This is a genomic window from Terrabacter sp. Soil810 (assembly GCF_001429645.1).
Taxonomy (GTDB): domain Bacteria; phylum Actinomycetota; class Actinomycetes; order Actinomycetales; family Dermatophilaceae; genus Terrabacter.
This window is the reverse complement of record NZ_LMSW01000011.1, coordinates 912795-1026956: the sequence shown is the minus strand read 5'-3', so window position 1 is coordinate 1026956 and position 114162 is coordinate 912795. Positions and strand designations below refer to the sequence as shown.

Below are 114162 nucleotides of genomic sequence, written 5' to 3'. Positions count from 1 at the left end.
ACATCTGGGTGCCGCAGTAGGGGCACGGGATCTCCAGGGCCATACCCCTCATCCTCCCCGAGACCCCGGTCGTCCCGGAGCCCGACATGCCGAAGGGCCCCCTCGGTGGGGGCCCTTCGGCATGTCGGCTCAGCTGGCGACGACGGCGTATGCGGCGAGGTCGGGCTCCATGCTCGGCGTGACCTTCGCGCGCAGCCGGGTCCCTTCGGCCACGTGCTCGCTCTCGAGGATCTCGCCCTCCTCGTGCAGCCGCGAGATGAGGTCGCCACGGTCGTAGGGCACGAGCACGTCGACCTCGATGTCGGGCTTGGGCAGCTCGTGGTCGATGAGTGCACGCAGCTCGTCGAGCCCTGCGCCGGTGCGCGCCGAGACGGTGATGCAGTGCTTCTCGTGGCGTCGGAGCCGGTCGAGCACCTCGGGGTCGGCGATGTCGGCCTTGTTGACGACGATGATCTCCTTGATCTGGTCGCCGCCGACCTCGGCCAGCACCTCGCGCACCGCGGAGATCTGGCCCTCGGGGTCGGGGTGTGAACCGTCGACGACGTGCAGGAGCAGGTCGGAGTCGCCGACCTCCTCGAGCGTCGACCGGAACGCCTCGACGAGCTGGTGCGGCAGGCTGCGCACGAAGCCGACCGTGTCGGCGAGCGTGTAGACGCGCCCGTCCTCGGTCTCGGTGCGACGCACGGTCGGGTCGAGGGTCGCGAAGAGCTGGTTCTCGACGAGGACGCCGGCGCCGGTCAGGCGGTTGAGCAGCGAGCTCTTGCCGGCGTTGGTGTAGCCGGCGATGGCGACGGACGGGACCCCGCCTGCGCGTCGCGAGTGCCGGCGCGTGTCGCGGCTCGTCTTCATGCCCTTGATGTCGCGGCGCAGCTTGGCGATCTTCGTGTTGATGCGGCGACGGTCGAGCTCGATCTTCGTCTCGCCGGGTCCACGGGATCCGATGCCCTCACCGCCGGCGACACGGCCACCGGCCTGACGGGACATCGACTCACCCCAGCCACGCAGGCGCGGCAGGAGGTACTGGAGCTGGGCCAGCTCGACCTGGGCGCGACCCTCGCGGCTCTTGGCGTGCTGGGCGAAGATGTCGAGGATCAGGGCGGTGCGGTCGATGACCTTGACCTTGACGACGTCCTCGAGGGCGCGGCGCTGGCTCGGGGCGAGCTCGCCGTCGCAGATGACGGTGTCGGCGCCCTCCTCGACGACGATGTCGCGCAGCTCGAGGGCCTTGCCCTTGCCGAGCCACGTCGCGGGGTCGGGCTTCTGGCGGCGCTGCACGACGCCCTCGAGCACGGTCGAACCGGCGGTCTCGGCGAGGGCCGCGAGCTCCCGGATGGAGTTCTCGGCGTCGTCGGCGGTGCCGTCGGTCCAGACACCGGCCAGCACGACGCGCTCGAGGCGCAGCTGGCGGTACTCGACCTCGGTGATGTCCTCGAGCTCGGTCGAGAGGCCCTGGACGCGGCGGAGCGCGGCGCGCTCCTCACGGTCGAGCTGGTCGCCGTCGTAGAGCGGGTATGCCGTCTCGTCGGGCTCGTGGAGCTCCTCGGCCAGCGCATCGGCGCGGGTGGCGAAGAGGGCGCGCTCGCGCTGCGTGGCGCGGTCGGTGTCGCTGGGGTGGTTCGTGTGGTTGCTCGTCATGTTCTCCCTATGGTCCCATCCGTCCAACGCCACGAGCCACTCGTTTGTGCCCGATCCGACGTCGTGGGGGCGGCGCGCACGTGCCGCGGGCGACGCGCCCGGGCCGATACGGTGACCGTGATGAGCGAGCCGACCGACCACTACTTCACCGCCGAACCGGCCACTCCGGAGGAGCGACGGACGATCGAGGTCACCCTCGACGGGCGCCGGTTCGCCGTGACGACGGCCCGGGGTGTCTACTCCCCCGACCGCCTCGACCCGGGCACGGCGGTGCTGCTCTCCGGGGCTCCCGACCCGAGCCCTACCGGTGACCTCCTCGACATCGGCTGCGGCTGGGGACCGATCTCGCTCACGCTCGCCCTGCGGTCCCCCGGCGCCCGGGTCTGGGGCGTCGACGTCAACCGCCGCTCCCTCGACCTGTCACGGCGCAACGCCGAGTCGGCCGGTCTCGACAACACCACCTTCTGCGAGCCCGACGACGTGCCGGACGACGTGCGGTTCGCCACGATCTGGTCCAACCCGCCGATCCACGTCGGCAAGCCCGCCCTGCACGCCCTCCTGGAGCGCTGGCTCCCCCGGCTGGCCGACGACGGCGTCGCTCACCTCGTCGTCCAGAAGCACCTGGGGTCGGACTCGCTGCAGCGGTGGATCAACGAGCAGGGCTGGGGTCTGAGGTGCACGCGTCTGTCGTCGGCGAAGGCCTTCCGCATCCTCGAGGTGCGCCGTGCCTGACGTGCGGGGAGCCGTGGCCGACGCCCGGGCGCTCGTCGCGCAGTGGTTCCCCGAGGCCCGGGCCGCCTGGCTGGGTGGCAGCGTCGTCCTCGGTTCGGCGACGCCGGGTTCCGACCTCGACGTCACCGTGCTGCTCCAGGGGCCGCCGGCGCCGTTCCGGGACTCGCGCCGCTACCGCGGCTGGCCGGTCGAGCTGTTCGTGCACACCGAGACGTCCCTCGGCCACCACGTGCGGCGCGACGCCGAGGGAGGGCGTCCCACCATGGCGCGCCTCGTCGGGCGGTCGGTCGTGCTCACCGATACCGACGGCTCGGGCGGGCAGTGGCAGCAGACGGCGCGGATGCTGCTGGCTGCGGGACCTCCCGCGCTCACCGGCGACGACCTCGCGTCGATGCGGTATGCCGTCACCGACCTCCTCGACGACGTGACGCACGCGCACGACGCCCATGAGCGTCTCGTCAGCTCGGCCCTGCTGGCCGAGGAGTCCGCGCACCTGCTGCTGCACGGGGCCGGTCACTGGTGGGGTCGGGGCAAGTGGGTGGCGCGCGAGCTGGCCGACCTGGACGAGCGCGACGGCACCGACTGGCGCGCGCGGCACGAGCGGGCCCTCGTCACCGCGGCGGCGGGCGACGTGTCGCTATTGCTCGGCTTCGCCGACGACGTGCTGGCCCGCAACGGCGGTCCGCTCTTCGAGGGTCACCGGCTTGCGGGCACCGACCCCGGAGCTCCTGCCGACCGGTCGACGTGATCGTGAGAGCCGGCCGGCAGACCCCTCACCTCGAACGGGCGCCGGTGCGGTCCTGCCGCAGCCGGTCCCAGATCTGCGCGGGACGGGGGAGCTGCGGCGGGGAGGCCCCCGGCGGGACGGCGAGCACGTTGGGCGCCATGGCGTCGTCGCGCTGCGCTGCCGTGGAGGCCCGGTCGACGTAGCCGTCCTGGGTGATCCGGTACAGCCGGTAGCCGTGCGCGTCGGCCAGATGGGCACCGCACGCGGCGTCGTTCTCCTCGAAGACGACGTACGGCTGGTCGCGCGCGATGAGGTCGGCTGCGCCGCGCACGACCGCGACCTCGGCGCCCTCGACGTCGATCTTCATGACCGACACGGGCGGGGTCTCGTCGCCGTCCAGCACGTCGTCCAGTCGTCGCACCCCCATCGAGAAGTCCGGCGTCTCCCCCGGCAGGGCGAGGCGCGTCATGCCGGAGTTCGAGGCGACAGGTCGCACCATCGCGACCTCCGACTCGGTGTCCGACAGCCCGTGGTCGTGGACGACCACGTTGGACAGGTCGTTGAGCCGGACGTGACCTTCGAGTCGTGCGCGGTTGGCCGCATCGGGCTCGAAGGCGAGCACACGACCCTCGCTGCCGACGGTGACCGCGGCCAGGACGGCGTACGAGCCGACGTGGGCTCCGACGTCGACGCACGTCGTCCCCGTTCGGGCGAGGGTGGCGAGGGTCAGGGCGGTGGGCCACTCGTAGACGTCATAGAGATACAGGGCGCGACCGATGGTGTCGTCGAGGGGCATCCGAGCGGTGAGGGCCCCACCGGCGAACGGGAACGTGCGCTCCCTCGACAGCCGCGCCGGGTTGAGGCGCCGAGCGACCTCGAGACCCAGCCGCCGCCCGATGAGCCGCGCCGGCGCGGCACGGATGTCGTGCCGCGTGAGGTAGGAGGCGAGCGCCACTGCAGCTCCAGAGGTCGGTTTCCCGGACATCCGCACCCTGGTCGCGACGGGCGCCATTCGGGGTGAAACGGTCAGAGCGGGAAGTCGCCGTCGGCGACCAGGACCGCGGGACCCGCGAGCTCGACCCGCTGACCGGGCAGCGGCGTGACCGTCAGGCGCCCGCCGGGCACGTCGACGGTCCAGGGGCTGAGGTCCTCGACGCCGGACCAGAAGCGCGTGGCGAGGGCCGCGGCGGCCGCACCCGTGCCACACGAGCGCGTCTCGCCGACACCGCGCTCGTGGACCCGCATGGCGATGTGCCCGGGCCCGACGGCCCGGACGAACTCGACGTTGGAGCCGTCGGCCGGCTCGGGGTGCAGCTCGGGCGCCTCGGCGAGGTCGAGGTTCTCCAGGGAGATGCCCTCGGGGAGCATGACGACCGCGTGCGGGTTGCCGAGGTCGAGGGTCAGCGCCGGCACCGGCTTGCCGTGGTGCGGTCGCACCATGACGTCGAAACCGTCGCGGCGCGCGGCCTCCTCGTCGCCGAGGCGCCACGGACCGAGGTCGACGGCGTACCCCTCGTCGACGACGCGCACCGTCTTGACGCCGGCGCGGGTCGCGATGGTGAAGGTCGAGCCGAAGGCGAGTCCCTCACGGCGGAGGTAGTCGGCGAAGACGCGCGTGCCGTTGCCGCACATCTCGGCGAGCGAGCCGTCGGCGTTGCGGTAGTCCATGAACCACTCGGCCTCACGCGACTGGGCCCGGACCGCCTCGTCGGTCGAGAGCGCCGTGCGCACGACCCGGATGACGCCGTCGGCGCCGAGACCCGCGTGGCGGTCGGCGATGCGTTGCACCTGGGCGGGCGTGAGCTCCAGCGAGCCCTCGAGGTCGGGGACGAGGACGAAGTCGTTCTCGGTGCCGTGGCCCTTGGTGAAACGCGTCATGTCAGTCATTCTCCGGTATGCCGCCGGCCCGGGCTCGCCGGGTCCGTCGGATCGCCGTGGGGCTGGCTGTCGCCCGGGTCGTGCGCGACCCGGGCGGCGTGGGCGCGGGCGTGCTCGATCGCGGCCGGGGTCGTCCCGAAGAGGTGCTTCTCGTGGGCCAGCCCCTCGTAGACCCCGAGCTCGCGCAGGATCCGCTCGTGCTGGGGACGCACGCCGGACAGCAGCACCGAGATGCCGCGTCCCTCGAGCCGCGAGATCGTGTCGGCCAGCACCGTGGCGCCCGTGGCGTCGATGACGGTGACGCGCGACATCCGGAGCACCACCACGCGCACGTCGCTCACCTCGGTGAGCTCGAGGAGGAAGTCGTGGGCGGCGCCGAAGAAGATCGGCCCGTCGATGCGGTAGGCGACGATGTGCTCGTCGAGCAACGCGAGCTCCTCGTCGGCGTGGTCACTTGCGTCGAGGGGGACCTCCTCGAGCCGGGCCGAGCCGGCCGCCTGTCGCAGCACGAAGAAGCCGGCCATGACGAGTCCGAGGAGCACGGCCATGACGAGATCGAGCAGCACCGTGGCGGCGGCCGTGCCGATCAGCACGACGGCATCGCCGCGGGAGGAGCGCAGGAGCGCGCCCAGGCTCGAGACCCGGACCATCTGCACGGCCGTCGCGATGAGGACCCCGGCGAGGGCCGCCGTGGGAATCTCCGCCACCCACCGGGAGGCGACGAGGACGATGACGAGGAGCACGGCGGCATGCGTGACACCGGAGAGTCGTGACACCGCGCCCGAACGCACGTTGACCGCAGTGCGGGCGATGGCTGCGGTGGCGGGGATACCGCCGAAGAGCGGCGCGGCGAGGTTGGCGAGGCCCTGGCCGACGAGCTCACGGTCGGAGTCGTGTCGCTGGCCCACACTCATCGCGTCGGACACCGTGGCGGACAGCAGGCTCTCGAGAGCGGCGAGGGCGGCCACCGCGACAGCGGGCAGCAGCATCGAGCTGAGGTCGGAGAAGACGATCGACGGCAGGGAGGGAGCCGGCAGGCCTGCCGGGATCGTGCCGATGGTCGCGATCCCGAGGCCGAGCAGCGAGTTGGCGACGATCGCCAGCACGACGACGACGAGTGCCCACGGCAGGCCCGGGCGCAGACGTGCGAGCCCGAGCACGCTGACCACCACGGCCACCGCCACGACGACCGAGGGCCAGTGCGGGTGCGACGCCCACTCGCCAACCGCTCCCAGCGCCTGGCCCAGCACCTTCTCCCCTGTGGCGCGCACGCCCAGGGCTGCGGGAACCTGCTGGAGCAGGATGATGGCCGCGATCCCCACGGTGAAGCCCTCGACGACCGGCACCGGCACGTAGCGGATGAACCGGCCGACACCGGCGTAGCCGAGCCCGATGAGGATGACGCCGGCCATGAGCCCCACGACGAGGACACCGTTCGTGCCGTGGGCGGCGATGATCGGGACGAGGACGACGGTCATGGCGCCGGTCGGCCCGCTGACCTGGACCCTGCTGCCTCCGAAGATCGCTGCGACCGCTCCGGCGACCACGGCCGTCACGAGTCCTGCCGTGGCGCCCATCCCGGAGCTCACCCCGAAGCCGAGCGCGAGGGGCAGCGCGACGAGGCCGACCATGAGACCGGCGGGCAGGTCCCTGCCGAGCCGGACCGAGGTCCAGTCGGACCGGCGCGGAGCCAGACCCCGCACGCGCCGCCACTGCTGGACGGTCCACGCCCGCGCGCCCGCCGCGTTGAGCTCGACCGTCATGAGGTGGCCGTCGGGCTCAGCTCGGACTCGAGCTCTCCCTGCACGGCGATGATGCCGGAGAGGATGCGCCGGGCCGCGAGGAGCAGGTCGCGGACCTCCGGCACGCTCACCGAGTAGACGACCTCACCCCCGACCCGTGCCGACGTGACGAGGGACGTGCGCCGCAGGACGGCGAGCTGCTGCGACAGGCTGCTCGGCTCGATGTCGATGCGGTCGAGGAGCTCATGCACGGCGTGGTCGCGCTCCGAGAGCAGCTCGAGGATGCGGATGCGCGCCGGGTGGCCGAGGGTTTTGAAGAACTCTGCTTTTGCCTGGTAAAGCGGCACGCTCACGGGACGACCCTTCGATGCGAACTTTGTCAGTTGCACACTTTATCAAGTCTTGAGATCACGCGCGAACGCCGGCCAGCCGGACCCTCGCTGATTCGTGGGGTCCGCCCCCGGTCACGTAGTCCGGATGACGCGCAGCGCCTCGTCGAGAACGCGTGCGCGGTCACCGTCGGTCGCATCGATCCAGGCGATGCGCGGGTCGGGGCGGAACCACGACTCCTGTCGCCTGGCGTAGCGGCGCGTGGCCTGCGCGGTGTCGCTGCGTGCCGCGGCCTCGTCGATCGCGCCGTCGAGGACGGCGATGGCCTGGCTGTAGCCGATCGCCCGGCTCGCTGTGACCCCGTCACGGAGGCCGTGCGTGAGCAGGGTCTCGGTCTCGTGGCGCAGCCCCTCCTCCCACATGCGTTCGACCCGCCGGTCGATGCGCTCGACGAGAAGGTCGCGGTCGACTCGAAGGCCGAGAACCACTGCGGGAGAGACGAACTCACGAGTCGGCATCGATGCGCTGAAGGGGCGGCCCGTGAGCTCGATGACCTCGAGGGCACGGATGACGCGGCGCCGGTTGCCGGGCAGGATGACGGCGGCCGCCCGCGGGTCGAGGGTGAGCAGCCGCGCGTGCATCGCGTCGGCACCGACCACCTCGGCCTCTGCCTCGAGGCGTGCCCGCACGCCGGTGTCGGTCGGCGGGATCTCGAGCCGGTCGAGGGCGGCGCGGACGTAGAGCCCCGAACCGCCGACGAGAAGCGGTCGGTGGCCCCGACCACGGATGGCGGCGATGTCCGCGCGCGCCGCAGCCTGGTAGCCGGCGACGCTCGCCTCCTCGGTCACGTCGAGCACGTCGAGCTGGTGGTGCGTGATGCCGCGGCGCTCGGCCACGGGCAGTTTGGCCGTGCCGATGTCCATGCCGCGGTAGAACTGCATGGCGTCGGCGTTGACCACCTCGCCTCCGAGCCGCTCGGCGAGGTCGAGGGCCAGGTCGGACTTGCCCGTGGCGGTCGGCCCGACGACCGCCACGACGGGCACGTCGCCCCGGAGAGCCCTCTCAGGCACCAGGGTCACCGGGCCGGTGCGGGACGTGGCCGTCACGATCTCTGGCTGCTCAGCCGATGAGCTCGTCGGCGTGCTCGTCGTTGTCGTCCTCGTCGTGCCCGAACGGGTCACGGTCGACACCCGGGTGCCACGAGTTGCCGGGCTTGCCCCACCCGTTGCGCTTGACGGCCTTGCGGGCCTTCTTCGACTGGCGGTCGTCGAGGCGGTCGACGTAGAGCGTGCCGTTGAGGTGGTCGTACTCGTGCTGCATGCAGCGCGCGAACCAGCCGGTCGCATCGAACTCGATGCGGTTGCCGTCGACGTCGAAGGCGATGACGTGGGCGCGGTCGGCGCGCTTGAGGGGGAAGGCCTCACCGGGCACCGAGAGGCAGCCCTCGGTCTCCTCGTCGGGGTTGGGCCGCTCCTGCGGGATCTTCGAGGTGGTGACGGTGGGGTTGATGACGTGCCCCTGCTCGGGCACGCCGTCCTCGTTGCCCATCTTCCAGATGAAGACCCGCAGAGCGACCCCGACCTGGGGGGCCGCGAGGCCGACGCCGTTGGCGGCGACGTTCGTCTCGTACATGTCCTCGACGAGGGTGCGCAGGTCGTCGTCGAAGTCGGTGACGAGGGCCGCGGCCCGGTGCAGGACCGGCTCACCGGTGATGACGATGGGTCGCACGCTCATGCGCCAAGTCAAGCACGAGGGAAGGTGCTGGCCCGAATCGGCTCAGACGACAGAGCAGCCCGGCGCCACTGCCGGGGTGGCCGGCCGTCCGATGGACGGCATGCCGAGGCTGACGGCCGGCTTTCCGGTGCCCTGCGGCGCGTCCTGGAGCGCGGCCCAGGCGTCGCCACCGGGAGTGCGGCGGACGGCATACGTCCTGCCCTCGAGGCCCGAGTCGGCGACGAGGTGGTGCGGCGCGCCGTAGGTGACTTGCACGGTGACCATGTCACCGGGCCGGGGCACCTCGGCACCCTCGGGGACGGCGAAGTGGACGAGCCGGTTGTCGCGGGCCCGACCCGACAGGCGCTTGGTCTCGAGGTCCTTGCGGCCCTCGGACGGAGCGACGAGCACCTCGACCTCCCGGCCCTCGACGGCACGGTTGCCGGCCCAGCTGACCTCCTCCTGCACGGCGATGAGTCGCTCGAAGCGCTCCTGCACGACGACCTTGGGGACCTGGTCGTCCATCGTCGCCGCCGGCGTGCCGGGGCGGATGGAGTACTGGAAGGTGAAGGCGCTGGAGAAGCGGGACTCGCGCACGACGTCGAGCGTGCCCTGGAAGTCCTCCTCGGTCTCGCCTGGGAAGCCGACGATGATGTCGGTCGTGATCGCCGCATCGGGGATGTGCCGGCGGACGTTCTCGATGATCCCGAGGAACTTCGCGCTGCGGTAGGAGCGGCGCATGTCCTTGAGCACCTTGTCCGAGCCGGACTGGAGCGGCATGTGCAGGCTCGGCATGACGTTGGGCGTCTCGGCCATCGCGAGGATGACGTCCTCGGTGAAGGCGGCCGGGTGCGGGCTGGTGAAGCGCACGCGCTCGAGTCCCTCGATCTCGCCGCAGGCGCGGAGCAGCTTGCCGAACGCGAGCCGGTCGCCGAACTCGACGCCGTAGGTGTTGACGTTCTGGCCGAGCAGGGTCACCTCGACGACGCCCTGGGCCACGAGCGCCTCGATCTCGGCGAGGATCTCACCGGGGCGACGGTCCTGCTCCTTGCCCCGCAGGCTCGGCACGATGCAGAAGGTGCACGTGTTGTTGCAGCCGACGGAGATGGAGACCCAGGCGCTGTACGCCGAGTCACGGCGGGTGGGCAGGGTCGAGGGGAAGACCTCGAGGCTCTCGAGGATCTCGACCTCGGCCCGCTTGTTGTGGGCCGCCCGGTCGAGCAGGGCCGGCAGGGAGCCGATGTTGTGGGTGCCGAAGACGACATCGACCCACGGGGCGCGCTGGACGATGGTGCCACGGTCCTTCTGGGCCATGCAGCCGCCGACGGCGATCTGCATGCCCGGGTTCTTCTGCTTCGCGGGGCGCAGCTGGCCGAGGTTGCCGTAGAGCTTGTTGTCGGCGTTCTCGCGCACCGCGCACGTGTTGAACACGACGACGTCGGCCACGTCGGGCCGCTCCCCCGCCGGCAGGCTGGCGAGGTCGACGTAGCCGGCCGTCTCGAGCAGGCCGGCGAGACGCTCGCTGTCGTGGACGTTCATCTGGCACCCGTGGGTGCGGACGTCGTAGGTCCGGGCCGTGCCGGAGGCCCCGAGCGGCTCGGCATGGGCAGCGGGCTCGGTGGCGGGCGTGGGCGCGAAGTTCTGCGTTGTCATGGCACCGACAAGGGTACGTCGTGCAGCGGGCTCCCGCGGCCGGGTGCGGAGCGTGGCCGGATCCGTCGTCGATCCCAGCGCGCGAGACGGGGGAATAGGCGGCAGGGTGGTCCTGTTGACGACATTGCTTGACAGTTCAACAACTTGGGTGCATCATAGTTGTTGAAGATTCAATAACCTACTCCGAAGGACACACATCATGGGCCTGTTCAACCGCACCAAGGACGAGACCGTCTCCGAGACCCCCTCGGTCGCCGTCGAGAACATCTCCGGCGACTACACGATCGACCCGAGCCACACCCGCATCGGCTTCTCGGCCCGCCACGCTATGGTCACCAAGGTCCGCGGCCAGTTCGACGAGTTCGAGGGCTCCGCCCACGTCGACACCGTGACGCCGGCCAACTCCTCGGTCACCGTCACGATCCAGGCAGCGAGCGTCACCACCGGCAACGAGCAGCGCGACGGTCACCTCAAGACCCCCGACTTCTTCGACATCGCCTCCTACCCGCAGATCACCTTCGTCTCGACGAACGTCGAGCGCGACGGCGCTGAGTGGGACATCACCGGCGACCTGACCATCAACGGCGTCACCAAGTCCGTCACGATCCCCTTCGAGGAGACCGGTTCGGCCAAGGACCCGTTCGGCAACACGCGCGTCGGCTTCGAGGGTGACGTCACCATCGACCGCACCGAGTGGAACCTCTCGTTCAACGCGGCCCTCGAGACCGGTGGCGTGCTCGTCAGCGAGAAGGTCAAGCTCGAGTTCGACGTCTCCGCGATCGCCAACGTGCCCGCCGAGGTCTGAGCAGCACCGCACCACAGCACACCCCAGGGGGTGAGGACCGCACGGTCCTCACCCCCTCGTGGCGTCCCCCGGGGTCTCGAGCCCGACGGCCCTGCCCGTCAGTCCCGTCGGTGCTCCGGCAGCCCGTCGACGGCGTCGCGGATGATGGGCCACGCGACCTCACCCGAGTAGCCCTTGCGGGCGAGGAGCCCGGCGAGACGTCGGGTCTGGACGTCGGGCGCCAGACCGCGCATCGACCGCAGCTTCTTGGCGACGAGCTGCTCGGCCCGCAGCCGTTCGTCACCGGCACCCACCTGACCGAGCGCCTCGTCGGCGATCTCCTGGTCGATGCCCTGCTTGCGCAGCTCGTGGGCGAGAGCGCGCCGCGCCAGGCCCTTGTCCGCCTGCTTGGCGCGGACGAGCATCTGGGCATACGACTCGTCGTCGATGAGGCCGACCTCGGTCAGGCGGTCGAGCACCGTCGCCGCCACGTCGTCGTCGCAGCCGCGCTGACGCAGCTTCTTCTCGAGCTGGGCGCGGCTGCGCGGCGCCATGCTCAGCTGTCGCAGCACGATCGCACGGGCCACCGACTCGGCGTCGGCCTCGGAGACCGCCACCTCGGGGTCCTCCGGAGGCGGCGCCCAGTCGGGCCGCTCCCCCGTGTCGTCCGACCCCCAGCCCGAGCGCGGCTTCGCGCGCCCGCGACCACGCCGGCCGGAGCCGACGGATCGCATCGGTGAGCTGCCGCCCGAGCCGCCGGCAGGGCTGCCGCCCGAGCCGCCGCCCGAGCCGCCACCCGAGCCCGCCGTGCCGGCGTCCGGGCGGACGGCAGCCCACGTCGGCGGTTCCGACCGCGTCGAGTCGGCCGCGCGGCTCATGGGCTCCTGCCGCTCCGCGCCCGACGCACCGCCGGCCCGCACCCCGGCGACGCCCTCGGCCTCAGCCAGGGCGGCCGCGGCGCGAGCCAGGCGGTCCCGTACGGTCTCCTGTTCGGAGAGACCCATGATCAGAAGTCGACGGGCACGTCCGAGACCTCGGCGGGCTGGTCGACGCGCGGCCCGACACCGAGCTTCTCCTTGACCTTCTTCTCGATCTCGTCGGCGAGGTCGGGGTTGTCCTTGAGGAAGTTGCGGGCGTTCTCCTTGCCCTGACCGAGCTGGTCGCCCTCGTAGGTGTACCAGGCACCGGCCTTGCGAACGAAGCCGTGCTCGACACCCATGTCGATGATGCCGCCCTCACGAGAGATGCCGTGGCCGTAGAGGATGTCGAACTCGGCCTGCTTGAACGGCGGGGAGACCTTGTTCTTGACGACCTTGACGCGGGTGCGGTTGCCGACGGGCTCGGTGCCGTCCTTGAGGGTCTCGATGCGACGCACGTCGAGGCGGACCGAGGCGTAGAACTTCAGCGCCTTGCCACCGGTCGTCGTCTCCGGGGAGCCGAACATGACGCCGATCTTCTCGCGGAGCTGGTTGATGAAGATCGCGGTCGTGCCGGTGTTGTTGAGGGCACCGGTCAGCTTGCGCAGCGCCTGGCTCATGAGTCGCGCCTGCAGGCCGACGTGGCTGTCGCCCATCTCGCCCTCGATCTCGGCACGGGGCACGAGCGCCGCCACGGAGTCGATGACGATGATGTCGATGGCTCCCGAACGGATCAGCATGTCGGCGATCTCGAGCGCCTGCTCACCGGTGTCGGGCTGCGACACCAGCAGGGCGTCGGTGTCGACGCCGAGCTTCTTCGCGTAGTCCGGGTCGAGCGCGTGCTCCGCGTCGATGAACGCCGCGATGCCGCCGGCCTTCTGCGCGTTGGCGACCGCGTGGAGGGCGACGGTCGTCTTGCCCGAGGACTCCGGGCCGTAGATCTCGACGACACGCCCGCGGGGCAGTCCGCCGATGCCGAGCGCGACGTCGAGGGCGATCGACCCGGTGGGGATGACCTCGATGGGCGGGCGGATGTCGTCGCCGAGGCGCATCACCGCGCCCTTGCCGTAGCTCTTCTCGATCTGGCCCATCACCGAGGAGAGGGCCTTGTCCTTGTCCTTTTCCTGCACCGAAGCCATGTCGGTCACCTATCTGCCGTCTGCGTTGCGGTCGTCTACCTTCGACCCGGGCCACGGCCTCGTGCTGCGAGATCCGTTGTCGGGTCAGACGCTAGGTGCCGGCGCCGACATCGGGTGGGACCACGAGACGGCCTGTGGACGATGCGGGTGGTGGCGCAGCACCTGTGGAGAACACTACCGAACAGGTGTTCGAAGTCGGCACGACACGCCGGTCATGGCGTCAGCGTGTCGCTCCGAGCTGCGCGAGCACCCGGTCGAAGGCGGCGTACGCCTCCTCCGAGAAGAGCCAGAACCGCGCCTCGCGCACGTCCGCGTGCTGCGTCAAGGCGGTGGCCAGCGCCTCGACCGAGACCTGCGCGGCCGCGTCGAGCGGGTAGCCGTAGACCCCGCACGAGATGGCCGGGAAGGCGAGCACCGCGCAGCCCGCGGCCGCGCCGACCTCGACCGACCGGACGTAGCAGCTCGCCAGCAGACCCGGCTCACCGTGCGCTCCCCCGCGCCAGACCGGACCGACCGTGTGGATGACGTGCCGCACCGGAAGCAGCCCGGCGCCGGTGATCTTCGCGTCACCGGTGTCGCACCCGCCGAGGAGACGGCACTCGGCGAGCAGGGCGGGTCCGGCCGCCCGGTGGATCGCGCCGTCGACACCACCCCCGCCCAGCAGGGACCGGTTCGCGGCGTTGACGATGGCGTCGGCCGAGGCGTCGGCGGTGATGTCACCACGCCGCAGGACGATCCGCGACAGCCCGGGCTCGAGCCGCGACGGCATCAGCGACCGGCCTGACCGCCCTGGGCACCCCGGGCGACGCGGGTGTCACGGCCCAGCCGTCGCTCCGGTGGCACGTCCATGTCGGTGCAGAGCGCCTCCCACACGGAGCGCGGCGGCTCGCCGTCGGCGAGCGCCTGCACGACGGTGCGGTTGCCGAGCGCGCCCAGCACGTGGTCGCGGGCGAGCGACCCGGCATACGCCGGGCCGAACTCGTCGTCCATCAAGGTCCAGAAGTGGCTGATCCGCACCACAGCAGTGTGCCACCCGTGACCCCGGAACCGTTCCGCGCGAAACCGTCGTCGGAGCATTGCCGCAACCGGCCGCGCACGTCCGGCGCTGCCGGTATCGTCCTCTCGTCCCGCGCGCAGCCGCGGGCCACACCGACTCTTCAGGGGAAGACACCATGACCGAGCCCACCGGGTCCACCGGGTCCACCGGACCCACATCCGGGGCGAGCCAGCCCTACACCTACCCGACGCCCGCAGGGGCACCCGAGACCCTACCCGGCGAGGTCGGCCTCTCCGACGACCCGCAGCCGCCGGCCTCCGGTGGCCGCAAGCGGACGGGCCTGCTCGTCGGTGGCGTCGTCACCGCCCTCGTCCTCGGTGGCGCCGGTGCGTTCGCCTTCCAGACGCTGAGCGGCGGTGGCTCCCAGCCGGCCGACGTGCTCCCGGGCGACGCGTACGCCTACCTCCGTCTCGACATCGACCCCTCGGCCGGCCAGAAGATCGCGGCCGTGCGCTTCCTGGGAAAGCTGCCCCAGGTCAAGGACACGCTCGGCAGCGACGACCCGCGCAAGAGGCTGTGGGAGCTCGCCTCGAAGGACGCGAGCAGCGACTGCGTCGCGAAGTTCAGCTACGACAACGACATCGCGCCGTGGCTCGGCGACCGCGTCGGTGCCGCGATCCGGCCCGGTGGCACGGCGGACGCCCCCAACGTCGCCATCGCGATCCAGGTCAAGGAGGAGTCCGCGGCCAAGGACACCCTGACCAAGCTCTTCGCGTGCGACAAGGGCGGCTCCGACACCGAGCTGCGGATGACGGACGGCTACGCCATCATCACGCCGACGGGCGTCGGTGACGCCACACTCGCGGCGGCGCAGAAGGGCACACTGGCGCAGAACGCCGCCTTCACCGGCGACATGGGTGCGCTCGGCGAGCAGGGAGTCATGTCGGCGTGGTTCGACATGGGCACGGGCCTCAAGGAGATCCAGAAGCTCAGCGGCGGCACCACGGGCGTGGACACCAGCGCCCTGGCCTCGGCCAAGGGTCGTTTCGCGACCGCCCTGCGGTTCGACGCCGACTACGTCGAGATGGCCGGGGTCGTGCGCGGCGCCGACGCGACGACGTCGGCCAAGGGCGACGGCAGCGAGGTGGCCTCGCTGCCGGCCAACACGATGGCCGCCCTCAGCATCTCCGGTGCCGACCGGATGCTCGACTCGGCCTGGCCCCAGCTGAAGAAGCAGGTCGAGAGCCTGGCCGCCTCCGGCGGTGGGTCCGACCCGATCGGCGAGGTCGAGCAGCAGCTCGGTCTCAAGCTGCCCGACGACCTCAAGGTGCTCCTCGGCCGGTCCTTCACCCTGGCGATGCCAGAGCAGGACCTGAAGTCCGACGTGCCCGTCCTCGGGGCCAAGGTCGTCTCGAGCGACGCCAAGCGCGCCGACGAGCTCGTCGGTCGTCTCATGGAGTCGGCCGGCGTGGGCAGCGACGTGCTGACCCACAAGGTCGAGGGCGACAAGGTCTTCGTGGCCACGACGCCCGACTACGCCGACGACCTCAAGTCGGGCGGCAGGCTCGGCGACGGCGACACGTTCAAGCTCGCCGTCGGTGACGTCAGCAACGCCACCGCGACGCTCTTCGTCGACCTCGACAAGGTCGACGCCATCGTCAAGGGCGACGTGCACGGCGAGGCCAAGTCGTTCCTCGAGTCGCTGCGTGCCGTCGGCTTCACCGCCACCAACACCGGCAACGGTGAGGGCTCGTTCACGCTGCGCGTGCTGGGCGACTGACACCGTCTGAAACGCACGAAGGGCCCCGCTCCGGCGGGGCCCTTCGTCGGCGGATGGGACGTGGTCGGCTGCGGTCAGCCGTGGTCGACGAACCCGCTGATCCCGAGACCACCAGTCAACGGAACCCGGATCTCGTTGCCGGAGTAGGCGATTCCACCGATGACGGGTGATCTGACCGACCACCAGGCTGCGTCGAGGTCGCTCACCTCCGTGGTCGGCTCGGCGGCCACGAGTGCCGCCGCGGCGCCGACCCCGACGTGGCTCTCCATCATCGAGCCGACGATGGTGCGCAGGCCGACCTCGTGGGCACGGCGCAGCATGTCGCGGCCCACGGCGAGCGAGCCGCACTTGGCGAGCTTGACGTTGACGAGGTCCGCCGCTCCGAGGCGGATGATCCGCTCGAGGTCGAACGGGCCGTAGCACGACTCGTCGGCCATGACCGGGAGCCCGACGCGCTCGCGCACCCATGCGAGGCCCTCGACGTCGTCGGCCACGACGGGCTGCTCGACGAACTCCACCCCGAGGTCGGCGACCTCGAGCGCACGGATGACCTGGACGGCCTCCTCGCGCGTCCAGCCCTGGTTGGCGTCGAGCCGGATGGCGACGTCGGGTCCGACGGCATCGCGGACGGAGGCGACGCGCTGCACGTCGGTGCTCGCGTCGGTGCCGACCTTCATCTTCAGGGTGCGGAAGCCGTCGGCCACCCGCGCGCGGGCCGTGTCGGCGAGGGCGTCGGCGGCACCTGCCGAGAGGGTGACATCGGTCGTCAGCACCTCGCGTATGCCGTCCGGCCGTGCGGAGAGCAGCGCAGCGACCGAGGTGCCCTCCGCCTGGGCGACGAGGTCGTGCAGAGCCGCGTCGACCGCCGCCTTGGCGCCGAAGTTGCGGGCCACGCTCCGCTGGACGAGGGCAGCTGCAGCGGCGAGGTCGTCACGGTCGTCGAGCCGGTGGCCCGCGACGGCCGGGGCGAGCATCGTCTCGATGCAGGCGGTCGCGCTCGCCAGCGACTCCCCCGTCACCTGCCACACCTGCGGCGCCTCGCCCCAGCCCGTGCGACCGTCGCTGTCGGTGATGGTGACGACGACGGTGTCGGTGGTCTCGGTGCGGCGCAGGGCCGTGACGAACGGCGTGTGGAGCGGCACGGACGAGGTCGTCGTGGTGACCTGCTCGACCACGGTCATGCTCGTTCCTCCTCGGTCGGGTGCTCGGCCCGCCAGACCTCTCGGGCGATGCCGGCGACGTAGACGGCGGCCTCGGTCTCGTCGAGGTCGATCGTCGTGCAGACGGCGAGGACGAAGGCCTCCTCCCCCTCGGGCCGCACGAGGGCGACGTCGTGCGAGACGCCCGGGATCCAGCCCGACTTGCTCGCCGTCGGGGTGCCCGGCGGCAGGCCTGCGGGCACCTGGTCGACGTGCGTCTGACGGGCCAGCAGCTCCTCGACGGGGGCGAGCACCGCTTCACCGCCGAGAGCCGGATCGCGGCGGCCGACGGCGGCCATGACGAGCCCGAGGTCGGTCGCGGTCACGGTGTTGGTGATGCCCGCCGCCCGGGCCGCGGCGTCCTCGATGCCGCGTCCGACGACGGTGGCCGGTGAGCAGCCGACGATGCGCAGCACCTCGGCGACCTCGGCCAGGCCGACGACGTCGACGAGCAGGTTGGTGGCGATGTTGCTCGAATGGGTGATGGCCTGCTCGGCGAGCTCGCGCAGCGTGCGGGTGCCGCCCACCGCGGACCACGTGGACGGGTCCTGGTCATCCGACTCGTCGAGGTCGAACGGGGAGCCGTCGAGCACGGAGGCGAACCTGCCGGTGACCGTGACGGGCGCGTCGAGGTCGAGCTCGCCGCGCACCACGCGTCGGAAGGCCGCGATGACGAGCGGGAGCTTCATGGTGGATGCCGCGTAGTGGGCAGCGAGCGCGTCGTGCTCGTAGCGGGGCCGGCCGTCGAGGTCGCCCAGCCACACCGACACCGCGGTAGGCGGGGTCGAGGAGCCGGAGTCCTCAGGGGCGGCGACGGCCCGGTCGAGACGCGAGTCGAGGTCCGAGAAGGGGCTGGCCACCCCAGCACGGTAGACGATCAGGCGGCGGAGGCCGACACCACGTCGCTCGTCGGGACGGGCAGCGAGACGGTCGGGGCGAGGCCCTCGCTCTCGGCCATCCGACTGGACACGTCGATGAGCACCTGCGACAGCGGGAGCGAGAGCGCCCCACAGATCGAGGCGAGCAGCTCGGACGAGGCCTCCTTCTCGCCGCGCTCGACCTCGCTGAGGTAGCCGAGGGAGACCGACGCCGTCGCCGAGACCTCGCGGAGGGTGCGGCCCTGGGCGCGCCGGCGCTCACGGAGGACGTCACCGAGCTCGCGTCGCAACAGTGTCGTCATGCCGTCCTCCTTCAGGTCGCTGGTGTCGTGCGTTCGGGGGCGGACCCACCGTCGGGGTGACCCGACAGCCCTACCGTACCCCGAGGGTCCCACGGCGGCGCAGGTGTTTGGCGCGTGGCGCCGGTCTCCTCCACCGCGAGCCGGAGCACCGCGTCGACGGTCGCCGACCGGATCTCGGCCCTGGTCCCGTTCAACTCCAGGGCACGCGTCACTGTTCCCGACGGCCCCGCCACGGCCACGTGGACCGTGCCCGCGGGCTTGCCCTCGGACGGCCCCGGCCCGGCCACACCGGTCGTCGCGAGGGCCCACGTGGATCCGAGCCGACGGCGTACGCCCTCGGCCATCGAGGCGGCCACGGCGGGGTCGACCGTGCCCACGCGGGCCACGAGGTCGGCGGGGACGTCGAGCAGCGCCGTCTTGACCTCGGCGGCATACGCCACGACCCCACCGAGGAGCACCGCGGAGGCTCCGGGGGTGTCGGCCACCGTGGCGGCGACGAGGCCGGCCGTCAGCGACTCCGCGCAGGCGAGGGTCTCGTGGGCCTCGGTCAGGATGGCCACGAGCCGCGCCCCGGGCGCCGCGGTGACGTCGTCCACGTCAGTCCCGCTTCGCCGTCCGCTCGGGGGGTGCGGCGTCGCCGGACGAGCTGCCCGGCGTCGTTGACCTCGCGTCACGGGCGGCGGCACGCGCTGCCCGCCGCGTGAGCGTGCGTTCGCTCGTCTCGCGCAGTCGCGCGGCCTTGAAGACGTAGTCGATGCCGCTGAGGACCGTCATGACGAGGGCCGCCCCGAGCACGACGTAGGCCGCCAGCAGCCAGGCGTCGCCGAACGGGAGCACCCAGAGCGGGAAGGTCAGGGCGCCGAGCGACAACGTCTGGAGCATCGTCTTGAGCTTGCCGCCCCGGCCTGCCGGCATGACCCCGTGCCGGATCACGACGAAACGCAGGACGGTGATGCCGATCTCGCGGACGAGGATGACGACGGTCACCCACCACCAGACGACGCCGAGGAGCGACAGCCCGATGAAGGCCGTGCCCGTCAGCGCCTTGTCGGCGATGGGGTCGGCGACCTTGCCGAAGTTCGTGATCTCACCGCGCCGGCGCGCGATCTTGCCGTCGACGCCATCGGTGACGGCCGCGAGCGCGAAGACCACCCAGGCCCAGAAGCGCCACCAGGGCTCGTTGCCGCCGTCCTGGAAGAGCAGCACGGCATAGACGGGCACGAGCAGGAAGCGCAGGACCGTCAGGGCGTTGGGCAGGTTCCAGTCGGTCGGTCGGGGCGCCGGCCCCTCCCCCCGGTGGAACGTCTGTGGCGTCATCGCGGCTCCGCGACGAGGTCGATCCCCTCGGTGCCGACGACGACGGCCGGCACGAGGTCGCCGACCTGAGGGGCCGGAGCGCCCTCGGGGACGTGCACGATGGTGACTCCGTCGACGTCGGGGCCCTGGAAGTCGGCCCGCCCGATGACGGTGCCCTCCTCATCGTCGATCTCCTCGACGAGGACGAGGACCCGCTCGCCCACGCGCTCCTCGGCGCGCTGGGCGTTGAGCTCCTCGACGAGACGGGTGAAGCGGTCGAGGCGCTCGGCGACGACCTCGGGAGCCAGCTTTCCGGCATACCCCTCGGCCTCGGTGCCGTCCTCGTCGGAGTAGCCGAAGACGCCGACGACGTCGAGCCGCGCCTCGGTGAGGAACGCCTCGAGCTCGTCGAGGTCGGCAACGGTCTCGCCGGGGAAGCCGACGATGACGTTGCAGCGGATGCCGGCCTCTGGTGCGTCGGCGCGCACCCGCGCCAGCAGGTCGAGGAAGGCCTCGCGCGAGCCGAAGCGGCGCATCGAGCGCAGCAGCGGCTCGGACGCGTGCTGGAAGGAGATGTCGTAGTAGGGCACGACACCGGGGGTGTCGGCCATGGCACGCAGCAGACCCGGGCGGATCTCGGCCGGCTGGAGGTAGGAGACGCGCACGCGTTCGATGCCCTCGATCGCGGTCAGCTCCGGGAGCAGCTTCTCGAGCAGCGCGAGGTCGCCGAGGTCCTTGCCGTAGCTCGTGGAGTTCTCGGAGACGAGGAAGAGCTCCTTGACGCCCTGCTCGGCGAGCCAGCGGCCCTCGGCGACGACGTCGGCGGGGCGCCGGGAGAGGAAGGCCCCCCGGAACATCGGGATGGCGCAGAACGAGCAGCGCCGGTCACAGCCAGAGGCGATCTTGAGCGGAGCCCACGGACGCCCGTCCAGACGGGCCCGGATAACCCGCGGGCCGGACGCGGGGGTCGGCACGTCGACGTCGGTCGCGTCGCCGTGGCCCGGCAGCGCGACGGACAGGGAGCCCTGCTGGCGCTCGACCGGGGTCAGTGGGAGCAGCGTGCGGCGGTCGCCGGGCGTGTGGCTCTCGACGTGGCCGCCCGCGAGGATCGTCTGCAGGTGCGCGCTCATGTCGCGGTAGGAGTCGAAGCCGAGCACGGCGTCGGCCTCGGGCAGCTGGTCGGCGAGCTCCTTGCCGTAGCGCTCGGCCAGGCAGCCGACGGCGACGACCTTCTGCGTGCGACCGCCGTCGCCCTTGAGGTCGGAGGCCTCGAGCAGGGCGTCGATGGAGTCCTTCTTGGCCTGCTCGACGAAGCCGCACGTGTTGACGACGGCGACGTCGGCCTCGGCCGCGTCGTCGACGAGACGCCAGCCCTCCGCGAGCAGCCGACCGGCCAGCTCCTCGGAGTCGACCTCGTTGCGCGTGCACCCGAGGGTGACGAGTGCGACGCTCTTGTCGGCGCTCGGGTGGGGAGGGGTCATGCGTCCACTCTAGATGCCGGGGTGTTCAATGGCCGACATGCTCGGAACCGCCCCCCACGGCCACGACGACCTCCTCACGCGGGCGCGCGAGCTGCTCCGCGAGCACCCGCTCGTCGACGGGCACAACGACCTCCCGTGGGAGGCCCGGGAGCAGACCGGCTACGACTTCGATGCCCTCGACATCGCCCAGCGCCTCACGACGACCCAGACCGACCTGCCGCGCCTGGCCGAGGGCGGGGTCGGCGCGCAGTTCTGGTCGGTCTTCGTGCCGAGCACCCTCCAGGGCGACTCCGCCGTCACCGCGACGCTGGAGCAGGTCGACGGCGTCCACCGGATGATCGGGACGTATGCCGACCGGCTGGCACTCGCCCGCACCGCCGACGAGGTCGAGGCCGCCCGCGCGTCGGGCCGTGTGGCCTCGCTCCTCGGCGCCGAGGGCGGCCACTCGATCGGCTGCTCGCTCGGCACCCTCCGGCTCCTGCACGTGCTCGGGGTGCGCTACCTGACCCTGACGCACAACGACAACACGCCGTGGGCCGACTCGGCGACCGACGTGCCCGTCGTCGGTGGGCTCAGCGAGTTCGGCCGCGAGGTCGTCCGCGAGATGAACCGACTCGGGATGATGGTCGACCTCAGCCACGTCGCCGCCACGACGATGCGCGCCGCCCTCGAGACGGCCGACGCACCGGTCATCTTCAGCCACTCCTCGGCCCTGGCCCTGTGCGACACCCCCCGCAACGTGCCCGACGACGTGCTCGCCGAGCTGCCCGCCAACGGCGGCGTGTGCATGGTGACCTTCGTGCCCGAGTTCGTCTCGCCCGCGACCGCGGCCTGGCGCGTCGAGGCGGCCGAGGCAGCCGCCGAGGTCGGGGTGGAGGCCCGCGACTGGGAGGCGTTCGGCCGGTTCGCCGCCACCTGGCAGCGCGAGCACCCGAAGCCCGACGCGACGATCGAGCAGGTCGTCGCCCACCTCGAGCACGTGCGCGAGGTCGCCGGCATCGACCACATCGGCATCGGCGGCGACTACGACGGCACCGACACCTTCCCCGTCGGGCTCGAGGACGTCAGCGGCTACCCGCGGCTCGTCGCCGCGCTGCTCGACCGGTCGTGGTCCGAGGCCGACGTCGCGCGGCTCGTCCGCGGCAACCCCCTCCGCGTCATGCGCGACGTCGAGGCCGTGGCCCGCGACCTGCAGGCCACCCGGGCCCCGAGCCTGAGGACGTTCGCCGAGCTCGACGGCCACGCCTGAGCGTCACCCGGCCACACGGCATACGCCCTCGGTGGGCGAGCCGGCCTACTGGCGGAAGCGGGCGATGGTGAGGCCGACGAGGCGGGCGACGACGAGCGCGACGTAGAGCATGCCCGCAATCTGCTGGAGCAGCACGAACGACCGCGCGTGCGGGGTCACCGCGTAGATGTCGGACAGACCCGTCGAGGTCATCGTCGTGATCGACAGGTAGAGCAGCTCGTACCAGGTGCGCACGCCAGGGAGCGTCTCGCCGTAGATGGTGAACGAGTTCGGCCAGAGGAACTGCACGGCGACGTAGAGGTAGGCGAAACCCCAGGCCACCACGGTGAACGTGGCCCCGGTGGCATAGAGCTCGTCGCGGGTCACCCAGTTGTCGGCGAACATGTACCGCAGCAGCCCGTAGCCCGTGTAGAAGTAGAAGAGCGCGTGCAGCAGGGCGCTCCAGAAGGCGATCGGGTCGTTGTCGGGCCAGACCGCCTCGGCCACGGTGAGCATCACCACCGGGCCGCCCAGCACGACGGCCACCCACGTCAGGGCGGGGGTCGCCCGCACCGCACGCACGGCGAGGAAGAGCACGAGCAGGCCGATGAGGCCGAAGATCGCGCGCCCCGCCTCGCGGTAGTCCCCGATCGTGGCCGTCTCGACGAAGGGGTAGGCCAGCAGCGCACCCAGCTGGGCGAAGAGGAGCAGGGCGCACGGCAGCTCGTTGACCTTGCGCCGCAGCTGGTCGATCCGCGACGGGGGGCCCGCACGGCGGGGCGATGACGGCCAGAGCTCCAGCGACGCACTCACGACTCGGACTCTAGTGGCGGGCCCGTCAAGAACGCGTCAAGAGCCGTCAGCGCGCGGTCAACGGCGCCGGCGTGCCCGGCGGGCGACCTTAGGAAGGAGTCATGTTCACCTCCATCCTCCTGCTCGTGGTCGGCGTCGCCGTGCTGGTCTACCTCGTCCACGTCCTGCTCCACGCGGACCGCTTCTGATGAGCGACACCGCCAGCGGGCTGCTCACCATCGCCGTCCTCGTCGCCGCGCTCGCCGCCGTCCACGTGCCGCTCGGGACCTGGATGGCACGCGTCTTCACCGACACCCGGGACTGGCGCGTCGAGCGCCTCGTCTACCGCCTCTGCCGCGTCGACCCAGCATCCGAGCAACGGTGGACGACGTATGCCGTCGCCGTCCTCGGGTTCTCCGTCGTCGGCGTCGTCCTGCTCTTCGCGCTCATCGCCCTGCAGGGCGTCCTGCCGTTCGCCCGGGGCGCCTCGATGAACCTCGACACCGCGCTCAACACGGCCGTCTCGTTCGTGACCAACACGAACTGGCAGTCGTACGCCGGGGAGTCGGGTACGTCGCCGCTCGTCCAGACGCTCGGGCTGACCGTCCAGAACTTCGTCTCGCCGGCCGTGGGGCTGGCGGTGGCCGTGGCGCTCGTGCGCGGCCTCGCCCGCTCGAGCGGCGCCGAGATCGGCAACTTCTGGGTCGACCTCGTGCGTGGCACCGTGCGCGTCCTGCTGCCGCTCGCGCTGGTCGGGGCGGTCGTGCTGCTCCTCGGCGGCGTCATCCAGAACCTCACGTCGCCGACGGAGGTCACGACGCTCTCGGGCGGCTCACAGGTCGTCCAGGGCGGGCTCGTCGCCTCGCAGGAGGCGATCAAGGAGCTCGGCACCAACGGCGGCGGCTACTTCAACGCCAACTCCGCCCACCCCTTCGAGAACCCGAACGCCTTCACCAACCTGCTCGAGATCTTCCTCCTGCTCGTCATCCCGTTCTCGCTGCCGCGGACCTACGGCATCCTCGTCGGCGACCGGCGCCAGGGTTGGGCGGTGCTCGGCTTCATGGCGACGCTGTGGGGACTCATGGTCGCGGTGGTGACGTGGGCCGAGGTGAGCGCCGGGAGCGGCCCACTCGGTGGACTCGAGGGCAAGGAGGTGCGCTTCGGCATCTGGCCGTCGGCCCTCTTCGCCGCGAGCACGACCGGCACGTCGACCGGGGCGGTCAACTCGATGCACGAGAGCTTCAGCCCGCTCGGGGGCGGTGGGGTGCTCTTCTCGATGCTCCTCGGAGAGGTCTCCCCCGGCGGCGTCGGGACGGGGCTCTACGGCGCCCTCCTCCTCGCGGTCCTCACCGTCTTCATCTCGGGACTCATGGTCGGGCGCACCCCCGAGCTGCTCGGCAAGCAGGTCGGTCGCCGCGAGATCACGCTGACCGCCCTGGCCCTGCTCGTCATGCCGGCCCTCGTGCTCGTCTTCACCGGTATCGGGATGGTCGCGCCGCTCGTGTCGTCGCAGATGCTCGCGAACGGCCCGCACGGGCTCACCGAGGTGATGTACGCGTACGCCTCCGCCGCCAACAACAACGGGAGCGCGTTCGCGGGCTTCTCGGCGGACACGCCGTACACGAACCTCACCCTTGCCCTCTGCATGTTCCTCGGCCGCTTCGTGCCGATCGTCCTCGTGCTGGCCCTCGCCGGTTCCCTGGTGGCGCAACGACGTCGCCCGGTCAACGCCGGCACCCTACCCACCCACACACCCACGTTCACGGGCCTCTTCGTCGGGGTGGCGGTCGTCGTCACCGGACTCACCTTCTTCCCGGCCCTGGCCCTCGGTCCCCTCGCGGAGGCACTGTCATGACCCCGTCCCAGACGACGACCCCGTCGTCCCCCGACGCCACCGACCCGCGTGGCGCCGGCGCCCACGTCCACCGGACCCACCAGCCAGGTGGCTCCGGAGCCGGCACGGCCCTCATCAGGCCCGGTAAGGCGTCCCTGTCCCTCGGCACGCTGGCGCGCCAACTGGTCGCCACCTTCCCGGAGGCCGTGCGCAAGCTCGACCCCCGCCACGTGTGGCGCAGCCCTGTCGTCTTCGTCGTGTGGATCGGCTCGCTCTTGACGACCGTCGTCGCCGTCGTCGACCCCTCGTGGTTCGCCTGGAGCATCACCCTGTGGCTGTGGGCAACCGTCCTGTTCGCCAACATGGCCGAGGCCGTCGCCGAGGGCCGTGGCAAGGCGCAGGCAGCCACGCTGCGTGCCACCCGGACCACGACGACGGCCCAGCGCCGGCGCGCCGACGGCTCCCTCGAGACGGTCGCCGCCTCCGACCTGACGATCGGCGACGTCGTCGTCGTGCGTCCCGGCGAGGTCATCCCCGGTGACGGGGACGTCGTCGAGGGCATGGCCACCGTGGACGAGTCGGCGATCACGGGCGAGTCCGCTCCCGTCATCCGGGAGTCGGGTGGGGACCGGTCGGCCGTCACGGGCGGCACGACCGTGCTCTCCGACGGGATCGCCGTCAGGATCACGACCCGGCCGGGCGAGACGTTCATCGACCGCATGATCGCGCTCGTCGAGGGCGCGGCCCGCCAGAAGACGCCGAACGAGATCGCGCTGACCATCCTGCTCACGACGCTGACCATCATCTTCGTCCTCGCCGTCTTGGGCATCCAGCCGCTCGCGATCTACTCGGGCCAGGAGCAGTCGGTCGTCGTGCTCGTCGCGCTGCTCGTCTGCCTCATCCCCACGACGATCGGCGCACTGCTCTCGGCCATCGGCATCGCCGGCATGGACCGCCTCGTGCAGCACAACGTCCTCGCGATGTCGGGCCGTGCCGTCGAGGCAGCCGGCGACGTGTCGACACTGCTGCTCGACAAGACCGGGACGATCACGTTCGGCAACCGTCGCGCGACCGACCTGCTCGCAGCCCCCGGGCTCGCCGACACCGAGGTCACCGAGGCGGCCTACCTCTCCTCGCTGGCCGACGAGACACCCGAAGGCCGGTCGATCGTCGAGCTTGCGGCGGCCTCCATGTCCGAGCAGGTGCGCCGGCGCCTGGACGGGGCTCGCACGCAGGGCGCCACCTTCGTGGAGTTCACGGCACACACCCGGATGTCGGGGATCGACCTGCCCGACGGTCGCGTCGTGCGCAAGGGTGCATCCGACGCGGTGTGCCGCTGGGCGGCCGACCTCGGGGGCGACGTCCCGTCAGGGGTCCTCACCGAGGTCGCCGGCATCGCGAGCTCTGGCGGCACCCCTCTGGTCGTCGCGTCGATGCTGCCGGGTGAGACACCTCGGGTGCTCGGCGTCATCCACCTCAAGGACGTCGTCAAGCCCGGCATGAAGGAGCGGTTCGCCCAGCTGCGTGCGATGGGCATCCGCACCGTCATGATCACGGGCGACAACCCGCTGACGGCGAAGTCCATCGCTGAGGAGGCCGGGGTCGACGACTTCCTCGCCGAGGCCACGCCCGAGGACAAGATGGCCCTCATCAGGAAGGAGCAGGAGGGCGGTCGGCTCGTCGCCATGACCGGCGACGGCACGAACGACGCTCCTGCCCTCGCCCAGTCGGACGTCGGCGTGGCCATGAACACCGGCACGTCGGCGGCCAAGGAGGCGGCCAACATGGTCGACCTCGACTCCGACCCGACGAAGCTCATCGACATCGTCTCGATCGGCAAGCAGCTGCTCATCACGAGAGGCGCGTTGACGACCTTCTCGATCGCCAACGACATCGCGAAGTACTTCGCGATCATCCCGGCGATGTTCGTCGTGCTCTTCCCCGGTCTCGAGACCCTCAACGTCATGGGCCTCTCGACCCCGAAGTCGGCGATGCTGTCGGCCGTCATCTTCAACGCCCTCATCATCGTGGCGCTGATCCCGTTGTCGCTGAAGGGTGTTCGCTACCGGCCCGCTGGCAGCACCGCCCTGCTGCGACGCAACATCTTGATCTACGGCGTCGGCGGCATCGTCGCCCCGTTCATCGGCATCAAGCTGATCGACCTCGTCGTGAGCCACCTCCCCGGAATGATGTGAGCACCGTGACCAACGTCATCAAGCAGTCCCTGGCCGGCCTGCGCGCCATGCTCGTCCTCACCGTGCTGGTCGGGGTGCTCTACCCCGCCGTCGTCTGGGGAGTCGGCCAGGTCGCCGCCCGAGGGCAGTCCGCCGGCTCGCTCGTCTCGTCCGGCGGCCGTGTCGTGGGCTCGAGCCTCATCGGCCAGCAGTGGCAGGGCGACGAGTGGTTCCACGGTCGTCCCTCGGCCAGCGACTATGCCGGCGACACGAGTGGTGGCACCAACCTCGGGCCCGGGGCGGACCTCGACGCCGAGGTGGCCAAGCGCGCGGAGGCAGCGGGTCTCGACCCTTCGACCGCTCCGGCCGACGCGCTCACCGCATCGGGCAGCGGGCTGGACCCCCACATCACGCCGGCGTACGCCGTCGCCCAGGTCGAGCGCGTCGCCGCAGCCCGCGGTCTCGACGTCGCCCGGGTCGAGGCCCTCGTCGAGGCGCACACGCAGGACCGCATCGCCGGCTTCCTGGGCCAGCCGCGGGTCAACGTCCTCGAGCTCAACCTCGCCCTCGCGCGTCTCTCGGCGCCGGGCGCCGGGTGACCTGAGAGGATCAGCGCATGGGTCGAGGGTCGCTTCGGATCTACCTCGGGGCCGCGCCCGGGGTCGGCAAGACGGTCGCGATGCTCGACGAGGCGCACCGGCGCCTCTCGCGTGGCACCGACGTCGTCGTCGGCTACGTCGAGACCCACGGACGTGCCCACACGGCGGTCATGCTCGAGGGCCTCGAGATCCTCCCTCGTCGTGCGGTCGAGTACCGCGGCAGCCGGCTCACCGAGCTCGACGTCGCCGCGGTCCTCGAGCGCCACCCCCAGGTGGTCCTCGTCGACGAGCTCGCCCACACCAACGTCCCCGGCTCGGTCGCCCCGTCGGGCGACGGGGCCGGGGACGCCTCGCGTGACGAGCACGAGAAGCGTTGGCAGGACGTCGAGGAGATCCTCGAGGCCGGCATCGACGTCGTCTCGACCGTCAACATCCAGCACCTCGAGTCGCTCAACGACGTCGTCGAGTCGATCACCGGCATCCGCCAGCAGGAGACGGTGCCCGACGAGGTCGTGCGCCGGGCCGACCAGGTGGAGCTCGTCGACATGTCGCCCGAGGCGCTGCGCCGCCGCATGGCCCACGGGAACATCTACGGACCCGACAAGGTCGACGCGGCGCTCGCCAACTACTTCCGGACCGGGAACCTCTCCGCGCTGCGCGAGATCGCGCTGCTCTGGCTCGCGGACCGGGTCGACGAGGCGCTCGAGCGCTACCGGGCCGACCAGGGCATCCGCGACCATTGGCCCACCAGGGAACGCGTCGTCGTGGCCCTGACCGGCGGCGCCGGCAGCGAGACGCTGCTCCGACGGGGGGCCCGGATCGCCACCCGAGCGGCCGGCGGCGACCTCATCGCCTGTCACGTCCGGTCGTCCGAGGGACTCACCTCGACCGACCCTGCCGTCCTGGCTCGACTGCACCGACTGGCGCGCGACCTCGGAGCGGAGTTCCAGGACGTCTCCGGCCAGGACGTGGCGGAGGCGATCCTCGACCACGCCCGCGGGGTCAACGCGACGCAGATCGTGGTCGGGGTCAGCCGGCGGAGCCGGTGGCAGCAGATCCTGCGTCCGAGCATCGCGTCGGAGGTCGCAGACGGCTCGGGCGACATCGACGTCCACCTCGTCCCGCACGAGGGGTCGAAGATCGGCAGCCGTCGCCCGAGCGCGACGGGCCTGCCTCCCCGCCGGGTCGTGGCCGGGATGCTCTTTGCCGTCGTCGCCCTGATCGGACTGACCGCAGTGCTCGTGGCCACCCAGGAGGGGCACACCCTCTCCCTCGACCTGCTGCTCTACCTCGCGCTGACCGTCGCCTGTGCCCTGGTGGGAGGCATCTGGCCGGCGCTCTTCTGCGCCGTCGTCGGCTCGCTCGTCGTCAACTGGTTCTTCACCGAGCCCCGCGGCACGCTGACCATCAGCGACCCACCGAACGCACTGGCCCTCGCCGTCTTCGTGCTCGTCGCCATGGCGGTCTCGTCGGTCGTCAACGTCGCGGCCCGGCGCACCGAGCAGGCCGTCTCCGCCGAGCGGGAGTCGTCGGCGCTCGCCGCGATGAGCCGTGACCTGCTCGCCGAGCCGCGCCCGCTGCCGGCCCTGCTCGACCGGGCACGCGACGACCTCGGCATGCGCGCGGCGGTGCTGACCGAGGCGCACCAGGACCGTCCGGCGACCGTCGTGGCGTCGACCGACCCGCACCTGCCGCCCGGCAGCGTGCTCCCGGCCACCGCCGTCTGGGCGCTCGACGTCACCGTCGACGACGGCGTCCACCTACTGCTCGACGGACCGCCCGTGGCGGCCGAGGACCAGCGCGTCGTCAACGCGTACGCCACCCACGCCGCGATCCTGCACGGACGCGAGCAGCTCGTCCGGGCCGCGCGCGAGGCCGCCGGGCTCGCGCGGGACAACGCCGCACGGACGACGCTCCTGGCCGCGGTCTCGCACGACCTGCGTACACCTCTCTCGAGCATCAAGGCCGGCGTCTCGACGCTGCGCCAGTCCGGGCTCGACCTGTCACCCGAGGACGAGGCCGAGCTGCTGGAGTCCGTCGAGGAGAGCGCCGACCGCCTCGATGCCCTCATCGGCAACCTCCTCGACCTGTCCCGTCTCGAGACCGGCGCCGTGCGGGCGCACCACCACTCGATCGACCTGCTCGACGCCGTCGTGTCGACGGTGCGCACGACGTCCGCCCCACAGCGCATCGAGGTCGACCTCGAGCCGGACCTCCCCTTGGTACGCACGGACCTCGGCCTGCTCGACCGGGTGCTCGCCAACGTCGTCGAGAACGCGCTCAGTCACAGCGGCGACGCCGAGGTCCGCATCACGGCCGGCCGCATCGGCGAGGCCGTGCAGCTGCGGGTCATCGACCGCGGCCCGGGTGTCCCCGACGCCGACAAGGACCGGATCTTCGCCGCGTTCCAACGCGTCGGCGACGCGCCGCAGGGCGACGGCCTCGGGCTCGGGCTCGCNNNNGGGCTCACCATGGTCGTCGAGCTGCCACTCACGTCCGCCCCGCCGGCTCCCCCCGTTCGAGGTGGTGCCGACCCCGATGTGGGTGGCGAGATCACCTCGAACGACCGGACGGCCCACGAGGAGGACCCGTGACCCGAGTGCTCGTCGTCGACGACGACCCGCGGCTGCAACGCACCCTGACGATCGCGCTCCGGGCCCACGGCAACGAGGTCGTGACGGCGGCCGACGGCCGCACCGCGGTGCAGTCGGTCACCGAGGACGCGCCCGACGTCGTCATCCTCGACCTCGGCCTCCCCGACCTCGACGGCACCGAGGTGCTGCGCCGCATCCGGGCAGCGTCCGTCGTCCCCGTCATCGTCCTGTCGGCCCGGCACGAGTCCGACGACAAGATCGAGGCGCTCGACCTCGGTGCGGACGACTACGTCACCAAGCCCTTCGGCGTCGAGGAGCTCCTCGCCCGGGTGCGGGCGGCCGTGCGTCGCGGCGGGGACCTGGGCCGACACCTCGGGCCCGTGGTGACCGACCACTTCGTCCTCGACTTCGCCGAGCGGCGGGCGACGGTCGAGGGCGAGGACGTCCGTCTCACGCCGACCGAGTGGCGCGTGCTCGAGGCGTTGTGCCGCGAGCCCGGTCATCTCGTCCAGCAGCAGGACCTGCTGCGCGCGGTCTGGGGGCCGTCGTACGGCCGCGAGTCGAACTACCTGCGCGTCTACGCCAACCAGCTGCGCCGCAAGCTCGAGCCCGACCCGGCCAACCCGCGCCACCTCCTCACCGAGCCCGGCCTCGGCTACCGCTTCGTCCCCTGAACCGTCGAAAGGCCACAAACCGGTGTGCCGCGCGACCCGTCCGGTTTGTGGCCTTTCGACGTTGGGGTCAGTAGCGCTCTCGGCCGCCGCGGTCGGTGAGGTTCCAGGCGTCCTCGGACTCCTCGTCGTCCTCGTCGACCGTGCGCGTCAGGTCGCCGGGCGTCCACCGCGCCGTCGGGACCGCGGTGGTCTCGTCCTCGTGCGCACGCCGCTCACCGCGCTCGGCGACGAGCGAGGCCGTGCGCTGCGGCGCGACCTCCTCGGCCGGCTCCTCGGCGTAGCCGGCCGACACGGCGGCGGGCTCCACGTCGACCGGCGGGGCGGCGTACGGCTCAGCGGGCTCGACGAGCTCGACGAGCTCGGCGAGCTCGGCGAGCTCGGCGAGTTCGGCGAGTTCGTCGGCGTCGACGGGCTCGTTGGGGTGCGGCACGTCCTCACCGCGCAACAGCGCGAGCGTCTGCTCGAGGTCGTCGGGGCGCACGAGCACGTCGCGGGCCTTGGACCCCTCGCTCGGTCCCACGACGCCTCGTGACTCGAGCAGGTCCATGAGGCGGCCGGCCTTGGCGAAGCCGACCCGGAGCTTGCGCTGGAGCATCGAGGTCGAGCCGAACTGGGTCGTGACGACGAGCTCAGTGGCCTGGAGCAGCACGTCGAGGTCGTCGCCGATGTCGTCGTCGATCTGCTTCTTGGGCGCCGCGACCGTGACGTTCTCGACGTAGTTGGGCTTGAGCTGGGTCGTGACGAACTTGACGACCTCGTGGATCTCGGACTCGTTGACCCACGCGCCCTGCACACGCATCGGCTTGCTCGCGCCCATCGGCAGGAAGAGCGCGTCACCCTGGCCGATGAGCTTCTCGGCGCCGGGCTGGTCGAGGACGACGCGGCTGTCGGCGAGGCTCGAGGTGGCGAACGCCATGCGCGAGGGCACGTTGGCCTTGATGAGGCCCGTGACGACGTCGACCGACGGGCGCTGCGTCGCGAGGACGAGGTGGATGCCGGCGGCGCGCGCCAGCTGGGTGATGCGCACGACCGACTCCTCGACGTCGCGCGGCGCGACCATCATGAGGTCGGCGAGCTCGTCGACGACGACGAGGAGGTACGGGTAGGTCGTGATCTGGCGCTCGGAGCCCGGCAGTGGCTTGACCTTGCCGGCGCGGACCGCCTTGTTGAAGTCGTCGACGTGCTTGAAGCCGAACGCCGCGAGGTCGTCGTAGCGCTGGTCCATCTCCTTGACGACCCACGCGAGGGCCTCGGCGGCCTTCTTCGGGTTGGTGATGATGGGCGTGATGAGGTGCGGGATGCCTTCGTATGCCGTGAGCTCGACGCGCTTGGGGTCCACGAGGATCATCCGGACCTCCTCGGGCGTCGAGCGCATGAGGATCGAGGTGATCATCGAGTTGACGAAGCTCGACTTGCCGGAACCGGTGGCGCCGGCGACGAGCAGGTGCGGCATCTTCGCGAGGTTGGCGATGACGTAGGCGCCCTCGACGTCCTTGCCGACGCCCATGACCATCGGGTGCTCGTTGCCGCGGGCCGTGTGGCTGCGCAGGACGTCGCCGAGGGAGACGTTCTCACGGTCGAGGTTCGGGATCTCGATGCCGATGGCCGACTTGCCCGGGATGGGGCTGAGGATGCGCACGTCGGCCGACGCGACGGCATACGCGATGTTCTTGGAGAGTGCGGTGACCCGCTCGACCTTGGTGCCCGAGCCGAGCTCGACCTCGTAGCGCGTGACCGTCGGTCCGCGCGTGAAGCCGGTGACGGCGGCGTCGATGTCGAACTGGTCGAAGACGTTGGTCAGCGACTCGACGACGCGGTCGTTGGTCTCGCTGCGGGTCTTGTGCGGCGGGCCCGGCGTCAGCATCGAGTGGTCGGGCAGCTGGTAGGTGATGTCGCCACCGAGGCTGAGCTGCTCGACACGGGCCGGCAGGTCGGACATGGGCGGCGGGATGAGCTCGGCCCTGGGGCCGATCTTGCTCGTGTCGGGCGCCCCGAGGGTCTTGGGGTCGGTGGCGTCGATGACCTTCTCGCCGCCCTTCTCGCCGCCGGGACGGGGAGCCAGCAGCCCGGGAGGCGTCGGGCGCTTCTCCCCGGGACGCAGGCGGGTGGTCGCCTCGTCCTCGAGGGCCTTCTGGGCCGCCTGGCGGAAGGCCTCGTCGCCATCGCGGTCGGAGAGGTCGACAGGCTTGCGGCGCGCGCGCTTGACCGCGGCCGCGGGTGCGTCGTCGCCCTCGTCGGGCTGGTCGTCGACGTGACCGCGGTCGATGACGAGCGCGCGGAGCTGGCGCATGCGGGTCGGGATCATGTTGACCGGCGTCGCCGTGATGACGAGCAGACCGAAGAGCCCGAGCAGGATGAGCAGGACGAGGGCGCCGTAGGTGGAGACGGCGGCCGCGAGCGGGCTCGAGGCGAGGAAGCCGAGGATGCCGCCGGCGGCGCGCATGCCGTCGGCGCCGTCGGGTGGGTTGGGGATGTCGTCGGCGAGGTGCGACAGTCCGCATGCGGCGAACGTCAGCGCGATGGTGCCCACGACGATGCGGTTGGTGGCAGCGTCGTCCTGGGGAGCGCGCAGCATGCGCAGGCCGAGGGCGAGCAGGACGAGCGGGACGGCGTACGCGACGCGGCCGAAGGTGCCGGCGAAGACGGCGTGCACGACCTGGCCGAAGGTCCCGGAGACGCCCCACCACTCGCGGGCGGCGACGACGACGGCGAGCGCGATGAGGGCGAAGCCGATGCCGTCGCGTCGGTGCTCGGGCTCGAGGTCGGCGGCGCTGTGGCCGACGCGGCGCACCGCTCCCCCGGCCATGTGCGAGACCCCCATCCACGTGTTGCGCATGGCGCCGAGCGGGAACGGCAGGCCCCCGCCGCGGGTCTTGGACGCCGTCTTGGCGGCCGGCTTGCGAGCCGCGGGCTTACGCTGCGCGGGCCGCGTCGACCGGGCTGCGGGAGGGCGTGACGAGGCGCTGCCCGTTGACCCCTTGGCGCGTGTGGCCGCGGCGGTGCTCGAGCGCTGGCTGGTGGACGGACGAGACGCCATGTTGGCACCGTACGTCAACGCACCGGTGAACTCACGCGTCACACGCGCAACACCGCCGATCTCTGTGACCGGGCCGACGGGTGCCGTGCGCGCACCCTGGAGCAGTCGCCGTCTCAGATCGCGACACCCACGGACCGACCGGTGGACATCCGGCGACCGGCCCCCCTATCGTCGTGCGCAGGTCATGAGTGCCAGTGACAAGCCCCGGCTCGCTGGCCAGCAACCCTCCTCCGCGGTGGGGTGCTCCGGGTGACGACCAGGCCGCCCTCGGTCCGAACGCGTGATCGAGGTCGGCAAGCGCGGACCTGCACCGGGTGGGTCCCACGACCCAGGAGCACTCTCATGTCGGTCCTTCCCTCGACGCACCCCGGCACCTCCCTGTGCGGCGCCTCACCCGCCCCCCTCGTCCGCGCGAGGGCCCTGCACGTCGTGCCCGAGGCGCGCACGCTGCCCACCGTCGTCGGCTCGGGACTGCGCGTGCCCACGCTCCACGGCGACACGGCATATGCCAACCTCGACCACGCGGCCTCGACGCCGGCCCTCGAGACGGTCAAGGCGGCCGTCGACCGCGCGCTCGAGACCTACTCGTCGGTGCACCGCGGTGCCGGCTTCGCCTCGCGGCTGACGAGCGCGTGGTACGAGCAGGCCCGCGCCGAGGTCGCCGCCTTCGTCGGCGCGCGCGAGGGCGACAGCGTGATCTTCACCCGCACGACGACCGACTCCTGGGCGCTGCTGAGCAAGGCGCTGCCGAGCCGCACGACGGTCTTCGTCTTCGGCACCGAGCACCACTCGACCCTGCTGCCGTGGGGCCGCTTCCGCACGGTGCGCCTCCCCGTCCCGCAGACGGTCGAGGACGCCCACGCGCTGCTCGAGGAGGCGCTGACCGACCACCCGTCGCGCCACCGCCTCGTCGTCGTCACCGCCGCCTCGAACGTCACGGGCGAGGTCTGGCCGGTCGAGCACTTCGCGGCCCTCGCCCACGAGCACGGCGCCCGGATCGCCGTCGACGCCGCCCAGCTGTCGGCGCACCGCACCATCGACCTCGCCGCGTGGGACGCCGACTACGTCGCGTTCTCGGGGCACAAGACGTACGCCCCCTACGGCGCGGGCGTCCTCGCCGGGCGCTCCGACTGGCTCGACGCCGGCGACCCCTACCTGCTCGGCGGCGGCGCCACGCGGTCGGTGACCGAGGACGGCACGACGTGGGCCACGGGCCCGGCGCGTCACGAGGGCGGCAGCCCCAACGTCATCGGCGCCATCGCGCTCGCCGCGGCCTGCTCGACGATCAGCCGCCACCGCGAGGCCATCGAGGAGCACGAGGCCCGCCTGCTCGGGCGGCTCCGCGGCGGACTCGACGAGGTCGCGGGTGTCGAGGTCCTCTCGATCTTCGACGACGACAGCGACCGGGTCGGCGTCGTCGCGTTCACCATCGACGGCTGGGACTCCTCGCTCGTCTCGCAGGTCCTCTCCGTCGAGCACGGCATCGGCGTCCGCGACGGCAAGTTCTGCGCCCACCTGCTCGTCGACGAGCTGCTCGAGGACCCGTGGGGCGAGCGCTCGGCCACGGCCGTGCGCGCCAGCATCGGACTCGGCAGCACCCTCGAGGGCGTCGAGCGCCTCGTCGCCGCCGTCGCGCGGCTCGTCGAGCACGGCACGGACGCCCAGTGGACGATCACCGAGACCGGGTGGGCGCTCGAGGGCGCCGACCCGCGCGACGTCGAGGTCGAGCGTCCCTGGTGACCGAGGGCGGATGCCGTTGAGCGGGTCCGTCTGCCACCGCGGGCCCGCGCGGTCGCACGGTGACGGCGGTCGACACGGTCACGGCGGTCAGCGCGCGGGCAGCCCGTAGCTCGCCCAGACGGCCGCGTGGTCGGCCCGGTTGTACGCCACCTGACCGGCCGCGACGACCGTGAGGCCACGGCTCAGCAGGTGGTCGAGCTGCACGAACGGCGGCAGGCGGTTGCCCGCGAACGGCCACGTGCGCACCCAGCCCTGTCCGTCCGTGAGCTGCGCGTCGGCAAGGCCCGCGGCGAGGTCGCGGAACCCGGGGTGGCCGACGTCCGCGTTGAAGTCGCCGGCCATGACGACGAGCTCGTCGCCGTCGAGTCGCTGCTTCCATGACTGGAGCGCGCGCAGACCGGCGCGCCACTCGACGGTGTCACCGCGGAGCGGCGCCGCCGGATGCGCGACCTTGAGGCGCACCGTGCCGTTGGGCACCGTGACGTCGAGCTCGGGCTGGACGCTCCGGGTGCCCTCGACGTCGGGGTCGGTGCCGAGGCTGCGCACCGAGAGCGGGTAGCGCGACAGGACCATCGTCCCGTTCGAGGTGTTGGCCCGCGCGACCCCTTCGCGTTGGGAGAAGTAGTCGCCGGCACCTTCGGTGTCCATGCGGCGCAGGAACGCGGGCGTCGCCTCGGTCAGCACGAGGACGTCGACGGCGTGGTAGCGCACGGCGTCCATGAGCTGCCCGGCGTTGGCCGAGCCGACCCACACGTTCGCCGACATGACGGTGAGGTCGCGGTCGGTCTTCGGTGACGACGTCGCCCGGAAGGCCGGCGCCGCGACCGTGGCCGCGACCACGAGCGCGGCGACGACGGGCAGCAGCATCCACCATCGGCGCAGCACGAGCGTGGCGACCGCGAGCAGCCCGAGGCCGATGACGACGAAGGGGCCCGCCGTCTGGAGCACCACGACGACGTATGCCGTCGAGTCGTACCAGCGCAACGCCCCGACGGCGACCAGGACGAGGAGGGCGACGCCGATGGCGACGTCGACCCAGCGGCGACGGAGCCATCCGCGGCGACGGCTCGCCGCCGCGCCCGGGTCGCCCGAGGCGCCTGAAGCGCCCGGCGTGACGCCCGGTGGGACGTGCCCGGGGTCGGCCTCCGCGGCGTCGTGCGCGGTCCCCCCGTCGACCTGCTGCACCGTCACGTCAGGCCTGCAGCACGACCGGGATGATCATCGGCCGACGGCGGATCTTGCCGCCGACCCACGAGCCGACCGTGCGGCGGATGACCTGCTGGAGCTGCTGGTCGTCGCGGACGCCGTTGGCAACGGCTTCCTCGATGGCCCGCTCGACCTTCGGGATGACCTGCTGGAAGATCTCCTCGTCCTCGACGAAGCCGCGCGCCGTGATCTCGGGCCCGCTCGCGATCTTGCCGGTGGCCGCGTCGAGCACGACGATGCAGGTGATGAAGCCCTCGTCACGCAGGATCCGGCGGTCCTTGAGCAGGGCGTCGTCTGCCCCGCCCACGCTGCTGCCGTCGACGTAGACGTAGCCGCACTCGACGACGCCGGTCACCTCGGCCACCCCGTCGACGAGGTCGACGACGACGCCGTCCTCGGCCAGGACGACGTTGTCCTCGCGGACGCCCGACTGGATCGCGAGCTGGGCGTTGGCGTACATGTGGCGCCACTCGCCGTGCACGGGAAGGACGTTGCGCGGCTTGACGATGTTGTAGCAGTAGAGCAGCTCGCCGGCACTGGCGTGGCCCGAGACGTGCACCTTGGCGTTGCCCTTGTGCACGACGTTGGCGCCGAGGCGCATCAGGCCGTTGATGATGCGGTAGACGGCGTTCTCGTTGCCGGGGATGAGGCTGCTCGCGAGCAGGACGGTGTCACCGGGACCGACGTCGATGCGGTGCTCGCGGTTGGCCATGCGTGACAGGGCCGCCATCGGCTCGCCCTGGGACCCCGTGCAGATGAGGACGAGCTCGTCGTCACGCAGGCTGTCGATCTTCTTGATGTCGATGAGGATGCCGTCAGGCACCTTGAGGTAGCCCAGCTCGGCGGCGATGCCCATGTTGCGCACCATCGAGCGGCCGACCATGGCGACCTTGCGGCCGGCCTTCTCGGCCGCGTCGAGCACCTGCTGGACGCGGTGCACGTGGCTGCTGAAGCAGGCGACGATGATGCGTCGCTCGGCATGACGGAAGACCTTGTCGATGGCCGGGGCGATCTCGAGCTCGGGCGTCGTGAACCCGGGGACGTCGGCGTTCGTCGAGTCGGTGAGGAAGAGGTCGACGCCCTCCTCGCCCAGGCGGGCGAAGGCGCGCAGGTCGGTCAGGCGGCCGTCGAGCGGCAGCTGGTCCATCTTGAAGTCGCCGGTGTGCAGCAGCGTGCCGGCCTCGGTGCGCACGAAGACCGCGAGCGCGTCCGGGATCGAGTGGTTGACCGCGACGAACTCGAGGTCGAAGACACCGAGCTTCTCGCGCTGGCCCTCCTTGACCGCCATGGAGTACGGCCGGATGCGGTGCTCCTTGAGCTTCGCCTCGACGAGCGCGAGGGTCAGCGTGGAGCCGATGATGGGGATGTCGCCCTTGAGCTTGAGCAGGTAGGGCACCGCGCCGATGTGGTCCTCGTGGCCGTGGGTCAGGACGATGGCCTCGATGTCGTCGAGCCGGTCGGCGATGTAGGTGAAGTCCGGGAGGATGAGGTCGACACCGGGGTGGTGGTCCTCGGGGAAGAGCACGCCGCAGTCGATGACGAGGAGCTTGCCCTTCGTCTCCAGCACGGCCATGTTGCGTCCGACCTCGCCGAGCCCGCCGAGCGCGACGACCCGCAGGCCGTTGTCGGGGAGGGCGGGGGGCGTGGTCAGCTCGGGGTGGGGGTGGCTCACAGGTGTCCTGTCATTCGGTGGTGCTGCCGGGCCGTCGGGGGCTCCGGTCGGAGGTCGTGGGGCGGGTCATCCGGCCGCCGTGAGTGCCGAGATCGCCGCGCGGACGAGGGTGGTCTGCTCCTCGTCCGCCGGCACGAGGGGAAGGCGCACGGCCGGCGACTCGATGAGTCCCTGCACGGCCAGTCCGGCCTTGGCCATGATGGCGCCCTGGGTGACGTTCATGACGGCGTCGACGATCGGGGTGAGGCGTCGGTGCACGGCGCGGGCGTCGTCCCAGCGTCCGTCGACGACGGCGTCGGCCATCTCGCGGTAGGCCGCGGGGGCCACCTGGGACGTGACGCCGACGAAGCCGACGGCGCCGTTGACGAAGTGCGCGAGGTTCATGGCGTCGTCGCCGGAGTACCAGTCGAGGCCGGTCTCCTGCATCATCTCGCTCGCGAACCAGAGGTCGCCTCGAGCGTCCTTCACGGCTGTGATGCGGTCGTGCTCGGCGATGCGCAGGTAGGTCTCGCGGGCGATCGCGATGCCGGACCGGCCCGGGATGTCGTAGACCATGACGGGCAGGTCGCTCGCGTCGGCCAGGGCGGTGAAGTGGGCGACGAGGCCGGCCTGCGGGGGCTTGTTGTAGTAGGGCGTGACGGCGAGGACGGCGTCGGCACCGGCCTTCTGGGCGTGGCGCACCGACTCGACGCTCTTGGCGGTGTCGTTGCTGCCGGCTCCGGCGATGACGACGCAGCGGTCGCCGACGGCCTCGATGACGGCGCGGAGCAGCTCGTCCTTCTCCTCGGCTGAGGTGGTGGGCGACTCTCCGGTCGTGCCCGAGACGACGAGGCCGTCGTGACCGGCGTCGACGAGGTGGGCGGCGACCCGCTGGGCGGCGTCGAGGTCGATCGAGCCGTCTGGCCGCATGGGCGTGACCATCGCCGAGAGAACACGTCCGAGGGCGGGTGCGTCAGCCATGCGCCCAAGGTTAGCGCCAGTGCCCGTGCGCACGGCGCCGCGCCCACCTCGGACGCGCGCGCCGCTCACGCCGGGCACGCGAACGGCGAGGCACTACTCGCTCGGGGGTCCGAGTAGTGCCTCGCCACTGACTACATCGCTGGTCGCCGACGTGCGTTACAGCCCGTTCGGACCTTTTCCCGGCCGATGCCGTATGCCGTGTCAGCCGCGCCGCTCGTAGGTGACCCAGGCGAAGCCGGGCTGCTCGTCGCGGCTGGTCGGGGCCCAGACCGACGGGTCGATGGCGGGGAAGGTGACGGAGCCCTCCGGCGACTGGTCGACCTCGGTGACGAGGAGGCGGACGGCATACGGCATGGCCTGGCGGTAGACCTCTCCCCCGCCGACGACGAAGACCTGCTCGGCGTCGGCGACGAGCGCGAGCGCCTCCGGGAGGGAGTGCGCGACCTCGACGCCGGGCGCGCTCCAGTCACGCTGCCGGGTCACGACGACGCTGCGCCGGCCGGGCAGCGTCCCCATCGAGTCGTAGGTGCGCCGGCCCATGACCATCGGGTGGCCCATCGTGGTGCGCTTGAAGAACTTGAGGTCCTCGGAGAGGTGCCACGGCATCGTCAGCCCGTCGCCGATCACGCCGTTGCGGCCGACGGCGGCGATCATCGTGACGTTCGGCAGGGCGGTGGTCATGGCGCCAAGGCTCCCAGACGCGGGCGGCTCAGACGGCGATGGGGGCCCTGATGCCCGGGTCCGCGACGTAGTCGACGAGCTCGAAGTCGTCGAGGTCGAAGTCGTCGATGTCCGTCTTGCCGGGTGTGATGCGCATCGTCGGCAGGGGGTGCGGCGTGCGGGCCAGCTGCAGGCGGGCCTGGTCGAGGTGGTTGAGGTAGAGGTGCGCGTCGCCGAGCGTGTGCACGAACTCCCCCGGCTCGAGGTCGGTCAGCTGGGCCACCATCTGGGTCAGCAGGGCGTAGCTCGCGATGTTGAACGGGACGCCGAGGAAGATGTCGGCGCTGCGCTGGTAGAGCTGGCACGAGAGGCGTCGCCGGCCGTCGGCACCGGGCGGCGAGACGTAGAACTGGAACATCGTGTGGCACGGCGGCAGCGCCATGTCGTCGACGTCCGCGACGTTCCACGCCGAGACGATGAGACGGCGGCTGTCGGGGTTGGTGCGGATCTGCTCGATGACCTTGGCGATCTGGTCGACCCGCCGGCCGTCGGGCGTGGGCCACGAGCGCCACTGGTAGCCGTAGATCGGACCGAGGTCGCCGGTCGCGGGGTCGGCCCACTCGTCCCAGATCGAGATGCCGCGCTCCTGGAGCCAGCGCACGTTGGTGTCGCCGCGGAGGAACCACAGCAGCTCGCCGATGATCGAGCGCAGGTGCAGCTTCTTCGTCGTCATGGCCGGGAAGCCGTCGGCGAGGTCGAAGCGCATCTGGTGCCCGAACACGCTGAGGGTGCCCGTGCCGGTCCGGTCGGACTTCTCCTGACCGTGGGTCAGGACGTGGTCGAGGAGGTCGAGGTACTGCCGCACGACCGCAGCCTAACCCCGAGGGGCGACACCACCTCGCCGGGTAGACCGGGACTCACCGGGCGAGCGCGACGAAGACGTCGTAGACCATGAAGGCCGGCCAGAAGAGTCCCTGGAAGAGCGCGAAGACGTACTCCCAGAAGACGTCGGCCTGCTGCCAGAAGAAGACCCACGCCCCGAAGATGCCCAAGCCGTAGAGGGCGCCACCGCCGGCTGCACCTGCATTGCTGTTTGCCATCGCTCGCTCCTTCGCCTTTCTCCCAGTCTGCGCCGCTCACGTGCGGCTGACGGAGAGTCGAGGCCCATCTCACGCAGGCAGGAGGAGCCTGACCCGGTCAGGCGTCGTAGTCGAGGCTGACCTCGTCGGTGACCGGGTGGCTCTGGCAGGCGAGCACGATGCCGGCGGCCACCTCCTCGGGCTCGAGCGCGTAGTTGCGGTCCATCCGGACCTCGCCCGAGACGAGCCGGGCGCGGCACGTGCCGCACACGCCGCCGGTGCACGAGTAGGGGGCGTCGGGGCGGGCCCGCAGCGTCGCGTCGAGGATCGTCTCCTCGCGGCTCGGCATCGGGATGACCGTGGTCCGCCCGTCGAGGTTCACCGTGACCGTGGCCTCGGGCGGTGCGCCCGCGTCGACGACGACCTTGCGCTTGGGCTCCGTGCCGTCGTCGACGTGGAAGATCTCGTGGTGGATGTGCCGCGGGTCGACGCCACGCTCGGTCAGCAGCGACTCCGCGCCGGTGACCATCCCGAACGGCCCGCAGAGGTACCACTCGTCGACGGTCCCGACCGGGAGCAGCGAGCCGAAGATCGCCGTGAGCCGGTCGCTGTCGAGACGGCCGTGGAAGAGGTCGACGTCCTGGGCCTCTCGCGAGAGCACGTTGACGAGGTGGAAGCGGCCAGGGAAGCGGTTCTTGAGGTCCTCGAGCTCCTCGAGGAACATGATCGAGCTGGTGCGGCGGTTGCCGAAGAGCAGCGTCGCCCGCGACCCGGGCTCCTCCTCGAGCGCGCTCGTCAGCAGCGAGATCACGGGCGTGATGCCCGAGCCGGCCGCGATCGCGACGTGATGGCGTATGCCGTCCGGCCGGGTCGCGCAGGTGAAGGAGCCCTGGGGGGTCATGACCTCGACGACCGTGCCGGGCGAGACGCCGTCGTTGAGCCAGTTGGACATGCGCCCCTCGGGGACGCGCGCCGCGGCGACCCGGAGGCTGCGTCCGGCGGGGTCGGCCCGACGTGACTGGCAGATCGAGTAGGACTGCCGCACGTCCTCACCGCGGATCTGCGCGCGGAGCGTCAGGTGCTGGCCGGGCTCGAAGGCGAACTCGTCGACGAGGTCCTCCGACACCGCGAAGGTGAGGGCCACGGCCTCGTCGGTGAGGCGCTCGACGGAGGTCACGGTGAGCGGGTGGAACCGCGCGCGGTGGCGGGCGCCCGTGGTCTGGGCAGGAGCCGTGTCGGCGGCGGGATCGGTTGCGGTCGGGGTGGAGACGTCGGTCATTCAGATGGCCTTGAACTCGTCGAAGGGCTCGAGGCACGCGTTGCACCGGCGCAGGGCCTTGCACGCGGTCGAGCCGAAGTGGGCGATCTCGGTGGTGTCGGCGGAGCCGCAGCGGGGGCAGGCGACGACGTGGCGGCTCAGGGTCACGGGCACCGGACCGTGCGGCTCCCCCACCGGCGCAGGTCCGGGAGGCACGATGCCGAAGCGCAGCAGGGCCGCTCGTCCCTCGTCGCTCATCCAGTCGGTCGTCCACGCCGGCGACAGCTGCGTGCGGACGTCGGCGGCATACCCCATGCGGTCGGCCTCGAACACGATGCGTGACGCGATCGCCTCCATGGCCGGGCACCCGCTGTAGGTCGGGGTGATGGTCACGGCGACGGTGTGCGCGTGCTCGTCGACGTCGACGGCTCGGAGGATGCCGAGGTCGGCGATGTTGATGACCGGCACCTCGGGGTCCGGGATGCGCGAGATCGCCTCTGCGACAGCGGACTCCACTGCCACGGCACTCACCACGTCGCGCCGGGATGGGATCGGGCGATGTGCTGCATCTCGGCGAGGAGGGAGCCCATGGGCCGCGAGTGGATGCCGGCGCGGCCGCCGCGTGAGCGCCATCGCGAGCCGTCGGGCAGTGTCAGCGTGCCCTGCTCGACGACGCGCGCGACCCGGGCCACGACGGGGTCGTGCAGGGTCGAGGGCAGCACTCCGGCACCGAGGTCGGCCGCGAGCACGGACGCCTCGTCGTCGTCGAAGAGCTCGGCGAGGTGGGGCAGCACGCGCTCGAGCGCGGCCTGCATGCGGCGGTGGGACTCGTCGGTGCCGTCACCGAGGCGCACGACCCAGAGCGAGGCGTGGTCGAGGTGGTAGCGCACCTCCTTGAGCGCCTTGCCCGCGACGCCCGCGACCACGTCGTCGCTCGATCCGGTCAGCGCCGTGTGCAGCTCGACCTGGTAGGCCGAGAACCACAGCAGCCGGGCCATCTCGTCGGCGAAGTCGCCGCGCTCCTGCTCGACGAGGTGGACGTTGCGCCACTCCCGCTCGTCGCGCTGCATGGCGTAGTCGTCCTCGCCACGTCCGGTGCCGTCGATCGAGCCGATGTAGGGGTAGAGCCCGCGCGCCTGGCCGAGCAGGTCGAGCGCGACGTTGCCGAGCGCCATGTCCTCCTCGATCTGCGGGGCGTTCGTCATCCACTCGCCGAGCCGCTGCGCGTAGACCATGGCGTCGTCGGCGAGCCCGAGGAGGTAGGCGGCATACGGCTTGGCCCCGGGGGCGGCACCGGTGTTCTCGGCGGCGCCGGGCAGCGGCTCACGCTCCGCGGACTCGGAGGCGGACGTCGCCGGGTCGGTCACGGGCTCGGTGACCGGCGTGGTGCCGGTGTCGGAGGAGCTCATCGGGGCGCTCATAGGTACTCGACATCCTCGGGCACGTCGTAGAACGTCGGGTGACGGTAGATCTTGTCGCCGGCCGGGTCGAAGAACGAGTCCTTCTCGGACGGGCTGCTCGCCGTCACGTCGTCGGCCCGGACGACCCAGATCGAGACGCCCTCCTGGCGGCGGGTGTAGACGTCGCGCGCGTTGCGCAGGGCGAGCTCGGCGTCGGGCGCGTGGAGCGAGCCGACGTGCACGTGGGACAGGCCGCGCTTGCCGCGTACGAAGACCTCCCAGAGCGGCCAGCTGCGTTCCCCCTGCGGCGGCGCGGCGGGCGCGGCGGGCTGATGCGTCCGCGCAGGCTCGGACGGGGCCCCGGCACCGGTGGTCGGGGTGGTGGCTCCGCTCACGCGGCACTCTCCTGTGAGGTCGAGGGGGAGGTCGAGGGCGACGGGTGCTTGGCGGCGTACGCGTTGGCGGCCTCGCGCACCCACGCGCCCTCGTCGTGGGCTCGGCTGCGGTGCTCGATGCGCTCGGCGTTGCACGGGCCGTCGCCGCGCAGGACCTGCCAGAACTCGTCCCAGTCGATCTCGCCGAAGTCCCAGTGGCCGCGCTCCTCGTTCCAGCGCAGGTCGGGGTCGGGCAGGGTGAGGCCGAGCTTCTGGGCCTGCGGGACGGTCATGTCGACGAACTTCTGGCGGAGGTCGTCGTTGCTGAAACGCTTGATGCCCCAGGCCATCGACTGCTCGGTGTGGCCGCCCTTGGCGGCCTCGCCGGTGTCGGGCGGCCCGAACATCGCGAGCGCCGGCCACCACCAGCGGTCGGCGGCGTCCTGCGCCATGGCCTGCTGAGACTCGGTGCCGCGCATGAGGGTCCAGAGGATCTCGAAGCCCTGCCGCTGGTGGAAGGACTCCTCCTTGCAGACGCGGATCATGGCGCGTGCGTACGGCCCGTAGGAGCAGCGGCACAGCGGGACCTGGTTCATGATGGCCGCACCGTCGACGAGCCAGCCGATGGCACCGCAGTCGGCCCACGTCAGGGTCGGGTAGTTGAAGATCGAGGAGTACTTCTGCTTGCCGTCGTGCAGCCGGTCGAGCAGCTCCTGGCGGTCGATGCCGAGGGTCTCGGCGGCGGAGTAGAGGTAGAGCCCGTGACCGGCCTCGTCCTGCACCTTGGCGATGAGGATGGCCTTGCGGCGCAGCGACGGGGCGCGCGTGATCCAGTTGCCCTCGGGCTGCATGCCGATGATCTCGGAGTGCGCGTGCTGGGCGATCTGGCGGATCAGCGTCTCGCGGTACTTCTCCGGCATCTCGTCGCGCGGCTCGATGCGCTGGTCGGCCGCGAGGAGCGCGTCGAAGTCGCCACCGACCGTGTCACGCCCGCCCCGCTGGTCGTCGTGCTCGGCCGCCGCGTCGTAGGCGTCGGTCTCGGCCGCGTTCAGCGGTTCGTTCGGGTCGATGACGTCGTTGCCATACATGAGTCCAGTATGCGAGATGGGGCCGGGGGCGTCCAAAGCCGGGGTCCGTCCGGGCGGCGCAGCGGGGGCGCGGCCGCCTGAGAGGATGCCGGGGTGGCACACGACGAGCAGACGCCCCACCCGCACGACCACCCGCACGACCACCCGCACGACCACCCGCACGACCACGGTCACGCCCAGGGTGACGACCACGGGCGCGGACCGGTCGCCGACGCATCGGTGAGGGTGGCTCGCGCCTCCGACGCCCCCGCGGTCGGCCTGGTGCAGGCCGTGGTCTTCCGGGAGGCGTATGCCGCCGTGCTCGCCCCAGAGGTGCTCGGCACCTTCGAGCCGCGGGCGTTCGCGAACGCCTGGCGCACGACGCTCGAGGGCGAGAGGTCCGGCGACGGAGTGCTGCTCGTGGCGTGCGCGGGGGAACAGGTGGTCGGGTTCGCCGCGGTCGGCGCGTCGGACGACGCCGACACGGACCCCGGCAGGGCCGAGCTGATCGTGCTCGGCGTGCACCCCGACGCCCGCCGCCAGGGGCACGGCTCGCGCCTGCTCCACGCGGTCGTCGACACCGCGCGAGGGCGTGGCCGGTCCGAGCTCGCCGCCTGGGTGCTCGCCACGGACGACGACACGCGCGACTTCCTCACGGCCGCCGGGATGGTGGCCGACGGGGCGCACCGCGAGCGCGTGGTGTCGCCCGACGGCGCCACGGCCGGCGAGCTGCGGCTGTCAGCGGCCCTTGCCGACGAGGCCACGGACGCGCCCACCCACGACGCCACCCACGACGCCACCCACGAGGCCACCGGAGTCAGGGACCCGGAGGGTCCGTGACCGCAACCGTCGACCCGGGGGCACGACGGGCCGTCGTGCGCCAGAGCCTGTCGGTGGGCGTCGCCACCGGCGCCTACGGCATCAGCTTCGGCGCGCTCGCCGTCGCGGCGGGGCTCGACACGTGGCAGGCCATGGCCCTCTCCCTGCTCATGTTCACCGGTGGCTCGCAGTTCGCCTTCGTCGGCATCGTCGCGACCGGCCTGCACGCCGCACCGGCGGCGATCGCGGCGTCGTCGATGCTGGGGATCCGCAACGGCCTCTACGCCCTGGAGCTGACGCAGCTGCTCGGGGTCCGCGGAGCCCGACGGGTCGCGGCCGCACACCTGACCATCGACGAGTCCACGGCGGTCGCCGTGGCCCAGGACGAGGTGCGCACGTCGCGACTCGGCTTCTGGCTCACCGGGTTGACCGTCTTCGTCCTCTGGAACCTCAGCACCCTCGCCGGTGCGCTCATCGGCAACCTCATCGGCGACCCACGCACCTACGGGCTCGACGCCGCGGCCTGCGCCGCCTTCACTGCCCTGCTCTGGCCGCGTCTGCGCGACCGCGACGCCGTCGCCATCGCGGTCGTCGGTGCCGTCGTCGCGGTGCTGCTGTCACCCACCATGCCACCCGGCATACCCGTCGTGGCTGCCGCCGCCGCCTCACTGCTGGCGTGGCGCACGCCGAGGAGGGAGCACGCATGAGCCTCTGGACCGCGCTGCTCGTGGCGGCCGCGATCGCCTTCGGGCTCAAGCTCGCCGGACACCTCGTGCCCGCACACCTGCTCGACGCCCCGCGCGTCCGCCGCATCACGGCGGCCCTGCCCATCGCCCTGCTGGCCGCCCTGGTCGCGACGCAGGCGTTCACCGGGCCCGACGGGGCGCTCGTCCTCGATGCGCGCGCGGTCGCCGTGGGTGTCGCCGTCGTCGCGCTCCTGCTCCGAGCACCGTTCATCGTCGTCGTCGTGCTCGGGGCCGCCACCGCGGCGCTCCTGCGCGCGCTGGGCTGGGCCTGAGCCGTGGCGGACGCCGACGACGTGCGCCGACTGGCCCTCGCGCTGCCCGGCGTCGAGGAGATCGCCAGCGACGGGTTCGACTTCCGGGTGGGCAACCACGGCTTCGTCTGGTCCTACCCCGAGCGGATCCCGGGCCGGCGGCGCGTCATCCGCACCGACATCGCGGTGCTCTACGTCGGCGACGAGGCCGAGAAGCAGGCCCTCGTGCTCGGCGAACCGGACCTCTTCTTCACGACACCCGCCTACGACGGGTCTCCGCTCGTCATGGTCCGGCTCGAGCGCGTCGACGCCGGCCGGCTCGACGAGCTCGTCACCGACGCCTGGCGGATGCGCGCCCCGGCCGACCTGCTCGACGACTGAACCGTCGCCGCCGCGTCCGACCTGACGGCGATGGGACGGCGATGGGGACAGCGACGGTCGTGGCACGGCTCAGGCGTGGGCGTCGCAGACGGGCTGGAGGGGGCGGCCCGACAGGTCCTCGCGGTTGTGCATCCGGCTCGTCGGCGTGCCGCAGACGTGGCACGCGGCGAGGTGGACGGCCTCGTCGCTGAACGGCACGCTCATCCGTTCGTCGAAGACGTAGAGGTGGCCCTCCCAGAGGCCTCGGTCGCCCCGCTGCTCGCCGTAGCGCGCGATGCCGCCGTCGAGCTGGTAGACCTCGTCGAAACCGCGCGAGCGCATGAGGGTCGTCAGCACCTCGCAGCGGATGCCGCCCGTGCAGTAGGTGACGACCGGGCGGCCCTTGAGGTCGTCCCAGCGGCCGGCGTCGAGCTCGCGGACGAAGTCGCTCGTGTGCCGGATGTCCGGCACGACTGCGCCGCGGAAGCGACCGACCTGGGCCTCGACCGCGTTGCGGCCGTCGAAGAGCACGACGTCGTCACCCCGCTCGGCGACGAGGGCGTCGAGCTCGTCTGGGCGCAGCCTCGTCCCTCCCCCGACGATGCCCTGCTCGTCGACGACGACCTCGTCGGGCACCCCGAACGACACGATCTCGTCGCGGGTCCTGACGACGAGCCTGGGGAAGTCGAGGGTGCGTCCGTCGGGGTCCAGCCCGGTGCCGTCACTCCACTTCACGTCGATGTCGTGGAACGGCGCGTACTCCCTCGTCTTGCGGACGTACGTCTTGAGCACCGTCACGTCGCCGCCCACCGTCGCGTTGATCCCGTGTCGGGACAGCAGGATCCGCCCGCGCAGGCCGAGACCCTCGCAGAGGTCGCGCTGCCAGAGCCGGAGCGCGTCGGGGTCGGCGACCGGCCGGAACGCGTAGAAGAGGACGACCTTGGGGATGGCCACGTCGGTCTCGTAGGGGCTCGTCGGTTGCCGGGGGCTCAGTCGAGGCCGAGGTAGTGCTCGAGCCCGACGGTCAGGCCGGGGTGGTCGGCGACGGCGCGCACGGCGGCGATGACACCGGGCATGAAGCTGCCGCGGTCGAAGGAGTCGTGGCGCAGGGTCAGCATCTCCCCCGCGTTGCCGAGCAGCACCTCCTGGTGGGCCGTGAGACCCCGCAGTCGCACGGAGTGCACGGGTATGCCGTCCACCCGGGCGCCGCGGGCACCGTCGGGGTCGTGGGTCGTCGCGTCGGGCACCGGCGCACAACCCGCCCCGGACCGTGCCTGCCCGATCATCGCCGCCGTGCGCGCGGCGGTGCCGGACGGCGCGTCCACCTTGGCCGGGTGGTGCAGCTCGATGACCTCGACGGACTCGAAGAAGGGGGCGGCCTTGGCGGCGAACGACATCATGAGCAGCGCGCCGATCGCGAAGTTGGGCGCGATGAGGACGCCCACCCCTGCACCCGAGGCGGCAGGCGGCGCATCGGACAGCTGGCCGCGGAGCGTCTCGAGACGCGCGTCGTCCCATCCTGTCGTGCCGACGACGACGTGGACGCCACGCTCGACGCAGTGGGCGACGTTGGCGGGCGAGGCACCCGGGACGGTCAGCTCGACGACCACCTCGGCCCCACCGAGGTCACCGAGGTCGTCGCCGGAGCCGTAGGCACCGACGAGGGTCAGGCCCGGGGCGCCCTCGACGGCTCGCACCGCCTCCGAGCCCATCCGGCCGCTCGCACCGATGACGGCGACCTTGGTGTCGCGGGACGGCTGGCCTGTCGAGTCGCTCACCCGGCCAGCCTAACGAGCCGGCCCGCGCGCGGAACGAGGCACACGGCATACGGACTCGTGCGTCACGAAACCCTGCTGGGAGTTCGCTGTGAGGCGCACACTGGAAGGGACCGAGGAAGTGGTCCGCATGTCCGTCCGTCCGCGCAACGTCGTCGTGGGCCGGCTCCGTCGCCTGGCCCTCATCCCCCTCGCTGCCATCGGCCTCGTCCTCGGCGTGCTCGTCGCCCCCAGCGCGCAGGCGGCCGTCCTGTTCGGTCACGACATCTCGTGGCCTCAGTGCCCGTCGAGCTTCCCGCCGACGTCGACGCAGTTCCTCGTGATCGGTCTGACGAACGGCCTGCCGTTCACCGAGAACCCTTGTGTCGCCACGCAAGCCACATGGGCCGCGGACCACGCGAAGCCGACCCACGCGTACACCATGGCCGGCTTCCCGACCTCCGCGCAGCTCACGACCTACGGCGCGAGCGGCCCGTGGTCGAGCTCGACGCGCGCGGGCCGCCTCAGCAACGTCGGCTACGCCGAGGCGATGTATGCCGTCGCGACCGTGCGCGCCGTCCCCGGCTGGGCGCCGCGCATGGTCTGGATCGACGTCGAGCCGCGGGACACCGAGCCGCGGCGGCAGCCGTGGCCCACGTCCACGACCGTGCAGCGCCTCGAGAACCGCTACGTCGTCGAGGGCATCATGCGAGGGCTCCGGGCGGCGGGCTACTCCTACGGCATCTACTCCAACGCCTCCGGCTGGCAGACGATCACGGGGTCCTGGTGGCTGCCCGGTGTGCCCGTCTGGGCGACGGCCGGGACCCTGAACTACCCGAACGAGGCGCTCGACAAGTGCACCCAGCCGAGCTTCTCGGGTGGCAAGGTCTACCTCGCCCAGTGGTGGGACGCCACGTGGGACTACGACCGCACCTGTGACCCCTACGCGTTCACGCGCCTTCCCGTGGCACCGGCGTCGCTGTCCAACAGCACGGGCGACTTCAACGGCGACTGGAACAACGACGTGCTGGCGCGCTGGACCGCGAGCGCGGCGCTCAAGCTGTACGCCGGCACCGGGACCGGGAGCCTGTCGCTCGGCACCCAGATCGGCACGGGATGGGGCGGCATGGCCACCCTCGAGACTCCCGGCGACCTCAGCGGTGACGGCGCGCAGGACGTGCTCGCCCGAGAGGCGTCGACGGGTGACCTCTGGATGTACAAGGGCGACGGGGCCGGCGGGTGGCGCCTCCCCCGCGTGCGCGTCGGCACCGGCTGGCAGGTCATGAACGCCGTCGTCGGGATCGGTGACCTGACCGGCGACGGGCGGATGGACGTCGTCGCCCGGCGGGCGACCACCGGCGAGCTCTACCTCTACCCCGGCACGGGCAGCGGCGGGTGGAAGGCCCGCACGAGCATCGGCACCGGATGGAACCGCTACAGCGCCCTCGTCGGTCCGGGTGACCTCACCGGCGACGGCCGGCCCGACCTGCTTGCCCGCGAGGCCTCGACCGGCATCCTGTGGCTCGTCCCGGGCGCGGCCGGCGGCACGCTGGGCGCCCGCGTGCAGGTCGGCACCGGCTGGAACGGCATGACCGCGATCATGAGCCCCGGCGACCTCAACGGCGACCGCGTGCCGGACGTCCTGGCCCGCGACGGCACCGGGCGGCTCTGGCTCTACCCGCGCACCGCGGCCGGCGGCTGGGGCTCACGCGTCCTCGTCAGCACCGGCTGGACCGTCGTCAACGCCATCTTCTGAGGCCGGACGACGGAGCGGCCCGCCACCCCGAGAGGTGACGGGCCGCTTCGTGACCAGGACTGGTCGTGGCCGGGCTCGACCGGGCTCGACCGGGACGGTCAGGCGTCAGCGGACTCCGTGGCCGGGGCGTCCGCCTCGGCGGCCGAGTCGCCGTTGTCGCCGTCAGCGAGGACCGCAGCGAGGCTGAGCTTGCCGCGCGGGTCGATCTCCTTGAGCTCGACCTGGACCTTCTGGCCGACCTTGACGACGTCGTCGACGCTGTCGATCCGCTTGCCGCCGACGAGCTTGCGCACCTCGGAGATGTGCAGCAGGCCGTCCTTGCCGGGCAGCAGCGAGACGAACGCGCCGAACGTCGTCGTCTTGACGACGGTGCCGAGGAAGCGCTCGCCGACCTCGGGCATCTGCGGGTTCGCGATGGCGTTGATCGCCGCGCGAGCCGCCTCGGCCGAGGGGCCGTCGACCGCACCGATGAACACGGTGCCGTCGTCCTCGATCGAGATGTCGGCGCCCGTGTCGTCCTGGATCTGGTTGATCATCTTGCCCTTCGGGCCGATGACCTCACCGATCTTGTCGACGGGGACCTTCACCGTGATGATGCGCGGGGCGTACGGGCTCATCTCGTCGGGCACGTCGATGGCCTCGGCCATGACGTCGAGGATGTGCAGACGTGCGTCGCGGGCCTGGGTCAGCGCGCCGGCGAGGACCGACGCGGGGATGCCGTCGAGCTTCGTGTCGAGCTGGATGGCCGTGACGAACTCCTTGGTGCCGGCGACCTTGAAGTCCATGTCGCCGAAGGCGTCCTCGGCACCGAGGATGTCGGTGAGCGCGGCGTACTGCGTCTCACCGTCGACGGTGTCGGACACGAGGCCCATCGCGATGCCGGCGACCGGGGCGCGCAGCGGCACACCGGCGTTGAGCAGCGACAGGGTCGAGGCACAGACCGAGCCCATGGACGTCGAGCCGTTGGAGCCGAGGGCCTCGGACACCTGACGGATGGCGTACGGGAACTCCTCGCGCGTCGGCAGGACCGGCATGAGAGCGCGCTCGGCCAGGGCGCCGTGACCGATCTCGCGGCGCTTAGGCGAACCGACGCGGCCGGTCTCACCGGTGCTGTAGGGCGGGAAGTTGTAGTTGTGCATGTAGCGCTTGCGCGTGACGGGGCTCAGCGTGTCGAGCTGCTGCTCCATCTTGAGCATGTTGAGCGTCGTGACACCCATGATCTGGGTCTCGCCACGCTCGAAGATCGCCGAGCCGTGCACGCGCGGCAGGACCTCGACCTCGGCGCCGAGGGCGCGGATGTCGGCGAGGCCTCGGCCGTCGATGCGCACCTTGTCGCGCAGGATGCGCTGGCGGATGAGCTTCTTCTGCACGGAGCGGAAGGCGGCCGAGACCTCCTTGTCACGCCCCTCGAACTGCTCGGCGAGCTGCGCCTTGACGGTGGCCTTGATCTCGTCGAGGCGCTCCTCGCGCTCCTGCTTGCCGGCGATCGTCAGCGCAGCGGTCGTGTCGGCCTCCACGGCGGACTCGACGGCGGCGTAGACGTCGTCCTCGTAGTCGAGGAAGATCGGGAAGTCCTGGACCGGCTTGGCGGCCTCGGCAGCGAGCTGGGCCTGGGCCTCGCAGAGCTGCTTGATGAACTTCTTCGAGGCCTCGAGGCCCTCGGCCACGACCTCCTCGGTCGGCGCCTGCTTGCCCTCGTTCTTGACGAGGTCCCACGTCGACTCGGTGGACTCGGCCTCGACCATCATGATCGCGACGTCGTCACCGACGACACGTCCGGCGACGACCATGTCGAAGACCGAGCGCTCGATGTCGGAGAAGTTCGGGAAGGCGACCCACTGGCCGTCGATGAGCGAGACGCGCACGCCACCGATGGGGCCCGAGAACGGGAGGCCGGAGATCTGGGTCGAGGCGCTGGCCGCGTTGATGGCGAGCACGTCGTACTGGTGGTCGGGGTTCAGCGAGAACACCGAGATGATGACCTGGACCTCGTTGCGCAGACCCTTCTTGAAGGTCGGGCGCAGCGGGCGGTCGATGAGGCGGCAGGTGAGGATGGCCTCGGTGGACGGGCGGCCCTCACGGCGGAAGAAGCTGCCGGGGATCTTGCCGATGGCGTACATGCGCTCTTCGACGTCGACCGTCAGCGGGAAGAAGTCGAACTGGTCCTTCGGCTGCTTGCCGGCGGACGTCGTCGACAGGAGCATCGTGTCGTCGTCGAGGTAGGCCGTGACGGCGCCGCCGGCCTGACGGGCCAGGCGGCCGGTCTCGAACCGGACCGTGCGGGTGCCGAAGCTGCCGTTGTCGATGACGGCCTCGGCGAAGGTGATGTCTGGACCCTCCATGTGGGCCCTCGCTTTCTTTTTCTCATGTGCCCGCGCACATCGTCGTTGTGTGCGTGGTTTCCTTCTTCGGGCCGGATGGCCCTGGTGCGGTGGACGACGGGCGTCGCCCACCTGCACCTACGACGAAAGGCGGTCTCCGCAGAACGCGGTGACCGCCTTTCGTCACGAACTCATCGACGCAGGCCGAGTCGCTTGATCAGCGAACGGTAGCGCTCGATGTCGGTCGCCTCGAGGTAGCGCAGCATGCGCTTGCGGCGGCCGACCAGCAGGAGAAGACCACGACGGCTGTGGTGGTCGTGCTTGTGGGCCCGAGCGTGCTCGGTCAGGTCCTTGATGCGCTGCGTCAGCATCGCGATCTGGACCTCGGGAGAGCCGGTGTCGCCCTCGACCGTGGCGTACTCGGTCATGATCTGCTTCTTCACGTCAGCGTCCAAAGGCATGGATGAACCGACTCCTTCTCATCTCGTTGCGCGGTGCTCCAGGGCATGTCCACCTGGGCGCTATCGAATCCGCGGCCGGTCTACGGCGTCTCCAAGCGTAACAGCGGGGTTCCGGGCGCCCTAATCGAGCCTCGGAGGGCGCGTGACCGTTTCGTGACCGTGCAGATGTTTGGGCTCGGCGGGGACCCGGGTACGACACAGACTGCTCGGGGAAAACCTCTTGAAGGAGACAAGCGACACCATGATCGTTCTCGGACTCATCCTGCTGCTCATTGGCATCTTCGCCAAGATCAGCATCCTGACCACGATCGGCATCATTCTTGTCGTCGTGGGCGCGGTGCTCTTCCTCCTCGGCGCCTCGGGTCGCGCCATCGGTGGCCGGAAGCACTGGTACTGACCGGTCGCGCCACCAGCAGGAACCAGACGCCCCCGCGGTCTTCCGCGGGGGCGTCTTGCCGTCCGCCCCAGGTCGCAGGTCGTATGCCGTATGCCGGGTGCGGCCAGTCGCGCCCGACGCCCGGACGCGGCCCACGCCGTCAGTAGGCGCCCAGCTGTTCGAGGGTGCGCCGGACCGCCCGCTCGGTGCTCGTGGACGACCAGGCGCCACCGTCGAGGGCCAGCCAGACGAGGTGGTCCGCGTCCGAGACGAGCACGGTGCGCACGGAGTCGGCGCCAGTCAGGCTGTCCTGCGTGGCGACGAAGCCCCTTACACCCCCGAGAGCGCCCGGTCGCCCACCGCCGCACCGCCGCATCGCGTCCTCCAGGTGCGTGCGGGTCCCGGCGAGGCGCGGGTCCCCGCGGCGGAAGCGCAGCTGCACGTAGTCGACGACGAGCGAGCCCTGGCCCGGATCCGAGGCCGCCGCCACCCGGGCCCCGGCGAGGCCGGACACCACACGGTCCGCCCCGGTCCACCCGAGCAGCTCCTCGTTCGTCGAGCTCGACCACCCGAAGACCGGCAGGCTGCAGTCCGGGACCGGCGCCGGGACCTCCCGGCAGGGCACGCCCGGGCGGGCGCGCACCTCGGTCCCCCGGCCACCGGTGGCCGAGGCACCCGGCCACAGGTCCGTCGCCCGCACCGGGGGTCGGTCACCGAGGTCGGTCTCCGCGGCGCAGGCAGGGTACTCCGGGATCGTGGTCATGCCGTCAGCGACGGTCGGCGTCACCCCCGCTGATGCACCCGGCCGGGTCCCCGGTGGGGTGCCGAGCCACGCACGTGCTGAGCTCCCTTGCGCCGTGGGCTGATCCGCCGTGCACGCGGCCAAACCCAGACACAGCACGAGGGCACCCCCGACGAACGGGAGTGCCCTTGTGAGCCGGCCGGACGGCATTCGCACGCCTCTCCGGTGGTGCTCAGAAGTTGATCATGTGGCCGGCGATGCCGTGGACGGCCTCCTTGACGGCCTCGCCGAGCGTCGGGTGCGCGAAGACGGTGCGCGACACCTCGTCGGCCGTGAGGTCCCACGTCTGCGCCAGGTTGAGGACCGGGAGCAGCTCGGTGACGTCGGGCCCGATGAGGGCCGCCCCGAGGATCTCGTTGTGCTCCGCGTCGGCGATGACCTTGACGAAGCCGACCGTGTCGCCGAGGCCCATGGCCTTGCCGTTGGCCGAGAACGGGAATGTCGCCGTCTTGACGTCGTGGCCGGCCTCCCTGGCCTGCTCCTCCGAGAGACCCATCGAGCCGATCTGCGGCTGGCAGAAGGTCGCCCGCGGGATGAAACGGAAGTCGACGGCCATCGTCTCGACGCCGGCGATCGTCTCGGCGGCCACGATGCCCATGGCTTCGGCGACGTGGGCGAGCATCAGCTTGGCCGTGACGTCGCCGATCGCGTAGACGTTGGGGACGTTGGTGCGGCCGTACTCGTCGATGGCGATCGCACCGCGGTCGGTGAGCTCGACACCGGTCGACTCGAGGCCGAAGCCCTCGGTGCGGGGCGCGAAACCGATGGCCGACAGGAGGCGGTCGGCCTCGAGGACCTGCTGGTCACCGCCGGCCGCCGGGCTGACCGTGACCTTGACGCCCGAGCCGGTGTCCTCGACGGACTCGACCTTGGTGCCGAGCAGGACGTTGACGCCGAGCTTCTTGTACTGCTTGAGCAGCTCCTTGGACACGTCGGCGTCCTCGGTGGGCACCATGCGGTCGAGGAACTCGACGATCGTCACGTCGACGCCGAAGTTCTTCATGACGTAGGCGAACTCGACGCCGATGGCGCCGGACCCGGCGATGATGATCGAGCCGGGAAGCTCGGGGTCGAGGATCTGCTCCTCGTAGGTGACGACGTTCGCGCTGACCTCGACGCCCGGGATCATCCGCGTCACGGAGCCGGTAGCGAGGATGAGGTTGTCGAACGTGATCGAGCGGGACGACCCGTCGTTGAGGGCCACGTCCATGGACGACGCCGAGGTCAGGGTGCCCCAGCCGTCGATCTCCTCGATCTTGTTCTTCCTCATGAGGAAGTGGACGCCCTTGACGATGCCGGCCGACACCTGGCGACTGCGCGCGTGCGTCGGGCCGAAGCTCATCGTGGCGTCGCCCTCGATGCCGTACTTCTTCTTCTCGTGCGTCAGGGTGTGCGCGAGCTCGGCGTTCTTGAGCAGGGCCTTGCTCGGGATGCAGCCGACGTTGAGGCAGACGCCGCCCCAGTACTGCTTCTCCACCACGGCGACCTTCTTGCCGAGCTGCGACGCGCGGATCGCCGCGACGTAGCCACCAGGACCGGCACCGAGCACAACGACATCGAAATCAGCCATGGCCACAGCCTATCCGTGAGCGAGAGCCCTCCGAGACGGCGTCCACCCGCACATCACGATCTGCACAGAAGTGCGCAATTGACTGTGTCGCAGAGCACATGGCGGACCGTGACGAGAGTAAGTTTCCGCGACGCACGGCCGCACCCGTCCGGCCCGACCAACGGAGGTCACTCGCGTGAGCACCACTCCGCACCGTCACGAGGCGCCACCGGCGAACAAGGGCCTGCTGGCCCTCGCCGTCGTGCTTCTCGCCATTCCCATCGTCGCCCTGCTCCTCGTCGGCACCTACGCGAAGGACGAGCCCCGTCTCGGCGGCTTCCCCTTCTTCATCTGGTACCAGTTCCTCTGGGTGGTCCTCTGCTCGGCGCTGACCTACACCGCCTACCGGATCGTGCTCAAGGCACGTCCCCACGTGCCGATGAACCCCGAGGGTGACGCCTTCGACGACGACTCCTTCGGCGACACCCGAGAGGAAGGCACCCGATGACCGCCATCGCCCCCGCCATCGCCCCCGCCATCGCCCCCGCCATCGCTCCCGCCGCCGACACCGGCGGCGTCAACGGCGTCGCGCTCACCGTCCTCATCTTCTTCTTCGTCATCGTCGCCGGGGCGGGCTTCTGGGCCGCCCGCTGGCGTCGCCCGGAGAGCATGGAGAGTCTCGAGGAGTGGGGACTCGGCGGCCGCTCGTTCGGCACGTGGATCACGTGGTTCCTGCTCGGCGGGGACCTCTACACGGCCTACACCTTCGTCGCGGTGCCCGCGGCGATGTGGGCCTTCGGTGCCGTCAACGGGTTCTTCGCCGTCCCGTACACGATCATCCTCTACCCGATCATCTTCGTGTTCATGTCGCGGCTCTGGTCGGTCTCGCACCGCCACGGCTACGTGACGCCGGCCGACTTCGTCCAGGGTCGCTCCGGGTCCCGGGTCCTGTCCCTCGCGGTCGCCGTCACCGGCTTCCTCGCGACGATGCCCTACATCGCCCTCCAGCTCGTCGGCATCCAGGCCGTCCTCGAGGTCGCCGGCGTCGGCAGCAGCACCAACTGGGTCGCCAAGGACCTGCCGCTCTTCATCGCCTTCCTCGTGCTCGCGCTCTACACGTACACCTCGGGACTGAGGGCACCGGCGATCATCGCCTTCGTCAAGGACATCCTCATCTACCTCGTCATCATCGTCGCGGTCATCTACCTGCCCTCCAAGGTCGGCGGCTGGGGCCACGTGTTCGACTCGGCGAAGGAGAAGATGACGACGACGACCAACCCGGCGACCGGCAACCCGAACGTCTTCATCCCGGGACCCAAGGCGTACTGGGCCTACGCGACGCTCGCCCTCGGCTCGGCCCTGGCGTTGTTCATGTACCCGCACTCGGTCACGGCGACGCTGTCGGCCAAGAGCCGCAACACGATCCGCAAGAACGCCTCGATCCTGCCGGCCTACTCCTTCCTGCTCGGCCTGCTGGCCCTGCTCGGCTGGGTGGCCATCGCGGCGGGCACCAAGCCGGTCGGCCTCGACGGCAAGGTCAACGGACAGCTGGTCATCCCCCAGCTCTTCGAGGACATGTTCCCCTCGTGGTTCGCGGGCGTGGCCTTCGCGGCCATCGCCATCGGCGCCCTCGTGCCGGCAGCGATCATGTCGATCGCGGCGGCCAACACGTTCACGCGCAACATCTACAAGGCGTGGATCAAGCCCGACGCGACCGTGCAGCAGGAGGCGAAGGTCAGCAAGCTCACCTCGCTCGTCGTCAAGGCGTTCGCGCTGATCTTCGTGCTCACCCTCGACAAGAGCAACGCGATCAACTTCCAGCTCCTCGGCGGCATCTGGATCCTTCAGACGTTCCCGGCCCTGGTGTTCTACCTCTACACGCGGTGGTTCCACCGCTGGGCGCTGCTCGCGGGCTGGGCGGTCGGCATGGTCTACGGCACGCTCGCCGCGTACAACGTGACCAACAAGGCCACGGGGGCCCCGTTCGCGGGCTCGGTCGCGAACATGCCGCTCATCGGGCAGCTCGGCTACATCGCGGTCACCGCGTTCGCCTTCAACGTCGTCGTCGCCGCGATCCTCACCCTCGTGCTCCGTGTCGCCAAGGCGCCGGAGGGCAAGGACGAGACGATCCCGGCCGACTTCTTCGCCGACGCGGGTGACCCGCGCGTCGAGAAGCTGGCCGTCGGTCCGCACGAGCTGACGCCGTCCGCCTGACGCGTCCGAGCACGTGTGCCGCAGGGCCGGGTCCGCCAGGACCCGGCCCTGCGCGCGTCCCGACTCCCCGCCGGCGTGTGTCAGGGGTCGCGGGGGCGCTCGGGTGGGAGGGCGGCGATGGCCTCGTCGACGTCGAGGCCGGTGACCTGGAGCAGGTCGACGACGGTCGAGCGCACCTGTGCCAGCACGGTCTCCGTCGCGAGACTCGACGTGCGGGGCACCTCCCCCGTCGCCGCGGCGACGGCGAGCACCGCGGAGCGACCGATCTCGGGAGAGGCGTTCTCCGACAGGGCGCGCCCGATGACGTCCGTCGCCGACGCGAGCTCGAGCAGCAGCGTCTCGTAGCCGGGCGGCAGCGGCTCGCCGCGGCCGACCGCGACCGTGACCCGACGGACGAGCACGCGGGTGCTGCGCATCGCGCGGTCGAGGGGCTCGACGAGGTCGACCATCTTGCGCACCCCGGCCGCGTGCTGCCGCTTGAAGGGCGACGACGTGATGACCGAGAGCCCCTCGTCGGCCGCCTGCCGCAGCTCGCGGAGCAGCGACTCCGTGCCGCGCGCCGACGCGAGCACCTCGGCCGCGCCCTCGACGTCGCCGTCGTGCGCGCTGGCCGCCGCCCGCCGGAGCAGCTCACCGATCTTGCGCACGGCCTCGGCGGCGGCGACCCGGGGCCGACGCAGCGGCGCCTGCGGCACGACCGTCGCTGCGACGAGGGCGATCCCGCCGCCGATGAGGGCGTCGGTCCACCGGCCGAAGGCCTGGCCCGGGCTCGCGACGAGGGCCGCGATGACGATGCCCTGCACGGCCGACTGGGTGACGATGACCGGCCCGCCGTCCAGCAGGGTCGCGATCGCCATCGACACGAGGACCACGGCGGCGATCTGCCACGGGCCGCTCCCGGCGACGTGGACGAAGACGTCGGCCGTGAAGACCCCGACGGCGACGCCGATGGCGACCTCGAAGACCCGGCGCAGCCGCTGGCCGTAGGACATGCCGAGGCAGACCACCGCGACGATGGGCGCGAAGAAGGGCGAGGCGTGGCCGAAGACGTCGGTCGCGAGCCACCAGGCGACTCCCGCGGAGACGGCGCACTGGACGAGGAGGAAGATGCGCGAGCGCAGCCGTTCGAGACGGGTGCGGACGCTGAGCCGGCTCCGGTCCCAGGCGCGGTCGAGCGCCTCGACGACCGGGGCGTCGCTCCTCAGGTAGTCGTCCACGAAGGCGCCTCTCGGTCGGTTCCCGCAGCGGGTGCCGCGAGCGGTCGTGCGGGGCTAGAGCCCCAGGGCAAGGATCGCATCGAAGATCTGCCGCACGGCAGGGGCCGCGACCTTCGAGCCCGAGCCGCCCTGCCCGACGACGACCACGACGGCATACCTCGGCTTCGTCGTCGGGCCGTAGCCCGCGAACCAGGCGGTGGCCTGCTTGCCGAAGACCTCACCCGTCCCCGTCTTGCCCGCGAGCGGGTAGCGGTCCTGGGGGAAGCCCGTGAACGCCGTGCCCGCCGACCCGCCGGGACGCGTCACGTCCGCCAGCGCGGAGCGGACGTATGCCAGCACGTCACTTCTCAGGGGCACGGTGGCGACCCGCTTCGGCGCGACCGCGGTCGTCTCCCCACCGGGCGTCCGGTAGGCGGCCGCGACCTGCGGCTGCCACAGCGTGCCGCCGTTGGCGATCGCCGCGTAGACGCCGGCCATCTGGAGGATCGTCACGGCCGTGTCGCCCTGGCCGATGGAGAAGTTCACGGCGTCGCCCGCGCGGTACTGGTAGCCGGCGCTGCAGTTCTCGGCGGCGAGCCGCCCGAGGTAGGCGGCCCGCGCCTTGTCGGTGCGCGCGACCTCGGGGTAGCCCGTGCTCGCCCGCCGGCACGTCTCGTCCTTGGTGGCGAGCCAGTACTGCTCCTTCCAGGCCCGGTCGGGGACGCGGCCCGCTGCCTCGCCGGGCAGGTCGACCCCGGTGCGCCGCCCGAGCCCGAACGACCTCGCCATCGACACGAACGGGTCCGCGACGGTCACCGGCGCGGCGAGGCCGCCCTGCTCCAGCCACGCGGCATACGCGAGGCGGTAGAAGACGGTGTCGCACGAGACGACGAGCGCCCGGTGGAGGTCGATCGGGCCGTAGCCGCGGGACTCGAAGTTGTTGAAGACACGCCCTCCGACGGAGACGGCGGGCGAGCAGTCGTAGGTGCCGTCGAGCCGCGCACCGGCGTTGACGGCGGCGGGCACCGAGATGACCTTGAACGTCGAGGCCGGTGGGAAGGTCTCGGCCGTCAGCCGTGAGCGCAGCGGCGTGCCGCCCCGCTCGTCGGTGAGGCGCGCGAGGTCGGCTCGGCTGATGCCACCGGAGAAGGCGGACGGGTCGTAGGACGGGTAGCTGGCGGCCGCCACAACGGCACCGTTCGTCACGTCGAGGACGACCGCGGCCCCGGTGTCGGCGCGGAGCTTCTGGGCTCGTGCCGACGCGACGGCCCGCACGAGGGCGGCCTCGGTGCGGGCCTGGAGCCGGGCGTCGAGGTGGGTCACGAGGTCACGACCGGCCACCGGAGGGGTCGAGCCCACGGTGTCGGTGACGATCCCCCGCGGGTCGATGGCGACGACCGTGCTCCCGTTCGTCCCGCGCAGCACCCGGTCGTACTGTGCCTCGAGCCCCGAGCGCCCGACCACGTCCTCGGCGTCGATGCTCCCCCGGCTCTCGCTCACGTCGTCGGCGCCGGCCCGCGCGACCCAGCCGAGCAGGTGGGCGGCGAGGGCTCCGTGGGGGCGGGGGTAGGCGCGAACGGGCTCGGTGGTGACGCCGACGCCGGGGAACTTCTCCGGCTGCTCCAGCAGGGTCAGCGCCCGACGCGCGTCGACGCCGGCCGCGACGGGGATCGGGACGAAGGGCGAACCGTTGAAGCACGCCGGAGCCGGAGGCGCGCCGGAGGTCCCGCACAGCATCGTCTTGCCCCAGAGCTGCTCGAAGGGCAGCCCGAGGGCGCTGGCGACTCGCGTCACGAGGTCGCGGCCACCGTCGTCGGACCCCACGAGCACCGAGCGCTCGACGGTGACGACGGTGTCGAACGAGCTGTCGACGAAGGGCGCCCCGGTGCGGTCGAGGACGCGGCCGCGCAGGGCGTGCTCGGTCACGGTCCGGGTGTTGACCGTGACGGCGGCGCGAGCGAGATCGGGACCCTGGACGAGCTGGAGCTGCCCCAGCCGGCCCACGAGCAGCCCGAAGAGCGTGACGAGCAGCACGAGCACCACCCCGGCCACCCCGACCCTGCGCCGTCGAGGCCGGGTGCTCACCCGAGCCTCCGGCGTACGAGGGCCCGGTCGAGGGCGAGGAAGGCCGGCAGCACGAGGGCCCCGGCGGCCACCGTCGCCACCAGGCGCCACAGCCCGTCGGCGACCTCGACGCTCCCCTCGGCGAGCACCGCCGAGCCGAGTCGACCGACGAGCAGGACGCCCGCCGCCGCGAGCAACGCCGCCGGGGCGCGCAGCCGCGAGCGCGACGACGTGCGACGGAAGGAGCCGGCCACGAGCCCCGCGACCATCATGACGAGCGGGGTCAGGCCGAGCGGGCTGCCGACGGGTGGGACGAGCTCGACCACCCAGCCGGCGAGCAGCCCCACGAGGGCGCCGTGGACCGGCCCTCGGAGCACGGCAGTGGCCACGACCGCGACGAGGACGAGGTCCGGCACCCAGCGCGGCTGGGCGCCGAGCCGCGGCAGCAGGGTGGCCACGAGGAGGGCCGCGACGAGGACGTATGCCGTCCGCAGCACTCCCAGCAGCGTCGGCCTCATCGTCCGCCCCCCGCCGTCGTGCGCGCGGCAGGGGCAGCCGGTCTCGGGGTGGAGCGAGCGGTGGGCACGAGGACTGCGACGACGTCGATCGCGTCGGGGTCGACGGCGGGGCGCACGGTCGCGCTGCGCGTCAGCTGGCCCCGGTCGGGGTCGACGGCGGTCACGGTGCCGACGACGATCCCGGCGGCATACGGCGTCTCGTCGACGCTGCCGAGGGTGCGCACGACGTCGCCCACGACGGGGGTCGACGGTGCGATGCCGGCCAGGCGGAGCGAGCCACGAGGACGGGGCTCGGCGTCGCCCGCAGCCGGCGCCGACACCGTGCCGAGCGTGCCGGCGGGGCCGACGCGCACCGCCACGACCGAGCCTGCGCCGCCGAGCACCTGGACGTCGCTCGTCCACGGCGACACGGCCACGACGCGGCCCACGAGACCGTCGGCCGCGACGACCGTCGAGTCGGTGCGGATCCCGTCCCGGGAGCCGACGTCGATCGTCACGCTCCGGCCGCCGAGCGCGCTGAGGTCGGTGGCGACGACGCGGGCGGGCACGAGGGTGCGGCCCGTCGTGGCACTCGAGCCGAGGAGCTCGTCGAGCCGGTCGAGCTCGTCGAGACGGTGCTGCTGCTCGGCCGCCACGGCGCGCAGTCGGACGTTCTCGCTCTCGACCGCGGCGAGATCGTCTCGCGGCACCCCGGCGAGGGCCCGCTGCACGGGTCCGAGCACGAACCCGCCGGCCCGGCGCACCCCGTCGGCGACGGACCAGCCGGCGAGGTCGGCGACGAGGAACGCGAGGGTGAGCGAGGCCAGGACGACGAGGAGGCGGCGGCGGACGGTGGGCTGCATGCGACTAGAGGCGGTGGTCCCCGACGAGGACGCGCTCGAGGCTGGCGAAGTCGTCGACGCAACGGCCGGCCCCACGCGCCACGGCGCGCAGCGGGTCCTCGGCGACCTGGACCGGCACGCCGAGCTCGTGGCGCATCCGCTCGTCGAGGCCGCGCAGCAGGGCTCCGCCGCCGGTCAGCGTGATGCCGCGGTCGAGGATGTCCCCGGCGAGCTCGGGCGGACACACGTCGAGCGTGGCGCGGACGAGCTCGATGATCTGGAGCACCGGTGTCTCGATCGCCCGGCGCACCTCGACCGAGCTCACCTGGACGGTCTTGGGCAGCCCGGTCACGAGGTCGCGCCCGCGCAGCCGGGTCGTCAGCTCCTCGCGCAGGGGGAACACCGAGCCGACCGCGACCTTGATGTCCTCGGCGCTGCGCTCACCGAGCAGGAGGGAGTACTCGCTCTTGACGTAGCCGATGAGGGCCTCGTCGATCTCGTCGCCGGCGATGCGCAGCGAGCTGGAGGTGACGATGCCGCCGAGGCTGATGACGGCGACGTCGGTCGTGCCACCGCCGATGTCGACGACCATGCTCGCGGCGGTCTCGTAGACGGGCAGTCCGGCGCCGATGGCGGCCGCCATCGGCTCCTCGATCATGTAGACCCGCCGCGCGCCGCACCGGGTCGCGGCGTCCTCGAGGGCCCGGCGCTCGACACCGGTGACCTCACTCGGCACGCAGAGCACCATGCGCGGGCGGACGAGCCGAGAGGTGCGCACCTGGTCGATGAACCACCGCAGCATGCGCTCGGCCTCGTCGGCGTCGGAGACGACACCGTCACGCAGCGGTCGGACCGCCCGGATGGTGCCCGGCGCCCGGCCGAGCATCTCCTTGGCCCGGCTGCCGGCTGCGACGAGCCGGCCGGTGCCGACCTCCACGGCCACGACCGACGGCTCCTCGACGACGACCCCGCGCCCACGGACGTGGATCAGGGTGTTGGCGGTGCCGAGGTCGATCGCGAGGTCACGCCCGAGGGGGCGCAGCCGCGGTCGGGAGGTCATGCCGCGATTGTGCCCCGATCAGGCCTCGAGATCGGGGAACCAGATGCCGATCTCGCGTGTGGCGGACTCGTGGGAGTCGGAGCCGTGCACGATGTTCTGCTGGACCTTGGTGCCCCAGTCGCGCCCGAGGTCGCCGCGGATCGTGCCCGGGGCCGCGTCGGTCGGGTTGGTGGCGCCGGCGAGGCTGCGGAAGCCCTTGACGCTGTCCTGGCCCTCGATGACGACTGCCGCGACCGGCCCGGAGCTCATGAACTCGACGAGCGGCTCGTAGAAGGGCTTGCCCTCGTGCTCCGCGTAGTGCGCGGAGAGCTGCTCACGGGTGGGCGTCAGCACGGAGAGGGCGACCAGGACGTAGCCCTTTCCCTCGATGCGACGCAGCACCTCACCGGTGAGGCCGCGCTGGAAACCGTCGGGCTTGACGAGGACGAGGGAACGTTCGGTGGTCACCCGTCCACCCTATCGGCCGCGTCGCCGTCGGCTGCGGCAGCTTCGCGACGGGCGACCACGGCATCGACCTGAGTCCCCTTGACGAGGCAGGTGATCCAGAGGGCGAGGAAGAAGAGACCCACGATGAGCATCATCGGCACGACGAGCCCGCTGAGGAGCGTGAGTGCCTGCACGACCCAGCCCAGCGTCACGCCCCACGGCCGGCGCATGAGCCCCGCCGCGACGATGCAGAGGACGCCCAGCCCGACGCCGACGACGAGGTATGCCGTGCCCGACCCGCTCCCCTCGTCCGTCGCCGCGATCGCCCGGGCCACGAGCGCCCCGAGCAGGATGCAGATGGACTGACCACCGAGCACCGTCGCGAGCATGCGGAAGGTGAACTTGCCGGTCTGGCCGTAGAAGATGATCGAACGCATCGGAGTGGGTCTCGCCTCGGTGTGGGTCTCGTGGCAGGTGGGCTCAGTAGTTCTGGGTGGTGTCCCAGGTGCGGATGATGGCCTGGGCCTCGGCGCCGCTCGCCCCCGTCGCCTCGGCGTAGAGGCTCATCGCGTCCTCGCGCCGTCCGGCGAGGATCAGCTCGCTGATGCGCGACCGGGCCTCGTCGGTGAGCCGGCCGTCGGTGTAGGAGGCCGCCGCGTCGCGGACGCCCGGCCCCTGGCCGGGGACGAACCAGCTGTCGACGGCCCGCTTGGCGTCGGCGAGGGGTGCCCCCGTCGCCTCGCGGTAGATCTTGATGGCGTTGATCTTGTGCCCGGCGCTGATCTCCCGGCTGACCTTGGCCCGCACCGCGTCGGTGAGGCCGACGAGCTCGCGGTCGGGGTCCTTGCGTCCCATGACCCGTCCCCACACGACGACGGCCACGACGATGATGATGACGATGAGGACGAGCTTCACCAGGGGGTGCATGGGGCCAGCCTAGGTCGGGGTCGAGGGCGGTCGGGTCAGAGGTCGGTGTGGCCGAGGAGCATCCGCACCTCGCCCGCGGTGATGACCGAGCCGGTGGCGACGACGCCACCGCCCATGCCGTCGGCCTCCGCGATCGTCACGGCCTGCTCGAGCGCGTCGGGCAGGTCGCGGACCACCGTCACCCGGGACTCGCCGAAGAGCTCCACGGCGAGCGCGCCCAGCGCCTCGGGCCGCATCGCGCGCGGCGACGAGCTGCGGGTGACGACGATGTGGTCCAGCGCGGGCTCGAGCACCTCGAGAATCCCGGCGGCGTCCTTGTCGGCCACGATGCCGACGAGCCCGACGAGTCGGGTGAAGGCGAACGCCTCGCCGAGGGCGGCCACGAGGGACCGGGCGCCGTGGGGGTTGTGGGCGGCGTCGACGAGGACGGTCGGCGAGCGCCGGACGATCTCGAGGCGTCCCGGCGAGGTCATCGCCGCGACCGCCGCGGTCAGCACCTCGGGCTCGATGCGCTGCTCGCCGCCGCCGAGGAAGGACTCGACGGCCGCGACGGCCGTGGCGAGGTTGCTCGCCTGGTGCGCGCCGTGGAGCGGGAGGAAGAGGTCGGCGTACTCCCCCGCGAGGCCGCGGAGGGAGACCTGCTGGCCACCGATGGCGACCTCTCGGGCGAGGACGCCGAAGTCGTTGCCCTCGAAGACGATTCGCGCTCCGCCGACATCCTCGACGCGGTCGATGAGAACGCGGGCGACGTCCTCGTCCTGGACGCCGGAGACGGTGACGGAGTCGGCCTTGATGATGCCGCTCTTCTCCTCGGCGATGGTGACGACGTCGTCACCGAGCAGATGGGTGTGGTCGAGGTCGACGGGGGTGATGACGGCGACCTGCGCGTCGATGACGTTGGTGGCGTCCCACGAGCCGCCGAGACCGACCTCGATGATCGCGACGTCGACGGGGGCGTCCGCGAACGCGGCGTAGGCGAGGGCCACGAGCACCTCGAAGAAGTTCATGCGGCGCCCACCCGACTCGAGCGAGCGGGCGTCGACGAGCTCGATGAGGGGCGAGACCTCGTCGTAGGCCGCGATGAACTTCTCGCGCGGGATCGGCTTGCCCGACAAGGTGATCCGCTCACGGATGTCGTGGAGGTGCGGGGACGTGAAGCGCCCCGTCGACAGCCCCGTCTCGCGCAGGATCGAGTCGACCATGCGGCTCGTCGACGTCTTGCCGTTCGTGCCGGTGAGGTGGATCGACGGGTAGGTCCGCTGCGGGTCGCCCGCGAGCTCCATGACGGCACGGATGCGGTCGAGCGACGGGCCGATGTCGTTCTCGGGCGCGCGGGCGAGGATCTCCTCCTCGATCTCGCGCATCCGCTTCATCTCCTCGAGGTTGCGCGCTGCCTCGTGGGCGGCGGCGTCCGGGCGGCCGTTCATGCCGGCTCCCCCGCGTCGAGCTCGCGGACCATCCACACGCTCTCGGGCAGGCCCGACCCCGGTGCCTCGCGGTGCGTCTCGACGAAGCCGTGCTTCGCGTAGAAGCGCGCCGCCTGCTGGTTGCCCTCGAGGTAGGACAGCGTGATGCGCTGGTGCTCGCCCTCGACCGCCCGCGCGACGACGGCCTCCATCAGGCGAGAGCCGATCCCGTGGCCGTGGTGCCCGGGCAGGACGTAGAGCTTCCAGAGCACGAACGACTCGTCCCGCGGCCCGAACGTCGCCACCCCGACGACGTCGTCGCCCTTCACGGCGACGAGGGTGCGGCCCTTGCGGATCGAGTCGGTGACGACGTCGCTGGTCCACCACTTGGCGAGACCCATGGCGACGTACTCCGGTCCGGCGATGGGCTCGTACGTCGCGAGCCACGTACGGTGCCCGACGGACAGCACGCCGCCCAGGTCGTCGCCGACGGCGCCGCGGACGACGACACCGTCGGTCGCTCCCGCGTCCGCGTCCGCGCGGGTCTCGTGGTCGGTCACGTCGGGGTCGGGGGTCGTGCTCACGTCGGCGCCCTCCAGCTCGTCCTCGCGGTTCGCGGCGATCATCGCTTGACCACGAGGATCGTCGCCGGGTGGTTGTCGCCGACGACGACGTCGGTCGGTGTGACCGGCAGTCCGTCGGGCAGCGCGTGCTCGGGACCGGCGGCCGCGAACTGCGTCGCGAGCGTCTCCCCGACGATGAGGTCGCGGTGGGTCACCGTGGCCTCGAAGACCTCCGCGCCGCCCTGGACCGTCAGGCTGATGCGGTCGCTGACGTGCAGACCGGTGTCGCGACGGGCCTGCTGGACGGCCCGGACGAGGTCTCGGGCCAGCCCCTCGGAGGCCAGCTCTGCGGTCACGGTCGTGTCGAGCACGACGAAGCCGCCGGACGGCAACATGGCCGTGGCGCCGGCATCGGCGTCACCGGCGACGACGGTCTCGAGGGCGTACTCCCCCTCGACGAGTGCGAGCCCGCCCGAGGTGACCGTGCCGTCGGCGTCGACGGACCAGTCGCCGGACTTGCTGCCCTTGATGGCGTGCTGGACGTCCTTGCCGAGGCGCGGTCCGGCGGCACGGGCGTTGACGGTCAGTCGCTGGCTGACGCCGAAGTCGGACTCGCTCGCGGTCGCGACGTCGACGAAGGTCAGCGCCTTGACGTTGAGCTCGTCCTGGATGATCGTGCGGAACGGCTCCAGGGTCGCCGGCTCGGGAGCGACCACCGTCAGCCCGGCCAGCGGCAGGCGGGCGCGCAGCCCCCGGGCCTTGCGCAGGCTCGACCCGGTCGAGCAGATCTCGCGGGCACGGTCCATGGCGACGACGAGCTCGTGGTCGGCCGGCAGGTCCTGGATCGTCGGGTAGTCGGCGAGGTGCACGGAGCGCTCGCCCGTCAGGCCGCGCCAGATCTCCTCGGTGACGAGGGGCAGCAGGGGCGCCGTGGCGCGCGTGACGGTCTCGAGCGCGGTCCACAGGGTGTCGAAGGCCGCGAGCGACTCGTCGCTCTCGCCACCCCAGAAGCGGTCGCGGGACCGGCGGATGTACCAGTTGGTCAGCACGTCGAGGAACCCGCGCATCGTGTCGCATGCCGCGGCGATCTCATAGGCGTCGAGCTGCTCGGTCATGTCGCCGACGAACTCGCGCAGCTTGGCGAGCAGGTAGCGGTCAAGCACGTCGGACGAGGTCGTCGAGCGCTTCGCCTCGTAGCCCTCGCCGCCGCGCGCCGTGTTGGCGTAGAGCGAGAAGAACGACCAGGCGCTCCACAGCGGGATCATCACCTGGCGTACGCCGTCGCGGATGCCCTGCTCGGTGACGACGAGGTTGCCGCCGCGCAGGATCGGGCTGCTCATGAGGAACCAGCGCATCGCATCGGCGCCGTCGCGGTCGAAGACCTCACGGACGTCGGGGTAGTTGCGCAGCGACTTGCTCATCTTCTGGCCGTCGGAGCCCAGGACGATGCCGTGGCTGACGCACGTCTTGAAGGCGGGCCGGTCGAAGAGGGCCGTGGCGAGGATGTGCAGGGTGTAGAACCAGCCGCGCGTCTGGCCGATGTACTCGACGATGAAGTCGCCCGGGAAGTGGTGCTCGAACCAGTCGGCGTTCTCGAAGGGGTAGTGCACCTGGGCGAAGCTCATCGAGCCGGAGTCGAACCAGACGTCGAGGACGTCCTCGACCCGGCGCATCGTCGAGCGCCCTGACGGGTCGTCGGGGTTCGGCCGGGTCAGGCTGTCGATGAACGGCCGGTGCAGGTCGGTGACCGCGACGCCGAAGTCACGCTCGAGCTCCTCGAACGAGCCGTAGACGTCGAGACGCGGGAACTCCGGGTTGTCGGACTTCCACACGGGGATCGGGCTGCCCCAGAAGCGGTTTCGCGAGATGGACCAGTCGCGGGCGTTGGCCAGCCACTTGCCGAACTGGCCGTCCTTGATGTGCGAGGGAGTCCACTCGATCTCCTGGTTGAGCTCGAGCATCCGCTCCTTGATCTTCGTGACCTCGACGAACCACGACGAGACCGCCATGTAGATGAGGGGCTCGCGACAGCGCCAGCAGTGCGGGTAGCTGTGGTCGTAGGTCTCGCGGCGCAGCAGCACCGTGCCGGCCGTGACCGAGCCGGTCTCGCCCTCGCCGCGGGTCGCCGCCTTGAGGTGGTCGATGATGTGGGCGTTGGCGTCGAAGACGTGCATGCCCTCGTAGTCGGTGACGGGCCAGAGGAACCGGCCGTCGGCCCCGACGGGCACGACCGGCTCGATGCCGGCGGCGTCGGTGACGATCTTGTCCTCCTCGCCGAAGGCGCCGGCGGTGTGGACGAGCCCGGTGCCGTCCTCGGTGGTGACGAAGTCGGCCGGGAAGACGCGGTGCGCTCGCTCGTGCCCCTCGTAGTAGGAGAAGGGTGGCGTGAACGACCGGCCGAGCAGGTCGCTGCCCGTGAGCCGCTCGACGACGCGCTCGTCGAGCGTCGCCGTGTCGACGTCGGCACCGAAGAGGTCCTTCGCGTAGGCCGCGAGGCGTGCCGCGCCGACGACGTAGCGCTCGGTCGTGCCCGTCACGTCGGACTCGACGACGACGTAGTCGATGTCGGGGCCGACCATGATGCCGAGGTTGGCCGGCAGGGTCCACGGCGTCGTCGTCCAGACGAGGGCGAGCTCGCCGGTCTCGAGGCGCAGGCCGATGGTGACGGCGGGGTCCTGGCGCATCTTGTAGACGTCGTCGTCCATGCGCAGCTCGTGGTTGGACAGCGGCGTCTGGTCGTTCCAGCAGTAGGGCAGCACGCGGAAGCCCTCGTAGACGAGGCCCTTGTCGTGCAGCTGCTTGAAGGCCCAGATGACCGACTCCATGTAGGAGGGCTCGAGCGTCTTGTAGTCGTGGTCGAAGTCGACCCAGCGGGCCTGTCGCGTCACGTAGTCGCGCCACTCGCCGGTGTACTTGAGCACCGAGCTGCGGCACGCGTCGTTGAACCGGTCGATGCCGAGCTCGACGATGTCCTGCTTCGTCTTGAGGCCGAGCTGGCGCTGCGCCTCGAGCTCGGCCGGCAGGCCGTGGGTGTCCCAGCCGAAACGGCGCTCGACCCGCTTGCCGCGCATCGTCTGGTAGCGCGGGACGATGTCCTTGACGTAGCCGGTCAGCAGGTGGCCGTAGTGGGGCAGGCCGTTGGCGAAGGGCGGGCCGTCGTAGAAGACGAACTCGTTGGAGCCGTCGGTGCCCGCGTCACGGCCCTCGACCGACGCGATGAACGTGCCGTCCTCGTCCCAGTACTCGAGGACCCGCTGCTCGATCTCGGGGAAGCGCGGGTTCGACGGGACGCCGCCCGTCGTGGACTGGCCGGCGTCGTCGTTCGTGGTGACCCTGGGATAGGTCATGCTCGTGGTCTCCTGCGTTCGCGTCTGTTGGTCGCTCGTCTCTGCCACGAGGACGACGTCTCCTGCCGGAGGCTGCCGCGGTACCACCCCGCTTGCCGCACGTCCCCGCCCGCTCGGGCAGACGGCATACGGCCGCTCTTGTCGAAGGCTGTGACGGGCCCACCCGTCCGGTTCTAGTAGGGGTCACCCGCCGAGGAGGGTGACCCGGTTCTTCCGGAGGCTCGCCGCTGATACACGGCTCCGACGCCTGTGCCGACCAGTCTAGCCTGTCAGCATGCCCAGCCTGCCCGAGCAGATCGCCCATCGTGAGGTCACCGACGCCGACGTGCGCCGGTCGTACGCACTCGACGCGACGGTCGCCCTCGCTCCCCCGCCCGACGACTTCACCGTCGTCCGGGCCCGGGACCTGAGCGACGTCGTGGCCGTGCTCGAGCACGCGCAGGCCACCGGCACGGCGGTCGTCCCCCAGGGAGCCCGCACGTCACGCTCGGGCGGGGCGGTCGCCACCGAGGACTGCATCGTGCTCAACGTCGAGGCGCTCGACGCCGTCCACGAGGTGAACGAGCTCGAGGGGTATGCCGTCGTCGGCCCCGGCGTCGTCAACGCGGACCTCAAGCGCGCTGCGGCCTCGGCCGGCCTCTTCTACGGGCCCGACCCCGCGTCGTGGGAGACGTGCACCATCGGCGGCAACATCGCCACGAACGCCGGCGGCCTGTGCTGCGTCAAGTACGGCGTCACGTCCGACTGGGTCAAGGCCCTGCAGGTCGTGCTCCCGGGTGGCGAGGTCATGCGCACGGGTCACCGCACCGCCAAGGGCGTCGCCGGCTACGACCTGACCGGCCTCTTCGTCGGGTCCGAGGGCACGCTCGGCGTCGTCACCGAGGCCGTCGTCCGGCTCGAGCCCGCCCCTGACCCGGCCCTGACGGCGCTCGCCGTCTTCGACTCTCTCGACGCCGCGGTCGCCGGGATCGTCGCCCTGCGTCGCGACCCCCACCGCCCGTGCCTGCTCGAGATCATCGACCGCACGAGCGTCCGGGCCATCCAGGCCTTCGGCGACTTCGGCTTCCCCGACGACTGCGCCGCCGTGCTGCTCGTCCAGTCCGACCGCCCCGGCCACGTCGCCGACGACGTCGCGAGGTATGCCGGCCTGCTGGAGTCCGCGGGCGCCACCGACGTCGCGGTCGCCGACGACGCGCAGGAGTCCGAGGCGCTGCTCGCGGGGCGCCGGGTCATGAGCACCGCGTTCGAGGCGATGGGTGGGCGCCTCGCCGAGGACATGTGCGTGCCGATCGGCCGTCTCGCGGAGTTCGTCCGCGGCATCGAGGCCATCTCCGAACGCCGGGCGGTGCTCATCCCGGTGAGCGGCCACGGCGGCGACGGCAACCTCCACCCGTCGATCGTCTACTCCCACGACGACCCCGACAGCCTGGCCCGGGCGTGGGAGGCCTTCGACGACCTCATCCGGCTCGGGCTCTCGCTCGACGGCACCATCACCGGCGAGCACGGCATCGGCTCGGTCAAGGTGCCGTGGCTCGGTCTCGAGCTCGGCGACGCGGAGCTCGACCGGCAGCGCCGCCTCAAGGCCGTCTTCGACCCGCTCGGGATCATGAACCCCGGCAAGGTCTTCCCCGCCGCACCCCGTTGACCCCTCGAGTGCGGTGGATCCCCGGCACCTGGCGCCGGTGATCCACCGCACTCCCGGGTTAGCGTGGGTGATGGGCATCCGCAGGGCCGGTCTCCTCGCGACCGTCGCGCTTGCGGCGGCGGCGTGCACGAGCGGGTCGCCGGCTCCCGGCAGTGACTCAGCGGGTCCGGCCTCCTCGGTCTCCCGGGCTTCCTCTGCCTCGGTGTCCTCCTCGTCCTCGACGTCTCGTCCGGCCGCGAGCGCTCCGGGGACGCCTGCTCCCCCGTCACGTGCGGACCCCTTCGGCGTCGACACGGTGCTGGGCGGCATACGTGCTCTGGCTTCGATCGGTCCGCGCGACGCGGCGAGCCGTGCGAGCGACCGGGCCGCGGCCTACGTCGCGGGTCGGCTGCGCGCCGCCGGCTACCGCGTCAGCCTCCAGACCTTCGCCGTGCCCGCCGGCATCTCGTGGGGGGTGCGGGTCCCGGCCGGCACGAGCGTCGACGTCGTCGCCGACCCGCCCGGCTTCGACCCGACGAAGCCCCACCTCGTCGTCGGCGCGCACCTCGACACCGTGCCGCAGTCACCGGGGGCCGAGGACGACGCGTCCGGGCTCATGGTCATGGCCGAGGTCGCGCGGATGACCCGGCAGCAGCCGGGCGCACTCCCCGTCCGGTTCGTCGCGTTCGGCGCCGAGGAGGCGCGGGGCGGCAACGGCACGTTGTATGCGTTCGGCTCGCGACACTTCGTCGCCGGGCTGGGTGCGCCCGAGCGGCGAGCGGTCCGCGGCATGGTGGCCCTCGACCGGGTGGGTGTCGCGGCGGCGGCGGTCCCGGTGTGCCACGTCGCCGGGGCCGACTCCTCGCTCGCGGACGCCGTCCGTCGCGCAGCCGCCCCGGTGGTGCCGACCAGGGGCTGCACCAACAAGGCGAGCGACCACGTGTCGTTCGTCAGGGCGGGCATCCCGGCCGCCCGGCTCGGCAGCGTGCCGTACGCCGCGTACCACTCGGCGGGCGACGTGCCCTCGGTCGTCGACCGGGGGCAGCTGACGCGGTCGGGGGCCGTCCTGTGGGCCTGGATCCGCTCGCCGCGGTGACCCGACGCGCCGCGCGTGGACCGCGGCGGGGGTCCGGTCGGACGTTTGGCAGGATGACGTCATGACCGAAGTGGACACGACGGGTGCGTGGCTGAGCCGCGAGGACCTCGACAACGCCCGTGACCGACTGCCCATCCTCTACGTCCACGCGATCCCGGTCCGCGTCGACGACCGCGGCGTCGTCACCCACGTCGGGCTCCTGCTCCGCGCGGACAGCGACGGAGGCATCGGCCAGGAGGTCGTCGGCGGTCGGGTGCTCTACCACGAGCGCATCCGCGACGCCCTGATGAGGCACGTCGAGAGCGACCTCGGCCCGATGGCGCTGCCACGGATCCCGCTGTCGCCGCAGCCGTTCACGGTCGCAGAGTTCTTCCCGACGCCAGGCGTCACGCCCTTCCACGACCCCCGTCAGCACGCCGTGTCCCTGGCGTTCGTCGTCGCCGTCATGGGCGACTGCCGGCCGCAGCAGGACGCCCTCGACCTGTCGTGGGTGACTCCCGAGGAGGCGGCGTCGCTCGCAGCCCGTGGCGAGATGCCCGGATCGCACGGCGTCCTCGTGCGCCAGGCCCTGGCCCACGTCGGTTTCCCCGTGTGACCGGCGCTCATCCGTAGAGCGTGCAGATCTCGGTACGGAGCTGCGCGAAGACGGCCCCGAGGGGTTGGTGGACCAACAGGTGGCATGAGGAAGGGAAGGGGCCACCTGGACCCCTTCCCCTCCGCTGCGTCAGTGAACCGCGATCAGATCACGGGTCTATGACGATGGTGCAGGTGATCGTGCGCTCCGTGAGGCCGGTTGCGGTGGCAGAGCCATCGCCGGTCACGTCGTCGGTGTCGAGGTTCGGACCACCGTTGGTGCAGACCACGGTGCTGTCCGTGCCGCCGACGACCTGGGAGTTGATGCTGATCGTGACGTCGGTCAGCGGGTTGTTGACGAACGCGACGTTCTCGCCCGCGTACGGGGTGCCCGCACACGTGGCCGCGTTGTCGACCGTGACGTTCTTCGTCGTGTCACCAGCGGGCAGGTAGCCGGTCGGGACCGTCTCAGTGACGGCGTACTGACCGAACAAGAACCCGTCCACACACGCCTGACCGTTGGCGTCCGTCACGGCGGCGGTGCCGCCGATGGTGAAGGTCACGCCGGACTGGGCGAACACGTTGCCAACAGCGGCGGCGTGCTTGGCCGTCTTGGTGACCCGGATCGCGCCGCGCTGCCGCGGGTCGACGAAGGTCACGGATGCCTGAACGTCGGCAACGACGGTGACGTGCTGGAATGCCGGGTTGGCCAGCTCGTGCCCGGTTGGGGCGACGGTCTCGACGACCCAGTACTCACCGTTCGTCACGGCGGCGAAGTCGCAGACACCGTTAACGGTGGTGCAGGATGCGACGACGGTGTCCTCGACGCCGGGACCGGTTGCCTCGTTGACGGGCGGGTTGTCCTTGACGAGGTTGAACTGCGCACCGGCCAGCAGGTTCGGCGGGGTCGCGTCGTCGTTCTTGATGACGTGGACCGAGCCGCACTGGCTGAAGTTCGTCGCGATGGGACGGATGAAGTCCTTGATAGCGGCGGTGAACGAGTCGGAGGACCGGCTCTTCAGGTACGCCGAGCCGAACGCGACACACTGACCGGAGCCGCCGACGAGGGCGTCGAAGTCGATCTGGGCCTCACCGAAGGTGCGGGCCGAGAGCGCGCCGAGACCGTCGGCGTTGGCTGCCGAGATCGGGACCAAGTTGATCGAGCCGATCGCGTCACCGGCTGCGGAGAGGTTGACCCTCGTGCCCCAGCACGGCGTTGCGTTGTTCGCCTCACACTGGCTGCCGGGGCCGGTGGCGACCCAGCGGGACAGGAACAGCTGGGGAACCGTGCCACCGTTGGCCAGGTCGTACTGGATCAGCACGTCACCGGCGGTGCGGACCGGGGTGACCCCGTTGGACGACAGCGTGCTGGACTTGTTGAGCTCGAAGTCCATGTTCGTCGTGCCGTTCGGGTCCTGCACACGTGACCAGTAGAGGTTGAGGAACCGGCCGTTGGCGTTGGTCTCGAGGTAGCCACCGAAGAACTTCAGGTCGCTCTTGTTCGGCGGGATGGACCCGTCGATGACGGAGGGCACCGGGGTGTCCTCCTTGGTGCCGTTGCCGAACGAGTCGTCACCGGAGCCGGAGGCGAGGTCTGCCTGACGGCGCTCGGTGCCCGAGGCGCTGCCCTGCGGGATGCTGGCCCAGTCCTGGTTCCCCGGGGTGTCGACGACGAGGTTGGCCCCGGAGGCACCCTGGTCGATCTCGAAGATGCTGCCCGGCAGCGATGCCGCGCTCGCTGGTGTCACTGCCACCAGCAGGGCAAGCCCCAGCGCACCTACGCTGGCGGCCGCCACGGTTCTGAAATGCTTCATGCACTTCGTCCCTTCAGTTTTGAGGCCCGCACCCAGACGTGGGCCAATGGCTCGTGACCGACTGGCCACTCGCCCGTGCGTTGCAAATCAGCCCCCGAAACTGATGTAGCCGCGCCTTTGCCCCCGCCCGGCACGTCGACTCGGCGCCCCGCCACCGTGGATGTGCGCGACGACCGGGCCGAGCCGCTTGCTCCGGTGCCCACGAGGGCCTTACCCGTCAGTCGACGCCATCCTTTCTCGATATTAGGGACCCCTCTTGCGCGCCATTGGGAAATGAAGAAATACTTGCCTTCGGTGTATCTCCATTTCCTTGTTTAGTTGGCTATTTCACCGATGCCGAGGAAATCGGCAATTATCCGCGTAGATCGTGATACGCCCCTGCTATAGATTGAAATGTCCCGCACTTTGGAGCCGTTGGTGCGGGTCATGGCCATCTGCAGGCCGCCCTTCAACGCGACCGGAGCCGATGGTCCTGCCCAGCGCCCAGCGGGCTTGGGTCTATTGCAGGACAGTGCCACCCACAGCGAATCGTCACGGCCAGCCATCACGGGAGGTCCGCCCTGACCCTCGTCAAGGACTTGACGAGCACGCGTCCGTAATCAGCTGATCCACCTCCGCCTGACGTGGTCCGGTGAAGCTCTTGCCGGGCGACATCTCATGCATAGGTGAATGCGTGGCATACAAAGTCTATTAGACCGATCTTTCACCATATCGCCTGTCATTTTCTGCCTTGGCCTGGGACTTGTGGGACATAAGCCGCCGAGTTGTGAGTTCTTCATCACAACGAAGTGCGACGTCCTACTTTCGGAGCTGGGACGCTGGTCGAACGCGTTCCGGGCGCACGCGATGACGCGGCGCGGGGGGCATGCTTCACCTGGCTGTGGGCTCGGGGCTGACGAGCGACTCCATCCACCCGGATCGGGGACCGGAACCGGCACACAGATGGAGACACAGCATGAATCATTCATGGATGGCGTCTCGGGGGACGCCTTCGACCGGGCACAGAACACAGATCAAGTCATCACGTCTGCGGACGCTGGTGGTGGGTGCGATCGCGGTTCTGGCCATACCCGCCGCGATCATCACGGCGCCAACGGCCTCCGCTGCGACGTGCGTCAACCAAGTCACCGGCAGCAACTTCGAGATCGACCCCAACGCCAACCTCACCGTCCAGGGGAGCGGCTGCATCGACTGGCTCGACGGCACCTCGCTGCGAGGCCTCAGCCAGCAGGACAAGCCGACCGGCACCGGAGACGACTCGTTCGGACAGGGCACGGCTGAGAATGACACCAGCCCGACCATCGTGAGCGGATCCATCCCTCCCAACAAGAGTGACCTCAAGTACTTCGGGGTCAACACGGAGACGGCCGCGGGCAAGTTCCTGCAGCTGTTCTGGACGCGTGTCCAGAACCCCAGCGGCACGACAAACATGGACTTCGAGCTGAACCAGAAGTTCTGCAACCCAGCCGCGACCCCGACGAACTGCGCCGACAACGGCAAGGGCGTCACACCTGAGACACCCCTCCGCACGAGCGGTGACAAGCTCATCACCTACGACCTCTCCAAGGGCGGAACCGTCCCGACGATCTCGATCCGCACCTGGACCGGTTCCGTCTGGGGGACGCCGACCGTCATCTCCAGCTCGAGCGCCAGCGCCGTGGGCTCCGTCAACACGAGCGCCATCGCTGCAGCCAGCTCCGGCGGTCTCGGCGCCCTCGACCCGTACACCTTCGGCGAGGCGTCCATCGCCTTCACCGCACTGTTCCCAGCGGGTTCAGGCTGCACAACGTTCGGTTCGACCTACCTGAAGAGCCGCTCGTCGGACTCGTTCACGGCCGAGGTCAAGGACTTCATCTCGCCCGAGCGTGTCAACATCAGCAACTGCACCGGCTTGGTGACCAGCGCGACCCAGCAGGTCGTCATCGGCAACGCGATCAACGACACCGCCACACTCAGTGGCGCGACGGCGACCGCGGGCGGAACGATCACCTTCCGGGTGTACAGCGACGCGACCTGTTCGACCTTGGTCTCGACGCTCGGTCCCATCACCGTGAACGGCAACGGGAGCTACCCGTCGGGCAGCTACACGCCAGGATCGGTCGGCACCTACTACTGGATCGCCTCCTACTCCGGCGATCTCAACAACAGTCCCTCGACGGGTGCCTGTGGCGACGCCAACGAGACGAGCACGGTCATCAAGGCCAGCCCGGGCATCTCCACGACCGCGACCGCAGGACCGGTCATCGTCGGTAGCAACATCAGCGACACGGCAGCACTCACGGGCGCCACGAGCGACGCCGGCGGGTCGATCAGCTTCGCGCTGTACAGCGACGCGACCTGCTCCACCCTCGTGACGACGCTTGGCCCGGTCTCGGTCGCCGGCAGCGGCAGCTATGGTTCCGGCAACTACGTCACGACAGCTGTCGGGACGTACTACTGGATCGCGAGCTACACCGGTGACGCGAAGAACAACGCAGTTACCGGCAGCTGTGGGGACACCGGCGAGAGCAGCCAGGTGACGAAGCAGCAACCCGCCATCTCGACCACTGCCGTGACACCCGTCGTGATCGGCTCGGCCATCAGTGACACTGCCGTGCTGACGGGGGCAACCTCCGATGCCGGCGGTTCCATCACGTTCAGGCTCTACAGCAACAACACCTGCACCACTCTCGTCACCACGCTGGGTCCTGTGAGTGTCAACGGCAACGGTTCCTACGCCTCCGGCAACTACACTCCGTCGGCCGTGGGCACGTACTACTGGATCGCCAGCTACACCGGCGACAGCAAGAACGAGCCGGTGTCGGGTACGTGTGGAGATACCGGTGAGACGAGCGTGGTGAACAAGGCTCCGGCTGACATCACCACGGCGCAGTCGTTCTACCCGCAGGACTCGGTGACCATGAGCGCTACGGCAGGAGGTACCCCCGGGGGCACCGTGACGTTCAAGCTCTACGGACCGAACGCAGCCGACTGCTCGGGTAGCGCCGTCTACACCCTGTCGAACGTGGCTCTTGTCGGCGGTTCGGCCGACACGAACAACCAGACGTCGTTCGCCATCAATGCCGCGAATGCTGGTTCGTACAAGTGGCTCGTCAGCTACAGCGGCGACACGAACCACCTGGCCAACGCCGGCGTCTGTGGCGACGAGATCTCCTCGTTGACGATCAACAACAACGCGATTCCGTGACCTGACCTCCACGCTCGTGTCCGGCCGACGGGGCGGCCGGACACGAGGAGGCAGCCACATCTCACGTCCGTGACCGGTTCGGGGCCTGTGTCCTGAACCGGTCGCGGCTCTTTCGGGGCATATGCCGCCACCTCGGCGGGACACGTATCGGGGAGGTCGTTCCCGCCTCCAAGACACGACGCGACCGACCAGGGCCGCCGTCGTCACAGACCCGAGTCGGGGGTCGGGCCACCTCCACCCAGGGAAAGAAGCACCACCATGAAGGTCACCAGATCAGCTCTCGTCGCCGTCGTCGCGTTCATCGCGGCTCTCGTCATGGCCAGCCCGTCTTCAGCGGTCGCCGCGAAGTTCCACAGCGTCGACTCGTCGGTCAGCAACTCGGGCGCCCTCGTCGTCAGCTTCGACGAGCGCGGGCTCGGCAACGGCAACATCGACTACACCCTGACGGCGGACGCCTCGGCCGTCTACGCGTGCATCAACGGCGGCGGGCAGCACCCGCAGGCCGCGAACAAGGAGACCGTGAACGGCGACGTGAGTGCCGCCGGCAGCTTCGAGTCGAGGAACGGCCGCGTCCAGGCGAGCCTCTCCGCAGGCCCGATCTCGGCGGGCGGCTTCACCTGCCCGAACGGACAGCGCCTCGTGCTTGCCGCCGTCTCCTACTCGAACATCCTCCTGACCGACACGACGAACGGCACGAGCGTCTCCGTGCCTGACACGTCGCGCGTCTTCTTCGCCGTCTGAGGCTCTCCGGACGGGCACGGCCCGACGAGCGCGCTCGCCGGGTCGTGTGCTCCGGGTAACAGGGGCCCGAGCAGCCGTATGCCGCTCCGCCACCCTCCCCCGGCCACGCGGCATACGCCCCCGGGGGTCGCACGCCGTGGCCGGCGGGAGCGGTCAGTGCTGGTGCTCGAGCAGGTCCTGACGACCGGACCCCAGCACCGTGAGCGGCAGCAGGGTCTTGCCCGTGGGCCCGATCTCGATCTCGGTGCCCATCTGCGGGCAGACGCCGCAGTCGAAGCACGGCGTCCAGCGGCAGTCGTCGACCTCGGTCTCGTCGAGGGAGTCCTGCCAGTCCTCCCAGAGCCAGTCCTTGTCGAGACCGGAGTCGAGGTGGTCCCAGGGCAGCACCTCGGACTCGCCGCGCTCGCGCGTGGTGTACCAGGCGAGGTCGACCGGCACGTCGGCGAAGGCCTCGTCCGCACAGCGCATCCAGCGCTCGTAGGAGAAGTGCTCGCTCCAGCCGTCGAAGCGGCCGCCGTCGCGCCAGACGGCCTCGATGACCTTGCCGACGCGGCGGTCACCGCGTGAGAGGAGCCCCTCCACGATGCCGGGCTGGCCGTCGTGGTAGCGGAAGCCGATGGACGAGCCGTAGCGCTTGTCGGCGCGGATCGCCTCACGGAGCTTGGCCAGGCGCGCGTCGGTCTCCTCGACACCGAGCTGCGAGGCCCACTGGAACGGCGTGTGCGGCTTGGGCACGAAGCCGCCGATCGAGACGGTGCAGCGGATGTCGCGGCGACCCGAGACCTGCCGCCCGGTCTCGATGACCTTCTTGGCGAGCTCGGCGATCTGGAGCACGTCCTCGTCGGTCTCGGTGGGCAGCCCGCACATGAAGTAGAGCTTGACCTGCCTCCAGCCGGCGCCGTAGGCCGCGGCGACGGTCTGGATGAGGTCCTCCTCGGACACCATCTTGTTGATGACCTTGCGGATGCGCTCGGAGCCGCCCTCGGGCGCGAACGTCAGGCCCGAGCGTCGACCGTTGCGGGTCAGCTCGTTGGCGAGGTCGATGTTGAAGGCGTCGACGCGGGTCGACGGCAGCGAGAGACCCGTCTGGGTGCCCTCGTAGCGGTCGGCGAGACCCTTGGTCAGGTCGGCGATCTCGGAGTGGTCGGCCGAGCTCAGCGAGAGCAGCCCCACCTCCTCGAATCCCGTTGCGGCCAGGCCGCGCTCGACCATCTCACCGATGCCGGTGATCGACCGTTCGCGCACCGGACGCGTGATCATGCCGGCCTGGCAGAAGCGGCAGCCGCGCGTGCAGCCGCGGAAGATCTCGACCGACATGCGCTCGTGCACCGACTCGGCGAGCGGCACGAGGGGCTGCTTGGGGTAGGGCCACGCGTCGAGGTCCATGACGGTGTGCTTGGCCACGCGCCACGGCACACCCGCGGCGTCGGCCGCCGGCGCCACGCGCTGGATGCGCCCGTCGGGCAGGTAGGAGACCTCGTAGAAGGCCGGGACGTAGACGCCGCCGGTGCGAGCGAGGCGCAGCAGCACCTCGCGGCGACCACCGGGACGGCCCTGGGCCTTCCACTCCCCCACGATGTCGGTGACCGTGAGGACGGCCTGCTCACCGTCGCCGACGATGGCGGCGTCGATGAAGGACGCGACCGGCTCGGGGTTGAAGGCCGCATGGCCGCCCGCGATGACGATCGGGTCGTCGAGGCCGCGGTCGACCGCGTGCAGCGGGATGCCGGCGAGGTCGAGAGCGGTGAGCATGTTGGTGTAGCCGAGCTCGGTCGAGAAGCTGAGTCCGAAGAGGTCGAAGTCGCGCACCGAACGGTGGGCGTCCACGGTGAACTGCGGCAGGTCCGCCTCCCGCAGCTGCGCCTCCATGTCGGGCCACACGGCATACGTGCGCTCGGCAAGAGCGTCCGCCCGCTCGTTGAGGACCTCGTAGAGGATCATGACGCCCTGGTTGGGGACGCCGACCTCGTACGCGTCGGGGTACATGAGCGCCCACCGCGTGGTCAGCTCCTCGCCGTCGGGGCCGTGGCCGCCGACGTGCCAGTCCTTGACCGTGGAGTTGAGCTCGCCGCCGACGTACTGGATGGGCTTGTTGACCCGCTCCAGCAGGGGCTCGAGGGCGTTGAACAGGGACTCTCCGGGCATCCCGCCATGGTACGTGTGGTCGGGCGGACACCGAAACACGACCAACCGGGCCCCCTCGCCGAAGCGCCGGACACCGGCAGGCCCCCGCCCTAGTCTGGGTGGGCGGAGGTGGGATGGTGGCGACGGTGCCGACGGCGATCCACGTGGAGGTGCTGCCCGCGCGACTGGGCGACTGTCTGCTCGTCGAGTGCCCCCGCCCAGACGGCACGACGTGGCGGATGCTCGTGGACGGGGGCCCTCCGGACACGTGGCCGCTCCTCGAGGCGCGGCTGCGCCGCCTCGACCCGGATGACCGCCACATCGACGTCGCGGTCATCACGCACATCGACAGCGACCACATCGGCGGCATGCTGCCGTTCCTCGCGAGCGACCTGGCCGCGGACGTCCGAGACTTCTGGTTCAACGGGCGCACGCACCTTCCGGTGACCGGGCCCGGCCGGCCACGGAGCGTCGACCAGGGCGAGAGCCTCGTCGCCGCGCTCCGCGGCCCCGACGAGGATCCGCTGGCCGGCGGTCCCTCGGTGCTGCAGTCACGTCGCCGAGCCCTGCCGTGGAACGTCGCGTTCGGTGGCGGGCCCGTCGACACGGGCGCGGCGGGCGGCTTCGTCGAGGTTGCGGTGCCGGGTGGACCGACCGTCACGGTGCTCTCCCCGACGACGAAGCGCCTCATGCGGCTGGCCGACTCGTGGTCGAGGAGCCTGCGCGACGCGCTGGGCGACCACGCCCGCGAGGTGGCGCTCGACGTGCCCGAGCCTCTCGCCGACCTGCAGCACCTGGCCGACGAGCGGACGCCTCGGGACACGTCGGTGCCCAACGGGAGCAGCATCGCCCTGCTCGTCGAGCACCGCGGGGCGAGCGTCGTGCTCGGGGCGGACGCCTTCGGGAGCGTCCTCACCGCGGCCTTGCAGGGTGTGGCCCGCGCCCGCGGGGGTGAGACCCTCACCGTCGACGCGCTGAAGCTGCCTCACCACGGGAGCGACGCCAACGTCGTCGCGGCGCTGCTCGAGGTGGCGCCGGCCAGTCACTACCTCGTCTCGACCAACGGTGATGTCTTCCACCACCCGGACGACGCCGCCATGGCCCGGGTCGTGCTCGGCGCCCCGGCCGGGCCGACCCTGTGGTTCAACTACCGCACCCCACGGACCGAGCGGTGGGCCGACCCGAGGCTCGTCGAAGCGCACGGGCACCGCGTCGCCTTCCCCGAGCCGGGGCACGCCGGCGCCGGGGCGGTCATCGACCTCCCGGCCCGGCGCTGAGCCCCGGGCGTCAGGAGCCGTCGTACATCGCGTCGAGCTCGGCGCGGTGCTTCTCGGTGACGGCCTTGCGGCGCAGCTTCATGCTCGGGGTGAGGTCGCCCTCCTCGACCGTGAGGTCCTTGTCGAGGATGGTGAACTTCTTGATCGTCTCCCAGCGGTTGAGGCCGTCGTTGAGCTGGTCGACGTAGCGCTGGACGAGGGCGTGCGCCTGCGGCGAGGCCACCACCTCGGCGTACGTCTTGCCGTCGAGCCCGACGGTCGGCGCCCAGCCGACCATGGCGTCGGGGTCGAGGGTCACGAGTGCTGTCGCGTAGTTGTGGCCGGCCCCGTGCACGAGGAACTGGCTGACGAAGGGACACAGGCCCTTGAACCGCGCCTCGATCTCGGCCGGGGCGATGTACTTGCCGCCCGAGGTCTTGAAGACGTCCTTCTTGCGGTCGGTGACGTAGAGGAAGCCGCGCTCGTCGATGCGCCCGATGTCGCCGGTGTGGAACCACCCGTCCTCGCTGAGCACCTCGGCCGTCGCCTCGGGGTTGTTGTGGTAGCCGCGCATGACGCCGGGTCCCTTGACGAGGATCTCGCCGTCCTCGTCGGCGATGCGGACCTCCGTGCCGGGCAGCGGCCAGCCGACGGAGCCGTACTGGTACGCGCCGTGCTCGGGCGCGTTGACCGTCGTGCCCGACGACGTCTCGGTGAGGCCGTAGCCCTCCTGGACGAGCAGGCCCACCGACCCGAACCAGCGCGCGACCTCGGCGTTGAGCGGCGCCGAGCCGCTGATCATGAAGCGGACCCGGCCGCCGAAGCGCTCCTGCACCTTGTGCAGCACGAGCTTCGTCGCGAGCGCGTGCCGCCGCGTAAGGGACGCCGAGGGCTGGTCTCCGCGGGCCCGGACGTCGCGCATCTCGCCACCGACCTTGAGGGCCCAGTCGATGAGCTTCTTCTTGACGCCCTTCTCCCCCGCGAACATCAGGGCGATGCGCCCGTGCGCCTTCTCGAAGATGCGCGGCGGGCCGGCCATGAAGGTCGGTTTGATGACGGCCATGTTCTCGACGATCTTGTCGACACGGCCGTCGACGGCGGTCGGGAAGCCGATCTGGAGCCCCGTCGCGACGAGCATCTTGCCGAAGACGTGCGAGAGCGGCAGCCAGAGGAACTGCAGGTCGTCCCCGGTGAAGGTGCCGATGGCGTCGATGACGGCGCCCTCGTAGACGACGCTGTCCTGGACGAGGCGCACGCCCTTGGGGCGGCCGGTCGTGCCGGACGTGTAGATGACGACGGCGAGGGACTCACGCGTGAGCTGGTCGATGCGCGAGTCGACGAGGTCCGGCGTCGCCGCCAGCCACTCGCGACCACGCTCGGCGAGCTGGTCGGTGGTGATGACCCACCCGTCCTCGCTGCCCGGTCCCGTCAGGGCGATGACCTGCCGGACCCCGGGCACCTCCGAGCGGACGCGCTGGAGCTTGGCGACCTGCTCCTCGTTCTCGGCGAAGACGATGCCGCTGCCCGAGTCGGTGAGGATGTAGGCGACGTCCTCGGCGATCGTCGTGGGGTAGACCGTCGTCGTCGCGCCCCCGGCGCAGATGACGGCGAGGTCGGCGAGGATCCACTCGACGCGCGTCGTCGAGGCGATGGCGACGCGGTCCTCCAGCTGCACCCCGAGGCTGACGAGTCCGGCGGCCCACTGCTCGACGACCTCGTGGGTCTGCCTCCACGTCAGGGTGGTGAGCTCGCTCGACCCCTCCGCGAAGTAGAGGTAGGCCGGCGCGTCGGGCGTGGCCCGGACCCGGCTGCGGAAGAGCGCGCCCACGCTGGGGGCGCGGCCGTCGAGGATGTTCTGGTCGACGTCCCGGTCGGCGAGTGCCTGGAGGGGCATGTGGACTCCTTTGTCACTGCGGTTGCCCGTCATCGGCGTCTGCGGGCGACCGCGCCATGCCGGGATGATGTCAACAATCGACCCGCCAGTCACGCATCCGTCGGCGTCGTCGGCGAAACGTGACCCGTCGGTAACCGGACTCGGGGGTCACCCGCGCGCGGGCTCACCCCCACAGGGCGCGGGCCGTCACGTGGCGTCCGCCTCGCCGCTGCGAGGCGGACGCCACGTTGCCGACGAGGCCGATCGCGATCCACGAGGCGATGAGGGACGAGCCGCCGCTCGACACGAAGGGCAGCGGCAGGCCCGTCACCGGCATGAGGCCGAGGTTCATCCCGATGTTCTCGAAGGCCTGCACCCCGAGCCAGACGGCGACGCCGATCGCGACGAGGCGGCCGAACGCGTCGGCACGGCGTGCCACGACGACGCACCGCACGACGATGAAGCCGATGAGCACGACGAGCCCCGCCGCCCCGAGGAAGCCGAGCTCCTCCCCCGCCACGGAGAAGACGAAGTCGGTCTCCTGGAACGGGATGAAGCCGCCCTGGGTCTGGCGACCCTCGAAGAGACCCTGTCCACCGAGGCCGCCCGAGCCGATCGCGATGCGCACCTGACGCGTCTGGTAGCCGATGCCCTGCGGGTCGAGCGAGGGGTCGAGGAAGGCCCGCAACCGGTTGCGCTGGTAGCCCGAGAGGACGGGCGTCACAAACGCCGCGCCGACGGTGGCCGCGCCGACGACGACGACGCCGAGCGTCCACAGGGCGGGGGCTCCGGCGGCGGCGATGATGACGACCGACATCGCGACGAGCACGAGGGCGGACCCGAGGTCGGGCTGCGCCAGCACGAGCACGACGGGGATGCCGGCCACGACCCACGCGAGCGCCACGTCCCGGTGACGCTGGCGCAGCCCGCGCTCGGCCCGCTCGGCGAGGAGCATGGCCAGGCCGATCGCCAGGGCCACCTTCATGAGCTCCGAGGGCTGCAGGCTCATCCCTCCGGGCAGCCGGATCCAGGAGCGCGACCCGTTGACCGTCGACCCGAGCGGCGAGACGACCGCCGCCAGACCGAGCACGGCGAGCACGTAGACGACGGGCGCGGCCGCGCGGACGACCCGCACGTCGAGCCGCGTCACCACCGCAGCGCAGGCGATGCCGACGCCGAGCGCGACGAGCTGCTTGAGCGCCGCGGTGCCGCCCACGGACGCGCGGGTCGCGGACCACACGAGGACGACTCCGACGACCGACAGGCCGAAGGCGCCGATGAGCAGCCCGAGGTCCACGCGCAGCCACGACGGACCGCCATCGCGCAGCCCCGACGAGGCTCGCAGGGACGGCCGGCCACGAGCGCTCCGCGGAGGCGTCGGCCGCAGCAGCGGCCCGGCTACGACGGGACGATCGCCGAGAGGATCTCGCGACACCGGACCACGTCCTGGGCCATCTGCTCGACGAGCGTGTCGATCGACTCGAACTTCAGGGTCGGGCGCAGGTGCGAGACGAACTCCACCGCGACGCGCTCACCGTAGAGGTCGAGGTCGGTGCGGTCGAGCACGTAGGCCTCGACGCGGCGCTGGTGACCGTCGAACGTCGGGTTGGTGCCCACCGAGAGGGCTGCGGGGAGCGTGCGGTCAGGCGCACCCTCGTGGAGGTCGAGACGGACGAGCCACCCGGCATACACCCCGTCGGCCGGCACGAGGCCCTCGTGGTCCTGCGAGAGGTTGGCCGTGGGGTAGCCGAGCTCGCGGCCGCGGTGGTCACCGTGCACGACGGTGCCGGTGACCCGGTGGGGGCGACCGAGGATCTGGGCGGCGTGGTCGACGTTGCCGGCGAGCAGCTCGGACCGCAGCTGCGTCGAGCTCCAGCGGGCGCCCTCGTCGGCGCCCTCGCCGATGTCGTCGAGGGCGATGACCTCGAACCCGTGCGACGCGCCGAGCTCGCGCAGCGTGCCGACGTCACCGGAGTTGCGCACGCCGAAGCGGGTGTCCTTGCCCACGACGACGGCGCACGCACCGAGGGCGTCGACGAACATGCCGCGGACGAACTCCTCGGGGGTCTGCTGCGCGAACTCGCGCGTGAACTCGATGACGAGCACGGCCCCCAGACCGACCGAGGCGAGCGCGTCGAGGCGCTGCTCGAGCGACATGACGACCGCCGGAGCGCGGTCGGGGTAGAGCACGGCGATCGGATGCGGCTCGAAGGTGACGGCGACGGGGATCGCGTCGCGGTCGGCGGCCTCGCGCACGACACGCGTCAGGACCTCGCGGTGGCCGCGGTGCACCCCGTCGAAGTTGCCGAGGGTGACGACGGTGGGCCCGAGGTCGGCCGGGATGTCGTCGAGTCCGTACCAGCGCTGCACGGCGACCACTGTAGTGGCCGTGCCGGAGCGGACGTCCGAGGGCTCGGGCACGAGGCTCAGGCCCCCGCCCCGGTCGCGGCGAAGACCACCTTGGCCCGGGCCGTCGGACGCGTCTCGTCGAGCACGGCAACGAGGCGCCCGTCCGGGTCGATCGCGGCCACGGCGTCAGCGCCGGCCACGGCGCTCGGGATGCGCTGGCCGTAGCCGAGGGCGACGGCCTCCTCGGCGGTCACCTCGTGCACGGGCAGCTGCGCCCGCGCCGCCTCGGCGATGGGGAGCAGGGGTATGCCGTCGGGCCCGTCGGCCTCCGACGTGGCCGTGAGGTCGTCGAGCGACGCGGCATCGTCGAGCCCGAAGCGGCCCACGCGCGTACGCCGGAGCGCCGTCAGGTGCCCGCCGACGCCGAGCGCCTCGCCGAGGTCGCGGGCGAGCGCGCGGACGTAGGTGCCCGACGAGACGTCGACCTCGACCTCGACGTCGACGACGTCGATGGGCGGACCGACCTCGACCGTCGCGGTGCCGGGACGCACGGAGAGCATGTCGAAGCGGCTCACCGTGACCGGCCGCGCGGGCAGGTCGACCGTGTCGCCCTGCCGGACGCGGGTGTAGCTGCGTACGCCCTTGACCTTGATGGCGCTGACGGCGCTCGGCACCTGCTGGATCTCCCCGGTCAGGGCGGCGACGGCGGCCGGCAGCGCGGCCTCCAGGGCCGGCACGTCCTCGACGCCGAGCGCCTGGGTGGTCTCACCCTCGGCGTCGTCGGTGAGGGTGGCCATCCCGAGACGGATCGTGGCGGCATACGACTTGTCGCAGCCGACGAGGAAGGTGAGCAGCTTCGTGCCCCGATCGACGCCGAGCACGAGGACACCGGTCGCCATGGGGTCGAGCGTGCCGGCGTGCCCGACCCGGCGGGTGCCGCAGAGCCGGCGGGCGCGCGCCACGACGTCATGGCTCGTCCAGCCGGCCGGCTTGTCGACGACGAGCAGGCCACCCGAGCGGTCGGTCATCGGGCGTCGACGTCCGCGTCCACCTCGGCGTCCACGGTGTCGTCGCTGGCGTCGTCCTCGGAGCGGTCGACCGGCTTGCGGTAGGGGTCGGCGTCGCCGGCCGGCGTGGCGTTCGCCGCGGCGCGCGCCAGCTCCTCGTCGCGAGCACGGGTCTGGGCCACCAGGTCCTCGAGGTGGGCAGCGCCCTCGGGCAGCGCGTCGGCGATGAACTCGATCGACGGGGTCAGGCGGATGCCGATGCCCTTGCCGACGGCCGAGCGGATACGGCCCTTGTTGGCCTCGAGCACCTCGGCCGTGGCCTGGCGGTCCTCGTTGCTGCCGAAGACGGTGTAGAAGACGGAGGCCTGCTGGAGGTCGCCGGTGACGCGGGCGTCGGTGATGGTGACGAACCCGAGGCGTTCGTCCTTGAGCCGGAACTCGAGGTACTCGGCGACGATGACCTTGATCCGGTCGGCGATCTTGCGGGCGCGGGCGGGGTCAGCCATGACTACCTCTGCTTTCGTGTGCGTGCGGTCGGACCAGCCGACGTGGTGATCACCCTAGTAGCGGCGCGGGGACGCTGCGCATTCCCGTCCGGGCGTCCGCGGGTCGGGTGGGACCCCGCAGACGGCGACGGCGCCGACCCCCGTGGGGGGCCGGCGCCGTCGCACCTGTCGAGCTCAGGCGCGCGGCTTCTCGCGCATCTCGAACGTCTCGATGACGTCGTCGATCTCGATGTTGTTGAAGTTGCCGAGGTTGATACCGCACTCGAAGCCCTCGCGGACCTCGGTGACGTCGTCCTTGAAACGACGCAGACCGGTGATCTCGATGCCCTCGCCGATGACGGTGCCGTCGCGGATGATCCGCGCACGGGTCCCGCGCTTGATCTCGCCGGAGCGCACGAGCGAACCCGCGACGTTGCCGAACTTGCTCGACTTGAAGACCTCGCGGACCTCGGCCGTGCCCAGCTGGACCTCTTCGTACTCCGGCTTGAGCATGCCCTTGAGCGCTGCCTCGACGTCGTCGATCGCCTGGTAGATGACCGAGTAGAAGCGCATGTCGACGCCCTCCCGGTCGGCCAGCTCGGCGACACGCTCCGCGGGGCGGACGTTGAAGCCGATGATGATCGCGTTGTCGACCGTCGCGAGGTTGACGTCGTTCTGCGTGATGGCACCCACACCGCGGTGGATGATCCGCAGGTCGACCTCGTCGCCCACGTCGATCTTGAGCAGCGCGTCCTCGAGCGCCTCGACCGAACCCGACACGTCACCCTTGAGGATGAGGTTGAGGGTGTCGACCTTGCCCGCGGCGAGAGCCTCGTTGAGGTCCTCGAGCGAGATGCGCTTGCGGCGCTTGGCGAGGCTCGCCGCACGCGACGCCGCCTCACGACGCTCGGCGATCTGACGGGCCGTGCGGTCGTCGGGGGCCACGAGGAACGTGTCACCGGCGCCGGGGACCGACGTCAGACCGAGCACCATGACGGGCCGCGAGGGTCCGGCCTGCTCGACGTTGTTGCCGTGCTCGTCGAGCATGGCACGCACGCGGCCGTGACCGCTGCCGGCCACGATCGAGTCACCGACGCTGAGCGTTCCCGACTGGACGAGGACGGTCGCGACCGGGCCGCGGCCCTTGTCGAGGTGCGCCTCGATGGCGACACCACGGGCGTCCTTGTCGGGGTTGGCGCGCAGGTCGAGGGCCGCGTCGGCGGTGAGCAGGACGGCCTCGAGGAGCCCGTCGATGTTCGTGCCGTTCTTGGCCGAGACGTCGACGAACATCGTGTCGCCGCCGTACTCCTCCGCGATGAGGTTGTACTCGGTCAGCTGCTGGCGGATCTTCGCCGGGTTGGCGTCCGGCTTGTCCACCTTGTTGACGGCCACGACGATCGGCACGTTGGCCGCCTGGGCGTGGTTGAGCGCCTCGATGGTCTGCGGCATGACGCCGTCGTCGGCGGCGACGACGAGGATCGCGATGTCCGTCACCGACGCACCACGGGCACGCATGGCCGTGAAGGCCTCGTGACCGGGGGTGTCGATGAACGTGATGGCGCGCTTCTCGCCCTCGTGCGTCGTGGCGACCTGGTAGGCACCGATGTGCTGGGTGATGCCACCGGCCTCGCCCTCGGCGACCTCCTCGGAGCGGATCGCGTCGAGGAGCTTCGTCTTGCCGTGGTCGACGTGGCCCATGACGGTCACGACCGGCGGACGCGCCTCGAGGTCCTCGTCCTCCTCGGCCTCGAGCTCGGCGTCGAGGTCGATGTTGAACGAGCCGAGCAGCTCGCGCTCCTCGTCCTCGGGCGACACGACCTCGATCTCGTAGCCGAGCTCGGCGCCGAGCACCTTGAAGGTCTCCTCGTCGAGGGACTGCGTGGCCGTGGCCATCTCGCCGAGGTGGAACAGCACGGTGACGAGCGACGCCGGGTTGGCGTTGATCTTGTCGGCGAAGTCGGTCAGCGAGGCACCACGACGGACGCGGATGGTCGTCTTGCCGTCACCACGGGGGACGCTGACGCCACCCAGGCTCGGGGCCTGCATCTGCTCGAACTCCTGGCGCTTCGCGCGCTTGGACTTGCGGCCTCGGACCGGGCGACCGCCGCCACGACCGAAGGCACCAGCCGTCGAGCCACGACCGCCGCCGCCACCGCGGGGACCGCCGAAGCCGCCGGGACGACCGCCGCCGGGGGCGCCGCCGGGGCCACCACCGAAGCCGCCACGGCCACCGCCGCCACCCGGGCCACCACGGCCGGGGCCGCCGGCCGGGCGCTGGCCCGGACGGCCGACGGTGCTGCGCTCGGGCATCATGCCCGGGCTGGGACGCGGACCACCGGGACGCGGGGCGCCACCGGGAGCACCGGGACGACCGCCCGCTGCCGGAGCACCGGGACGCGGGGCGCCACCGGGAGCACCGGGACGCTGGCCACCCTGACCACCCTGACCACCCTGGCGCTGCTGCGGACGCGGCATGCCCTGACTGGGGCTGAACGGGTTGTTGCCCGGACGCGGGCCGGCGTCGCCACCGGGACGCGGGGCGCGGGACTGGCCCATGCCCTGGCTCGGGGCGAACGGGTTGTTGCCCGGACGCGGCTGACCCGGACGGGGAGCCGGACGCGGGGAGGCCGGGACGCCGGAGGTCTGCTGACCACCGTCACGGCTGGACTGCACGCGCGCCGGGGCCGACGCCGCGGGAGCGGCGGGGGCCGGAGCAGCCGGGGCCGGAGCCTTCGGTGCCGGGGCGGCGGGTGCGGGAGCTGCCTTGGCGGGCGCCGGAGCTGCCTCGCGGGCGGCAGGTGCTGCGGGAGCAGCCGGGGCGGGGGCCGCCGGCGCTGCGGCTGCGGGGGCGGCCGGCGCGGGGGCCGACGGCGCCGGAGCAGCCTTCTGGGGCGCGGCGGGGGCCGCGCTGGTGGGGGCGGCCTTGGGGGCCGCCGGCTTCTTGTCTCCGCTGGACGAGCCTTCCCGGGGGAAGGTCTCGATGATCTTGCGGACGACGGGGGGCTCGATGGTCGACGATGCCGACCGGACGAACTCTCCCTGGCTCTTCAAGTGTGCGAGCAGTGTCTTGCTCTCGACTCCGAGCTCCTTTGCGAGCTCGTAGACCCGGACCTTAGCCACATCTCTCCTGTTCCTGGTCCGGCCTGAACAGGGAGTGGCCGAACCGTGGGTTATTGCTGGGGCTTGCTCATCGCTGAGTACTCATCGGGTGCTCATAGCGTTTTCAACCCGCCTTGTGGTTCGTTGACTGATCTCTGACTGATCCGGTGCTCCCCCGTCGTGGGCGGGCACCGGTGCGTGCTACTCGTGCTGGACCCCGAGCTGTCGTGCCACCGCGCTCACGTCGAGCGCCGCCTGCAGTCGCAGGGCACGCCCGAACGCCTTGCGGCGCACTGCCAGCTCGAAGCATTCGGGCGTCGGGTGCAACCACGCACCACGTCCCGGCATCCGGTGTCTCGGGTCGGGACGGAGCGTGACCGGGGAGGTGTCCCCAGCGTCTCTGTCCGTCGCCGCGACCACTCGCAGCAGGGCCGACCAGCTATCCATTCCTCGACATCCCACACAGGTGCGGGACGGCTCAGCACGGAGTCCAGTCCGGTCGGCCACAGACAAGTCTACCGCGTTCGCGCCGCTCCCCGCTCCACGGGGTGCGCCGGGCCGGGCGCTCAGCGCCCGTCAGGCGCCACCTCGACACCGCCCCCCGTCGCACCGGAGGCCTCGGGCGCCTCGGTGTCCGGGCGGATGTCGATGCGCCATCCGGTGAGCTTGGCGGCGAGGCGGGCGTTCTGCCCCTCCTTGCCGATCGCGAGGCTCAGCTGGTAGTCCGGGACGACGACGCGAGCCGTGCGCGCCGACGCGTCGACGATCTCGACGGACTGCACGCGGGCCGGCGACAGCGCGGCCGCCACGAAGGTCGCCGGGTCGTCGGCGTAGTCGACGATGTCGATCTTCTCGCCGCGCAGCTCGGTCATGACGGCCCGCACGCGCGCCCCCATCGGGCCGATGCACGCGCCCTTGGCGTTGACGCCGGAGACCCGGCTGTGGACCGCGATCTTCGTGCGGTGCCCGGCCTCGCGGGCCAGGGCGGCGATCTCGACGGTGCCGTCGGCGATCTCGGGCACCTCGAACTTGAAGAGCGTGCGCACGAGGTTGGGGTGGGTGCGGCTCAGACCGACCTGCGGGCCCTTGGGTCCGCGCTTGACGCTGACGACGAAGCAGCGCAGGCGCTCGCCGTGGACGTAGCGCTCGCCCGGTACCTGCTCGGCCAGGGGCAGGATGCCCTCGACCGTGCCGAAGTCGACGAGGACGTTCCGGGGGTCCTGGCTCTGCTGGATGATGCCGGAGATGACGTCGCCCTCGCGGCCCTTGAAGTCGCCGAGGATGGCCTCGTCCTCGAGGTCGCGCAGTCGCTGGACGATGACCTGACGTGCCGTCGAGGCGGCGATGCGGCCGAAGCCCACCGGGGTGTCGTCGAACTCGGGGCCGGGCTCGCCACGCTGCGGACGCTCACCCTCCTCGGTGACCGGCAGGAGGTCGCCCTCCTCCCGGGCCCACACGATGACGTGGCCCGTCTTGCGGTCCAGCTCGACCCGCGCGATGCGCTGGCTGCCGTCGGTGCGGTGGTAGGCGACGAGGAGCGCCTGCTCGATCGCCGGGATGAGCACGTCGAGGCTGATGTCGCGCTCCCGTTCGAGGGCGCGCAGGGCTGCGAGGTCGATGTCCATCAGTGGTCCCCTTCCAGGGCGGACGTCTCGTCCGGGTCGTGGGTGTCGTCATGGGCGTCGTCGGTGCCGCCGGAGCCGTCGTGAGGCTCGTCGTGAGCCTCGTCGTGCGCGTCGTCGGCCGTCTCGACCCGCTTGAACTCGACCTGCACGGTGCCCCGCTGGACGGTGTCGAGGTCGAGCGTCACGTGGCGCGCCGGTGTCTTCTTCGTGGCGGCGACCTCGAGGATGAGGGAGTCCGAGCCCACCGCGGTGAGGCGCCCGGTGTCGGTGCCGCCCTGGTGGACGACCTCGACGAGGCGGCCGACCTGACGGCGGAGCTGGTCGCGCGAGGCGAGCGGCCGGCCCACCCCCGGCGAGGACACCTCGAGCACGTAGGGCGCCTGCCCCATGACGTCGCTGGCGTCGAGCTCATCGCTCACGGCACGCGTGGCGTCGGCGACGGCGTCGAGGGACAGCGGCGGGACGGCGCTCGTGGTGTCGGCGACGTCGAGGTCGGCGATGTCGGAGTCGACGAGCACGCGCACGAGACGGCGCTTGCCGGCAGGAGACACGGAGACGTCCTCGACGACGAGCCCGAGGGGCGCGAGCACCGGCTCGAGCGTCGCTCTGATCTCCTGCACCGTGCTCATCAGTCGACGCCTCCTGCTCTTCTCGAATGTCCGGTGCCCACACCCCGAGGGGGCGCGACGGGCACCGCGTGCCCACCACTCTATCGGCGCCGGGGGGTCGTCGCAGACCGCCGCCCGCGTGCGAAGATCTCGGCATGGACGGCGACACCCGTGGGCTCGGGTCACGGGTGATGGACGGTCTCGGCCGTCCCCCACGCCGTCTCCTCGTGCTCGGCGGCGGCGCTGCGGCCCTCGCGCTGCTCGTCGACCGCGGCCTGCGCCTCGACGTCCCGCCACCGCCCCCGCCCGTGCCGACGCGCCGTCCCGCTCCCGACGAGGCACTGCTGCTCTCGGCCGTGGCCGACCTCGAGCGGGTCGTCGCGGCCGAGACGTCGGTCCTCGCGGGCGACGACGGCGGCGCCCTGGTGCGCCGCCTCCGCACGGTCAACCGGGAGCAGCTGCGCGTGCTGCGCGGCCGCCTGACGAACGCCGGCGTCCCGAGAAGCGTCATCGACGCCGCCGTGGCCGCCGGCCCGACGCCGTCGGCGGGTGCAGGTGCCACCGGCACCCCGGCACCCACGGGCCCCGGCACCAGCACGGCAGCCGCCAGGCCCGTCCGCACCCGCAAGGCGCTCGCCGCCCTCCTCGACTCGCTCGGGCCCGACGACTGGGCCGCCCTCACGACGGCGACCACCGACACCCGCGAGCTGCTCGGCGCGGCCTACGGCCAGCGCCTCGCCGGAGCCGTGCTCCTCGGCCGGGAGGTCGCCGTGTCGTCGCCGAGCCCCGCGCGGCCCGAGGTCGTCGCGCGGACCGAGCCCCTCGTCTATGCGTTCGAGGTCGTCGCCGCGCAGAGCTCGGGCGACCAGCGGTCGACGGCCGAGGAGACGCTCGCGGCCCTGGTCCGGCTCCAGATCTCCGTGTCCGGGACCAGCTCGACGACCCCCGCCGGCTGGGCGCTGCCCTTCCCGGTCACCACACCCGACGCGGCCCTCCGGCTCGCGACCGAGACCCTCTCGTCCGCCGTGGATGCGGGCACCGAGGTGGCGGGTCCGCAGCCGAACGCCGCCTCGCTCGAGGACGTCGCGCGCTGGAGCGCCAACGTCCAGGCCCTCGCCGTCGACTGGGACGTGCCCCTGACCGCCTTCCCGGGAGCCACCGCATGAGTTACGACCCGATGTACGACCTCATCCCGGCGCTCTTCGCCCACGAGGTGAGTGGCTACGAGCCCGACGGCTACGTCTCCGGGGAGGACTGGATCGACGCGCTCCCGGGGCTCATCACCGACCTGTTCGCGGAGTGGGAGCTCGAGCCCGTCGGCCGCGCGACCAACGGCGTGTGCGCGGTGGCCATCCCGGTGCGGCTGCTGGGCTCGGGCCGCGACGTCGTCGGCGTGAGTGGCGACGGCGTCCTCAAGATCACCTGGCCCCACCCCGAGGCCGCCACCGAGCACCTCGCGCTGCAGACGTGGAACGGCCACGGCGCGGTGCGCCTCGTCCGGGCCGACCCCGCCCGCTTCGCCCTGCTGCTCGAGCGCCTGCACACGCGCGACCTCACCCGCGTCGACGTCGACGAGGCCTGCGGTGTCATCGGTGACCTGCTCGGCGTGCTGCGCCGGCCGCCGCACCCGCGCGTCCCCAGCCTCACGGCATACGCCCTCCGTCAGGCGGAGGAGCTGAGGGCGGCACCGGCCGTGCTGCCGCGGCGCTACCTCGACCAGGCCTCCACCCTTGCCAGGGAGCTCGTCGACCGGGCGCCGGCTGAGGACCGGCTGCTGCACACCGACCTGCACTACACGAACGTGCTCGCTGCCTACCGCTCGCCGTGGCTCGCCATCGACCCCAAGCCGATGGCCGGCGACCCGGCCTTCGAGGTGGCACCGGCCCTGTGGAACCGGGCCGACGAGCTCGGGACCGGCTCGGAGGTCCGCTGGTCGCTGCGGCGGCGGCTCGAGATCATCTGCGAGCGGGCCGGCCTCGACGAGGGGCGCGCCCGCGCGTGGACGATCGTCCGCGAGGCCGACAACGCCCTCGACGCGGCCGAGTCGCTCGCGAACGGTCCGGCCGACGACGCCTGGGCGCACGACCGGATCAGCCTCGCGGTGACGATCATCAAGGCGATGAACGACTGACCGCAGGGCTGGCGCGCGGCTGGCGCGACGCTCCGATCAAATCGTTTCGACTCGGGGGTGCTTGAAGCCTTAACCTTGTCGCGCTCCCCCACCTTCGTTGTCGAAAGGCACTCGCATGCCTCGCCTTGCCATGCCCACCTCCCGCGACCAGCGCTCGGCCCCGCCGAATCCTGCTCGCGAGATCGCGCGCATCGCCGTGCCGGTGAGCATGGAGTTCGTCCTCATGCTGGTGCTCAACTTCGTCAACCAGATCGTCGTCGGCAGCCTCGGCGCCACCGCCATCGCCGCGGTGGGCTTCTCCAACAGCCTCACCTTCATCCTCGCCGTCACGCTCGGCTGCCTCGGCACGTCGGTGAGCATCCTCGTCGCACGGGCCCACGGCGCCGGCCGCCGCGACGCACTCGACCACACCGTGACCGCCGCGCTGCTCGTCGCCGTGGGGCTGGGCACCGTGGTCTCGCTCGTGCCGTGGTTCTTCGCCGACCACCTCATGGCGCTCGTCGGCGCCTCCCCGTCGGTCGCCGCCGCAGGCACCGACTACTTCCGCCTCACCGTCCTCGCGACCCTGCCGGTCATGCTCAGCGCGATCCTGGCGGGCGTCCTCCGCTCGGCCGGGCGGCCGACGAGCCCGATGATCGCGACGATGGTCACCGTCGTCGCGAACTCGGCGATCGCATACTCCCTCGTCGTCGGCCTCGGGCCGCTCCCCTCGCTCGGGGTCGCGGGGGCCGGATGGGCCACGCTCGTCACGGCCGTCGTGAAGTCGCTCATCCTGCTGTGGATGGCCTACGGCCGACGCGGGGTCGTCGGCTGGAGCCTGCCCGACAGCCTGCGCCAGTGGCGAGCCGTCATCGTGCCGCTCTTCGTCCTCGCGCTCCCGCTCGGCATCACCGAGCTCTTCTGGACGGTCGGGACCTTCCTCTACAACGTCGTCTTCCAGCAGCTCGGCGACGAGGCCCTGGCGGCCGCCCAGATCGTCACGACGCTCGAGGGTGTCTTCGTCGTCGGCAGCATCGGCCTGATGAGCGCCACGACGACACTCGTCGGCCGCTCGGTCGGTCGCGGCGACGTCGACGACGCGATGGCCTGGGTGCGGCGGCTGACGCGCGCCGGCATCGGGACCGCGGCGGTCTTCGGGGTCCTCTTCGGCGCCTCGGTCCTGCTCCTCGACGTCCTCTTCGGCGAGGCCGGCCGCGACGTGCGCACCATGGCCGGTGTCGGCATCCTCGTCAACGCGGCCTTCCAGGTGGTCAAGGTCCGCAACATGATCGTCGGCGCAGGCGTGCTGCCCAGCGCGAACGACGTGCGCGGCGTCATCATGGGCGACGTCGTGGGCGCCTTCGTCGTCGGCCTGCCGCTCGCCGTCCTCCTCGGCCTGCACACGCCGCTCGGCTACGTCGGCATCTTCGTCGCCCGCATCCTGGAGGAGCTGGCCAAGCTCGCGATCTTCACGTGGCGCGCACGCCGCATCCGGTGGGAGCGGCTCGTCACGCGGCTCGAGGCCGTGCCCGCCTGAGGCGCGCCTCGTCCGGTCGTGGTGCCTCGCCTAGCGTGAGGGGATGACCAACCGCCTCGACCACGCGACGAGCCCCTACCTGCTGCAGCACCGCGACAACCCGGTGCACTGGCAGGAGTGGGGCGAGGCCGCCTTCTCGGAGGCACGCGAGCGCAACGTGCCCGTCCTGCTGTCGGTCGGCTACGCGGCGTGCCACTGGTGCCACGTCATGGCCCACGAGTCGTTCGAGGACGAGACCGTCGCGGCGGCGCTCAACGACCGCTTCGTCGCGGTCAAGGTCGATCGCGAGGAGCGGCCCGACATCGACGCCGCCTACATGTCGGCGGTGACCGCGACGACGGGCCACGGCGGCTGGCCGATGACGGTCTTCCTCACCCCCGAGGGCGAGCCCTTCTTCTGCGGGACCTACTTCCCGCGCGACCACTTCCTGCGCGTGCTGGCCGCGCTCGACGAGGCGTGGCGCACGCGCGAGGACGAGGTGCGGGCGTCGGGCACGCACATCGCCACCAGCCTCGCCGAGGCCCTCCAGCCACCGACGCCGTATGCCGTCGAGCCGGCGGCGCTGTCGTCCGCGGTCGGGCTGCTGGCCCGCCAGTTCGACCATGTCGCAGGCGGATTCGGAGGCGCGCCGAAGTTCCCGCCGTCGATGGTGCTCGAGTTCCTGCTCCGCCACCACGCGCGCACGGGCGACGCCCCCTCGCGCGACATGGCCTGTCGCACGCTGGAGGCGATGTCGCGCAGTGGGATGTACGACCAGCTCGCCGGAGGCTTCGCCCGGTATGCCGTCGACGCGGGGTGGGTCGTGCCGCACTTCGAGAAGATGCTCTACGACAACGCGCTCCTGCTCCGGGCCTGCACGACGTGGTGGAAGGTGACCCGCGACCCGCTGGCCGAGCGCATCGTCCGCGAGACCGCCGACTTCGTCGTGCGCGACCTCGGCACCGCCGCCGGCGGCTTCGCGTCGTCCCTCGACGCCGACGCGGCGGGTGTCGAGGGGCTGACCTACGCCTGGACGCCGGAGCAGCTCCGGGAGGTCCTCGGCGACGACGGTCCCGTCGCGGCAGAGCTGCTGTGCGTGACGGCGGAGGGGACGTTCGAGCACGGCGCCTCCACCCTGCAGCTGCCGACCGACCCGGGCGACCCCGACTGGTTCGCCGAGGTGCGCCGCCGGCTGCTCGCCGCCCGCGCCGAGCGTCCTCAGCCCGGACGCGACGACAAGGTCGTCACGTCGTGGAACGGTCTCGCGATCGCCGCACTTTCGGGTGCCGGCGCTGCCTTCGACCGCCCGGACTGGGTCGAGGCGGCCGGCCGGTGCGCCGGCCACGTCCTCGACGTCCACCTCGTCGACGGCGAGCTGCGGCGCGCGTCACGCCTCGGCGTGGTCGGGGCCGCCCGGGCCGTCGCCGACGACCACGGCAACCTGGCGGAGGGGCTGCTCGTGCTGCACCAGGTCACGGGCGGTCTGCCCTGGCTCGACGCGGCTCGCGAGGTGCTGGACGCTGCCCGCGACTTCGCGGCCGACGACGGCGGCTTCCACGACACCGCCCGGGACGCCGAGCCGCTCTACCTGCGTCCGCGCAGCGCCGCCGACAATGCCGAACCCTCCGGACAGTCCGCCCTGGCCGGTGCGCTCGTGACGCTCGGCGCGGTCACCGGTGACGCGGCGGCCCTCGACGCGGGCGCCCGCGCGACCGCCGCGGGCCTGGGACTGGCGGTGCGCGAGCCGCGCTTCGGCGGGTGGTCGCTCGCGGTCGCCGAGGCGCTGGTCGCGGGCCCGCTGCAGGTCGCCGTCGCCGGGTCGGGTCCCGAGGCAGATGCGCTCGAGACCGCCGCTCGGCGCTCGCCGAGCCCGGGGCTGGTCGTCGTCCGCGGCGAACCGGACGCTCCCGGCCGGCCTCTGCTGGCCGAGCGCCCTCTGGTCGGGGGGCGCGCGGCGGCCTATGTCTGCCGTGGGATGGTCTGCGAGCTGCCCACGACCGACCCCGAAGAGCTGGCGGCACAGCTGGGTGGAGCGAGCGCCGACGGCGGCCGGTGACGCGACGCCCTGGGGCGACGCACCGAGGGCGACGCGCCGAGGGGACGAACCGCCCAACAATCTCATCTGGCAGGCCAAACCCGCGCATTCTGCGACAATCACCGCATGATGGGCTCAGCGCGCACCGCGGTCGTCGTCGAGGACGACGACGACATCCGTGAGCTCATCACGCACAGCCTGACCATGCAGGGCTTCGAGGTCTCGGCCGCGTCGTCGGGCCAGGCGGGCCTCGAGCTCGTCGTCGCCACCGATCCCGACCTCGTGACGCTCGACCTCGGACTGCCCGATCTCGACGGGATCGAGGTGTGCCGGCGGGTGCGCGACGTGAGCCAGGCCTACGTCGTCATGATCAGCGCGCGCACCGACGAGATCGACCGCCTGATGGGCCTCGAGATCGGCGCCGACGACTACCTCACCAAGCCGTTCAGCCCCCGCGAGCTGCAGGCCCGCGTCAACGCGATGTTCCGCCGACCGCGGACCGTCGGTGCGACCGGTTCCGACGAGTCACCGGCCGCGGACGCCAACGGCTCGTCGTCGACCGCCGGCGGATCGCCCCGCGACGGCGCGACACCCGACGGCGCGACGCCCGAGCTCGTGCGCCACGGCCGCATCGCCGTCGACCCCGAGGGCCGCGTCGCCACGGTCGACGACCGTGAGGTCGACCTGACGCGCACCGAGTTCGACCTGCTCTCGACCCTCGTCAGCGCACCCCGCCGCGTGTGGTCCCGCGCCGTCCTGCTCGACAGCCTCTGGGGCCCCGGCTGGTCCGAGGAGCACCTCGTCGAGGTGCACGTCGGCAACCTCCGTCGCAAGCTGAGTCGCCTCGGCCCCGACGGGATGCGTGCCCCGATCCGCACCGTTCGAGGCGTCGGCTACCGCATGGAGGAGCCGGACGCGTTCTGACGCCCACCGGCGCGACCGGGTCCGGCGGGCCGGTCCTCACTGCCGGACGGCGGGTCGAGCGCGCCGTGCGGGCCGACCGTGCCGTCTCCCGTCACGAGATGGGGGCTGGGGCCCTGGGCGTCAGGCGAAGGCGGCTGGAGCGGCACGCTCGAGTTGTGACCGAAGGGCGTGGCGCGCGGCGGGCGCGAGGCCCAGCATCGAGTCCCCTCGTTCGCGCGCCAGATCGGGCTCACCACGACGGACCGCGTCGATGACGCAGAGCACGGCCGACTCGAGCCGCACGAGGCCGACGGTGGCCGACGAGACGCGCAGGCTGAGCAGCACGTCCATGGCGTCGACCTCGTCGCGGCGTTCGAGGGCGGACGCGGCGCGGGTCAGACGCGTATCGAGCATCCGCAGGTAGGTCTGCGCGATCGAGCGTGCGAGGTCGTCGCTCTCGAGCTCGGACGCCAGGCGGGTCAGGGCCGAGGGATCGAGCTCGTCGACCGTGAGTCCGGGACAGACCGGGCCCACGACCCCGTCAGAGGCCACGGCCGGCCCCGAGAGTGCACGGGGCCGCGTTCACGACGTGAGCCCGTGGACGTCCGGCCGCGCGCCGGATCGGGGCGGGCCGGCCCCCCACCAGGCGGCCCGCCCCGATCCGGTCTCCTCCCCCGATGACGTCCTCGAGTGGGCCCGCCGTCCGGGGAGGTCGCCGCGACCGCGCACCGTCACTGCAGGGTCAGGGCTGGTGCTGCTCGTCATGGCGCTCCTCCCCGGATCGGCGGGCACTCGCCCGAAGGTCTCTCTGTCAGCGGGCCGGTCCCACCCACCGTTCCTGCTGATGGGGACGACTCTGCCGCGCCAACTGCAAGGCCCGAACGCCGTGCCACGCATGGCTTCCGCAAGAAAGCCACAAGGCCCTCCCGGTTCGGGAGGGCCTGCGGCTTTTGTCCTCGGCCGGGCGCGCGGCGCGCCGGCCCGGGCGGCGCGGTCAGAGAGCCGTCGACAGGTAGTCGGTCGCACTCGTGGCGAAGGCCTCGCCCGTCAGCTCGGAACCGACGAAGAGGGCGGTGGCCCAGATGTCGGCCCAGAGCAGGGTCGGGCCGGTCACCGTCACCGACCCCGGACGTCCCACGAGCTTCCCCGTCGCGGGGTCGTACAGGTGCGCCCCACGCGCCGCCGTGCCCGAGGTCGCCACGGCCCCGCGCGTCAGCGTCAGGGTGCTCGCGATGCGCTGTCGGTCGAGGGGGTCCTCGACGCCGACGCGCCACGTGATCGCCCGTGGACCGTCGGTCGGCATGTCGGGATGTGCGCCGATGAGCAGGTCGCCGCCGGCGTTGATGCAGAAAGAGATCCCCTCGAGTCCCGACAGCCGCACCGAGGCGCGGTCGACAGCCCACCCCTTGACGAGGCCGGTCGGGTCGAACGCGAGGTCGCCGTCACCGGTGGGCAGCAGGGTGGTGAACGCCCCACGGGTGAGGACCTCGGCCTCCTGCCCGATGCGCAGTGCCTCCTCGACGAGGGGGCTGCACTGCGCGACGTCGACCTCCTCGCGCCGGAGCCTCATGAGGTCGGAGTCCTCGCGGTAGGTCGAGAAGATCGAGTCCATCTCGCGCAGGATCCGGAAGGCCCCGGCCACGGCCTCCTGCGCGGCAGGGCCGTCGACGTCGGCGCCGCGCAGGTGGATGGAGATCGGCATGCCCATGATCTGCTCCACCCAGGCGCGCCTCGCGGGCGCGGGGGTCGGTGCGGTCTCGATCGGGCTGGTCTGGCGGGGACGGGTCACGGTTCGCTCCTTGCTCGCCTGTCTCAAGAGTGCCTCACAGGTTGGCCTGGTCGATGGCTGACTGCAGGGACTGCGTGTAGCCGTCCCACGTGTAGGTGGCCCCGGACACGACGTCGATCTGTGCCGACTGCGCGCTCACCGTCTCCTGGTTGTAGACCGGGACGGCGGCCGAGTTGATCATCTGGTCGTGCCGGTCGTTCCACGGGACCTGGAGCACCTCGGCGGCCGTGATCTTGCCGGCCTTGACGGTGATCTGGACCTGGACGTTGCCGTAACGGGTCATGACCGCGTCACCGGCGTAGGTCTTGGCTGCCGACGAGGTGCTGGTCGACCCTGACGACCCCGACGACCCGCTCGAGCCGCTGGTGTCGGACGACGTCGTTCCCGAGTCGGTCGTGGCGTCGTCGGTGGGCTCCTGGCCGGACGAGTCGGTCGAGGAGGCGGACGAGGACCCGGACGTCGAGCCGGTGCTGTCGGACGTCTTGCTGCTCGTCGTCACCTGCCGGGTCTCGGCCACGACGGGTGACGAGCTGCGGGACGTGCTGTAGCTGAAGAGGAGGACGAGCACGGTCAGGGTGCTCATGGCACAGAGGACGATGCGGCGCATGGGGGGCTCGATTCGGTTCGGTCGGTTCGGGCAGGTCGCGGGGTCGGGGGGGCGATGCCCGCGCGGGCTCAGTAGGTGAAGCGCTCGTGGTGCAGGGCGTCGTCGGGCACCCCGGCCTCGTGGGCGGCGGTGATGACGGTGTCCATCCAGGCGGGGTTGCCGCACGCGTAGACGTCACGCTCGGCGATGTCGGGGACGATCCGGGTCAGGGCCTCGGCGTCGGAGAGGTGTCCCACGTCGACGGGGAGCCAGCTGGCGCGCTCACGGTTGCGGTGCCCCACGACGGCGACGACCCGTCCGCCCTTGGCGCGGGCGAGGTCGAGCAGCTCGTCGCCGAGGACGATGTCGGCCTGGCTTCCGACGCGGTAGATCACGACGACGCCGTCGGGCGAGGCGGGCAGCGCCTCGAGGATGGCGCGCAGCGGCGTGATGCCGATTCCGGCGCCGATGAGCACGGCCTTCTCGCTCGTGCGGACACCGGCGTGCAGGCGGCCGTAGGGGCCCTCGACGAGGACCTTGGTGCCCGGGCGCAACGTCGCGAGGCGCGCGCTCGACGTGCCGACGGCCTCGGTCGTGATCCGGAGCGAGCGACCGTCGGGCGCGGCAGACAGGGAGTACGGGTTGCCGCGGGTCCAGCCCGCACCGTCGAGGAAGCGCCACTGGAAGAACTGTCCGGCGCGGACGGGCAGGCGGTCGAGGCGGCGACCCGTCATGACGACCGAGGTCACGGTCGGCGACTCTTCGACGACCTGGGCGACGACGAGACGGTGGCGGCTCGAGCGGTAGGCCGGCAGCCCCACCCGGTAGACGAGGACGGCGACGAGGGCGAAGGCGTACAGACCCCACCAGAAGACCGTCGCGACGACGTTCGTGTTGAAGTCCGCCCCGGTCCAGAGCTGGTGCGGTAGGGCGAGCCCCGCGCCGAGATAGGCGTAGAGGTGCAGCAGGTGCCACGACTCGTAGCGCAGCTTCGCCCGGGCCTTCTTCACGGAGGTGACGACGACCATGACGAGCGCGATGGTGCCGGCGAGTGCGAGCAGCATGCCGGGCGAGTGCAGCACAAAGTCGACGAAGGTGGCGATGACGCCCAGGTCGGTGCCGGCGCTGTAGCCGACCGTGATGAGGACGATGTGGGCGAGCATGAGGTTGAACGACGTGAAGCCGACGAGCCGGTGCACGCGGGCGAGCTCGTCCTGTCCCCAGGCCTGCTCGACGAGCGGGATGCGAGCCATGAGCAGGACCTGGAGGAGCATCAGCACCGACGCGAGCAACCCGCTGAGACGGCCGAGGTTGGTGAGGCTCTCGGTGAGCGAGCCGAACGCGGCCAGCCCTCCTCCGACGACCCACAGGGCCACGACGAAGAGCGTGACACCCCAGGCGAACACGGCGGATGCGTCCCGCCACCAGCGCGGCGTCGGGGCGAGGGCCTGGCGCCGCGACGCGGCCGGCACCGAGAGGTCACGGCTCTCGGGGAGGGCGAGTGAGGGCATGTCACACACATTCGTGGCGGACCCTGTGCGTGCGCTGTGCCGACGGGGTGTCAGCCGTATGAGTCGCCGGCCCCCCGGACCGTGCTCTCGTGGCGCCATCGGGACAGGTCCGTCGGGCCCGGCTCGACGCCGAGCCGCTGCCGCAGCCGGGCGGTGTCGAAGACGCGGCTGACCGCGAGGTGCGAGACGGCGTACGCCGTCAGCAGCGGAGGCGTGGACGCCCGGGTGAGCCGGGCGGTCGCCTCAAGGGCGAGTGCTGCGGTCCAGGCGACCGCCGGTCCCGTGAGGAGGGGTCGCTCGGTCCAGCCGTTCCCCGCCGCGACACCCGCCGCGACCTCGATCAGCGGGAGGGCTCGGGCGTCCGCGACATTGAGGACCTCTGTGCCGCATACGGATTCGCACGCTGCGGTGGCGGCTTCGGCAACCAGTCGGACGTCCGTGAGGTGGACGAGCGTGTCGCTGCTCCCAGGGCAGACCAGCCGCCCGTGCCGACGTGCGCGCTCGAGCCGCGGCAGGAGCGTGGGGTCATCGGGACCGTGGACGGCGTGCGGGCGCAGCACGACGCTGCCGATGCGCGCGAGGACGACCTGCTCCTGCGCTCCCTTGGCGCGCGAGTAGGCCGACAGCGGCCGCGTCGTCACCGGGACGTCCTCGGTGAAGACGTGGCGCGGGCGGCTGGGAGCCCGGAGGGGGTAGACGCTGCACGACGAGACGAGCACGACCTTGGCCCGGGGCCAGGTGTCGAGGACGGCGCGGGTGCCGTCCACGGTGACGGCCTCGTGGACGGCCCAGGGGTCCCACTCGTCGACGTGCGCCGCTGCGTGGACCACGGCGTCGACCGGCGGCGGGTCGGCCAGCACGCCGGTCGTGAGGTCCCACCGACGGTGCTCGAGCCCCGGGCGCAGGGCGACCGGCCGGCGGCTCAGGCCGAGCACCTCGTGTCCCTGGGCGAGCAGCCGGTCCACGACCGCACCACCCACGAAACCGCTGGCCCCCGTCACCGCGACCCTCATGGCGCCGTGCCCACCCGGCCGTCAGTGACGAGCGCCCGCAGCGCCTCCAGGTCGAGGGCCCCGGAGCGGCCGCGACGGGGCACCGACTCGACGACGACGACGTCGTCGGGGCGCCAGGCCTCGTCGGCGAGCGCCGGCCAGGCACGGTGGACGAGGCGGCTGGCCTCGCGTGCCAGTCGCTCGGTGACGCCTCGCACGGGGACGACGGCGAGCACGACGCGTTCGTCGCCCGTGACCGGGTGGGGCACGCCGACGAGCGCGCAGTCCCGGACGTGCTCCGAGAGCCGCTCGAGCAGGAGCGGCTCGACGAGCTCGGGGTAGATGTTGGTCTGGCCGCGGATGATCATGTTCTTGGCCCGCCCGGCGAGCAGGAGCGTGCCGTCAGGAAGGAGCTCGCCCAGGTCGCCGGTGCGCACCTCGTCGTCGGGCCGCTCCCCCGCGAGACGCTGCCGTGCCTGCGGGGCACGCACGACGATCTCGCCGACCCCCTCGGAACCCGGGGCGTCGATGCGCACCGATACGCCGGGCAGCGGGCGACCCAGGCTCGTGCGAGCGACCGGTGACGCGAGCACCTCGTCGCCGGTGGCGACGGCCACGGGCAACGCCTCGGTGAGCCCGTAGACGGCGCGCACGTCCACGCCGGGCGCGAGGCGGGCCAGACGTCGCACGGTGGCCGGCAGCACGGGAGCCCCACCCATGGCGACGTGCCGGAGGGACGGCGGCAGTCCGTGGGTGGCTGCCGCGAGCACCTTGGCCGGGACGGCGTACGCGTGGGTCGCAGACTCCCGCCCGGCCTGGCGCAGCCACGCTGCCGGTGACGCCGTCACCGGTGGGAGCGACCAGACGGCCCCGGCCACGAGACCGGGCAGGCCGATCATCAGCTGGTCGGTGTGCACGACGGCGCCCGCGTCGAGCCCGAGGGCCGACACGGCGGCGTGGACCCCCGCCGACAGCGATGCCAGGGTGTGGACCACGGCACGCGGCGCCGCGGTCGAGCCCGACGTGAAGACGACGAGCGCATCACGTGCGGGGTCACCCACCCCAGGCGGGGTGGAGGACCGTGGCAGGTGCTCCCAGCGGGTCGCCGAGCGCGGCACCCCGGGCAGCCGCGGGCCGGTGACGACGTGCACGAGGCCGGGCGCCGAGAGGTCAGGCAGCTGGAGGCCCGACGTGGCGGGCAGACGGGCGAGCACGGTCGAGAAGGGGCGTCGAGTGGCGGCGTGCACGACGGTGTCGGCGACCGCGGCGCGGACCGGCGCAGTGCGACGACGCACGTCGAGCAGGGCCTGCCCGGCACCGGGGTCGGCCACGACGACGACTCCCCCGGCGAGGACGACCCCGAGGGCCGCGGCCACGGCACGCGGCGAGGGGCGGACGGCGAGCAGGACCCCGTCGCCCCGCACGAGCCCGTGGGTCGTGAGGTGCGCGGCCACGGCCGTGAGATCGGTGCCGAGCTCGCCGTACGTCACCGACCGGCCCCGGTGGTCGCGGACGGCCACGCGTTGCGGCTCGGCGGCCGCCCTCGCCAGGAGCGTCGTGACGATGTCGGCCTCGCCCGTCATGCCGCCTGCCCGCCGTTCGTGGCCAGGTCCGACCGGCCGCTGCGCACCGTCAGGTGGGCGTATCTCGGCACGAGGACGCGTCTGGCGGCGCGACGCGACGTGACGACGAGCCCCTGCTCGCCCGCCACGTCGAGGAGCATCGCCGTCATGGCCCGCAGCTCGGCCAGCGCGAGCGGCGCACCGAGGCAGAAGTGCGAGCCGGCCCCGAACCACAGGTGGCGCAGGTCGCCGGTGGCGGGGCGTCCCGGCTCGAAGCCCCCGACCCGGCGCGTCGCCCACCACAGCAGCACGACGACGCGCTCGTCGGCCCGGAGCCGGAGCCCTCCGACGTCGGTCGAGCGGACGCATCGGCGCAGGGTCGCGAGGCTCGGGGTCGTCATGCGCAGGCCCTCCGCCACGGCCTCGTCGACGTCGCACGTGACGGCTGCCCGGGGCTCGAGCAGGCCTGCGTCGGCGAGCTGGCCGGCGATCCGAGGCAGCGCGCTGCTCACCGTGCCCGTGCCGGTGAGGAAGAGCGCGGCCGCGAGCGAGCGCGCCTCGTCGAGCGAGGCGCCCTGCCGGGCCAGCCGGCCCATGACGGTGTCGGGCGACGCTGCGCCGTGGGCGGACTCGGCGGCGTCCTGCACGACGGCGAGTGCTGCGCGGGCCCGTTGCACCGCCGCGTCGTCGATGGTGCGGGTGCGCCACGTCACCAACGACTCGACGGCGTCGCTCGCCGCCAGGAGCACCGACGGCGGAGTGCTCGGGTCGAGCCCGACGACCACCCCGATCACGGCGGCGGACACCTCGCGCGCCAGCCCGACGAGGTCGACCTGCTCACCGGCCCTCAGCCGGTCGGCCGCTCGCGACACGAGGGGACCCGCCGCGGCGTCGCAGACCTCGCGCACCACGCGCGGCGAGAAGAGGTCCGCGAGCGAGCGCCGCAGGGTGTGGTGGTCGTCGCCCTCCATGTTGAGCAGCACACGGTCACCGAGGACCGGCGTCCAGAGCGCGCCCGACGAGCCGGGGCCGTTCTTCGCGAAGGCGTGCGTGTCGGTGAGCACCTGCCGAGCCACGTGCGGGTCGGCCACGAGCACGCCGACGCCGGGCACGCGTACGACACCTCTCCGGGACACGGCGGCGTCGACGAGACGCGCGACCACCGGGTGGGCCGAACGGACCAGCCGGGACTCCCAGCGGCTGCCCGGGTCGGTCAGGGCGAACGCCCTCACGCGACGACCCGGACGTCGACGACGTCGGGGCGGTGGCCGTGGTCGAGGTACCACCGCAGGGTGTTGCGCAGGCCGTAGGCACGCAGGCGTCGCACCGAGGCGTGCACCACGAGGTCGCGGTGGTGCTCGACCCGGGTGCTGACGCGGCGCACCCTGTTGACGAGCTCGCGGTCCTCGTGGACCTCCTCGATGGCGGTCCTCGGGAAGCCGCCGCTGGCCACGTACGCCGCGGCGCTGACGCCGATGTTGCAGCCCGGGCTCATCCGGTAGGGCCCCTGCAGCTCGGGCGACCGGTTGCTCGGACGGAAGCGCCCGAACGTCTGGCAGATCCCGATGACGCCCGGGAGGACGACGCGCTCCCACGGGTGGAGGCGCACCTCGTCGGTGCGCGCCCGCATCGGTCCCGTGACGAGGTCGGCGCCGGCCGCGAAGGCGCGCCGACCGACGGCCGTCCACTCGCGGACGGGCAGCGTGTCGGCGTCGGTGCGCAGCACGTGCGTCGCCCCGTGCGCGATCGCGTGGCGCACGCCGGTGTCGGAGGCCGCGCCGGTCCCCTTGCGCGCCTCGGAGACGATCGTCACGCCGAGATCGTATGCCGCACAGGCCCTTTCGACTTCGGCGACCGTGCCGTCGGTGCTGGCGTTGTCGACGACGACCAGGCGGAAGTCGCGGTCACGCTGCGCGGCGAGGGCGGCGATCGTGCGTGCGATGCCGCCCTGCTCGTTGAAGGCGGGGACGACGACCCAGAGCCGGACGCCGCCGGCCCCGAGCGGCGCGAGAGGGGTCACCATCGCACCGCCATCGTGCCGACGCTGATGCCCCCGGCCAGGCCCACGAGGAGCACCGGCCGGCCCGGCTCGGCCAGGCCGCGCCGCTCGATCTGCTGCCACTGCAGCGGCAGGGTGGCCGAGGCGCAGTTGCCGTGGTCGGGAAGCGTCTCGACGACGAGGTCCCGGCGCAGCCCCAGGCGTGCGGCGAAGACGTCGAGGTAGGGCATCGCGACCTGGTGGACGGCGACGGCGACGAAGTCCTCCACGCCGAGACCGTCGGACTTGAGCGCACGGTGGATCTCCTCGACGTCGACGCTGTCGAAGGCCTGGCGCAGCCGCGCCCCGTCCATGACGAAGTAGCCCTTGTCGACGTCGCGGGGGTGCCGGGTGCCTCCGGCGGGCAGCTGTCCGACCGACCAGTGCCGCGACTCGGCCGTGAACCAGCGGTGCAGGATCTCGCCCCGCGCACCCGGTGCGGCCCGCTCGACGAGGGCAGCGGCGCCCGCGTCGCTCATCGTGTAGCCGGGCACCGACTCGACGAACTGTCGGGCGTCGCGCACGCTCCACCGGGCTGCGCGCGAGGGCATCTCGCCCGTGACGACGAGCACGCGTTCGTACTGCTCCATGGCGATGAGGGCCTCGGCGACCTGGACGCCGTTGAGCCAGGAGTTGCACGCGTTCTTGACGTCCATGACCGGGCACCGGGCGCCGAGCAGGTCGGCGACGATGTGTGCGGTCGCGGGCTCGACCAGGTCCTGCGACGCGGAGGCGAAGACGATCAGGTCGACGTCGGCGACGTCGAGACCGAGCGACGCCAACGACGTGCGGGCCGCCCGCGCCGCCAGGTCGGAGGCCTGGACGTCGGGACCGGCGTGGTGGATGCGACGCACTCCCGTCAGGCGTCCGAGCACCCCCACGGGAGGCACGAAACCCTCGCTCGAGAGGACGATCCGAGCCTCGACCTCCTCGACGGTGAGGGCGTGCTCGGCGACGTGGGCGCTGACGCCGGCGATCCGGCTGGACAGGCGACTGGACATGCGACCGCGGCCCTCCCTGGCTCGGCGACTCGGCCCCTCCGGAGCCGTGCGGGCAGTTTACGGTGAGCGCATGGCACCCGCGCTGAGCCGACGTACTCAGGCCCGCGACCCCGACCCCGGCGCGTCCGGCCCGGGTGTCGCCGGCCTCGGTGTCGCCGGTCCCGCTCGTGCCGGGAACCGGGCGGCCGCTCGCCACGAGCGTCGCGTCATCCGGTCGGCCGACCCCCGACTGGGGCTGCTCGTCGCCGCCGCGCGCGTCGGGCCCGGGATCGTCCGGGTGCCGCGCCTCGGGTGGGTCGTGCGTGACCCCGTGCTCATCCGTCAGGTGCTCGTCGACCACCGCTCGACCTCACTGCTCGGGGAGGGTGGCGTCGGCCACCTCTGGTCGCAGGTCCTGGGCGACTGGGTCGAGAACCTCTTCGACGGCCGCGGCCACCACTCCCTGCGCACCCGGGCTCGTGACCTCTTCACCGACGCCGCGGCCCACGACCTCGTCGCGGCGGCGGCCGGTCCGGTGACCGAGCCGGCCCGGCGGCACCTGCGCGAGGGCGACGCCGTCGACGTCGACGACCTCGCCAGGGTCGTCGTCGGACGGCTCGTCGTCGCGATGCTCGGCATCGACGCAGCGACGTTCGCGCGCGAGGCCGCGGCGGCGGGCCTCGACGACGACGGCTGGGGCGCCTACCGTCTCGTCTTCGCCCGTGGAGAGGAGCTCGCCGCGCTGGCCCTCGGCACGCAGTCCGACACGACCCTGTCCCCCGGCACCGTGCGCCGCGCCGAGGACATCCTCGGCGGTCTCACCGCAGGGGTCGCGGCGGCATACCGATCCTCCGCTGGCACCACGGTGCTCGGTCGCTGCCGAGAGCTCGGGGTCACCGAGCAGGAGGCGACGGGCCTGGCGTCCCTGCTGCTCGTCGCCGGCACGGAGACGGCGGCGAGCGCGATCGCCCGGACGACAGCGCTGCTCGCCGACACCGGGCAAGCGGCCCGGGTCGCCGCCGCGACGGGCACGGAGCGGGACGCCCTGCTCGACGTCGCCGTCCGCGAGGGGCTGCGGGTGACGACGCCGGCCCCGGTCATCGGTCGGCATGTCACGAGGGACGTCACCGTCGGCGGTCGCACCCTGAGGGCGGGCGACCGGGTGCTCGCCCTGACGTACGTGGCCAACACCGCACCGGGAGCGTTCGACCTCGACCGGCCCTACCTGCCCGACAACCGGCACCTGTGGTTCGGGGCGGGGCGGCACCTCTGCCTCGGGGCGCCGGTCGCCCGGGCCGAGCTGCGGGCCGTCCTGGCCGCCCTCGCCGAGGTCGGCCCGTGGACGGTCGTCGACCGCGAGGCGGCCCACGGCGTCCTCATCCCCACCTACCGCCGCCTCCTCGTGACGCGGGCGTGACGCCCGCCTGACGCCGGCGTGACGCCGGCGTGACGCCCGCGACCCCGGGTCCCGTCAGGGCCACCAGCCGAGGAGGCTGCCGCCGATCTTGACGATGAACGCGCTGACGATGACGACGAAGACGACCCGCACGAAGCCGCTCCCCTTCGCAACCGCCGTCCGGGCCCCGGCGTAGCCGCCGAGCAGGTTGAAACCCGCGATGACGACGCCGACCTTGAAGAGCACGAGGCCCATCGGCAGGAAGACCGTGAGCGCCCCGAGGTTCGTCGCGAAGTTCGCGATCTTCGCCTTGGCGCTCGCCTCGAGGAAGTTGTAGCCGAGCAGACCGACGAGGGCGAACACGAGGAAGCTGCCGGTGCCCGGGCCGAGCGCGCCGTCGTAGACCCCGATGGTGAATCCCGTCAGCATCGCGAGCACGGTGTGCTTGGCGCCGTGGAAGCGACGGATCGACTCCTTCCCGAGGTCGGGCTTGAAGAGCGTGTAGGCCCCGACGAGCACGAGGAGCACGAGGATGATGGGGTTGAACGCGGACTTGGGGATGTGCAGCCCGATGAGCGCGCCGCCGATCGACCCGACGTAGGCGACACCCGCCATCGGCAGGGCGGTGCGCAGGTCGGGGCGCACGCGCCGGTAGAAGGTGACCGAGCTCGTCGCGGTGCCGAAGATCGAGCCGAACTTGTTCGTCGCGAGCAGCTGCGCCGGCGACGCGCCGGGGAGACCGATGAGGAGCGCCGGCAGCTGCACGAGGCCGCCCCCGCCGACGACGGCGTCAATCCATCCCGCGACGAAGGCGGCGGCCCCGAGGAAGGCGAGGGTCGTGAGGGTCGGGTCGCTCACGCGTCCGCACCGTCGGCGCGGGCGTTCCAGGACTCGACGATGGTGAGCACGTCGCCGATCTCGTGCGCCACGGCGTCGGGCGTCGCGTCGTGGGAGACCTGCTGGTCGAGCGGGATGCTCGAGTGCGGCACCCAGATGGCGCGCATGCCGACCTGCTGCGGACCGTGGACGTCCTCGTAGGACCGGTCTCCGACGTAGGCGCACTCCCCCGGCCGGAGGCCCGCCTCACGGGCGGCATGGGCGAAGATCTCGGGCTGCGGCTTCACCCACGGCGTCTCGCTGGAGTAGACGTCGACGTCGACGAGGTCGAGCACGCCGTCCCGCTCGAAGATCGACCGGTGGTAGTCGCGGTCCCACAGGGTGTTGGACAGCACGCCCACGCGGATCCCCCTGTCTCGCAGCCCTTCCCAGAGAGGACGGATACCCGGCGCCGTGATCGTGTGGGGCTCCCAGAGGGCGCGGTATGCCGTGAGCGCCTCGTCGGCGCCCGGGTGCCCCTCCGCGACGCCCACCGACTCGAGCAGCTCGTGCAGGCGCGCGCTGCCGCCGCCGGTGCGGCCGCGCTTCCACGCCGCGTCCTCTGCGGCGCAGATCGCAGCGACGAACGCGGCGTGCGCGTCGCCCGTGTGACCGAGCCCGGCGGCATACGCCCCCCACGTGGCGTGGAAGTCCACCTCGTGCCAGGGGGTGATGGTGCCGCCCCAGTCGAAGAGGACCGCCCGCACGGGCAGGTCGGCCGGGCTCACGAGCGCTCGACCTCCGCGGTGACCTCGGCGGTCAGGGCGGCGACGGCGTCGTCGACGGCGACGTCGCGACGCTCGCCGGTGCGACGGTCCTTGATCTCGACCGTGCCGTCGGCGAGGCCGCGACCGATGACGAGGATCGTCGGGATGCCGATGAGCTCGGAGTCCTTGAACTTCACGCCGGGGCTGACGCCCTTGCGGTCGTCGACGAGGACGGTCAGGCCCTGCACCTCGAGCTCGCGGGCGATCTCCTCGGCCTTGACGAAGAGGGACTCGTCCTTGCCGGCGGCGACGATGTGGACGTCGGCCGGTGCGAGCTCGCGCGGCCAGATGATCCCCGCCTCGTCGTTGTTGCCCTCGACGACGCAGGCCACGGCCCGCGAGACACCGACGCCGTAGGAGCCCATGACGACC

The 114162-nt window shown here is 71.8% G+C and carries 103 protein-coding genes, 1 pseudogene and 1 riboswitch (2 of these 105 running past the window's edge); of the genes and pseudogenes, 32 read left to right on the top strand and 72 right to left on the bottom strand.

Translation table 11 applies throughout. The features are described from left to right. Both ASG96_RS10635 and hflX read right to left on the bottom strand, forming a co-directional pair. Positions 1-43 carry the beginning of a hypothetical protein gene (locus tag ASG96_RS10635; RefSeq protein WP_157610781.1) on the bottom strand. 113 nt of this gene lie to the left of the window's left edge, so the window shows 43 of its 156 coding nt (coding positions 1-43); it begins with the start codon at positions 41-43; the stop codon falls past the left edge of the window. Between the two features lie 86 nt (positions 44-129). Next, entirely contained in the window at positions 130-1635 is a 1506-nt protein-coding gene (hflX, locus tag ASG96_RS10630) for a GTPase HflX (RefSeq protein WP_057587901.1), read from the bottom strand. A gap of 120 nt (positions 1636-1755) precedes the next feature. Here hflX and ASG96_RS10625 point away from each other — a divergent pair, with 120 nt between their 5' ends. Further along, positions 1756-2367 (top strand): class I SAM-dependent methyltransferase, encoded by a 612-nt coding sequence (locus ASG96_RS10625; RefSeq protein ID WP_056758975.1) that lies wholly within the window; start codon positions 1756-1758, stop codon positions 2365-2367. Further along, positions 2360-3115: a nucleotidyltransferase domain-containing protein gene (locus ASG96_RS10620; RefSeq protein WP_057587900.1), complete on the top strand. Its 756-nt coding sequence runs from the start codon at positions 2360-2362 to the stop codon at positions 3113-3115. The genes ASG96_RS10625 and ASG96_RS10620 overlap by 8 nt, the downstream gene beginning before the upstream one ends. Before the next feature lie 25 nt (positions 3116-3140). Here ASG96_RS10620 and ASG96_RS10615 read toward each other — a convergent pair whose 3' ends face one another. The 7 genes from ASG96_RS10615 to miaB all read right to left on the bottom strand — a co-directional run bounded on the left by ASG96_RS10615 (position 3141) and on the right by miaB (position 10410). Then, positions 3141-4079, bottom strand: a complete 939-nt coding sequence (locus ASG96_RS10615) for an FkbM family methyltransferase (protein WP_235509135.1) — start codon at positions 4077-4079, stop codon at positions 3141-3143. 41 nt (positions 4080-4120) lie between these two features. Beyond that, positions 4121-4972, bottom strand: coding sequence for a diaminopimelate epimerase (dapF, locus tag ASG96_RS10610; RefSeq protein ID WP_056758722.1), 852 nt, complete (start codon positions 4970-4972; stop codon positions 4121-4123). A gap of 5 nt (positions 4973-4977) precedes the next feature. After that, entirely contained in the window at positions 4978-6735 is a 1758-nt protein-coding gene (locus tag ASG96_RS10605; protein ID WP_082591721.1) for a SulP family inorganic anion transporter, read from the bottom strand. Further along, entirely contained in the window at positions 6732-7067 is a 336-nt protein-coding gene (locus ASG96_RS10600; protein WP_056758724.1) for a helix-turn-helix transcriptional regulator, read from the bottom strand. Before ASG96_RS10600 ends, ASG96_RS10605 begins: the two co-directional genes overlap by 4 nt. Positions 7068-7178: 111 nt before the next feature. Beyond that, positions 7179-8114: a tRNA (adenosine(37)-N6)-dimethylallyltransferase MiaA gene (gene miaA / locus ASG96_RS10595; RefSeq protein WP_057588395.1), complete on the bottom strand. Its 936-nt coding sequence runs from the start codon at positions 8112-8114 to the stop codon at positions 7179-7181. Between the two features lie 49 nt (positions 8115-8163). Continuing rightward, positions 8164-8778: a peptide deformylase gene (def, locus tag ASG96_RS10590; protein WP_057587898.1), complete on the bottom strand. Its 615-nt coding sequence runs from the start codon at positions 8776-8778 to the stop codon at positions 8164-8166. A gap of 42 nt (positions 8779-8820) precedes the next feature. Then, the gene (gene miaB, locus ASG96_RS10585; protein ID WP_082588785.1) at positions 8821-10410 is read right to left on the bottom strand and encodes a tRNA (N6-isopentenyl adenosine(37)-C2)-methylthiotransferase MiaB; all 1590 of its coding nucleotides are present in this window, start codon (positions 10408-10410) and stop codon (positions 8821-8823) included. Between the two features lie 199 nt (positions 10411-10609). Between miaB and ASG96_RS10580 the strand changes: the two genes are divergently transcribed. After that, the gene (locus ASG96_RS10580; RefSeq protein WP_056758729.1) at positions 10610-11215 is read left to right on the top strand and encodes a YceI family protein; all 606 of its coding nucleotides are present in this window, start codon (positions 10610-10612) and stop codon (positions 11213-11215) included. A gap of 98 nt (positions 11216-11313) precedes the next feature. On the opposite strand, the gene ASG96_RS24185 is transcribed toward ASG96_RS10580, so the two are convergent. From ASG96_RS24185 to ASG96_RS10560, 4 genes are all read right to left on the bottom strand, one after another. Beyond that, complete coding sequence (locus ASG96_RS24185; protein WP_235509134.1) at positions 11314-12198, bottom strand: regulatory protein RecX; 885 nt, start codon at positions 12196-12198, stop codon at positions 11314-11316. A gap of 2 nt (positions 12199-12200) precedes the next feature. Further along, positions 12201-13250, bottom strand: a complete 1050-nt coding sequence (gene recA / locus ASG96_RS10570) for a recombinase RecA (protein ID WP_056758984.1) — start codon at positions 13248-13250, stop codon at positions 12201-12203. Positions 13251-13470: 220 nt separating this feature from the next. Next, a complete protein-coding gene (locus ASG96_RS10565) occupies positions 13471-14019 on the bottom strand; it encodes an O-acetyl-ADP-ribose deacetylase (protein WP_056758731.1) in 549 nt (182 codons plus the stop codon). Then, on the bottom strand, positions 14019-14267 hold the full coding sequence (locus ASG96_RS10560) for a DUF3046 domain-containing protein (RefSeq protein ID WP_082588799.1): 249 nt from the start codon (positions 14265-14267) through the stop codon (positions 14019-14021). Before ASG96_RS10560 ends, ASG96_RS10565 begins: the two co-directional genes overlap by 1 nt. A 155-nt stretch (positions 14268-14422) precedes the next feature. On the opposite strand from ASG96_RS10560, the gene ASG96_RS10555 reads away from it, so the two are divergent. Next, positions 14423-16027 carry a DUF3352 domain-containing protein gene (locus ASG96_RS10555; RefSeq protein WP_056758737.1) on the top strand — a complete coding sequence of 535 codons (1605 nt, stop codon included), beginning with the start codon at positions 14423-14425 and terminating at the stop codon, positions 16025-16027. 74 nt (positions 16028-16101) lie between these two features. On the opposite strand, the gene ASG96_RS10550 is transcribed toward ASG96_RS10555, so the two are convergent. Genes ASG96_RS10550 through rimO form a run of 6 tightly spaced genes read right to left on the bottom strand, consistent with a single transcriptional unit; the run spans position 16102 to position 21183 of the window. Then, positions 16102-17208, bottom strand: coding sequence for a dipeptide epimerase (locus ASG96_RS10550; protein ID WP_056758739.1), 1107 nt, complete (start codon positions 17206-17208; stop codon positions 16102-16104). After that, positions 17205-18086, bottom strand: coding sequence for a serine hydrolase (locus ASG96_RS10545; RefSeq protein WP_057587897.1), 882 nt, complete (start codon positions 18084-18086; stop codon positions 17205-17207). Before ASG96_RS10545 ends, ASG96_RS10550 begins: the two co-directional genes overlap by 4 nt. Positions 18087-18103: 17 nt before the next feature. Then, positions 18104-18406 (bottom strand): helix-turn-helix domain-containing protein, encoded by a 303-nt coding sequence (locus ASG96_RS10540; RefSeq protein ID WP_056758745.1) that lies wholly within the window; start codon positions 18404-18406, stop codon positions 18104-18106. Positions 18407-18417: 11 nt separating this feature from the next. Beyond that, positions 18418-19002: a CinA family protein gene (locus tag ASG96_RS10535; protein WP_056758748.1), complete on the bottom strand. Its 585-nt coding sequence runs from the start codon at positions 19000-19002 to the stop codon at positions 18418-18420. A gap of 1 nt (position 19003) precedes the next feature. Beyond that, positions 19004-19723, bottom strand: coding sequence for a CDP-diacylglycerol--glycerol-3-phosphate 3-phosphatidyltransferase (gene pgsA, locus ASG96_RS10530; RefSeq protein WP_056758751.1), 720 nt, complete (start codon positions 19721-19723; stop codon positions 19004-19006). Next, positions 19720-21183: a 30S ribosomal protein S12 methylthiotransferase RimO gene (gene rimO, locus ASG96_RS10525; RefSeq protein WP_056758754.1), complete on the bottom strand. Its 1464-nt coding sequence runs from the start codon at positions 21181-21183 to the stop codon at positions 19720-19722. The genes pgsA and rimO overlap by 4 nt, the downstream gene beginning before the upstream one ends. A 28-nt stretch (positions 21184-21211) precedes the next feature. On the opposite strand from rimO, the gene ASG96_RS10520 reads away from it, so the two are divergent. After that, positions 21212-22432, top strand: coding sequence for a dipeptidase (locus ASG96_RS10520; RefSeq protein WP_082591719.1), 1221 nt, complete (start codon positions 21212-21214; stop codon positions 22430-22432). 45 nt (positions 22433-22477) lie between these two features. Here the strand turns inward: ASG96_RS10520 and ASG96_RS10515 are convergent, their stop codons facing one another. Beyond that, on the bottom strand, positions 22478-23224 hold the full coding sequence (locus tag ASG96_RS10515; RefSeq protein WP_057587896.1) for an ion channel: 747 nt from the start codon (positions 23222-23224) through the stop codon (positions 22478-22480). Positions 23225-23325: 101 nt separating this feature from the next. On the opposite strand from ASG96_RS10515, the gene ASG96_RS24635 reads away from it, so the two are divergent. The 6 genes and pseudogenes from ASG96_RS24635 (at position 23326) to ASG96_RS10490 (ending at position 31078) form a co-directional block, all read left to right on the top strand. Beyond that, a complete protein-coding gene (locus ASG96_RS24635) occupies positions 23326-23412 on the top strand; it encodes a potassium-transporting ATPase subunit F (RefSeq protein ID WP_082588788.1) in 87 nt (28 codons plus the stop codon). Then, positions 23412-25058, top strand: coding sequence for a potassium-transporting ATPase subunit KdpA (kdpA, locus tag ASG96_RS10510; RefSeq protein ID WP_056758759.1), 1647 nt, complete (start codon positions 23412-23414; stop codon positions 25056-25058). Before ASG96_RS24635 ends, kdpA begins: the two co-directional genes overlap by 1 nt. Further along, positions 25055-27232, top strand: a complete 2178-nt coding sequence (kdpB, locus tag ASG96_RS10505; RefSeq protein WP_235509132.1) for a potassium-transporting ATPase subunit KdpB — start codon at positions 25055-25057, stop codon at positions 27230-27232. Before kdpA ends, kdpB begins: the two co-directional genes overlap by 4 nt. After that, the gene (gene kdpC, locus ASG96_RS10500) at positions 27229-27810 is read left to right on the top strand and encodes a potassium-transporting ATPase subunit KdpC (RefSeq protein ID WP_057587895.1); all 582 of its coding nucleotides are present in this window, start codon (positions 27229-27231) and stop codon (positions 27808-27810) included. Before kdpB ends, kdpC begins: the two co-directional genes overlap by 4 nt. Before the next feature lie 17 nt (positions 27811-27827). Then, positions 27828-30268: pseudogene (locus ASG96_RS10495) on the top strand (DUF4118 domain-containing protein); the annotation flags it as partial. Between the two features lie 132 nt (positions 30269-30400). Beyond that, positions 30401-31078 carry a response regulator transcription factor gene (locus tag ASG96_RS10490; protein WP_056758767.1) on the top strand — a complete coding sequence of 226 codons (678 nt, stop codon included), beginning with the start codon at positions 30401-30403 and terminating at the stop codon, positions 31076-31078. Positions 31079-31145: 67 nt separating this feature from the next. Here the strand turns inward: ASG96_RS10490 and ASG96_RS10485 are convergent, their stop codons facing one another. Beyond that, positions 31146-34115 carry a DNA translocase FtsK gene (locus ASG96_RS10485; protein WP_057588391.1) on the bottom strand — a complete coding sequence of 990 codons (2970 nt, stop codon included), beginning with the start codon at positions 34113-34115 and terminating at the stop codon, positions 31146-31148. A 180-nt stretch (positions 34116-34295) separates the two neighbouring features. After that, a riboswitch (SAM riboswitch) is annotated at positions 34296-34421 on the top strand. A 36-nt stretch (positions 34422-34457) separates the two neighbouring features. Between ASG96_RS10485 and ASG96_RS10480 the strand changes: the two genes are divergently transcribed. Next, positions 34458-35855: an aminotransferase class V-fold PLP-dependent enzyme gene (locus ASG96_RS10480; RefSeq protein ID WP_082591716.1), complete on the top strand. Its 1398-nt coding sequence runs from the start codon at positions 34458-34460 to the stop codon at positions 35853-35855. Positions 35856-35942: 87 nt separating this feature from the next. Here ASG96_RS10480 and ASG96_RS10475 read toward each other — a convergent pair whose 3' ends face one another. From ASG96_RS10475 to paaA, 11 genes are all read right to left on the bottom strand, one after another. Then, positions 35943-37046 carry an endonuclease/exonuclease/phosphatase family protein gene (locus ASG96_RS10475; RefSeq protein ID WP_057587894.1) on the bottom strand — a complete coding sequence of 368 codons (1104 nt, stop codon included), beginning with the start codon at positions 37044-37046 and terminating at the stop codon, positions 35943-35945. A 1-nt stretch (position 37047) separates the two neighbouring features. Beyond that, on the bottom strand, positions 37048-38733 hold the full coding sequence (locus ASG96_RS10470) for a ribonuclease J (protein WP_057587893.1): 1686 nt from the start codon (positions 38731-38733) through the stop codon (positions 37048-37050). 66 nt (positions 38734-38799) lie between these two features. Beyond that, the gene (gene dapA / locus ASG96_RS10465) at positions 38800-39693 is read right to left on the bottom strand and encodes a 4-hydroxy-tetrahydrodipicolinate synthase (protein ID WP_082591715.1); all 894 of its coding nucleotides are present in this window, start codon (positions 39691-39693) and stop codon (positions 38800-38802) included. 201 nt (positions 39694-39894) lie between these two features. Next, positions 39895-40374: a dihydrofolate reductase gene (locus ASG96_RS10460; RefSeq protein ID WP_056758778.1), complete on the bottom strand. Its 480-nt coding sequence runs from the start codon at positions 40372-40374 to the stop codon at positions 39895-39897. A 28-nt stretch (positions 40375-40402) separates the two neighbouring features. After that, positions 40403-41218: a thymidylate synthase gene (locus tag ASG96_RS10455; protein WP_056758780.1), complete on the bottom strand. Its 816-nt coding sequence runs from the start codon at positions 41216-41218 to the stop codon at positions 40403-40405. A gap of 52 nt (positions 41219-41270) precedes the next feature. After that, complete coding sequence (locus tag ASG96_RS10450) at positions 41271-41453, bottom strand: hypothetical protein (protein ID WP_056758783.1); 183 nt, start codon at positions 41451-41453, stop codon at positions 41271-41273. 97 nt (positions 41454-41550) lie between these two features. Further along, positions 41551-42711 carry a 1,2-phenylacetyl-CoA epoxidase subunit PaaE gene (gene paaE, locus ASG96_RS10445; protein ID WP_057587891.1) on the bottom strand — a complete coding sequence of 387 codons (1161 nt, stop codon included), beginning with the start codon at positions 42709-42711 and terminating at the stop codon, positions 41551-41553. Further along, positions 42712-43221, bottom strand: coding sequence for a 1,2-phenylacetyl-CoA epoxidase subunit PaaD (gene paaD / locus ASG96_RS10440; RefSeq protein ID WP_057587890.1), 510 nt, complete (start codon positions 43219-43221; stop codon positions 42712-42714). Continuing rightward, a complete protein-coding gene (paaC, locus tag ASG96_RS10435; RefSeq protein ID WP_235506698.1) occupies positions 43218-44099 on the bottom strand; it encodes a 1,2-phenylacetyl-CoA epoxidase subunit PaaC in 882 nt (293 codons plus the stop codon). The genes paaD and paaC overlap by 4 nt, the downstream gene beginning before the upstream one ends. Positions 44100-44107: 8 nt before the next feature. Next, a complete protein-coding gene (paaB, locus tag ASG96_RS22650) occupies positions 44108-44485 on the bottom strand; it encodes a 1,2-phenylacetyl-CoA epoxidase subunit PaaB (RefSeq protein ID WP_082591714.1) in 378 nt (125 codons plus the stop codon). After that, complete coding sequence (gene paaA / locus ASG96_RS10425) at positions 44482-45552, bottom strand: 1,2-phenylacetyl-CoA epoxidase subunit PaaA (RefSeq protein ID WP_056758793.1); 1071 nt, start codon at positions 45550-45552, stop codon at positions 44482-44484. The genes paaB and paaA overlap by 4 nt, the downstream gene beginning before the upstream one ends. Positions 45553-45645: 93 nt before the next feature. Here paaA and ASG96_RS10420 point away from each other — a divergent pair, with 93 nt between their 5' ends. Genes ASG96_RS10420 through ASG96_RS10405 form a run of 4 tightly spaced genes read left to right on the top strand, consistent with a single transcriptional unit; the run spans position 45646 to position 47728 of the window. After that, positions 45646-46371, top strand: coding sequence for a GNAT family N-acetyltransferase (locus ASG96_RS10420; protein WP_057587889.1), 726 nt, complete (start codon positions 45646-45648; stop codon positions 46369-46371). Next, positions 46368-47057 (top strand): AzlC family ABC transporter permease, encoded by a 690-nt coding sequence (locus ASG96_RS10415; protein ID WP_056758799.1) that lies wholly within the window; start codon positions 46368-46370, stop codon positions 47055-47057. The genes ASG96_RS10420 and ASG96_RS10415 overlap by 4 nt, the downstream gene beginning before the upstream one ends. Beyond that, on the top strand, positions 47054-47368 hold the full coding sequence (locus tag ASG96_RS10410) for an AzlD domain-containing protein (protein WP_057587888.1): 315 nt from the start codon (positions 47054-47056) through the stop codon (positions 47366-47368). The genes ASG96_RS10415 and ASG96_RS10410 overlap by 4 nt, the downstream gene beginning before the upstream one ends. Positions 47369-47371: 3 nt before the next feature. Continuing rightward, positions 47372-47728, top strand: coding sequence for an MmcQ/YjbR family DNA-binding protein (locus ASG96_RS10405; protein WP_057587887.1), 357 nt, complete (start codon positions 47372-47374; stop codon positions 47726-47728). 69 nt (positions 47729-47797) lie between these two features. Here the strand turns inward: ASG96_RS10405 and ASG96_RS10400 are convergent, their stop codons facing one another. Together ASG96_RS10400 and dapB are read right to left on the bottom strand one after the other, a co-directional pair. Next, positions 47798-48661, bottom strand: a complete 864-nt coding sequence (locus ASG96_RS10400) for a rhodanese-related sulfurtransferase (RefSeq protein ID WP_057587886.1) — start codon at positions 48659-48661, stop codon at positions 47798-47800. A 35-nt stretch (positions 48662-48696) separates the two neighbouring features. After that, a complete protein-coding gene (gene dapB / locus ASG96_RS10395) occupies positions 48697-49485 on the bottom strand; it encodes a 4-hydroxy-tetrahydrodipicolinate reductase (protein WP_082588792.1) in 789 nt (262 codons plus the stop codon). 127 nt (positions 49486-49612) lie between these two features. Between dapB and ASG96_RS10390 the strand changes: the two genes are divergently transcribed. Then, positions 49613-51217 (top strand): FG-GAP-like repeat-containing protein, encoded by a 1605-nt coding sequence (locus tag ASG96_RS10390; RefSeq protein WP_235509131.1) that lies wholly within the window; start codon positions 49613-49615, stop codon positions 51215-51217. A gap of 98 nt (positions 51218-51315) precedes the next feature. Here ASG96_RS10390 and ASG96_RS10385 read toward each other — a convergent pair whose 3' ends face one another. Together ASG96_RS10385 and rpsO are read right to left on the bottom strand one after the other, a co-directional pair. After that, complete coding sequence (locus tag ASG96_RS10385; RefSeq protein ID WP_056758812.1) at positions 51316-53559, bottom strand: polyribonucleotide nucleotidyltransferase; 2244 nt, start codon at positions 53557-53559, stop codon at positions 51316-51318. A gap of 170 nt (positions 53560-53729) precedes the next feature. Continuing rightward, a complete protein-coding gene (rpsO, locus tag ASG96_RS10380) occupies positions 53730-53999 on the bottom strand; it encodes a 30S ribosomal protein S15 (RefSeq protein ID WP_020142650.1) in 270 nt (89 codons plus the stop codon). A gap of 241 nt (positions 54000-54240) precedes the next feature. On the opposite strand from rpsO, the gene ASG96_RS23785 reads away from it, so the two are divergent. Then, positions 54241-54396: a DUF6131 family protein gene (locus tag ASG96_RS23785; RefSeq protein WP_185744645.1), complete on the top strand. Its 156-nt coding sequence runs from the start codon at positions 54241-54243 to the stop codon at positions 54394-54396. 139 nt (positions 54397-54535) lie between these two features. Here ASG96_RS23785 and ASG96_RS10375 read toward each other — a convergent pair whose 3' ends face one another. Next, positions 54536-55138 carry a hypothetical protein gene (locus ASG96_RS10375; RefSeq protein WP_157610777.1) on the bottom strand — a complete coding sequence of 201 codons (603 nt, stop codon included), beginning with the start codon at positions 55136-55138 and terminating at the stop codon, positions 54536-54538. A 211-nt stretch (positions 55139-55349) separates the two neighbouring features. Next, complete coding sequence (lpdA, locus tag ASG96_RS10370; RefSeq protein WP_056758999.1) at positions 55350-56747, bottom strand: dihydrolipoyl dehydrogenase; 1398 nt, start codon at positions 56745-56747, stop codon at positions 55350-55352. A 175-nt stretch (positions 56748-56922) separates the two neighbouring features. On the opposite strand from lpdA, the gene ASG96_RS10365 reads away from it, so the two are divergent. Next, on the top strand, positions 56923-57234 hold the full coding sequence (locus ASG96_RS10365; RefSeq protein ID WP_200958640.1) for a DUF3311 domain-containing protein: 312 nt from the start codon (positions 56923-56925) through the stop codon (positions 57232-57234). After that, positions 57231-58940 carry a monocarboxylate uptake permease MctP gene (mctP, locus tag ASG96_RS10360; RefSeq protein WP_235509130.1) on the top strand — a complete coding sequence of 570 codons (1710 nt, stop codon included), beginning with the start codon at positions 57231-57233 and terminating at the stop codon, positions 58938-58940. The genes ASG96_RS10365 and mctP overlap by 4 nt, the downstream gene beginning before the upstream one ends. A gap of 80 nt (positions 58941-59020) precedes the next feature. Here the strand turns inward: mctP and ASG96_RS10355 are convergent, their stop codons facing one another. The 11 genes from ASG96_RS10355 to ileS are packed head-to-tail and all read right to left on the bottom strand — an operon-like array spanning position 59021 to position 71268. Further along, positions 59021-60157 (bottom strand): aromatic acid exporter family protein, encoded by a 1137-nt coding sequence (locus ASG96_RS10355; RefSeq protein WP_056758820.1) that lies wholly within the window; start codon positions 60155-60157, stop codon positions 59021-59023. 54 nt (positions 60158-60211) lie between these two features. Beyond that, positions 60212-62221, bottom strand: coding sequence for a penicillin-binding protein 2 (mrdA, locus tag ASG96_RS10350; RefSeq protein WP_235509129.1), 2010 nt, complete (start codon positions 62219-62221; stop codon positions 60212-60214). Further along, positions 62218-62718, bottom strand: a complete 501-nt coding sequence (locus ASG96_RS10345; RefSeq protein ID WP_056758826.1) for a hypothetical protein — start codon at positions 62716-62718, stop codon at positions 62218-62220. The genes mrdA and ASG96_RS10345 overlap by 4 nt, the downstream gene beginning before the upstream one ends. After that, a complete protein-coding gene (gene mreC, locus ASG96_RS10340) occupies positions 62715-63560 on the bottom strand; it encodes a rod shape-determining protein MreC (RefSeq protein WP_057587882.1) in 846 nt (281 codons plus the stop codon). The genes ASG96_RS10345 and mreC overlap by 4 nt, the downstream gene beginning before the upstream one ends. 4 nt (positions 63561-63564) lie before the next feature. Further along, complete coding sequence (locus tag ASG96_RS10335; protein WP_056758833.1) at positions 63565-64599, bottom strand: rod shape-determining protein; 1035 nt, start codon at positions 64597-64599, stop codon at positions 63565-63567. 18 nt (positions 64600-64617) lie between these two features. After that, complete coding sequence (gene ndk / locus ASG96_RS10330; protein WP_056758835.1) at positions 64618-65046, bottom strand: nucleoside-diphosphate kinase; 429 nt, start codon at positions 65044-65046, stop codon at positions 64618-64620. Next, positions 65043-65462: a DUF4233 domain-containing protein gene (locus ASG96_RS10325; RefSeq protein WP_057587881.1), complete on the bottom strand. Its 420-nt coding sequence runs from the start codon at positions 65460-65462 to the stop codon at positions 65043-65045. The genes ndk and ASG96_RS10325 overlap by 4 nt, the downstream gene beginning before the upstream one ends. A 43-nt stretch (positions 65463-65505) precedes the next feature. After that, the gene (locus ASG96_RS10320) at positions 65506-65952 is read right to left on the bottom strand and encodes a hypothetical protein (RefSeq protein WP_057587880.1); all 447 of its coding nucleotides are present in this window, start codon (positions 65950-65952) and stop codon (positions 65506-65508) included. Between the two features lie 35 nt (positions 65953-65987). Continuing rightward, positions 65988-67379, bottom strand: coding sequence for a folylpolyglutamate synthase/dihydrofolate synthase family protein (locus ASG96_RS10315; RefSeq protein ID WP_057587879.1), 1392 nt, complete (start codon positions 67377-67379; stop codon positions 65988-65990). After that, positions 67376-67984 carry a GNAT family N-acetyltransferase gene (locus ASG96_RS10310; protein WP_056758849.1) on the bottom strand — a complete coding sequence of 203 codons (609 nt, stop codon included), beginning with the start codon at positions 67982-67984 and terminating at the stop codon, positions 67376-67378. Before ASG96_RS10310 ends, ASG96_RS10315 begins: the two co-directional genes overlap by 4 nt. After that, entirely contained in the window at positions 67981-71268 is a 3288-nt protein-coding gene (gene ileS, locus ASG96_RS10305) for an isoleucine--tRNA ligase (RefSeq protein ID WP_057588388.1), read from the bottom strand. The genes ASG96_RS10310 and ileS overlap by 4 nt, the downstream gene beginning before the upstream one ends. A gap of 274 nt (positions 71269-71542) precedes the next feature. On the opposite strand from ileS, the gene ASG96_RS10300 reads away from it, so the two are divergent. From ASG96_RS10300 to ASG96_RS10290, 3 genes are all read left to right on the top strand, one after another. Further along, entirely contained in the window at positions 71543-72913 is a 1371-nt protein-coding gene (locus ASG96_RS10300) for an FAD-binding oxidoreductase (protein ID WP_057587878.1), read from the top strand. Positions 72914-73115: 202 nt separating this feature from the next. Then, positions 73116-73988, top strand: coding sequence for a M28 family metallopeptidase (locus ASG96_RS10295; protein WP_235509128.1), 873 nt, complete (start codon positions 73116-73118; stop codon positions 73986-73988). A gap of 61 nt (positions 73989-74049) precedes the next feature. After that, a complete protein-coding gene (locus ASG96_RS10290; protein WP_056758857.1) occupies positions 74050-74583 on the top strand; it encodes an NUDIX hydrolase family protein in 534 nt (177 codons plus the stop codon). A 148-nt stretch (positions 74584-74731) separates the two neighbouring features. Here the strand turns inward: ASG96_RS10290 and ASG96_RS10285 are convergent, their stop codons facing one another. Continuing rightward, positions 74732-76309 (bottom strand): collagen binding domain-containing protein, encoded by a 1578-nt coding sequence (locus tag ASG96_RS10285; protein ID WP_057587876.1) that lies wholly within the window; start codon positions 76307-76309, stop codon positions 74732-74734. A gap of 1108 nt (positions 76310-77417) precedes the next feature. On the opposite strand from ASG96_RS10285, the gene ASG96_RS10280 reads away from it, so the two are divergent. Together ASG96_RS10280 and ASG96_RS10275 are read left to right on the top strand one after the other, a co-directional pair. After that, positions 77418-79562 (top strand): hypothetical protein, encoded by a 2145-nt coding sequence (locus ASG96_RS10280; RefSeq protein ID WP_157610772.1) that lies wholly within the window; start codon positions 77418-77420, stop codon positions 79560-79562. 258 nt (positions 79563-79820) lie between these two features. Further along, a complete protein-coding gene (locus tag ASG96_RS10275; protein WP_200962672.1) occupies positions 79821-80303 on the top strand; it encodes a hypothetical protein in 483 nt (160 codons plus the stop codon). Between the two features lie 153 nt (positions 80304-80456). Here the strand turns inward: ASG96_RS10275 and ASG96_RS10270 are convergent, their stop codons facing one another. After that, positions 80457-82448, bottom strand: a complete 1992-nt coding sequence (locus ASG96_RS10270) for a TIGR03960 family B12-binding radical SAM protein (protein WP_056754081.1) — start codon at positions 82446-82448, stop codon at positions 80457-80459. A 116-nt stretch (positions 82449-82564) separates the two neighbouring features. Here ASG96_RS10270 and ASG96_RS10265 point away from each other — a divergent pair, with 116 nt between their 5' ends. After that, positions 82565-83704, top strand: a complete 1140-nt coding sequence (locus ASG96_RS10265; RefSeq protein WP_162262032.1) for an MBL fold metallo-hydrolase — start codon at positions 82565-82567, stop codon at positions 83702-83704. A gap of 10 nt (positions 83705-83714) precedes the next feature. Here the strand turns inward: ASG96_RS10265 and ASG96_RS10260 are convergent, their stop codons facing one another. The 9 genes from ASG96_RS10260 to rimP form a co-directional block, all read right to left on the bottom strand. Beyond that, complete coding sequence (locus ASG96_RS10260) at positions 83715-85577, bottom strand: long-chain fatty acid--CoA ligase (protein WP_057587873.1); 1863 nt, start codon at positions 85575-85577, stop codon at positions 83715-83717. Between the two features lie 163 nt (positions 85578-85740). After that, complete coding sequence (rodA, locus tag ASG96_RS10255) at positions 85741-86991, bottom strand: rod shape-determining protein RodA (protein ID WP_082588548.1); 1251 nt, start codon at positions 86989-86991, stop codon at positions 85741-85743. After that, positions 86955-87926 (bottom strand): bifunctional riboflavin kinase/FAD synthetase, encoded by a 972-nt coding sequence (locus ASG96_RS10250; protein ID WP_057588387.1) that lies wholly within the window; start codon positions 87924-87926, stop codon positions 86955-86957. Before ASG96_RS10250 ends, rodA begins: the two co-directional genes overlap by 37 nt. A 56-nt stretch (positions 87927-87982) precedes the next feature. Then, positions 87983-88933, bottom strand: coding sequence for a tRNA pseudouridine(55) synthase TruB (truB, locus tag ASG96_RS10245; RefSeq protein WP_057587872.1), 951 nt, complete (start codon positions 88931-88933; stop codon positions 87983-87985). Next, positions 88930-89418: a 30S ribosome-binding factor RbfA gene (gene rbfA / locus ASG96_RS10240; RefSeq protein ID WP_056754070.1), complete on the bottom strand. Its 489-nt coding sequence runs from the start codon at positions 89416-89418 to the stop codon at positions 88930-88932. The genes truB and rbfA overlap by 4 nt, the downstream gene beginning before the upstream one ends. A 174-nt stretch (positions 89419-89592) precedes the next feature. Beyond that, the gene (infB, locus tag ASG96_RS10235) at positions 89593-92517 is read right to left on the bottom strand and encodes a translation initiation factor IF-2 (protein WP_056754068.1); all 2925 of its coding nucleotides are present in this window, start codon (positions 92515-92517) and stop codon (positions 89593-89595) included. Positions 92518-92697: 180 nt separating this feature from the next. Continuing rightward, the gene (locus ASG96_RS10230; protein WP_255358550.1) at positions 92698-92958 is read right to left on the bottom strand and encodes a YlxR family protein; all 261 of its coding nucleotides are present in this window, start codon (positions 92956-92958) and stop codon (positions 92698-92700) included. 104 nt (positions 92959-93062) lie between these two features. Next, positions 93063-94121, bottom strand: coding sequence for a transcription termination factor NusA (gene nusA, locus ASG96_RS10225; RefSeq protein ID WP_056754061.1), 1059 nt, complete (start codon positions 94119-94121; stop codon positions 93063-93065). Continuing rightward, positions 94121-94750, bottom strand: a complete 630-nt coding sequence (gene rimP, locus ASG96_RS10220) for a ribosome maturation factor RimP (RefSeq protein WP_056754059.1) — start codon at positions 94748-94750, stop codon at positions 94121-94123. The genes nusA and rimP overlap by 1 nt, the downstream gene beginning before the upstream one ends. Positions 94751-94884: 134 nt before the next feature. On the opposite strand from rimP, the gene ASG96_RS10215 reads away from it, so the two are divergent. The 5 genes from ASG96_RS10215 (at position 94885) to ASG96_RS10195 (ending at position 101314) form a co-directional block, all read left to right on the top strand. Continuing rightward, positions 94885-95895 carry a DUF4439 domain-containing protein gene (locus tag ASG96_RS10215; protein WP_157610770.1) on the top strand — a complete coding sequence of 337 codons (1011 nt, stop codon included), beginning with the start codon at positions 94885-94887 and terminating at the stop codon, positions 95893-95895. Continuing rightward, a complete protein-coding gene (locus tag ASG96_RS10210; RefSeq protein WP_056754054.1) occupies positions 95892-96860 on the top strand; it encodes an aminoglycoside phosphotransferase family protein in 969 nt (322 codons plus the stop codon). Before ASG96_RS10215 ends, ASG96_RS10210 begins: the two co-directional genes overlap by 4 nt. A gap of 115 nt (positions 96861-96975) precedes the next feature. Next, the gene (locus tag ASG96_RS10205; RefSeq protein WP_235509127.1) at positions 96976-98376 is read left to right on the top strand and encodes an MATE family efflux transporter; all 1401 of its coding nucleotides are present in this window, start codon (positions 96976-96978) and stop codon (positions 98374-98376) included. Positions 98377-98419: 43 nt separating this feature from the next. Then, positions 98420-100411 carry a thioredoxin domain-containing protein gene (locus ASG96_RS10200; protein WP_057587869.1) on the top strand — a complete coding sequence of 664 codons (1992 nt, stop codon included), beginning with the start codon at positions 98420-98422 and terminating at the stop codon, positions 100409-100411. Positions 100412-100516: 105 nt separating this feature from the next. Beyond that, positions 100517-101314: a response regulator transcription factor gene (locus ASG96_RS10195; protein ID WP_056754045.1), complete on the top strand. Its 798-nt coding sequence runs from the start codon at positions 100517-100519 to the stop codon at positions 101312-101314. Between the two features lie 120 nt (positions 101315-101434). Here the strand turns inward: ASG96_RS10195 and ASG96_RS10190 are convergent, their stop codons facing one another. From ASG96_RS10190 to ASG96_RS10150, 9 genes are all read right to left on the bottom strand, one after another. Further along, positions 101435-101845 (bottom strand): hypothetical protein, encoded by a 411-nt coding sequence (locus tag ASG96_RS10190; RefSeq protein ID WP_057587868.1) that lies wholly within the window; start codon positions 101843-101845, stop codon positions 101435-101437. A 442-nt stretch (positions 101846-102287) separates the two neighbouring features. Continuing rightward, a complete protein-coding gene (locus ASG96_RS10185) occupies positions 102288-103082 on the bottom strand; it encodes an FAD:protein FMN transferase (RefSeq protein WP_057587867.1) in 795 nt (264 codons plus the stop codon). 34 nt (positions 103083-103116) lie between these two features. Next, positions 103117-103689, bottom strand: coding sequence for an FMN-binding protein (locus ASG96_RS10180; RefSeq protein WP_057587866.1), 573 nt, complete (start codon positions 103687-103689; stop codon positions 103117-103119). A gap of 68 nt (positions 103690-103757) precedes the next feature. Then, positions 103758-105179 carry a ferric reductase-like transmembrane domain-containing protein gene (locus tag ASG96_RS10175; RefSeq protein ID WP_082591712.1) on the bottom strand — a complete coding sequence of 474 codons (1422 nt, stop codon included), beginning with the start codon at positions 105177-105179 and terminating at the stop codon, positions 103758-103760. A gap of 50 nt (positions 105180-105229) precedes the next feature. Beyond that, positions 105230-106180: an NAD(P)-dependent oxidoreductase gene (locus tag ASG96_RS10170; protein ID WP_057587865.1), complete on the bottom strand. Its 951-nt coding sequence runs from the start codon at positions 106178-106180 to the stop codon at positions 105230-105232. 8 nt (positions 106181-106188) lie between these two features. Continuing rightward, complete coding sequence (locus ASG96_RS10165; RefSeq protein ID WP_057587864.1) at positions 106189-107754, bottom strand: class I adenylate-forming enzyme family protein; 1566 nt, start codon at positions 107752-107754, stop codon at positions 106189-106191. Further along, on the bottom strand, positions 107751-108965 hold the full coding sequence (locus ASG96_RS10160) for a cytochrome P450 (RefSeq protein WP_157610768.1): 1215 nt from the start codon (positions 108963-108965) through the stop codon (positions 107751-107753). The genes ASG96_RS10165 and ASG96_RS10160 overlap by 4 nt, the downstream gene beginning before the upstream one ends. Then, a complete protein-coding gene (locus ASG96_RS10155; protein WP_056754027.1) occupies positions 108962-109756 on the bottom strand; it encodes a glycosyltransferase in 795 nt (264 codons plus the stop codon). Before ASG96_RS10155 ends, ASG96_RS10160 begins: the two co-directional genes overlap by 4 nt. Beyond that, a complete protein-coding gene (locus tag ASG96_RS10150; protein WP_057587863.1) occupies positions 109750-110772 on the bottom strand; it encodes a 3-oxoacyl-ACP synthase III family protein in 1023 nt (340 codons plus the stop codon). Before ASG96_RS10150 ends, ASG96_RS10155 begins: the two co-directional genes overlap by 7 nt. A gap of 70 nt (positions 110773-110842) precedes the next feature. On the opposite strand from ASG96_RS10150, the gene ASG96_RS10145 reads away from it, so the two are divergent. Continuing rightward, entirely contained in the window at positions 110843-112168 is a 1326-nt protein-coding gene (locus ASG96_RS10145; protein WP_057587862.1) for a cytochrome P450, read from the top strand. 54 nt (positions 112169-112222) lie between these two features. Here ASG96_RS10145 and ASG96_RS10140 read toward each other — a convergent pair whose 3' ends face one another. The 3 genes in view from ASG96_RS10140 to ASG96_RS10130 are tightly spaced (each overlapping or abutting the next) and all read right to left on the bottom strand, a layout consistent with a single transcriptional unit that may run on beyond the window. After that, entirely contained in the window at positions 112223-113005 is a 783-nt protein-coding gene (locus ASG96_RS10140) for a TSUP family transporter (RefSeq protein ID WP_056754018.1), read from the bottom strand. Next, positions 113002-113751, bottom strand: coding sequence for an HAD family hydrolase (locus ASG96_RS10135; protein WP_056754015.1), 750 nt, complete (start codon positions 113749-113751; stop codon positions 113002-113004). Before ASG96_RS10135 ends, ASG96_RS10140 begins: the two co-directional genes overlap by 4 nt. Further along, positions 113748-114162, bottom strand: partial view of a proline--tRNA ligase gene (locus ASG96_RS10130; RefSeq protein WP_056754011.1) — the end only. It continues 1364 nt past the right edge of the window; 415 of the gene's 1779 nt are visible here — the last part of the coding sequence; the start codon falls outside the window, past its right edge; the stop codon is at positions 113748-113750. The genes ASG96_RS10135 and ASG96_RS10130 overlap by 4 nt, the downstream gene beginning before the upstream one ends.

Excerpts from the sequence above, each read along its gene's own strand:
- ASG96_RS10540 (WP_056758745.1), bottom strand. The coding sequence starts at position 18,406 with ATGACGACACTGTTGCGACGCGAGCTCGGTGACGTCCTCCGTGAGCGC.
- kdpB (WP_235509132.1), top strand. The coding sequence starts at position 25,055 with ATGACCCCGTCCCAGACGACGACCCCGTCGTCCCCCGACGCCACCGAC.
- def (WP_057587898.1), bottom strand. The coding sequence starts at position 8,778 with ATGAGCGTGCGACCCATCGTCATCACCGGTGAGCCGGTCCTGCACCGG.
- ASG96_RS10385 (WP_056758812.1), bottom strand. The coding sequence starts at position 53,559 with ATGGAGGGTCCAGACATCACCTTCGCCGAGGCCGTCATCGACAACGGC.
- ASG96_RS10335 (WP_056758833.1), bottom strand. The coding sequence starts at position 64,599 with ATGACCTCCCGACCGCGGCTGCGCCCCCTCGGGCGTGACCTCGCGATC.
- pgsA (WP_056758751.1), bottom strand. The coding sequence starts at position 19,723 with ATGACGCCACAGACGTTCCACCGGGGGGAGGGGCCGGCGCCCCGACCG.
- ASG96_RS10205 (WP_235509127.1), top strand. The coding sequence starts at position 96,976 with ATGCCTCGCCTTGCCATGCCCACCTCCCGCGACCAGCGCTCGGCCCCG.
- ASG96_RS10195 (WP_056754045.1), top strand. The coding sequence starts at position 100,517 with ATGATGGGCTCAGCGCGCACCGCGGTCGTCGTCGAGGACGACGACGAC.
- recA (WP_056758984.1), bottom strand. The coding sequence starts at position 13,250 with ATGGCTTCGGTGCAGGAAAAGGACAAGGACAAGGCCCTCTCCTCGGTG.
- ASG96_RS10315 (WP_057587879.1), bottom strand. The coding sequence starts at position 67,379 with ATGAACGGCCGCCCGGACGCCGCCGCCCACGAGGCAGCGCGCAACCTC.
- ASG96_RS10550 (WP_056758739.1), bottom strand. The coding sequence starts at position 17,208 with ATGACCGTGGTCGAGCAGGTCACCACGACGACCTCGTCCGTGCCGCTC.
- ASG96_RS10480 (WP_082591716.1), top strand. The coding sequence starts at position 34,458 with ATGTCGGTCCTTCCCTCGACGCACCCCGGCACCTCCCTGTGCGGCGCC.
- dapA (WP_082591715.1), bottom strand. The coding sequence starts at position 39,693 with ATGGCTGACGCACCCGCCCTCGGACGTGTTCTCTCGGCGATGGTCACG.
- ASG96_RS10155 (WP_056754027.1), bottom strand. The coding sequence starts at position 109,756 with ATGGTGACCCCTCTCGCGCCGCTCGGGGCCGGCGGCGTCCGGCTCTGG.
- truB (WP_057587872.1), bottom strand. The coding sequence starts at position 88,933 with ATGACCGACCGCTCGGGTGGCCTGCTCGTCGTCGACAAGCCGGCCGGC.
- ASG96_RS24185 (WP_235509134.1), bottom strand. The coding sequence starts at position 12,198 with ATGGGTCTCTCCGAACAGGAGACCGTACGGGACCGCCTGGCTCGCGCC.
- ASG96_RS10460 (WP_056758778.1), bottom strand. The coding sequence starts at position 40,374 with ATGACCACCGCCCTGCCGAACGTCACGATGATCGCCGCCGTCGGCCGC.
- ASG96_RS10200 (WP_057587869.1), top strand. The coding sequence starts at position 98,420 with ATGACCAACCGCCTCGACCACGCGACGAGCCCCTACCTGCTGCAGCAC.
- mctP (WP_235509130.1), top strand. The coding sequence starts at position 57,231 with ATGACCGCCATCGCCCCCGCCATCGCCCCCGCCATCGCCCCCGCCATC.
- nusA (WP_056754061.1), bottom strand. The coding sequence starts at position 94,121 with ATGGACATCGACCTCGCAGCCCTGCGCGCCCTCGAACGGGAGCGCGAC.
- ileS (WP_057588388.1), bottom strand. The coding sequence starts at position 71,268 with ATGACCTATCCCAGGGTCACCACGAACGACGACGCCGGCCAGTCCACG.
- ASG96_RS10145 (WP_057587862.1), top strand. The coding sequence starts at position 110,843 with ATGGCACCCGCGCTGAGCCGACGTACTCAGGCCCGCGACCCCGACCCC.
- ASG96_RS10290 (WP_056758857.1), top strand. The coding sequence starts at position 74,050 with ATGACCGAAGTGGACACGACGGGTGCGTGGCTGAGCCGCGAGGACCTC.
- ASG96_RS10260 (WP_057587873.1), bottom strand. The coding sequence starts at position 85,577 with ATGCCCCTCCAGGCACTCGCCGACCGGGACGTCGACCAGAACATCCTC.
- ASG96_RS10580 (WP_056758729.1), top strand. The coding sequence starts at position 10,610 with ATGGGCCTGTTCAACCGCACCAAGGACGAGACCGTCTCCGAGACCCCC.
- ASG96_RS10215 (WP_157610770.1), top strand. The coding sequence starts at position 94,885 with ATGGACGGCGACACCCGTGGGCTCGGGTCACGGGTGATGGACGGTCTC.
- ASG96_RS10605 (WP_082591721.1), bottom strand. The coding sequence starts at position 6,735 with ATGACGGTCGAGCTCAACGCGGCGGGCGCGCGGGCGTGGACCGTCCAG.
- ASG96_RS10310 (WP_056758849.1), bottom strand. The coding sequence starts at position 67,984 with ATGATCGCCGCGAACCGCGAGGACGAGCTGGAGGGCGCCGACGTGAGC.
- rbfA (WP_056754070.1), bottom strand. The coding sequence starts at position 89,418 with ATGGCTGACCCCGCCCGCGCCCGCAAGATCGCCGACCGGATCAAGGTC.
- ASG96_RS10375 (WP_157610777.1), bottom strand. The coding sequence starts at position 55,138 with ATGACCACGATCCCGGAGTACCCTGCCTGCGCCGCGGAGACCGACCTC.
- ASG96_RS10325 (WP_057587881.1), bottom strand. The coding sequence starts at position 65,462 with ATGCGTTCGATCATCTTCTACGGCCAGACCGGCAAGTTCACCTTCCGC.
- ASG96_RS10390 (WP_235509131.1), top strand. The coding sequence starts at position 49,613 with ATGTCCGTCCGTCCGCGCAACGTCGTCGTGGGCCGGCTCCGTCGCCTG.
- miaB (WP_082588785.1), bottom strand. The coding sequence starts at position 10,410 with ATGACAACGCAGAACTTCGCGCCCACGCCCGCCACCGAGCCCGCTGCC.
- ASG96_RS10410 (WP_057587888.1), top strand. The coding sequence starts at position 47,054 with ATGAGCCTCTGGACCGCGCTGCTCGTGGCGGCCGCGATCGCCTTCGGG.
- ASG96_RS10555 (WP_056758737.1), top strand. The coding sequence starts at position 14,423 with ATGACCGAGCCCACCGGGTCCACCGGGTCCACCGGACCCACATCCGGG.
- kdpA (WP_056758759.1), top strand. The coding sequence starts at position 23,412 with ATGAGCGACACCGCCAGCGGGCTGCTCACCATCGCCGTCCTCGTCGCC.
- ASG96_RS10615 (WP_235509135.1), bottom strand. The coding sequence starts at position 4,079 with ATGTCCGGGAAACCGACCTCTGGAGCTGCAGTGGCGCTCGCCTCCTAC.
- ASG96_RS23785 (WP_185744645.1), top strand. The coding sequence starts at position 54,241 with ATGATCGTTCTCGGACTCATCCTGCTGCTCATTGGCATCTTCGCCAAG.
- ASG96_RS24635 (WP_082588788.1), top strand. The coding sequence starts at position 23,326 with ATGTTCACCTCCATCCTCCTGCTCGTGGTCGGCGTCGCCGTGCTGGTC.
- mreC (WP_057587882.1), bottom strand. The coding sequence starts at position 63,560 with ATGCAGCCCACCGTCCGCCGCCGCCTCCTCGTCGTCCTGGCCTCGCTC.
- ASG96_RS10300 (WP_057587878.1), top strand. The coding sequence starts at position 71,543 with ATGCCCAGCCTGCCCGAGCAGATCGCCCATCGTGAGGTCACCGACGCC.
- ASG96_RS10320 (WP_057587880.1), bottom strand. The coding sequence starts at position 65,952 with ATGCACCCCCTGGTGAAGCTCGTCCTCATCGTCATCATCATCGTCGTG.
- ASG96_RS10270 (WP_056754081.1), bottom strand. The coding sequence starts at position 82,448 with ATGCCCGGAGAGTCCCTGTTCAACGCCCTCGAGCCCCTGCTGGAGCGG.
- ASG96_RS10275 (WP_200962672.1), top strand. The coding sequence starts at position 79,821 with ATGAAGGTCACCAGATCAGCTCTCGTCGCCGTCGTCGCGTTCATCGCG.
- ASG96_RS10565 (WP_056758731.1), bottom strand. The coding sequence starts at position 14,019 with ATGCCGTCGCGGCTCGAGCCCGGGCTGTCGCGGATCGTCCTGCGGCGT.
- paaE (WP_057587891.1), bottom strand. The coding sequence starts at position 42,711 with ATGACCGACGTCTCCACCCCGACCGCAACCGATCCCGCCGCCGACACG.
- ASG96_RS10450 (WP_056758783.1), bottom strand. The coding sequence starts at position 41,453 with ATGGCAAACAGCAATGCAGGTGCAGCCGGCGGTGGCGCCCTCTACGGC.
- ASG96_RS10180 (WP_057587866.1), bottom strand. The coding sequence starts at position 103,689 with ATGCGCCGCATCGTCCTCTGTGCCATGAGCACCCTGACCGTGCTCGTC.
- paaC (WP_235506698.1), bottom strand. The coding sequence starts at position 44,099 with ATGAGCTCCTCCGACACCGGCACCACGCCGGTCACCGAGCCCGTGACC.
- ASG96_RS10345 (WP_056758826.1), bottom strand. The coding sequence starts at position 62,718 with ATGAGGCCGACGCTGCTGGGAGTGCTGCGGACGGCATACGTCCTCGTC.
- ASG96_RS10175 (WP_082591712.1), bottom strand. The coding sequence starts at position 105,179 with ATGCCCTCACTCGCCCTCCCCGAGAGCCGTGACCTCTCGGTGCCGGCC.
- rpsO (WP_020142650.1), bottom strand. The coding sequence starts at position 53,999 with ATGCCTTTGGACGCTGACGTGAAGAAGCAGATCATGACCGAGTACGCC.
- paaA (WP_056758793.1), bottom strand. The coding sequence starts at position 45,552 with ATGTATGGCAACGACGTCATCGACCCGAACGAACCGCTGAACGCGGCC.
- dapF (WP_056758722.1), bottom strand. The coding sequence starts at position 4,972 with ATGACGCGTTTCACCAAGGGCCACGGCACCGAGAACGACTTCGTCCTC.
- rimP (WP_056754059.1), bottom strand. The coding sequence starts at position 94,750 with ATGAGCACGGTGCAGGAGATCAGAGCGACGCTCGAGCCGGTGCTCGCG.
- ASG96_RS10625 (WP_056758975.1), top strand. The coding sequence starts at position 1,756 with ATGAGCGAGCCGACCGACCACTACTTCACCGCCGAACCGGCCACTCCG.
- ASG96_RS10210 (WP_056754054.1), top strand. The coding sequence starts at position 95,892 with ATGAGTTACGACCCGATGTACGACCTCATCCCGGCGCTCTTCGCCCAC.
- ASG96_RS10520 (WP_082591719.1), top strand. The coding sequence starts at position 21,212 with ATGGCCGACATGCTCGGAACCGCCCCCCACGGCCACGACGACCTCCTC.
- ASG96_RS10165 (WP_057587864.1), bottom strand. The coding sequence starts at position 107,754 with ATGACGGGCGAGGCCGACATCGTCACGACGCTCCTGGCGAGGGCGGCC.
- ASG96_RS10150 (WP_057587863.1), bottom strand. The coding sequence starts at position 110,772 with ATGTCCAGTCGCCTGTCCAGCCGGATCGCCGGCGTCAGCGCCCACGTC.
- ASG96_RS10485 (WP_057588391.1), bottom strand. The coding sequence starts at position 34,115 with ATGGCGTCTCGTCCGTCCACCAGCCAGCGCTCGAGCACCGCCGCGGCC.
- lpdA (WP_056758999.1), bottom strand. The coding sequence starts at position 56,747 with ATGGCTGATTTCGATGTCGTTGTGCTCGGTGCCGGTCCTGGTGGCTAC.
- rimO (WP_056758754.1), bottom strand. The coding sequence starts at position 21,183 with ATGACCCCTCCCCACCCGAGCGCCGACAAGAGCGTCGCACTCGTCACC.
- hflX (WP_057587901.1), bottom strand. The coding sequence starts at position 1,635 with ATGACGAGCAACCACACGAACCACCCCAGCGACACCGACCGCGCCACG.